The following is a 111,760-nucleotide window of genomic DNA, read 5'->3' on the forward strand; positions in this document are numbered from 1 at the left end:
CCGCGATGTGCCGGTCGTTGCACTGCACCAGCAATACCGGCAGCGGCAGGCTCTGGCCGATCAGTTTCGGCCGTGGCGCGGTTTTCAGCAGTTCACCCAGATAAACCAGTTCATGACGCCGACCGCCGTATTCGTACGTCGGTGGATCAAGGCGGAAATACCCGTCCAGTTCATTCGGCAAGACACGGACGATGCCGTCGATGGTGTTCAGCGGAATGGCGTACTGATCCTCGCCACACTGCACCATCAGCGCGCGGTTGACCGAGACGGTGAACGGCAGGCGGATACGGAAATGCACACCGCGCCCCGGCACCGAGTCGATGCTCATGGTGCCGCCCAGTTGCCGCACTTCTTCATGGACCACGTCCATGCCCACGCCACGTCCGGAAATCTGGGTGATTTTCTCGGCGGTGGAAAAACCCGGCTGAAGGATGAACTGCAACACATCGCGGTCACTGATCTGCGCGTCTGGCGCCAGCAATCCGCGCTTGATCGCCTTGCGCCGCACCGCGTCCAGCGGCACCCCGGCGCCGTCGTCACGGATGTCGAAAACGATGTCGCTGCCCTCGCGGGTCAGATCGAGGGAGATCTGACCTTGTGCCGGTTTGCCCGCCGCAAGGCGCACATCGGCAGGTTCCAGACCGTGGTCGACGGCATTGCGCAGCATGTGCTCCAGCGGCGCGGCCATGCGCTCAAGCACGTTGCGATCCATCTCGCCTTCGGCGTTGCCGACGGTAAACGCCACGTCCTTGTGCAGTTCTTCGGCGACCTGACGGACGATGCGCTTGAGCCGCGGCAACATGCGCTCGAACGGCACCATGCGCGTGCGCATCAGGCCTTCCTGCAACCCGGTATTGATCCGGCCCTGCTGCTGCAACAGGTTCTCGGCGTCGTGTGTGCGACGGTCGAGGGTTTCCTTGAGATCGAGCAGGTCGGAGGCGGATTCGGACAGCGCCCGGGACAACTGCTGCAACTGCGAATGACGATCCATTTCCAGCGGGTCGAACTCTTCGTAGCCCAGGCGCTCGGCGTCCACTTGCTGCCGGCTGAGAATCCGCCCCTGGGTTTCGGTGTCGAGGCGGCGCAACTGATCACGCATGCGCTCGAGGGTGGTTTCCATCTCGTTCAGGGCGATCTGCGCATCGCTGACCTGCTGCTCGATGCGCCCACGGAAAATCGAGGTCTCCCCGGCAAGGTTGACCAGCTCATCGAGCAATTCGGCGGAGACTTTGACCATATCCGCGCCGACCTCGGCAGCGGGCGCGGCAGGCTCGCTCTTCACCGGCGCCGGCAAAATCGGCGCGGGGGTCTCCACCGGCGCCGGATGGCTGAAGTTCTGGATCGCACCGATCAGTCGATCTGCCGGCGGGCATGGCTGGCCGGCGCGCACCGCATCCAGCATCTGCGCCAGGCGGTCATGGCCGCGCTGCAACAGGGCAAACAGTTCGGCGCTGCTTTGCAGGGTGCCTGAAGACAGGCTTTCGTACAGGTATTCCAGCTCATGGGCGAGGTCGCCGATGGGGCCGATTTCCACCATCCGCGCACCGCCCTTGAGGGTGTGCAAATCGCGCAGCAGGGTTTCCACTTCCTGGCGGTTGCCGGGCTCGGCCTGCCAGCGCAACAGCGCGGCGCCGGAGTTCTCGATGATGTCGAAACCTTCTTCGAGGAAGATGTCCAGCAGTTCCGGGTCGGGTCCGGCGCCGTCATGGCTGGCGGCCTCCGGCGGCGTCTCGCCAGCGCCCGAGTGGCCCTGACGGAACTGACGGATCGCGTCGATCAGCGCTTGTGCCGGCTTCAGCGGCTGCCGGTCATGCAGTTGATCGAGGTACAACGCCAGGCGTTCATGGCTCTGCAACAACAGTCGGCCCAAGGCGTCGCTGTGGCTGTAGCGGCGATCCACCAGACCTTCGTAAAGGCTTTCCAGCTCCTGGGCCAGGTCGCCGACGGCCTCGACCTCGGCCATCCGTGCACCACCCTTGAGGGTGTGCAGGTCCCGTTGCAGCGATGAAAGCGGCGCGCCGTTTTCCGGGTCATGCAACCAGCGCTGCAAGGCTTGTCCGGCGCTGTCGAGAATATCCACCGCCTCTTCGAGGAAGATCTCGACGATCTCGTCATCCGCGCCGGGTCCGCCGATGTTCTTTTGCAGCTCGGCGGTAGCACTGCCCAGCTCATGAATGCTCAGGGTGCGACTGCCGTCACTGCGAATCAGGCCCATGGCCGACGGGTCGAGGCTTTCGTCCAGCAGTTCGTGCAGTGCACGGATACGCTGGGGTTGCGGGGTGATTTCCTGGCCGGCGGCCAGTTCGTCGAGCATGTTGATCAGCGCTTCGTGGGCGTGCTGGGCCTCAAGGAAGAACCGCTCGCTGACCGCCAGGCTGCTTTCTTCCACGGCGCCATACAGGTCGAGCAAGGCTTCGCACAGCACATCCACCGGCAACAGATCCGCCAGGTGCGCAGCCTCGCCGAGGGTCGTCAGCTCATCCAGCAACGCACTGAGCTCCTGGCGCTCGCCGGGATGTTGCTGCCAGCGCTGCAAGAGGTTTTCGGCGTCGAGCAGGATGTCCATGCCCTGGGCCAGAAAGTTGTTGATCAGTTGCGGATCACGCTTGACCCGCAGGCTGTTGTTCGGCGCGTTGAGGATGGATTCGAGACGTTCGCCCAGCAGGGTGTCGGTGCGCTTGATCAGCGACTGCGCACCGACAATCGGCGCCAGTGGATCAAGCTTGAGCTGGCGCAGGCCGACGCGGAACAGACCTTCGGCCTCCAGCAGCAATTCCACTTCGTCCAGGTCCAGCGCCAGTTGATGGGCCTTGAACTCCCGGGCCAGTTTGTCCAGCGGCGCCGCCAGTTCGGCAATCGGCACGACACCGGCCATCGAGGCGCTGCCCTTGAGCGTGTGCAGCGCCCGTTGCAGTTCATCGCTGGCCTGCAGAGGCACATGCTCGGCGGCCTGATCGAGGAAGCGGTTGAGGCTGGCGAGGTGGGTTTCGGCTTCGTTGCGGAAAATCTCCAGCAACAGCGGATCGAGTGCCGCTACGTCTTCCACGTCCTCGGCGGGCAACGGCACCTCGCCCCTCGCCAGGGCGTGAGCCCGCGCCGCCAGGTGATCGACATCCTGGCGCTGACGTTGACCGTTGATGGCGAATTCGGCGATCAGGTCCGGCAGCACCAGCAACGTATCAGTCAGTAACTGTTGCACGGCCGGGCCAGGCTCGACGCTGTGTTCCAGCACCCGGTTGAGCAGGTTCTCCACGGCCCAGGCCAGCTCGCCGAGCACCAGTGCCCGGACCATGCGCCCGCTGCCCTTGAGGGTGTGGAATGCTCGACGCAGTTCACTCAACGCTGCGCGGTCCTGCGGATCGGCGGTCCAGCGCGGCAGGTAGTCGCGCAGGACATCGAGCACTTCCCCGGTCTCTTCGAGGAACACTTCACGCAACTCATCGTCCACCGGTTCTTCATCGGCGGGCGGTGGCAGCAGGCTGCCGGGCGTGGTCAACGCGGGCGGGTTGACCGCCGAGACCGGACTGGCCAGCACATCGGCCAGCGACTTCACGATGGCGGGGTCATCGAGTTCCTGCAGGTCCTGCATCACCAGCGCTTCGCCGGGGCTGAGCACGTCGTCGAGCACGGGTACATGCTGTTCACTCGGCGGCTCGTCAGGAAAGTAGCCGAGACGCGCCAGGCTTTTCTGCGCGACGTCCAGCAATGGCTCGCCGGAGGCCAGCGGATCGTCGCTCAGGCGTTCGAGGTAATACTCGATACCGGTGATGACATCGGCGAGGTTGTCCAGTTGTTGCCAGCCCGGCTCGTGCGGGTCGAGCAGCAGATGCTCGCGAATGAAACCGTTGCAGGCTTCCAGCAGGCCGGCCGCACGGGCCAGCGGGATCATTGCCAGCGCACCGCGCACCTGGGTCAACAGCGCCGGCAAGTCTTGCAGTTGCTGGCGATCCCAATCGGCGTCGATGTAGTCGACGATCATGTCCTTGGCCTGTTGCAGGCAGATGCGCGCCTCCTTGATCACAATCTGATGGATTTGCGTCAGGTCGGTGGTCGGCAGTCGCGAGTCTTCCGGGCTCTCCGGTTCCACCGTGCCGACCATACCGGCCAGGGTCGCTTCGACGTAAAGCAAGGCACCGGCCACGTCCATCAGTGTGGCGTCGTTCGGCTCGCGCTGGCCCTGGGCAAGACTGAGCACCACCGCCAGTTGATCGATGATGACCCTGCGCGGCTGGCCGAAGCCGAGCACCGCGAGGGTGTCGGCGATCTGCCGCAACGGCGCCAGCAGGCTGTCCAGATCCGAGGCGTGCTGGCGGTCGCTGCGCACGAACAGGTCGAGACGTTCCTTGACCCGCACCAGTTCTTCGCACAACGCCGCGAGCACCGAGCGCATGGCATCGCGGTCAGGCCCGGCCAGGCGGGCGCGTTCTTCGTCGACCATCGCGCTGTCAGGCAACGCGTCGTCCAGGGAGTAGCGATCTTTCATGGTCAGCATCTGCCCGGTGGGATGTTCGGCTTTGGCAATGTAGAACAGCAGGCTTTTCAAAAGCTCGGGAGGCGGTGGCTGGTTGAGACCGGCCATGCCTTGCTCGAGCAGGCGCTTGAGCTCCTTGTCGGCGTCCTTGAACAGACTGCGCAGGGCCGGGCTGTTGGCGATCCGGCCTTCGCGCATGCCTTCGACCAGCGCCGAGGCGACCTGCCACAACGGGCTCAACGGAGCCTCGCCGCTCAAGGCTTCCAGGCGAGCGAAAACCTTGCCGAGGTAGCCGAGGTGAGTCTGATCGTCCTGCTCGCGCAACAGTCCCGCCAACGCCATCTGCAACATCTGTCGCAACTTGCGCAGCACGCTGGACAGCTCGGCAGGTTCCAGCAGGGCCAGCGCCTGCCGGCTCAGCGGCGCCAGTTCAGGCAATTGCGGGCTGAACAGGCTGGTCTCGGACAACAGGCTTTCGCCCCGGGCGCTGCGCAGATCGTTGATCAACGGCAACACCACCAGCGGCAGATCACGGCGGGCGCCTTGCACGCGCTCGAGGTAGGCGGGCAATTGGCCGAAGGCCTGCAACAGCAGGTGCAAGGCTTCATCACGGTGGCTGACGCGATCGTTCTGCAGGGCTTCGACCAGATGCTCCATTTCCTCGGCGAGCAGTGCCGCGCCGTAGAACTCGACCATCTGCAGACTGCCGTGGACCTGATGGATGCACGCCAGGCACTCGTCCAGACCGGGCACCGACTGCGGATCGTCGAGCACGGCTTCGATGGCCTGATGCGCCTGTTTCAGCGTTTCGGCAATCTCGCCCTTGATCCATTCGAGGGCCACGTAGTCGTGCCGGTCACCCATAACCACTCCGCTCGACATGATCTCGCCTGCTGGCCTCACGCCTTGCCCGTAGCGGGTGCTGCCGCCGCCGGCAAGGTGAACCCGGATACCGAACGCCGCAACTGACTGGCCATTTTCGCCAGGTTACCGATGCTTTCGGCAGTGGCCGTGGAGCCGGACGACGTCTGCGAGGTGATCTGCTGGATCACGTTCATCGTCAGGGAAATCTGCCCGGCCGAAGACGTCTGCTGCTGCGCCGCGTTGGAAATGCTCTGGATCAGCGCCGCGAGGGTCTTGGACACGCCTTCGATTTCTTCCAGGGCCACACCGGCATCCTGCGCCAGCCGCGCGCCGCGCACCACTTCGGTGGTGGTCTGTTCCATGGAAATCACGGCTTCGTTGGTGTCGGTCTGGATCGCCCGCACCAGCGTCTCGATCTGTCGGGTCGCGGCAGACGAACGTTCCGCCAGTCGCTGAACCTCATCGGCAACCACCGCAAACCCGCGCCCGGCATCGCCGGCCATCGACGCCTGGATCGCCGCATTGAGGGCGAGGATGTTGGTCTGGTCGGCAATGTCGTCGATCAGGCTGACGATGTCGCCGATTTCCTGGGACGACTCGCCCAGACGCTTGATGCGTTTGGCGGTGTCCTGGATCTGTTCGCGGATGTTGTCCATGCCGTGGATGGTGTTGTGCACCACCTCGTTGCCCTTGTTGGCGATTTCCACCGAACGCTCGGCCACCGCCGAAGATTCGGCGGCGTTGGCCGACACCTGATCGATGGACTGGGCCATGTCGTTGATCGCGGTCGAGGCTTCGGAAATCTGCTGGGCCTGATGTTCCGAGGCCTGGGCCAGGTGCATGGCGGTGGCCTGGGTTTCCTGCACCGCTGCGGCGACCTGGCCGGCGGTGAGGTTGATGGTCGCCACCAGGTCACGCAATTGGTCGACGGAGTAGTTGATCGAGTCGGCGATGGTTCCGGTGAAGTCTTCGGTCACCGAAGCGGTCACGGTCAGGTCACCGTCGGCGAGGTCTTCGATTTCATCGAGCAAGCGCATGATCGCGTTCTGGTTGCGCTCGTTCTTCTCGGCGGTCTCGCGCAACTGACGGTTGGTTTCCCGGACCATGACCATACCGATCAGGATGATCGACGCCAGCGCCAGCAACCCCAGCACGTAGCCGCCGATGGTATCGGTGCTGCGCCCGCCCGCGAGGTTCTCGAATCCGCTGGCCAGGTGCGAGGCTTCGTCGAGCAGGGTCTGCGACAGGCTGAAGATATTGGTGGCGGACTCGCGGACCTTGAACAGCTCCGGCGAGGTTTCGAGGATTTCATCCACCGAGCCCGAAACGAACTGGAACAGCTCGGAAATCTCGCTCAGGCGGGCACGGGCGTCGCGGTCCTCGACCTGGCTGATCTTCAGCGTCGGGTTGCCTTGCAGCATGCCGTTGAGCACCTGGCCGAAACGCGTGGCGTCACGGCCGAAGGCATCGGCGGCCTGCTGCGAGTTTTCGTCGCCGGAGAGCACGGTATTCACTGCGCCGAGAATCCGCTCGGCCAGCAGCGACTGACGCTGGGCCATCGCTACCTGCGCTGCCGGGGCGCCGCGCTGCAAAAGGATCTCGACGACTTTCTCGTATTCGATCTGCAACTGCGGAACGGTTTCGGCGAGGGTTGCGGCCACCTGATGCAGGGACAATACGGTCTGTTCGCTGGAGAGGATGGCGTCGGTGTTTTTCAGCAGGCGTTCCCAGTCCAGCTGCACGGCGCGCATTTCCGGGCGCACGGTGGACGGTGCCGGCGGCAGCCCGGTGGCCGGGTCGCCCTTTTTCAGGTAACCCCAGCGCTGGGCGAAATCATTGCGCGCATCACTGAGCAACTTGAACGCGGCAGCCTTGCCGGCGGCGGCTTCTGTGGCGTTCTTGGCGATCCGCTGGGACAGCACCCGCAGCTCACCGGCGTGGCCGATGTACTGTTTGTCGTAATTGGCCTGGGTGTTGAGGTAAGCGAAGTTGGCGAACAGCAGCATGATGAACACGATCAGCGCGATGAACAGCACAATGATCTGCGAGCGGCTGCGCGAGCCTTCTGCGGGCTTGCTGGTTTTTGCTTTGATCATCGGTCCTCGCCTGTTAAACCGCGACGTGCATGAAACTCGGTGACTGCGCCAGCGCAAACAGGCTGAACACCCGCCAGTTCTGCTCGCGCCGGAAATACCCTTTGACGAACTCGCCCTTGGAGCCCTGCCGCTTCCTGATCGAGAGGGGTTCGAAACTGTCCTGCTCGAAATGCTGCAGACCGAAGACCTCATCGACCAGCACGCCGGCAAAAACGTCCCGATGCTCCACCACCAGGACCCGCCGCTGCTTGCGCATCGGCGACAGCTCATGCCCGAAGAATCCGCACAGATCCAGAATCGGCAACAACCGCCCGCGCAGATTGGCCACGCCCTTGACCCAGGGCTTCACCCCCGGCATCGGGGTGAAACGCGGTTCGGGCAGGACTTCGCTGACTTCACCCATCGGCGCGACGTACCAGTGCTCGCCGAGGCGAAAGCCGATGCCGCTCCAGCGATCCTGGCGCGCCGGTTGCGACGGCAGGTCTGCGGCCAGCAGGCGACAGCGCTGATCGATCTGCCACAACAGTTCGAACGCGGTCAGCGACTCGCTCATGACGGCGCGATCAACCGGCCAGCACGCCGTTCAGGGTCTTGATCAGCATGTCTTCCTCGACCGGCTTGGTCAGGTAATCCCTGGCGCCCTGGCGAGTCCCCCAGACCTTGTCGGTTTCCTGATCCTTGGTGGTAATGATGATGACCGGGATGTGGCTGGTTTCAGCGTCCTTGGTCAGTTGACGGGTCGCCTGGAAACCGTTGAGGCCGGGCATGACGATGTCCATCAACACGGCATCGGGTTTTTCCTGACGGGCCAGGGCCACGCCGTCGGCGCCGTTTTCGGCTTTCAACACTTCATGGCCGTGCTTTTCCAGCATGCCGGTCAGTTTGTACATTTCGGTCGGCGAATCATCGACGATCAGAATACGTGCCATGGTCTTCCCCATTTTTTTCTTGTCGACACCGGGCCCGCTGGCCGAGCGTCACTGTGCGTGTCTTACTGCGGCAAATCAGCGGCAAAGCCCGGAACATGGGCCGCAATCGCGTCGAGCAGTTCTTCCTTGCTGAAAGGCTTGGTCAAAAATTGATCGGAGCCGACAATCCGCCCCTTGGCCTTGTCGAACAGCCCGTCGCGGGACGACAGCATGATCACCGGCGTGGCCTTGAAGGCACTGTTGTTCTTGATTAAAGCGCAGGTCTGATAACCATCCAGACGCGGCATCATGATGTCGACAAAAATGATCCCGGGGTGGTGGTCGGCAATCTTCGCCAGGGCGTCGAAACCGTCGATTGCGGTGATGACTTCGCACCCTGCATTTTTCAGCAGGGTCTCGGCGGTGCGACGAATCGTTTTCGAGTCGTCGATCACCATGACCTTCAAGGCGCTGGACTGCTGTTCCATAAGGGGGCTCTACCGTCGCCTTTGCGAATCAATTTGTCCGTTTTGCGATGAGTGATGGCTGGAAACCCTTGTTGTTCAAGGGCCAGTGCAGCTGGCAGCCTTTTTAGCACAGTCTCCTGACGCAATCTATCGACGGGTTTTTCCTTGACCGCAAACCCGCCCGGCGCCACTCTGGCGGCACTTTTTCATACCGATCCGGTAGCCAATTTTCGAGGAAAACCCAATGAGCGTTCGCGTCGGGATTGTCATGGACCCTATCGCCAGCATTTCCTATAAAAAGGATAGCTCGCTGGCCATGCTGCTGGCGGCGCAGAAGCGCGGCTGGGAACTGTTCTACATGGAGCAGAAGGACCTTTATCAGGCTGAAGGTCAGGCCCGGGCGCGGATGAAGCCGTTGAAGGTCTTCGCCAACCCGGAAAAATGGTTCGAACTGGGTGCCGAACAGGACGCCCTGCTCAGCGACCTGAACGTGATCCTGATGCGCAAGGATCCACCGTTCGACATGGAGTTCGTCTACTCCACCTACCTGCTCGAACAGGCCGAGGCCGCCGGGGTGCTGGTGGTCAACAAGCCGCAGAGCCTGCGCGACTGCAATGAAAAACTGTTCGCCACCCTGTTCCCGCAGTGCACGCCGCCGACCATCGTCAGCCGTCGCCCGGACGTGTTGCGCGAATTCGCCGACCATCACGGTGACGTGATCCTCAAGCCGCTGGACGGCATGGGCGGTTCGTCGATCTTCCGTCATACCGCCGGTCATCCGAACCTGTCGGTGATTCTGGAAACCCTGACCCTGCACGGCAAACAGCAGATCATGATCCAGGCTTACCTGCCGGCCATCGTCGATGGCGACAAGCGCATCCTGATGATCGACGGCGAGCCGGTGGATTACTGCCTGGCGCGGATTCCGGCCCTGGGCGAAACCCGTGGCAACCTCGCCGCCGGCGGTCGTGGCGAAGCCCGTCCGTTGACCGACAAGGATCGCTGGATCGCCGCCCAGGTCGGCCCGACCTTGCGCGAGAAAGGCCTGCTGTTCGTCGGCCTCGACGTGATCGGCGAGCACCTGACCGAAATCAACGTCACCAGCCCGACCTGCATCCGCGAGATCGACAATGCCTTCGGCACCGACATCGGCGGGATGCTGATGGATGCCATCGAGAAAAAGCTGCAAGGTTGATGTGTGTCACATGCAGCCTGTCGCTTGATGCTTGAAGCCCAAGGCGTGAAACCAACATTGCGTTATCATGCGCGGCCTGTGAAAAACGCGATGTTGGTTTTCTTGTCATGACACTTCCGTCCGATCTGCCTGCTGAACTCGCCCACCGCGGCGTGCGCCCGGTCGATCGCCTCGGATTTACCCTGTTTCTCGCGGCGCTGATCCATTTGGCGCTGCTGCTCGGCGTGGGTTTCACCATGGTCGAGCCCCGGCAGATCAGCAAAACCCTGGAAATCACCCTCGCCACCTTCAAGAGCGAAAAGAAGCCGGCGAAGGCCGATTTCCTCGCCCAGGAAAACCAGGAAGGCAGCGGCACCCTCGACAAGAAAGCGATCCCCAAGACCACCGAGGTCGCGCCATTCCAGGACAATCAGGTCAAGAAAGTCACGCCGCCGCCGGCCGCCAAACCGCAGGTGCAGGAAGCCGCGCCCAAGGCGGCGGTAACCACCGTCGCGCCGAAGCCGAAAAAGGCGCCGACCAAGAAAGAAGAAGCCAAGACCGAGACCAAACCCACGGTCGACGCCCCGACTTTCGACAGCTCGCAGCTTTCCAGCGACATCGCCAGCCTCGAAGCCGAGCTGGCCAACGAACAACAGCTGTACGCCAAACGCCCGCGCATCCACCGCCTGAGCGCGGCCTCGACCATGCGCGACAAGGGCGCCTGGTACAAGGACGAATGGCGCAAGAAGGTCGAGCGCATCGGCAACCTCAATTACCCCGAAGAAGCCCGGCGCCAGCAGATTTACGGCAACTTGCGGCTGATGGTGTCGATCAACCGCGACGGCTCGCTGTATGAAGTGCTGGTGCTGGAATCTTCCGGTCAGCCGCTGCTGGATCAGGCGGCGCAGCGCATCGTGCGTCTGGCCGCACCGTTTGCACCGTTTACCGGGGACCTGTCGGACATCGACCGGCTGGAAATCATCCGCACCTGGAAATTCGCCCGGGGCGACCGGCTGTCCAGCAACTGAGCCGATCTTTTGACCGCTCCAGCTTGTCAGTTCGCCCCCCGAACGCCACACTACCGCACATGAAAAACGTCAGCCCCAGCTACCTCAAGCATCACTTCCTGATCGCCATGCCACACATGGCCGACCCGAACTTTGCCCACACCTTGACCTACATCGTCGAGCACACGGCCAATGGGGCCATGGGGCTGGTAGTAAACCGACCACAAGAGCTGAATCTGGCCGACATCCTCGAGCAATTGCGCCCGGACATCGATCCGCCAGCGCTGTGCCAGCATGTGCCGATCTTCATCGGTGGCCCGGTGCAGACCGATCGCGGTTTTGTCCTGCACCCGGCGGGCAAGACCTTCCAGGCCACTGTCGAGCTGGACGGCGAACTGGCACTGTCGACGTCCCAGGACGTGCTGTTCGCCATCGCTGACGGCGTAGGCCCGGCGAAAAGCCTGATCACCCTCGGTTACGCCGGTTGGGAAGCCGGGCAACTGGAAGCCGAACTGGCCGACAACGCCTGGCTGACCTGCCCGTACGACGCCGACATCCTGTTCAACACCCGCAGCGAACTGCGTCTGGAAGCGGCGGCGAAGCACCTGGGAATCAACCTCAGCCTGCTGACCAGCCAGGCAGGGCACGCCTGATGGCCCTGCGCCTGATCCTCGGCTTCGACTACGGCACCAAACAGATCGGCGTGGCGGTCGGCCAGGTGATCACCGGTCAGGCCCGCGAGCTGTGCACCCTGAAGGCCCAGAACGGCGTGCCTGACTGGAACCAGGTCGAAGCCCTGATCAAGGAGTGGAAACCCGACGCCGTGGTGGTCGGCCTGCCACTGAACATGGACGGCACGCCCAGCGAGATGTGCGCCCGCGCCGAGAAATTCGCCCGCCGTCTCAACGGCCGCTACAACCTGCCCTTCTACACCCACGACGAGCGCCTGACGACCTTCGAAGCCAAGGGCGAACGACTGGTGCGCGGCGGGCAGAAAGGCAGCTACCGCGACAACCCGGTGGACGCCATCGCCGCCGCCCTGCTGTTGCAGGGCTGGCTCGACGAAAACACCGCACTGTTTGAATCCTGACAAGCGCTACGGCGCTTTTCTTTTGGCTACAACCCGAGCTCCGGTTCGCGAGAACCGGCTCGGCCCCGAGAAGGAGCAACCATGAGCCTGCCCAATCCCGCCGATCTGATCAGCCAGATGGCGACCCGCCTCAAGGCGCACCTTGCCCAGCGCAATATCAGCGAACCGCGTTACATCGGCATCCGCACCGGCGGCGTCTGGGTCGCCCAGGCCCTGCTCGCAGAACTGGGCAGCGACGCGCCACTGGGCACGCTGGATGTTTCCTTCTACCGCGACGACTTCAGCCAGAACGGCCTGCACCCGCAAGTGCGCCCGTCCGCCCTGCCCTTCGAAATCGAAGGCCAGCATCTGGTGCTGATCGACGACGTACTGATGAGCGGCCGGACCATCCGCGCCGCCATGAACGAACTGTTCGACTATGGCCGTCCGGCCAGCGTGACGCTGGTCTGCCTGCTGGATCTGGACGCCGGCGAACTGCCGATCCGCCCCAACGTGGTCGGCGCGACGCTGTCGCTGGCCGCCCATGAGCGGGTCAAGCTGTCCGGCCCGGAACTGGCCCTCGAACTGCAAGATCTTGCCCTTTAATCCGCCCTATTGAGAGTCCCCTTCGCGATGACGCCTCTAGATACCAAGCGCCCGCTGCAGCTCAATGATCAGGGCCAGCTGCGACACTTCCTCTCGCTCGACGGCCTGCGCCGGGAGTTGCTGACGGAAATCCTCGACACCGCCGACTCGTTCCTCGAAGTTGGCGCACGGGCCGTGAAAAAAGTCCCGCTGCTACGCGGCAAGACCGTGTGCAACGTGTTCTTCGAAAACTCCACCCGCACCCGCACCACCTTCGAACTGGCGGCCCAACGGCTGTCGGCGGACGTGATCACCCTGAACGTGTCGACCTCGTCGGCCAGCAAGGGCGAAACCCTGCTCGACACCCTGCGCAACCTCGAAGCCATGGCCGCCGACATGTTCGTCGTGCGCCACGGTGACTCGGGCGCCGCGCACTTCATCGCCGAGCACGTCTGCCCGCAAGTGGCGATCATCAACGGCGGCGACGGCCGCCACGCGCACCCGACTCAGGGCATGCTCGACATGCTGACCATCCGTCGGCACAAGGGCAGCTTCGAAAACCTGTCGGTGGCCATCGTCGGCGACATCCTGCATTCGCGGGTGGCGCGCTCGAACATGCTCGCCCTGAAGACCCTCGGCTGCCAGGACATCCGCGTGATCGCGCCGAAAACCCTGCTGCCGATCGGCATCGAGCAGTACGGCGTGAAGGTCTACACCGACATGACCGAAGGCCTGAAAGACGTCGACGTGGTGATCATGCTGCGCCTGCAGCGTGAGCGCATGACCGGCGGCCTGCTGCCGAGCGAGGGCGAGTTCTATCGCCTGTTCGGCCTGACCACCGCGCGCCTGGCCGGCGCCAAACCCGATTGCATCGTCATGCACCCGGGGCCGATCAACCGTGGCGTGGAGATCGAGTCGGCAGTCGCCGACGGCCCGCACTCGGTGATCCTCAATCAAGTCACCTACGGCATCGCGATCCGTATGGCCGTGCTGTCCATGGCCATGAGCGGACAAACCGCGCAGCGTCAATTCGAGCAGGAGAACGCCCAGTGAAGCTCAGCATTCTCGGCGCCCGCGTCATCGATCCAGCCAGCGGCCTGGATCAAATCACCGATATTCACGTTGAAGCCTGCAAGATCGTCGCCCTCGGCGCTGCACCAGCCGGTTTCAGCGCCGTGGAAACCATCGATGCCCACGGCCTTGTCGCCGCTCCAGGCCTCGTCGACCTGAACGTCGCCCTGCGCGAGCCGGGTTACAGCCGCAAGGGCAGCATCGCCAGCGAAACCCGTGCAGCGGCAGCCGGCGGTGTGACCAGCCTGTGCTGCCCGCCGAAGACAAAACCGGTGCTCGATACTTCCGCCGTGGCCGAGCTGATCCTCGACCGCGCCCGCGAGGCCGGCAACACCAAGGTGTTCCCGATCGGCGCCCTGAGCAAAGGCCTGGACGGCGAACAACTGGCCGAGCTGGCAGCCCTGCGCGACGCCGGTTGCGTGGCGTTCGGCAACGGTCTTGAGAGCTTCCGCAACACCCGCACCCTGTGCCGGGCGCTGGACTACGCGGCGACCTTTGACCTGACGGTGATTTTCAACTCCCAGGATCATGACCTGGCCGACGGCGGCCTGGCCCACGAAGGCCCCACCGCCAGTTTCCTCGGCCTGCCGGGTATCCCGGAAACCGCCGAAACCGTGGCCCTGGCCCGGGATCTGCTGCTGGTGGAACAGACCGGCGTGCGCGCACATTTCAGCCAGCTCACCAGTGCCCGTGGTGCAGCCCTGATCGCACAGGCCCAGGCCCGCGGTCTGAAAGTCACGGCGGATGTCGCCCTGTATCAGTTGATCCTGACGGATGAAGCGCTGATCGACTTCAGCAGCCTGTATCACGTACAACCACCGCTGCGCACCCGCGCCGACCGCGACGGTCTGCGTGAAGCGGTGAAATCCGGGGTGATCTCGGCGATTTCCAGCCATCACCAGCCCCACGAGCGTGATGCCAAACTGGCACCGTTCGGCGCGACCGAACCGGGCATCAGCAGCGTCGAGCTGTTGCTGCCGCTGGCGATGACGCTGGTCGAAGACGGCCTGCTGGACCTGCCGACCCTGCTCGCGCGCCTGGGCGCCGGCCCGGCCGACGCCCTGCGCCTGCCGGCGGGCAAACTGGCGGTGGGCGGTGCAGCGGATATCGTGCTGTTCGATCCGAAGGCCTCGACCGTGGCCGGCGAGACCTGGCTGTCGAAGGGCGAAAACTGCCCGTTCATCGGCCATAGTCTGCCGGGTGTCGTGCGCTACACCCTGGTGGACGGCCGGATCACTCACCAGGCCTGAAAAAATGGCGAGGGAGCCTGCTCCCTCGCCATTGCTTACTGGAAGGTGCCCCGCCCCTCGGCATTACGCACCGACACCTGATCGTTCAGTGTCCAGAAGTCATACAGCACTCCCAGAAAGAACAACCCGCCGGTCAGCAGATACACCACCCCGCTGATCCACTTGCCCTGATACATCCGGTGCACGCCGAACGCGCCGAGGAACGTCAGGAGAATCCACGCCACGTTGTATTCGATCGGCCCCGCCGCAAACCGCAGGTCCGCTTCCCGATCCATCGCCGGGATCAGGAACACGTCGATCAGCCAGCCGATCCCCAGCAGTCCGAAGGTGAAAAACCAGATCGTGCCGGTCACCGGTTTGCCGTAATAGAAGCGGTGGGATCCGGTAAAACCGAAGATCCACAACAGGTAACCGATCACCTTGCTATGGGTGTCCTTTTCCTTTACCTGGGGCAGTTGATAGCGGTTCATGAAGACCTCGATTCACGCAATAGATAAATTTTCTTTAATTCTTTGTGACTTTTTTACAGGAAGCCGACGTACGGCAAATGTTACCTTGTGGTCCGTCAAAGCCTTGTAGCACCTGACTTCTGTCCGACAATGGCGTCTATTTGCCGCTTGTTTGGTTCCGTTGCCCGCCTTTTGAATCGACCAACGGCCTCGGAAGGGACAAAAAAGCTGTTATAAAGTTGCGCGCTAACCTATACGAGCCCTGCCTATGCGTCCATTTTTCAAGACATGGCTAACCATTTGCCTATTAATGCCACTGGCCGCCCACGCCACCAATCGTGAGCAACGTCTGCCCAACGTCAACGGCTTCACCCCCAAATCCCATGCCTCTGCTCCCTCGAACAAAGGCAAGCAAACGAAACACACCACGCTCGCCAGCAAGGGTCACGGCAAGCTGGTTCCCGCGATGGCGAACAAGGAAAGCAGCAACGTCCTCAGCCGCGCGGTGAACGTCCTCGGTACACCTTACCGTTGGGGCGGCAGCAGCCCGAGCAAAGGCTTCGACTGCAGCGGTCTGGTGAAATACGCGTTCAACGACGCCACGTTCGACCTGCCGCGCACCTCGAATGCCATGGCCAGCGGTCACGGCGAGAAAGTCGAGCGCAAGGATCTGAAACCTGGCGACCTGATTTTCTTCAACATCAAGAGCCGTCGGGTCAATCATGTTGCCATCTATTTGGGCAACGACCGTTTCATCCATGCGCCGCGCCGCGGCAAAGCGGTGAGCATCGATACGCTGAACAAACCGTACTGGGAACAGCATTACGTGGTTGCCAAGCGGATGCTGCCGAAAGAGCCGGGCGGCAAGCAGATGCGCGTGGTTCAACGCTGACATTTGCAGATCACAAAAAACGCAGCCCCCGGGCTGCGTTTTTTTTGGCTAGAAGTTATCCGGCGTCCGCGCCTTCTCCCGCGCATGTTCACGACTGATCAGGCCCTTGGTCACCAGATCCTTCAAGCACATGTCGAGTGTCTGCATCCCCAGCGACCCGCCGGTCTGAATCGCCGAATACATCTGCGCCACTTTGTCCTCACGGATCAGGTTACGGATCGCCGACGTTCCCAGCATGATCTCGTGCGCCGCCACCCGGCCGCCGCCGATCTTCTTGATCAGTGTCTGCGAAACCACGGCCAGCAATGACTCGGACAGCATCGAGCGCACCATGGACTTCTCGTCACCCGGGAACACGTCCACCACCCGGTCAATGGTTTTGGCCGCCGAGGTGGTGTGCAGTGTGCCGAACACCAGATGCCCGGTTTCCGCTGCGGTCAGCGCCAGCCGGATGGTTTCCAGGTCACGCATCTCGCCCACCAGAATCACGTCCGGGTCTTCACGCAGAGCCGAACGCAGGGCCGTGGCGAAACTGCGGGTATCGCGGTGGACTTCACGCTGATTGATCAGGCATTTGCGCGATTCGTGGACAAATTCGATGGGGTCTTCGATGGTCAGGATGTGGTGGTGACGGTGGGTGTTGAGGTAATCGATCATCGCCGCCAGGGTGGTGGACTTGCCGGAACCCGTCGGTCCGGTCACCAGCACCAGCCCGCGCGGCGAATCGGTGATCTTGCGAAAGACATCGCCCATGGCGAGGTCTTCCATGCTCAGCACTTTCGACGGAATGGTACGGAACACCGCGCCGGCGCCACGATTCTGGTTGAAGGCGTTGACCCGAAACCGCGCCACGCCCGGCACTTCGAAGGAAAAGTCGGTTTCCAGATGTTTCTCGAACTCCACCCGCTGGGTGTCGTTCATGATGTCGTAAATCAGTTCGTGCACCTGTTTGTGATCCAGCGCCGGCAGATTGATCCGCCGCACATCGCCATCCACACGGATCATCGGCGGCAGACCGGCCGACAGGTGCAGGTCGGAAGCGCCCTGTTTGGCGCTGAAGGCCAGCAGTTCAGTGATATCCATAGCGTCCCTCAATTCCAGTAGAATGCCGCGAACCTTCAGACCGCTGGCGCCTCTTGATGACCACGATAGCAGACAACATCGCCCTCGTTAGTTCACGCATTCATGCCGCCACCGCGACCGCCGGCCGCGATGAAAACAGCGTCCGGCTGCTGGCCGTGAGCAAGACCAAACCCGCCGAAGCCCTGCGCGAAGCGTATGCCGCCGGCCTGCGCGACTTTGGCGAGAATTACCTGCAGGAAGCCCTGGGCAAACAGCTCGAACTGGCCGACCTGCCCTTGATCTGGCACTTCATCGGCCCCATTCAGTCGAACAAGACCCGCTCGATTGCCGAGCATTTCGCCTGGGTGCACTCCGTGGATCGCCTGAAAATCGCCCAACGCCTGTCCGAACAACGCCCGGCGGACCTGCCGCCACTGAATGTCTGCATTCAGGTCAACGTCAGTGGTGAAGCCAGCAAATCCGGCTGCACCCCGGCCGACCTGCCTGCCCTGGCCCGGGCCATCAGCGCCCTGCCGCGCCTGAAGCTGCGCGGGCTGATGGCGATTCCCGAGCCGACCGATGATCGCGCCGAGCAAGACGCTGCCTTCGCCGCCGTCCGGAAATTGCAGGCCGACCTTGACCTGCCGCTCGACACACTTTCCATGGGCATGAGCCACGACCTCGAGTCGGCCATTGCCCAGGGCGCCACCTGGGTCCGTATCGGTACGGCCCTGTTTGGCGCTCGCGACTACGCCCAATCCTGATGATTTCCAGATAAGGACCTGACATGAGCGACACGCGTATTGCCTTTATCGGTGCCGGCAACATGGCCGCCAGCCTGATCGGCGGCCTGCGGGCCAAGGGTCTGGAAGCCGCACACATCCGCGCCAGCGATCCGGGCGAAGAAACCCGCAGCCGGGTCAGCGCCGAACATGGCATCGAAACCTTTGCCGACAACGCACAGGCCATCGACGGCGCCGACGTGGTGGTACTGGCGGTCAAGCCGCAGGCCATGAAAGCCGTGTGCGAAGCGATCCGCCCAAGCCTCAAACCGAATCAACTGGTGGTGTCCATCGCGGCGGGTATCACTTGCGCCAGCATGACTGCGTGGCTCGGCGAACAGCCGATCGTGCGCTGCATGCCCAACACGCCGGCGCTGCTGCGTCAGGGCGTGAGCGGCCTGTACGCCACCGGGGACGTGAGCGCCGAACAGCGCCGGCAGGCTGAAGAGCTGCTGTCCGCCGTGGGTATCGCCCTGTGGCTGAACGAAGAGCAGCAACTGGATGCGGTCACTGCGGTCTCCGGTTCCGGCCCGGCGTACTTTTTCCTGTTGATCGAAGCGATGACCGCTGCCGGCGTCAAACTTGGCCTGCCGAAGGAAACCGCCGAGCAACTGACCCTGCAAACCGCGCTGGGCGCGGCACACATGGCCGTTTCCAGCGATGTCGATGCGGCCGAACTGCGCCGCCGCGTAACCTCGCCAGCGGGCACCACGGAAGCGGCGATCAAATCGTTCCAGGCCGGCGGCTTCGAAGCCCTGGTGGAAAAAGCACTCGGCGCCGCCGCGCACCGCTCGGCCGAGATGGCCGAACAACTGGGCAAATAAGGAGCCTTACATGATCGGATTGAACACCGCAGCGGTTTACGTGCTGCAAACCCTCGGCAGCCTGTACCTGCTGATCGTGCTGCTGCGCTTCGTCCTGCAACTGGTGCGGGCGAACTTCTACAACCCGCTGTGCCAGTTCGTGGTCAAGGCCACCCAGCCGCTGCTCAAGCCGCTGCGCCGGATCATCCCGAGCCTGTTCGGCCTGGACATGTCGTCACTGGTACTGGCAATCCTCGTGCAACTGGCGCTGATGGCCCTGACCCTGCTGCTGACCTATGGCACCACCGGCAATCTGCTGCAACTGCTCATCTGGTCGATCATCGGCGTGACCGCGCTGTTCCTGAAGATTTTCTTCTTCGCCCTGATCATCAGCGTGATCCTGTCCTGGGTCGCACCGGGCAGCCACAATCCGGGCGCCGAACTGGTCAACCAGATCTGCGAACCGGCCCTCGCGCCGTTCCGCCGCCTCCTGCCGAGCATGGGCGGTCTGGACCTGTCGCCGATCTTCGCCTTCCTCGCGCTGAAGCTGATCGACATGCTGGTGATCAACAACCTCGCGGCGATGACGATGATGCCGGAAATCCTGCGCCTGTTGATGTGAGCTGGTTCCGTTGGGACGGTGACGACCTGATTCTCGAATGTCACCTGCAACCGGCAGCCCGCAGCGATGACTTCGCCGGGCTGCACGGCGACCGCCTGAAAATCCGTCTGACCGCACCCCCGGTCGAGGGCAAGGCCAATGCGTACCTGATGGGCTTTCTGGCCAAGGCTTTCGGGGTTTCCAAGGGTCAGGTCAGTTTGCTCAGTGGTGAGTTGAACCGGCAGAAACGTGTGCGCATCCACGCCCCCAAAAAACTGCCGGATTTGCCGGGACTTCAACACCCCTGATCGTTGCTTGCCGCTGGGGGCAGCGGTCTTTAGACTTACGCCTCATTTCAACGAGAGCAGGGTCGATGCCAGCTGCCTTCCCCCCCGATTCTGTTGGTCTGGTGACGCCACAAACGGCGCACTTCAGCGAACCGCTGGCCCTGGCCTGCGGCCGTTCGCTGGCCGCTTATGACCTGATCTACGAAACCTATGGCACGCTCAATGCGCAAGCGAGCAACGCCGTGTTGATCTGCCACGCCTTGTCCGGCCACCACCATGCCGCCGGCTATCACAGCGTCGACGACCGCAAGCCCGGTTGGTGGGACAGCTGCATCGGCCCCGGCAAACCGGTCGACACCAACAAGTTCTTCGTGGTCAGCCTGAACAACCTCGGTGGCTGCAACGGCTCCACCGGTCCGAGCAGCGTCAACCCGGACACCGGCAAGCCGTTCGGCGCCGATTTCCCGGTGCTGACGGTAGAAGACTGGGTGCACAGCCAGGCACGCCTCGCCGATCTGCTCGGCATCGGCCAATGGGCGGCCGTGATCGGTGGCAGCCTCGGCGGCATGCAGGCGCTGCAATGGACCATCACGTATCCGGACCGCGTTCGCCACTGCCTGGCTATCGCCTCGGCCCCCAAGTTGTCGGCACAGAACATTGCCTTCAACGAAGTGGCGCGTCAGGCGATCCTCACCGACCCGGAATTTCATGGCGGCTCGTTCCAGGAACAGGGCGTGATCCCCAAGCGCGGCCTGATGCTGGCGCGGATGGTCGGGCACATCACCTACCTGTCCGATGACTCCATGGGCGAGAAATTCGGCCGTGGCCTGAAGAGCGAAAAGCTCAACTACGACTTCCACAGCGTCGAATTCCAGGTCGAAAGCTACCTGCGCTACCAGGGCGAAGAGTTCTCCGGACGCTTCGACGCCAACACCTATCTGCTGATGACCAAGGCACTGGACTACTTCGATCCGGCGGCCAACTTCGACGATAACCTGGCGAAAACCTTCGAAGGCGCCAAAGCGAAATTCTGCGTGATGTCCTTCACCACCGACTGGCGCTTCTCCCCGGCCCGCTCGCGGGAACTGGTGGATGCGCTGATGGCCGCGCGCAAGGACGTCAGCTACCTGGAAATCGACGCGCCCCAGGGCCACGACGCCTTCCTGATTCCGATCCCGCGCTATCTGCAGGCGTTCGGCAATTACATGAACCGAATTACGGTGTGAACAAGCCATGAGAGCTGATCTGGAAATCATCCAGGAATGGATCCCCGCCGGCAGCCGCGTGCTCGACCTCGGTTGCGGTGACGGCGAATTGCTGACCTGGCTGCGCGACAACAAGCAAGTCACCGGCTATGGCCTGGAAAACGACCCGGACAACATTGCCGAGTGCGTGGCCAAGGGCATCAACGTCATCGAGCAGGACCTGGACAAGGGCCTGGGCAACTTCGCCAGCAACAGCTTCGACATCGTGGTGATGACCCAGGCCCTGCAGGCCGTGCACTATCCCGACAAGCTCCTCGACGAAATGCTGCGCGTCGGCCGTCAGTGCATCATCACCTTCCCCAACTTCGGCCACTGGCGCTGCCGCTGGTATCTGGCGAGCAAGGGCCGGATGCCGGTCTCCGAGTTCCTGCCGTACACCTGGTACAACACGCCGAACATTCACTTCTGCACCTTCGAAGACTTTGAAGAACTTTGTCGCGAACGTGAGGCGAAGGTCATTGATCGGCTTGCCGTGGATCAACAGCACCGCCACGGGTGGGCCAGTAAGCTATGGCCTAATCTGTTAGGTGAGATCGGTATCTACCGCGTCAGCAGCCCGGGGCTGCAGGATCACAAAATCGCGGTCTGAACCACGACATTGCGAGGAGAACGAACATGGGACGCCTGATTACCGCACTGCTGGCCGCCTGCCTGAGCCTGTCGGCCGTGGCAGCCGATGCCATCAAGAGCGAGCGCCAGGAAACCTTCGGCGACGTGACGGTGCACTACAACACCTTCAACTCGACCTACCTGCAACCGGACATCGCCAAGGCTGCCGAGCTGATCCGCAGCAAGAACCAGGGTGTGATCAACGTTTCGGTGATCAAGGATGGCAAGCCGTTGATCGCTAACGTCACCGGCACGGTGAAGGATCTGACCAGCCAGACCGTGACCCTGAATTTCCGCCAGGTCACCGAACAGGGCGCGATCTATTACATTGCGCAGTACCCGGTGGAACAGCAGGAAACCCGCACCTTCGAAATCAAGGTGCAGACCGGCGACAAGATCAACACCATCAATTTCAACCAGGAACTCTTCCCCGGCGAATGATGAACCTCAAGCAACTCGTACTGGCCAGCCATAACGCCGGCAAACTCAAGGAACTCCAGGCCATGCTCGGCGACTCGGTGCAATTGCGCTCGATCGGCGAGTTCAGCAGCGTGGAGCCGGAAGAAACCGGCCTGTCGTTCGTCGAGAACGCGATCCTCAAGGCCCGCAATGCCGCGCGCATCTCCGGGCTGCCGGCGCTGGCCGATGATTCGGGCCTGGCGGTGGACTTCCTTGGCGGTGCGCCGGGCATCTACTCGGCACGCTATGCCGATGGCAAGGGCGATGCGGCGAACAACGCCAAGCTGCTCGACGCCTTGAAGGATGTGCCTGAAGCCGAGCGCGGCGCGCAGTTCGTCTGCGTGCTGGCGCTGGTGCGTCACGCCGACGATCCGCTGCCGATCCTGTGCGAAGGCCTGTGGCACGGGCGCATCCTGACCGCTGCCAGCGGCGAACACGGTTTCGGCTACGACCCGCTGTTCTGGGTGCCGGAGCGTAACGTGTCCAGTGCCGAACTGAGCCCGAGCGACAAGAACCGGATCAGCCACCGCGCCCGTGCAATGGATCTGCTGCGCCAGCGTCTGGGCTTGAAATGACCGATAGCTCCTCCGCGTCGTCGCTGATCCTCGGCGGCGCCGCCTCCTCGCCTCGGGCGCCGTTGCCGACGCTGCCGCCCCTGGCGCTGTACATCCACATTCCGTGGTGTGTGCGCAAATGCCCGTATTGCGACTTCAACTCCCACGCTGCCAGCCCGGTGCTGCCGGAACAGGAATACGTCGATGCGCTGCTCGCCGACCTCGATCAGGATCTGCACGCGGTGTACGGCCGTGAGTTGAGTTCGATCTTCTTTGGCGGCGGTACGCCGAGCCTGTTCAGCGCAGAAGCGCTCGGTCGCTTGCTCGAAGGCGTCAAACAACGCATCCCGTTTGCCGATGACATCGAAATCACCCTGGAAGCCAACCCCGGGACCTTCGAGCAAGAGAAGTTCGTCGCCTACCGCAAACTGGGGATCAATCGCCTGTCGATCGGTATCCAGAGCTTCCAGCAGGAAAAGCTCAAGGCCCTGGGCCGCATCCACAACGGCGATGAAGCCGTTCGCGCCGCCGGCATGGCGCGCCAGGCCGGATTCGATAACTTCAATCTCGACCTGATGCATGGCTTGCCGGACCAGTCGCTGGACGATGCCCTGAGCGATCTGCGCCAGGCGATCGAGCTGAAGCCGACGCACATCTCCTGGTATCAGCTGACGCTGGAGCCGAACACCGTGTTCTGGAACCAGCCGCCGGTGCTGCCGGAGGACGACACGCTGTGGGACATTCAGGAGGCCGGACAGGCGCTGCTGGCCGAACACGGTTACGTGCAATACGAAGTTTCCGCTTATGCCCAACCGGGTCGCCCGGCGCGGCATAACCTCAACTACTGGAGTTTCGGCGACTTCATCGGCATCGGTGCCGGCGCTCACGGCAAGCTCAGCCATCCGGACGGGCGCATCGTGCGCACCTGGAAGACGCGCTTGCCGAAGGACTACCTCAACCCGGCCAAAAGCTTCCAGGCCGGCGAGAAAGTCCTGACCAACGACGAGATGCCGTTCGAGTTCCTGATGAACGCCCTGCGCCTGACCGCCGGCGTCGAATCACGCCTGTATCCCGAGCGCACCGGTCTGCCACTGGAAAGCCTCGACGAACAAAGGCACGAAGCCGAACAAAGCGGCCTGATGCAGGTCGAACCGTCACGTCTGGCGGCCACCGAGCGCGGACAACTCTTTCTCAACGATTTGCTGCAGAAATTTCTGAGCTGAATGGCTCCCGGGGAAACCGCATGGATTTGATACTCGACCTGCTTGCCACTGTCTCCCGCTGGAGCCGCAGCAACCTCTCGGAAATCGCGCTGGCTCTGGTGGGCTGCCTGCTGGTGTTGTTCGGCGCCGACTTCAAAGGCTGGGTCGAGCAACGCCTGGGCAGCATCGCCGGCGCCCTGCGCGTCCCGCTGATGGCCCTGCTGTGCATGATCGGCAGCGGCGCGGCGCTGATCTACGCCACCCCTTGGGTGGTGAAGGGCCTGAGCCAGTTCAACAACTACAGTCTGGCGCCGGTGCTGTTGGTGGTGCTGGTGTTGATTGGCGTGGTCGCGGATCGTCGCTGATTTTCAGCACACGCAAAACAACTGTGGGAGCGAGCTTGCTCGCGATGGCGGTGTAACAGACGACATAAATGTTGAATGTTATGGCCTCATCGCGAGCGAGCTCGCTCCCACAATGTTTATTGCGTGATGCTCAGGATTGCTTTTCGAACTTCAGATCCCAAACGCCATGCCCAAGACGTTCGCCACGGCGTTCGAACTTGGTGATCGGGCGTTCGGCCGGGCGAGGTACGCACTTGCCGTCTTCGGCGAGGTTGCGATAGCCCGGGGCGACATTCATCACTTCCAGCATGTATTCGGCATACGGTTCCCAGTCGGTGGCCATGTGCAGGATGCCGCCAACCTTCAGCTTGCTGCGCACCAGCTCGGCAAAGGACGCCTGAACGATGCGGCGCTTGTGGTGACGGCTCTTGTGCCACGGGTCCGGGAAGAACAGCATCAGCCGATCGAGGCTGTTGTCGGCGATGCAGCGGTCAAGCACTTCAATCGCGTCGCAATCGTAGACCCGCAGGTTGGTCAGGCCCTGAGTCAGCACGCCGTTGAGCAGCGCGCCGACACCCGGACGGTGAACCTCGACACCGATGAAATCCTGTTCCGGCGCAGCGGCGGCCATTTCCAGCAGCGAGTGGCCCATGCCGAAACCGATCTCCAGCGAACGCGGCGCGGAACGACCGAACACCTGGTCGTAATCCACCGGCGCATCGGCCAGCGGCAGGACGAACTTCGGCGCGCCCTGATCCAGGCCGCGCTGCTGGCCTTCGGTCATGCGCCCGGCGCGCATCACGAAACTCTTGATGCGGCGGTGTTGGCGCTCGTCGCCTTCTTCCGTCTGGATTGGCGTGTCGTTCGATTCAGTCATCAATAGCTCTTACTTGATCAGACCATCCAGCGGCGAAGAGGCGCTGGCATAGAGTTTTTTCGGCATGCGGCCGGCGAGGTAGGCCAGACGGCCCGCGACGATCGCGTGTTTCATGGCTTCGGCCATCATGACCGGCTGCTGGGCGTGGGCGATGGCCGAGTTCATCAGCACCGCGTCACAGCCCAGTTCCATGGAGATGGTGGCGTCGGAAGCGGTGCCGACACCGGCATCTACCAGCACAGGGATTTTTGCTTCTTCAAGGATGATCTGCAGGTTGTACGGGTTGCAGATCCCCAGGCCCGAACCGATCAGACCGGCCAGCGGCATGACCGCGATGCAGCCGATTTCCGCCAGTTGTCGGGCGATGATCGGGTCATCACTGGTGTAAACCATCACGTCGAAGCCTTCCTTGACCAGCACTTCGGCGGCCTTGAGGGTTTCGATCACGTTGGGGAACAGGGTTTTCTGGTCGGCCAGCACTTCCAGCTTCACCAGGTTGTGGCCATCGAGCAGCTCACGGGCCAGGCGGCAGGTGCGCACGGCTTCCACCGCGTCGTAGCAGCCTGCGGTGTTCGGCAGGAAGGTGTAGCGATCCGGCGACAGCACGTCGAGCAGGTTCGGCTCGCCTTCGATCTGGCCCAGATTGGTGCGGCGCACGGCGAAGGTGACGATCTCGGCACCCGAGGCTTCGATGGCCAGGCGGGTTTCTTCCATGTCACGGTACTTGCCGGTACCGACCAGCAAACGCGACTGGTAAGTACGACCGGCCAGAACGAAAGGCTTGTCGCTACGAACGATGCTCATGGGAAATCCTCTGTTGGGGTGAGGGTCTTGCAGAATGCTCGGCCCAGGCAGGCCGGACGGTTAACCGCCGCCGATGGCGTGCACCACTTCGACGTTGTCGCCGTCATTGAGCGTGGTGTCGGCATGCTGGCTGCGCGGGACGATATCCAGATTGAGCTCGACCGCGACGCGGCGTCCGGCCAGGTCCAGACGGGTCAGCAGGGCCGCAACGGTTTCACCGTCGGGCAGTTCAAAGGATTCACCGTTCAACTGAATGCGCATGCGCAACGCCGCCATCACTTTTTAGGGGGTGGCATTCTAGCCCGATCATGACCTAAAGGTCAGCACCAGGCGTCAAGCGGTTGGTTGCAGGCGCCAGGCGGCGAGTCCGAGGCACAGCCAGCCGATCAGGAATGCCAGGCCGCCGAACGGGGTGATGATGCCAAGCTTGCCGATGCCGATGGTGGTCAGCAGGTACAGACTGCCTGAAAACAGCAGGATACCGACGGTGAACGAGATGCCCGCCCAAGCCACCAGACGCCCCTGAAGCTGCGTGGCCAGCAATGCCACGCCGAACAGCGCCAGTGCGTGCACCAGCTGATAGGTGACGCCGGTATGGAAAATCGCGAGATACTCGGGAGTCAGGCGGTTTTTCAGGCCATGGGCGGCGAATGCGCCGAGGCCGACACCGGTGAAACCAAAGAAGGCAGCCAGCATCAGAAAGCTACGCAGCATGTAGAACTCCAGTCAGACTCGATCGGCAGGGTCTGTATAATGGCCCGCTCAACCGGTTCGGCCAAGCCATCTCTATGCTCCGTTCATTTCTCCGTCGTTTCACGAAGGCTCTGCTCTGGTTTGCGGGCGGCAGCGTATTGCTGGTGCTGGTATTTCGCTTCGTACCGCCGCCGGGGACGGCGTTGATGGTCGAACGCAAGATCGAGTCCTGGGTCGACGGTGAGCCGATCGATCTGCAGCGCACCTGGAAACCGTGGGACGAGATTTCCGATGACCTGAAGGTCGCGGTCATTGCCGGCGAAGACCAGAAATTCCCCGAGCACTGGGGGTTCGATCTGAGCGCCATCAAGGCCGCACTGGCCCACAACGAACTCGGCGGCTCGATTCGCGGCGCCAGCACCTTGAGTCAGCAAGTGTCGAAGAACCTGTTCTTGTGGTCGGGTCGCAGCTATCTGCGTAAGGGTCTTGAGGCCTGGTTCACGGCGCTGATCGAGGTGTTCTGGCCCAAGCAGCGGATTCTCGAGGTGTACCTGAACAGCGTCGAGTGGGATGACGGCGTGTTTGGCGCCGAAGCGGCGGCAAGGCATCACTTTGGCGTAGCCGCCAAATCATTGTCCCGGCAGCAGGCGAGTTACCTGGCCGCCGTGCTCCCCAACCCCCGGGTCTGGAGCGCCAGCCACCCGACTTCCTATGTTTCGCGCCGGGCCGGGTGGATTCGCCAGCAGATGAGCCAGTTGGGTGGCGACAGCTATCTGCTGACCCTCGGTGATTCGCGTCGGGCACCGTGGGCCCAATAACCTTCCGACAGGCAAACAAAAACGCCCCGATCATCACTGATCGGGGCGTTTTTCATTGCCGGACTACCGGTTATGCGGCAATCGACAACTTGAGCTTGTTCATCGCGCTCTTCTCGAGCTGACGGATCCGCTCGGCCGACACGTTGTACTTCTGCGCCAGGTCGTGCAGCGTGGCCTTCTCTTCTGCCAGCCAGCGCTGGTAGAGGATGTCGCGACTGCGTTCGTCCAGCACCTCCAGCGCCTCGTGCAGGTTGTGATTGGAGTTGTCGCTCCAGTCGGCATCTTCCAGCTGACGCGCCGGGTCGTACCGGTGGTCTTCCAGATAGTTGGCCGGCGACTGGAAAGCGCTGTCGTCGTCGGCTTCGGCAGCCGGGTCGAAGGCCATGTCGTGACCGGTCAGGCGGCTTTCCATTTCACGCACTTCGCGAGGCTCGACACCGAGGCTTTCCGCCACACGATGGACTTCCTCGTTGTTCAGCCACGCCAGACGCTTCTTCTGGCTGCGCAGATTGAAGAACAACTTGCGCTGGGCCTTGGTGGTCGCGACTTTCACGATCCGCCAGTTGCGCAGGATGAATTCGTGAATCTCGGCCTTGATCCAGTGCACCGCGAAGGACACCAGACGTACGCCCATTTCCGGATTGAAACGCTTGACGGCCTTCATCAGGCCGACGTTGCCTTCCTGGATCAGGTCGGCCTGAGCCAGACCGTAGCCGGAATAGCTACGGGCAATGTGTACGACAAACCGCAGGTGGGCGAGCACCATCTGCCGAGCCGCCTCAAGATCCTGCTCATAGTAGAGACTCTCGGCCAGTTCACGCTCCTGCTCCGGCGTCAGCAATGGAATGCTGTTGACGGTGTGCACATAGGCTTCCAGGTTTGCGCCCGGAACCAATGCATACGCAGGTTGCAAAGAATTGGTCATACGAAAAAACCTCCGACTTACATACTCGCGCCTTTCGGCACTGCGAAAAATTGACCGGGAACTCAGGTACAAGTTCCCAAAAAACCGCGAGGCCAATCACGCGCAAAAAAGATTCTACTTCGGCGCCAGCTCCCTGAGATGACGTGCGACTGCAATCCATGCACCGATATAACCCAACAGCACCGCGCCAAGCAAGAGCGACAGACCGTCGGCAACTGGCACTCCGGCCAGTGCGAAATCACTGCCGTACAAGCCGGCCAGCCCGACCACCGCGTCGTTCAGCCAGTTCAGACCGAACGCCAGCACACCCCAGGACAGCAGCCCTGCACCGAAGCCATACAACGCGCCCATATAAAGGAAGGGACGACGCACATAGCTGTCGGTGCCGCCGACGAGTTTAATCACTTCTATCTCTGTGCGGCGGTTTTCAATATGAAGACGAATGGTATTGCCTATCACCAAAAGTAATGCGGAAACCAGCAACACCGTCAGACCGAAGACAAAGCGGTCGCCGAGCTTGAGGATGGCCGCCAGACGCTCGACCCAGACTAGATCAAGTTGCGCCTGTTGTACCTTGGGCAGTTCGGAAAGTTTTTGTCTTAATGCTTCCAGGGTCGGCTTGTCGACCTCGTTCGGCGTCACCAGCACAACGCCCGGCAGCGGGTTTTCCGGCAGCTCGCGCAGGGCCTCGCCCAATCCGGACTGCTGCTGGAACTCTTCCAGTGCCTGCTCACGACCGACATATTCAGCATCAGCCACACCCGGCATGCCCTTGATCTGGTCACGCAACGCTTCACCCTGAGCCGGACTGGCTTCCAGCTCCAGATAAAGCGAAATCTGCGCCGCCCGCTGCCACGAACCACCCAGACGTTCAACATTGTTCAGCAACAATGACAGGCCCATCGGCAGGCTAAGCGCGACCGCCATCACCATGCAGGTGAAGAAGCTGCCGATCGGCTGCTTGCCGAGGCGGCGCAGGCTGTCGATCCAGCTGGCGCGATGGCTTTCGATCCAGGCATGAAGCAGCGTGGTGAAATCCGGACCATCGTCCTCGTCGTGTTTTTTCTTTTTGGGCGGCTGCGGATCGGCGGCCTTCGGGGCCACGCGCTCGGAAACCTTTGGACTGCGTGTTGCACTCATACACCGGCCTCCCCGTCGCCGATCAATCGGCCGCGTTGCAGGGTCAGCATGCGATGACGCATGCGCGCAATCAGCGCCAGATCGTGACTGGCGATCAGCACGCTGGTACCCAGGCGATTGATGTCTTCGAACACGCCCATGATTTCGGCCGCCAGACGCGGGTCAAGGTTACCGGTCGGTTCGTCCGCCAGCAGCAGGGCCGGGCGGTGAACGATGGCGCGGGCAATGCCGACACGCTGTTGCTGACCAGTGGACAGGTCGCCGGGGTATAGATCGGCCTTGTCCGACAGCGCCACGCGCTCCAGCGCCGAATCCACGCGCTTGGCGATTTCAGGCTTGGACAGTCCGAGGATCTGCAACGGCAACGCAACGTTGTTGAACACCGTGCGATCGAACAGCAATTGGTGATTCTGGAACACCACGCCGATCTGCCGGCGCAGGAACGGAATCTGCGCATTGCTGATGGTGCTCAGGTCCTGCCCGGCCAGCAGCAGTTTGCCGCTGGTCGGACGCTCCATCGCCAGCAGCAGGCGCAGCAACGTGGATTTACCGGCACCGGAATGGCCGGTGACAAACAGGAATTCGCCGCGACGGACTCGAAAGCTCAGCTCATGCAAGCCGACGTGACCGTTCGGGTAGCGCTTACCGACCTGTTCGAAACGAATCATGAACGCTCCCGCTCGGCAAACAGTGCCTGGACAAAGGGTTCGGCTTCAAAGGTACGCAGATCGTCGATGCCTTCACCGACGCCGATGTAGCGGATCGGCAATCCGAATTGCTTGGCCAGGGCGAAAATCACCCCGCCTTTGGCGGTGCCGTCGAGCTTGGTCAGCGCCAGCCCGGTCAGTTCGACCGTCTGGTTGAATTGCTTGGCCTGGTTGATGGCGTTCTGGCCAGTACCGGCGTCGAGCACCAGCAGCACTTCGTGCGGCGCATCGGCGTCGAGCTTGCCGATCACTCGGCGAACCTTTTTCAGCTCTTCCATCAGGTTGTCTTTGGTGTGCAGGCGACCGGCGGTGTCGGCGATCAGCACGTCGATGCCACGGGCCTTGGCGGCCTGCACGGCGTCGAAGATCACCGAAGCCGAATCGGCGCCGGTGTGCTGGGCGATCACCGGAATCCTGTTGCGCTCGCCCCAGACCTGCAATTGCTCGACCGCCGCAGCGCGGAAGGTGTCACCGGCGGCGAGCATGACTTTCTTGCCTTCCAGCTGCAGTTTCTTCGCCAGCTTGCCGATGGTGGTGGTCTTGCCGGCACCGTTGACGCCGACCACCAGGATCACGAACGGCTTGTTCTGCGAAACGATCTTCAGCGGCTGCTCGACCGGTTTGAGCATCGCGGCCAGCTCGGCCTGCAGGGATTTGTACAGTGCGTCGGAATCGGCGAGTTCTTTACGTGCGACCTTCTGGGTCAGGCGCTGGATGATCACCGATGTGGCCTCGACGCCAACGTCGGCGGTCAGCAGACGGGTTTCGAGGTCGTCGAGCAGATCGTCATCGATGGCTTTCTTGCCGAGGAACAGGCTGGCCATGCCCTCGCCGATGCTGGCACTGGTCTTGGACAGGCCTTGCTTGAGGCGGGCGAAGAAACCGGCCTTGGTTTCTTCGGTGCGCGGGGCCTCGACCGGCGTTTCAACGACCGCGACAGGCGCAGCGACGACCGGTGCAGGTGCAGGTTCGGGCGCGGCGACAATCGGCGCAACCGGGGCGGCAACCACGGGCTCCGGAATGACAGGAGCGGGTTCGACCGGTGCCGGAATCGGCGGCGTGATGTGCGGTGCAGCCTCTTCGACCAATGCCACCGGCTCTTCCGCCACCGGCAAGGTCAGCCATGGCTGGGCAGCCGGGGTCAGCGGCAGTTCGGCGGCAGCCGGCACTTCAGGCTCGGCCTCGGCCGCGGGTTGCAACACCGGCTCGGCAATCGGGAGCACAACCGGGGCGGGTGCTTCTTCGATTACAGGTGCGGGCACCGGGGCCGGCTCAGGAATGGCTGTCAGCTGTTCGACGACGGGTTCCTGCGGTTTTTTACGCAGCCATCCGAACAGGCCTTTCTTCTCGCCAGCCGCAGCTGGGGTCTTCTTGTCGTCGTTGGAACCAAACATGGAGGACGGCTATCTCACGGTAGCGACGCGCCACAGGGGCGCCCCGGCAAATAAATATTCGATGCAGAACAGACTGTGTTTCACCCAGCTTGTTCACGCGCAACATTTTGTCGAGGAGCCAACGGCACCTCAAAGGAATCGTTTTAATGAAGGACTAGCCGGCAAAATCGGCGAAAAAGCGAAGTCTAGCTGATAAACCAGGGCCTTCTGCCGCAAACCCATACAACCTGATCAAGTTTCAAAACCGGATAGGCGTGGTCGCCGGTAAAACGGATCAGTATCCTAGGGCGTGTCATCGATCATTACCAGTACCGCGTGGCCGCCTGAAAACGGGCCAGACAAGGCGCAGGCCGCAGGGAATGTGCTTTCCTTCCCAAGGACTGCAACGCAGTATGGCCCGTTTTCAGGCACCACCCGGAGGGCCGGGCCTGATAGTGTGCAGGGCTGCGTTGCTCGGAGCTTATTTGGAACAACCAAACCGCACTCCTCGCGCCTTGCCCTGCACACTATCAGGCCCGGCGCGGTACTGGTAATGATCGATGACACGCCCTACCTCTCGCCCGCCTAGGCTAAGACCAAGCGGGCAGCCGAACAGGTTTAAAAACGAATGAATGCTCTAGCCCGCCGCGCTGCTGGCCTGCTGCTCAGCACAGTCTGCCTGCCCCTTTCGACCCTGGCGGCCGACCCGCAACCGACCCACGAATTCACCCTCGACAACGGTCTGAAAGTCGTCGTGCGCGAAGACCATCGCGCGCCAGTGGTGGTATCGCAGGTCTGGTACAAGGTCGGTTCCAGCTACGAAACCCCGGGCCAGACCGGTCTGTCCCACGCCCTCGAGCACATGATGTTCAAGGGCAGCGAGAAAGTCGGCCCCGGTGAAGCCTCGCTGATCCTGCGCGACCTGGGCGCCGAAGAGAACGCGTTCACCAGCGATGACTTCACTGCCTATTACCAGGTGCTGGCCCGCGACCGCCTGGGCGTGGCCTTCGAACTGGAAGCCGACCGCATGGCCAACCTGCGTCTGCCGGCCGACGAGTTCGCCAAGGAAATCGAAGTCATCAAGGAAGAGCGCCGCCTGCGCACCGACGACAAGCCGATGTCCAAGGCCTACGAGCGCTACAAGGCCATGGCCTACCCGGCCAGCGGCTATCACACGCCGACCATCGGCTGGATGGCCGACCTCGACCGGATGAAGGTCGAAGAGCTGCGCCACTGGTATCAGTCCTGGTATGTGCCGAACAACGCCACGCTGGTGGTGGTCGGCGACGTGACCCCGGACGAAGTGAAAACCCTAGCCCAGCGCTACTTCGGCCCGATCCCGAAACGTGACGTGCCTCCATCGAAAAAACCGCTGGAACTGGCCGAACCTGGCGAGCGCCAGATCACGCTGCACGTGCAGACCCAACTGCCCAGCCTGATGCTCGGTTTCAACGTGCCGAGCCTGGCCACCTCCGAAGACAAACGCTCGATCAACGCCTTGCGTCTGATCTCGGCCCTGCTGGACGGCGGCTACAGTGGTCGCATCCCGACACAACTGGAGCGCGGTGAAGAGCTGGTGTCCGGCGGATCGTCGAGCTACGACGCCTACACTCGCGGCGACAGCCTGTTCACCCTGTCGGCCACGCCGAACACCCAGAAGAAAAAGACCATGGCCCAGGCTGAAGCCGGCCTGTGGAAGCTGCTGGACCAGCTGAAAACCACTGCACCCTCTGCCGAAGAACTGGAGCGGGTGCGGGCGCAAGTCATCGCCGGCCTGGTCTACGAGCGCGACTCGATCACCAGCCAGGCCACGGCCATCGGCCAACTGGAGACCGTCGGCCTGTCGTGGAAATTGATGGACACCGAACTGGCCGATCTGGAAAGCGTCACCCCGCAAGACATCCAGAACGCCGCCAAACAGTATTTCACCCGCGAACGTCTCAGCGTCGCCCACGTCCTGCCACTGGAGACGACTCATGAGTGAGCGCAAAACCCCACGCCTGCTGCTCGGCCTGATCGCCGTGGCGGTGATAGGCTCCGCCGCGCTGTATCTGGCGCCGAGCGACAACAGCAAGGCCAGCGAAGCCCTGGATAACGCCAAGTCCAGCCAGAAGCTGCAATCGCTGGCCGAACTCGACGGCAAGGCCCCGGCCAGCCGCAAGCTCGACGTGCAGACCTGGAACACCGCCGAAGGCGCCAAGGTACTGTTCGTCGAAGCTCGCGAACTGCCGATGTTCGACCTGCGCCTGATCTTTTCCGCCGGAAGCAGCCAGGATGGCAACGCACCGGGCCTGGCGCTGCTGACCAACGCCATGCTCAACGAAGGCGTTGCGGGCAAGGATGTCGGCGCCATCGCCCAAGGGTTCGAAGGCCTGGGCGCGGACTTCGGCAACGGCGCCTACAAGGACATGGCCATCGTTTCGTTGCGCAGCCTGAGTGCCGCCGACAAGCGCGAACCGGCGCTGAAGCTGTTCTCGGAGGTGATCGGCAAACCGACCTTCCCCGCCGATTCCTTTGCACGCATCAAGAACCAGATGCTCGCCGGTTTCGAGTACCAGAAACAGAACCCCGGCAAGCTCGCCAGCCTGGAATTGATGAAGCGCCTGTACGGCGATCATCCTTACGCCCATTCCAGCGATGGCAGTGCGCAAAGCGTGCCGAAAATCACCCTGGCGCAACTGCGTGAATTCCACGCCAAAGCCTATGCGGCCGGCAACATGGTGATTGCGCTGGTGGGCGATTTGTCCCGCAATGAAGCCGAGGCGATAGCCAGTCAGGTCTCTGCCGCCCTGCCGAAAGGCCCGGCACTGGCGAAGATCGCCCAGCCGCAGGAGCCGAAGGCCAGCGTTGGCCATATCGAGTTCCCGTCCAAGCAGACCACCCTGATGCTCGCGCAACTGGGCATCGATCGCGACGACCCGGACTACGCCGCGCTGTCGATGGGCAACCAGATCCTGGGTGGGGGTGGCTTCGGCACCCGTTTGATGAGTGAAGTCCGCGAGAAACGCGGCCTGGCCTACGGTGTGTACTCGGCCTTCAGCCCGATGCAGGCACGCGGCCCGTTCATGATCAATCTGCAGACCCGTGCGGAAATGAGCGAAGGCACCCTGAAACTGGTGCAGGACGTGCTCGCCGACTACCTGAAGACCGGTCCGACCCAGAAGGAACTCGACGACGCCAAGCGCGAACTGGCCGGCAGCTTCCCGCTGTCCACCGCGAGCAACGCCGATATCGTCGGCCAGCTCGGCGCCATGGGTTTCTACAACCTGCCGCTGAGCTATCTGGACGACTTCATGCGTCAGTCCCAGAGCCTGACGGTCGAGCAGGTGCGCGACGCCCTGAACAAACACCTGAGCACGGACAAAATGGTCATCGTCAGCGCTGGCCCGACCGTGCCGCAAAAGCCGTTACCGGCCCCATCTGACAAACCCGCCGAGCAGCCGCTCGGGGTTCCGGAGCATTAATGGCCAGTCCGAAGAAACCTGCACAAAAACTGCACAACGGCGTGAACCAGTTGCGCATCATCGGCGGCGAATGGCGCAGCCGCAAACTGAGCTTCCCCGATGTACCGAGCCTGCGCCCGACGCCGGACCGTGTGCGTGAAACCCTGTTCAACTGGCTCGCGCCGTATGTTGCCGGGGCCAAAGTGCTCGATCCGTTCGCCGGCAGCGGCGCGCTGTTTCTGGAAGCGCTGTCCCGCGGCGCGTCCATGGGTCAGGCACTGGACGCCAGCCACGTTGCGGTCTCAAGCCTGAAAGAACACCTCGGCACCCTGCGCTGCACCAACGGCCAGGTGCAGACCGCCGATGCCTTGCGCTACCTGGAAACCCAGCCTGCAACCGCGTTCGATCTGGTGTTCCTCGACCCGCCGTTCAACCAGAACCTGCTGCCCGCCGCCTGCACCCTGCTGGAAGAACGCCAATGGCTGGCCGACGATGCGTGGATCTACACTGAAAGCGAAACCGCGCCATCGACCCTCGGTCTGCCAGGCAACTGGCGCCTGCACCGCGAGCAAAAATCCGGGCAGGTGTATTACGCGTTGTGGCAACGTATGGCAGTGATCGCCGGTTAACCGACCGGCCTGAAAAAGCAGCGGGCTTCAGCCGAGGCTCGCTGCGCTGCATCGAGAGCCATCGTGTCCCTTTCGTCAAAACCGTTCATCCCCGCCTTCGGCCTTGGCAATCCACACCTGCAAACCCTGTGGGGGCCGTTGTGGCGCAAAACCGTGCACCTTGATCGCCAGCGCGAACGACTGTGGCTGGAAGACGGCGATTTCCTCGACCTCGACTGGCACGGCCCGCACAGCGCCGAAGCACCGCTTGTGCTGGTGTTGCACGGGCTGACCGGGTCTTCCAATTCGCCTTACGTCGCCGGCATCCAGGCAGCGCTCGCCGCCCAAGGCTGGGCCAGCGTCGCCCTGAACTGGCGCGGCTGCTCGGGTGAGCCGAACCTGTTGCCGCGCAGTTACCATTCCGGCGCCAGCGAAGACCTTGCCGAAACCATTCGCCACCTCAAGGCCAAACGCCCTTTGGCGCCGCTGTATGCGGTCGGCTACTCCCTGGGAGGCAACGTGTTGCTCAAGCATCTGGGGGAATCCGGCAGTGCCAGCGGTGTGCTCGGGGCGGTGGCGGTGTCGGTGCCGTTTCGCCTGGATCAATGTGCCGACCGCATCGGCAAAGGGTTTTCGAAGGTCTATCAAGCGCACTTCATGCGCGAAATGGTGGCCTACATCAAGAACAAGCAACGCCAGTTCCAGCATGACGGCCGCGAGGACGGTCTCGCCGCACTGGCCGCCCTTGGTTCGCTGGAAAACATGCGCACCTTCTGGGATTTCGATGGCCGGGTGACTGCGCCATTGAATGGTTTTGTCGATGCCGAGGATTACTATCGCCGCGCGTCGAGCCGCTACTTTCTCGGCGAGATCCGAACACCGACCCTGATCATTCAGGCGGCAGACGATCCATTCGTGTTCCCGCACAGCCTGCCGCAGGCCAGTGAGCTGTCGACGTCGACGCAGTTCGAATTGCAGAACAAGGGCGGGCATGTCGGTTTCGTCGACGGCTCGTTCCGCCAGCCGGGCTATTACCTGGAACGGCGCATTCCCCAATGGCTGGCCGACACGGGGCGCGGCTGACGTCATGAACGATCAGGGCGAGTCGATCCGTTTCTGGCAAACCGCGCCGCTGGCCGGTGTCGAACTGCTTTCGGCACGCTACATCGAGCATCGTTTCGCCCCACACGTCCACGACGGCTACGTGATCGGCATGATCATGGCCGGCGCCCAGCGCTACCGTTATCGCGGTGCCGAACACCTGGCCGGCAGCGGCACGCTGGTGCTGATCAACCCGGATGAATTGCACACCGGCCACAAAGGCACCGAGGACGGCTGGTTATATCGGGCGTTCTACCCGGACACCGGCAAGATTGCCTCGCTGCTTGAAGAACTGGAATTGCCGACCGCGCCGATGCCCGCCTTCGGCGCGACGCTGTATCGCGATCCGGATCTGGTCAACGGCTTCAGCCAGTTGCACCGCTTGCTGGAAAGCCCCGCCACCGCCCTGCAACAGCAGACGGTGTGGCGCGAAATGATGATGTTGCTGCTGCAACGCCATGCCGCGGTGCAGGTCAACGGCAAACCCGGAAAAGAGCATCGCGCAGTGGTCATGGCCAAGGAGCTGCTCCACGCACAACTGGCCGCGCCGCCCTCACTGGAAGAACTGGCCGCGGCGGTGAACCTGTCGCCCTTCCACTTCGCCCGGGTGTTCCGCCGCGCTACCGGCATGCCGCCGCACACCTGGCTGATGCAGCAACGGATCGCCCGCGCACGGGGCCTGTTGCAGAGCGGCTGCCTGCCGGTGGAGGTCGCCACACAACTGGGATTTGCCGACCAGAGTCATCTGAGCCGGCAGTTCAAACAGGTTTATGGCGTGGGGCCAGCGGCCTATCGCAGTGCGCGGCTGGAACGCTGAACGCGCTTACTCGCCGGTGGCGATCCCGCGCGAAGGCTCGTTGATCCACTCGCTCCACGACCCGGCATACAACGTACCCAACGGATAACCCGCCAGACACAGGGCGAACAGGTTGTGACACGCCGTCACCCCGGAGCCGCAGTACGCCACCAGATCGGCCGGCGAACGCTCGCCGAGTTTCGCGGCGAAACGCTGTCTAAGCTGGTCGGCCGACAGGAAGCGTCCGTCGCTGCCCAGATTGTCGGTGAACGCCGCGCACTGGGCGCCTGGAATGTGCCCGGCTATCGGATCGATCGGCTCCACTTCGCCCTTGAAGCGCGGCAAGGCGCGGGCATCGAGCAGGGTCAGGCCTGGCTGACCGAGGCGCTGCTGCAATTGCTCGGCGTCGAGCAGCAGCTTTTTGTCCGGATGACCGCCGAAGTTGCCCCGGACCGTTGCCGGCGGATCGAGACTCAGCGGCAGACCGGCCGCGTGCCAGGCCTTGAGCCCGCCATCGAGAATGAACACGCCGTCGCGCTTGCCCAGCCATGCCAGCAACCACCAGGCCCGCGCCGCGTAGGCGCCGGGACCGTCGTCATACAGAACCACGTCGCTGTCGTTGTTGATGCCGAATGACTGAAGACGCTCGATCAACGCCGCCGGCTCCGGCAGCGGATGACGCCCGGTCACGCCCTTGGTCACCGGGCCGCTGAGGTCGCGCTCCAGATCCGCGAAACTCGCCCCGGCAATGTGCCCTTCGGCATAGCTGCGCTGGCCGTAGTCCGGGTCTTCGAGGGCAAAACGGCAATCGAGAATCACCAGCCCCGGCCGCTCCTTGCGGGCCTCCAGCGTGGTCGGGCTGATCAGTTGTGCAATCGGCATGGCGAACGACTCCTGTGAGCGGATGGGTCAGGACCTTTCTTCGAGGGCCTGGGCCAACGGTACGTAGAATTCTTCGAACAGTGCGTTGACCTCATCGCGGGCCTGCTCGGTGACAAACCCCGCTTCCAGCACCAGCACCTGATACACGCCGCGTTTGATGGCCTGCTCGCTGAGGTGATTGGAGTTCTCGCGGGTCGTGCACAGAAAGCGCACCCACGAGGTGAGGATGATCCACGCGTTGAGGGTCAGGGATTCGATCTGCACCCGGTCCATCTTCAGGATGCCGGCGGCGACGAAACCTTCATAGATCGCCGCGCCCTGAATCACGCAGCGCTGGGAAAAGCGCCGGTAACGCGCGGCCAGGTCCGGATCGCTGTCGAGCAGATGCTCGAGATCGCGGTGCAGGAAACGGTAGCGCCACATCGCCGACAGCAGTTCCTTGAGGTAGAAGCGCTTGTCCTCGACGGTCGCGGCACGGCCCTGGGGCGGGCGCAGGAAGCTGTCCACCAGGCTTTCGTACTCACTGAACAGCACGGCGATGATCGCCTGCTTGTTGGGGAAGTGGTAGTACAGATTGCCCGGAGAAATCTCCATGTGGGCGGCGATGTGGTTGGTGCTGATGCTGCGCTCGCCCTGCTGATTGAACAGCTCGAGGCTGTTCTGCACGATGCGCTCGCTGGTTTTGATCCGTGGGGCCATGGCTTGAGCTTTAATTCAGAGTGCGTTGGAGGGCATCTTACGGCCTAACCGGAATTGGATAAAACACAAGGAAGTCATTTGACTTTCTAGAGCATAGACTCTAAAAAGTTCCTCACGACAATAAAACCGGAGCCGACAATGACAGCCGACATCGCCTACCTGCAAACGCTGCAACAGCCGCTGGAGGAGCTCACCCGGTTGTTCGAGGCGCAACGTGCCGCCTACGCCGCCAACCCGATGCCGCCCGCCGCCCAGCGCCAGCAATGGCTCAAGGCCCTGCGCGATCTGCTGAGCAGCGAACGGCAGGCACTGGTCGAGGCCATCAGTTCGGACTTCAGCCATCGCAGCGCCGATGAAACCCTGCTCGCCGAGCTGATGCCGAGCCTGCACGGCATTCATTACGCCAGTCGGCATATCAATCAGTGGATGAAACCTTCGCGGCGCAAGGTCGGCGTCGCGTTCCAGCCGGCGTCTGCCAAAGTCGTGTACCAGCCGCTGGGCGTAGTGGGTGTCATCGTGCCCTGGAACTACCCGTTGTTCCTGGCCATGGGCCCGTTGACCGGTGCTCTCGCCGCCGGTAACCGTGTGATGCTCAAGCTCAGCGAGTCGACCCCGGCCACCGGTCTGCTGCTCAAGGAATTGCTGGCGCGGATCTTCCCCGAAGACCTGGTCTGTGTGGTGCTCGGTGAGGCCGATGTCGGCGTGGCCTTCTCGAAACTGCGCTTCGATCACCTGCTGTTCACCGGCGCCACCAGCATTGGCAAGCACGTGATGCGTGCCGCGGCGGAAAACCTCACACCGGTGACTCTGGAACTGGGCGGCAAGTCGCCCGCCATTGTCTCCCGCGACGTGCCGCTCAAGGACGCCGCCGAACGCATCGCCTTCGGCAAGACCCTCAACGCCGGCCAGACCTGCGTCGCCCCGGATTACGTGCTGGTGCCGCAAGAGCGGGTCGGCGCTTTCGTCGAAGCCTATCGTCAGGCGGTGTGCGGGTTTTATCCGACACTGACCGACAACCCGGACTACACCGCCATCATCAACGAACGCCAACTGGCACGCCTGAACAGCTACCTCAGCGATGCTACCGGCAAGGGAGCGCTGTTGATTCCGCTGTTCGACCAGGGTCAGGGCCGGCGCATGCCCCACAGCCTGCTGCTGAACGTCAGCGATGAAATGACCGTGATGCAGGACGAAATCTTCGGCCCGCTGCTGCCGATCGTGCCGTATCAGGACCTGGATCAGGCATTCGCTTACATCAATCAGCGGCCTCGTCCTCTGGCGCTTTACTACTTCGGCTACGACAAACGCGAACAGAACCGCGTACTCCATGAAACCCATTCCGGCGGTGTGTGCCTGAACGACACCCTGCTGCATGTGGCTCAGGACGACTTGCCATTCGGCGGCATCGGCCCGTCGGGGATGGGCCACTACCACGGGCATGAAGGCTTTCTGACCTTCAGCAAGGCGAAGAGTGTGCTGGTCAAACAGCGCTTCAACGCGGCAAGGCTGATCTATCCGCCCTACGGCAAATCAATCCAGAAACTGATCCAGAAACTGTTCATTCGCTAATGTCACCGCCGGGTAATAACAACAATGCACCCAAGCCTGACTGAAACACCTGCCTTCTCGCGCCGTGGCCTGCTCAAATTCAGCCTCGGCGCCACGGCTTTCCTCGCCACTGCCGGCCTCGGTGCCAGCCTCAGTGGCTGCTCATCAAGCGTATCGGCCAACGGTTTCAGCACGTTGCGCAGCGGGGATCTGCTGTTTCTGCGCGCCGTGATTCCGGTGATGCTCGAAGGCGCCGTCGCCGGGAAAAAAATGCCCACGGCCGTCGACGGCACCTTGAAATCCCTGGACTACAGCCTCGATCACCTGTCACCGGAAATGCTCAAGCTCACCCGGCAGTTGTTCGACGTGCTGGGCATGGCCGTGACCCGCGGACCGCTGACCGGCATCTGGGGCAGTTGGGAAAATGCCAGTCCCGAGGCGATCCGGCACTTTCTCGATCGTTGGCAAAACAGTTCGTTGAGCCTTTTGCGCATGGGGCATAGCTCCCTGCTGCAAATGGTGATGATGGCCTGGTACACCCGCGCCGAATCCTGGGCCCATTGCGGCTATCCCGGCCCGCCCACGGTTTAAGTCCCGCGCCGCCCCGAAAAATAATAAGAGAACCTGATCGATGCCCGTACCCGACCCGTTTCGCGAAGGCCTTGCCCGTGGCTGGAAAACCCACAACGGCGCACAACTGACCGACGACCTGACCCTGGAAGCCGACGTGGCGATCATCGGCAGCGGTGCCGGCGGCGGCACCACGGCGGAAATCCTCAGTGCCGCCGGCTACAGGGTGCTGTTGATCGAAGAAGGCCCGCTCAAGACCAGCAGCGACTTCAAGCTGCTCGAAGACAAGGCCTACAGCAGCCTTTATCAGGAAGGCATCGGGCGCATGAGCAAGGATGGCGCGATCACCATCCTCCAGGGCCGAGCGGTGGGCGGCACCACCCTGATCAACTGGACCTCGAGTTTTCGCACACCTGAACCGACCCTCGAACACTGGGCCAAAGAGCACAACGTCAAAGGCCACAGCCCCGCCGACATGGCGCCGTGGTTCGAAAAAATGGAGCAGCGCCTGGGCGTCGCGCCGTGGATGGTCTCGCCCAACGCCAACAACGATGTGATCCGCAAGGGCTGCGAACAACTCGGCTACAGCTGGCACGTGATCCCGCGCAACGTGCGCGGCTGCTGGAACCTCGGTTACTGCGGCATGGGCTGCCCGACCAACGCCAAGCAATCGATGATGGTCACCACCATTCCGGCGACCCTGGAAAAGGGTGGCGAACTGCTCTACCTGGCCCGCGCCGAAAAACTGCTGATCAACGGCGACAAGGTGACCGGCCTGCAATGCGTCGCGATGGACGAACGCTGCGTAGAGCCGACCGGGCGGCAGATCACGGTCAAGGCTCGCCATTACGTGCTGGCCGGCGGCGGGATCAACAGCCCTGCCCTGCTGCTGCGCTCGGACGCACCGGATCCGCACAAACGCCTCGGCAAACGCACCTTTCTGCACCCGGTGAACATGTCCGCCGGGCGCTTCGACGAGGTCATCAACCCGTTTTACGGGGCGCCGCAGTCGATCTACTCCGACCATTTCCAGTGGAAGGACGGCACCACCGGGCCGATGGCTTTCAAACTCGAAGTGCCGCCGCTGCACCCGGCGCTGGCCGCCACCCTGCTCGGCGGCTTCGGCCAGAAAAACGCGCAGCACATGGCGGATCTGCCGCACACCCACGCCATGCTGGCGTTGCTGCGTGACGGCTTTCATCCCGACAGTCAGGGCGGCAGTGTCGAATTGCGTGGTGACGGCTCGCCCGTGCTCGACTATCAGGTTTCGCCCTACGCCTGGGACGGTTTGCGCCGGGCTTTCCACGTCATGGCCGAAATCCAGTTCGCCGGCGGTGCAAAAGCGGTGATGCCGATGCATGCGGATGCGCGCTACGTGAACAGCCTGGCCGAGGCCCGGGCAATGATCGACGGCTTGAGCCTTGAGCTGTACCGCACACGCCTGGGCAGTGCCCATGTCATGGGGGGCTGCGCCATGGGCGAAGACCCGAAAACCGCTGTTACCGACAGCCTTGGCCGCCATCACCAGTTGCGCAATCTGTCGATTCACGACGGCTCGCTGTTCCCTACCAGCATCGGCGCCAACCCGCAGTTGTCGGTCTATGGCCTGACAGCACAACTGGCGACATCCCTCGGCGAACGGCTGAAAAACCCTTGAGAAAGCCGAAGATTCGTACCGTCCATCGTGCTTTCTTACCCAAAAGGCGACTTGGCCGACCGGGACGGCTGCGATACCATCCGACTCCCCAACGGATTCCCGCCAGGACGACGCGATGAACCGAGTGTTGTACCCAGGTACCTTCGACCCTATTACCAAGGGCCATGGCGATCTGGTCGAACGCGCCTCGCGCCTGTTCGACCATGTGATCATCGCCGTCGCCGCCAGCCCCAAGAAAAATCCGCTGTTCCCGCTGGAACAACGGGTCGAGCTGGCCCGCGAAGTCACCAAGCACCTGCCGAACGTGGAGGTGGTCGGCTTTTCGACGCTGCTGGCGCATTTCGCCAAGGAACAGAACGCCAATGTGTTCCTGCGCGGCCTGCGTGCGGTGTCGGACTTCGAATACGAATTCCAGCTGGCCAACATGAACCGTCAGTTGGCACCGGATGTGGAAAGTCTGTTTCTCACCCCGTCGGAGCGTTATTCGTTCATTTCTTCGACGCTGGTACGGGAAATCGCGGCCCTGGGCGGCGATATCAGCAAGTTCGTCCACCCGGCGGTGGCCGACGCCCTGACCCTGCGCTTCAAGAAGTAACGACCGTTCAAACGGCGCCCGCGTGCACTGCGGGCGCCAATGCGGCACAATTGCGCGCATTGATTCATAGCGCCCGGGCCTGCCGCCCCGGCTGGAGTAAGCATGTCCCTGATCATCACCGACGATTGCATCAACTGCGACGTCTGCGAACCCGAGTGCCCGAACGCCGCCATTTCCCAGGGCGAAGAAATCTACGTGATCGACCCGAACCTGTGCACCCAGTGCGTCGGCCACTATGACGAGCCGCAGTGCCAGCAGGTCTGCCCGGTGGATTGCATTCCACTGGACGAAGCCCATCCGGAGACTGAAGAACAGTTGATGGAGAAATACCGCCGGATCACCGGCAAGGCTTGAGCCTCTGAAAGCGATCGCAGCGCCAGGCTGTGATCGCGTCACTCACGCTGCTCGAATCCTTCCCCGGTACATCCCAGGCAACGCACGAACGCCGCTTTCGCCGGTGCCACCACCAGCGCCTCGCCCGCATCGCCGACACCGCCACCCAGGGCGGTAAACGGCAACGACACCACAAACACCCCTGCACCGATCACCGTCGCGGCCACCAGCAGCGGTCGGGCAATCAGCATGTCGCCGATCATGGCGTAGGCCGGTGGATTCTGGATGGTGTAACGCGGATCACCGCTGCCGCCTTCCGTGGCCTGAACGGTCAGACTGGCACACAGCAGCAGTGCGAGAAAAAGGGCTTGCGAGGATTTCATGGCACGATCCTTCGGGCTGAACAGTGAGACAACTCACTATAGACCGTAGGACTTTTTCAGCGTCCCGTCAGGTCTGGCAGCGCGGACAGAAAACGCTGGCCCGCTGCCCCAGCTTCACTTCCCGCAGACCCGTACCGCAAACCTTGCAGTGCTCGCCACCGCGGCCATAGACAAACAGCTCCTGCTGGAAATACCCCGGCTGCCCGTCGCCACCGATGAAATCGCGCAACGTGGTGCCGCCGCGCTCGATAGCGGCGGCGAGGATGCGTTTGATCTCGATCGCCAGCTTCAAGTAGCGCGCCCGGGAAATACCTTTGGCCTCGCGGCGCGGATCGATGCCGGCGGCAAACAATGCCTCGGTCGCATAGATATTGCCGACGCCCACCACCACCGCGTTATCCATGATGAACGGCTTGATCGCCATCGAACGCCCACGGGACAGCTGGAACAGCCGCTCGCCATCGAACAGATCGGTCAACGGTTCCGGCCCCAGGCGAATCAACAGTTCATGATTGAGCGGGTCGTTGCTCCAGAGCATCGCCCCGAAACGCCGTGGATCGGTGTAGCGCAGGGCCAGACCGGATTCCAGTTCGATGTCGACATGCTCATGCCTGGCCGCCGGCATTCCGACCTCGACCAGCCGCAAATTGCCCGACATGCCCAAATGGCTGATCAACGTACCGGCTTCGGCGTTGATCAGCAGGTATTTGGCTCGCCGCTCGACCAGCACGATGCGCTGCCCGGACAGGCGCACATCGAGGTCCTCGGGAATCGGCCAGCGCAGCCGCCGGTCACGCACGATCACCCGGCTGACCCGCTGGCCTTCAAGGTGCGGGGCGATGCCGCGGCGGGTGGTTTCGACTTCCGGCAATTCAGGCATGGGCGTCTCGAATCATGAATGTCTTGATCAGTGTGCGCCGAGTTCGCGGATCGTTTGCTTCAAGGTTTCGAAGTCGTAGTCCGACAGACCGATGTATTCAAGCACCAGCGGCCCGACAGCCTGCCACTCGAAATCTTCGCTCTGATTGCCCAGCACCCGGTACGACGAACAGATGTGCTCGGCCATTTTCAGGATCGCCAGCAGGTTTTTCATCTGGGTATTGCGCGAGGTGTCGTCGCTGAAGATTGCCAGGGCGTTGTGATGGTTCGCGATGGCCGCGCTGACGTGCTCCGGCAGGCGCCAGGACTTGGCGGTGTAGTAGCCGACCACCGAGTGATTGGTGTTGTAGACATCGTTCTCGGTGTCCACGACCCGCCGTTCGGCACCCGCATCGGCATAGGCCTTTTCGAGCGTCGTCATGTAATCCGGGAAACGCTGAAGCATCAGCGGCACACCGCAATCATGGAACAGGCCCAGGGCATAGGCCTCGTCACAGGCCTCTGTACCGACGCGCTTGGCCAGGGTCAGGCAGGTCATGGCCACGTCCTGGGCGGTGTCCCAGAAACGGTTGAGGGTGACGATGGTGTCGTCGTTCATTTCGCCCTTGATCGACTGCGCGTTGATCAGGTTGATGATCGAGCGGCTGCCCAACAGGTTCACCGCGCGCTTGATCGAAGTGATCTTGTTGCTCAGACCGTAATACGGCGAATTGACGATCTTCAGCAGCGAACCGGACAGGCCGGGGTCCTGGGAGATCAGCTTGGCGATCGTCTCCAGATCCGGGTCCGGCATGTACTGCTCCATTTGCAGATCCACCATGATCTGCGGCTGCGCCGGCACGCTAATGCCTTGCAGGGACTGTTGAATCTGTTCGGTGGTCAGCTCTTGGGACATAAGTACACACTCTTGGACAGGCGGCGATTCTAACCCCTAAAAACCGACGAACGACACATCAGTGGGCAATTCGCAGGAACTTTCACTTTTCCCCGGCCTTCGGAATCTGTAGGGCCCGGAACAGTTCTACATCTGTCTCGGGCAGTAATCCCAACAGACTCAGGAGCTTGACGATGGCAAATTCTCTCGGCAGCAAGCGCGTCGCTTTTCTGGTAACCGATGGTTTCGAGCAAGTTGAACTGACCGGTCCCAAACAGGCACTCGAGCAGGCTGGAGCGCAGGTTGACATCCTTTCTGCCGAAACCGGCAGCGTCAAAGGCTGGAACCACGATAAACCTGCGGACGATTTCAAGGTCGACCAGACTTTCCAGGACGCAAGCATCGATCAGTACGACGCGGTGGTGCTCCCGGGCGGCGTGCAGAACTCTGACACCATCCGCATCGACCAGGACGCGCAACATCTGGTCAAGACCGGTGTCTCCGCCGGCAAACCGATCGCGGTGATCTGTCACGGCAGCTGGTTGCTGATTTCGGCCGGACTGGTCAATGGCAAGACCATGACCAGCTACAAGACCGTCAAGGACGATCTGGTCAATGCAGGGGTAAATTGGGTCGATCAGGAAGTCGTAAAAGACGGCAACCTGATCAGCAGCCGCCAACCGGACGATATTCCGGCATTCAGCAAAGCGCTGATTGACGCGCTGTCGGCATAGAGCACAGGCGGGTGGACACGGGGGTGGGCCTGTTCGTGACGAGGTCCGCCGCGTTTCATCGCACGCCAAACCCGGCATAAGGCGCAACACGGTATACTCCCGCTCTTTTTTTCCGGAGCGACGTCATGTCCCTGCCTAGCCTGCGCCTCAAAGCCAACGCCGACCGTCGCCTGCGCGCCGGCCACCTGTGGGTCTACAGCAACGAAATCGACGTGGCCGCCACCCCGTTGCACGGCTTCAAGGCCGGCGACCAGGCGGTCCTCGAAGCTGCCGGCGGCAAGCCGCTGGGGATCGTGGCCATGAGCCCGAACAACCTGATCTGCGCCCGCCTGCTGTCGCGTGACATCAAACTGCCGCTGGACAAGTCGCTGCTGGTGCATCGCCTGAACGTGGCCCTGTCCCTGCGCGAACGTCTGTTCGACAAGCCGTTTTATCGCCTGGTCTACGGTGATTCCGACCTGCTGCCAGGTCTGGTGGTTGACCGTTTCGGCGACATTCTTGTGGTACAGCTCGCCTCGGCGACCATGGAAGCCCATAAAGACGACGTGATCGCTGCGCTGACCCAGGTGCTCAAGCCAAGCGGCATTCTGTTCAAGAACGACTCCGCCGCCCGTGATGCCGAAGGTCTGGAGCGTTACGTCGAAACCGTGTTCGGCGTCGTGCCCGAGTGGGTGCCGCTGGAAGAGAACGGCGTGAAGTTCGAAGCGCCAGTGATCGGTGGCCAGAAAACCGGCTGGTTCTACGACCACCGCATGAACCGCGCGCGCCTGGCCCCTTACGTGAAGGGCAAGCGGGTACTGGACCTCTACAGTTACATTGGCGGCTGGGGCGTGCAGGCCGGCGCATTCGGTGCCAGCGAGGTGTTCTGCGTCGATGCATCCGGTTTCGCCCTCGACGGCGTCGAGCGCAATGCCGCGCTGAACGGCTTCGCCGACAAGATGACCTGCATCGAAGGCGACGTCTTCGAGGCCCTGAAGGAACTCAAGGCCGGCGAAGAGCGCTTCGACGTGATCGTGGCCGACCCGCCTGCGTTCATCAAGCGCAAGAAGGACCTGAAGAACGGTGAAGGCGCCTACCGCCGCTTGAACGAACAGGCCATGCGCCTGTTGACCAAGGACGGCATTCTCGTCAGTGCATCCTGCTCGATGCACCTGCCCGAGGACGATCTGCAGAACATCCTGCTGACCAGTGCCCGTCACCTGGACCGCAACATTCAATTGCTGGAGCGCGGCGGTCAGGGCCCGGACCACCCGGTGCACCCGGCCATTGCAGAAACCCGCTACATCAAGAGCATCACCTGCCGTCTGCTGCCAAACAGCTGACAGAGGCACGGCACTGAAGCGGTGTGAAGGGGAACCCACGGGTTCCCCTTCTTTTTGCCTTCCACTTTGCCTTCCTACATTTATCGTCCTGCAGTCTTGCAGGATATTTCCCTGAATATTTTATTTACTGAACTTTAACTTACACACTAACTTTCAGCCGAAGATCACTCCGACAAAATTACTGGATAATTCCTACTTAATATCTGCTTGCGATTAATCCATTGCTAACTATTATTAAGTCGTCACCACGAAGGTGGCATCCACTAACACGAAGCAACAATGAACAAGGAGTTCAATCATGAAAGCAATTACTCTGGAATCCCGCACCCTCGCAAACCTGGCTTTTCTGGTTGCACCTAAAGCCCGTTAAGTAAGGTGGGCGCTGGGTATCGCCGGCTATCCAGCGCCTCTGAAATGACAATCCAGAGCAGCGTGCCCCTGACATGCATATAAATCCTTATTTATTCATACTCCCCCGATCACCCGGCTTGATAGTCTGGAACTACAAGGATCACAGCCAGCACGAACTTGACCTTGAATACTCGTCTCGACTGACGCAACTAATTCACGAGCCGAACTCATTCAACAATAACAACCCTATAGATACACAACTATCGAATGCCGGAATACTGATCCCTTCAAAAGTCGCAACGCCCGACTGGGGTTGGGATGAACTATCGAAGATCTACCATATCGGCACGCGGGACATTCCCTGCGAGCAGCCTCCCCAAAACATTCAGGAATGGTCCAGGCAATATCTCGAACATTGCAGCGCCGTACTTGCCACTTCGCCGCCGACCGATTCTCCTGGGCATGACGATCCCGACAGGCTCATTGCACTCCCGATACCGCCGGCACTGAATGACGACAGCCTGTTGAACTCACTCACCCGGCGGAAAACGTGCCGATCCTTCACCGGCGCCGCCGTGTCGCTGGACGATGTCGGCAGCCTGCTTTACCTGTCACTCGGCTATTTGCGAGAACGGGACGCCGATTGCGACGACACCATCGCCGAAGGACTTGGTGCCCGTCGCAGCAGCCCTTCCGGTGGCGGGCTCAATGCCTGCGCGGGCTACGCGGTGGTTCAGAATGTCGCCGGGCTCGCCCCGGGCCTGTACGCCTATCACCCTGCCGAACACGCCTTGAGCTTCATCGGCACGTTGCCCGACACCGCACCCGGCAATTTGCTGGGGGGACAGCACTTCATCAACAACCTGCCATTGGGGCTGTTCATCACCGCCCGGTTCGATCGTCTCTGGTGGAAATACGCGCATTCGCGCGCCTATCGAATGGCATTCGTCGAAGCCGGACACCTTTCACAGACGTTTCAACTGGTCGCTACGGCCCTGGGCATGGGTACCTGGCTGACGGGGGCATTTTCCGATACCCAGGTCGAGAAGCTGCTGAAACTCGACAACAATGCGGAGCAACCCCTGTTCTTCGTCGGATGCGGGGAAAGCGACGGCCAGGCGATGTGTCAGGAAATGCGCGATCTGCTGCGTGAGGTGCAGACATGAACGCTGCCGCCCCGGAACCAGCCTTTCAGTTCACCCTGAGCGACTGGAACACGCGTGCCTCGGTACGTACCAGTACCCACGATTACCGCCTGCCGGATGACGTGATGCAACAACTGGAAACCCGTCACTGGTTCCCGCCGGCATTTCTGCCCTATCTCGCCCACCCGGCCATCGAGGCGGCAGGTCGTTCGGTGTTGCACCGGCTCACTGCCCGGCATCTGGTGCACTTTCTCGATTACACCACTTTGCTCGAACACCGTATCGTCAATCGCGCCGTGGAGGTCATTGTCCACGGTGAACTGCCGGTCGATGTCCCGCTCTCCATGAAAACCGCTGCACTTCAGCTCTACACCGATGAGGGTTACCACGCCCTGTTCTCCCATCAGGTCGCGGAACAGATCGCCGGGATCTACGCCATCAGCGGTCGCCCGGTAATGCCCGGGCGAATCACCCGGATGGAAACGCTGATTGCCAGAACCCCACCGGAACAGCGACCGCTGACAGGGTTCCTGCTCGGTTTCGTCTCGGAAACCATCATCGCCCGGGAACTGCTCGATGTCTGCCGGGACAATCTGGTGTCCGGGGTCAACGACATGCTGCGCGATCATCTCACCGACGAAGCCCGCCACAGTCGCTATTTCACTGAAGCATTCCACTACCTCTGGCGGCATCTGGATCCGCAACACCAGACGTTCGCAGCCACCACCCTTCTGGAAATCATCAAGACCTTCTTCGAAGCCGATGAGCCGTGGCTTCGAAAAAGCCTGCGTGACGCCGGAATCGCCGACAGCACCGTGCACGAAATACTCGACGAACTGACCACCGAGCAGGCCAACCGACGACGCGCCCGCACCGGCAGCATTGCCACATTGAATGCACTGAAAAAGGCAGGTTTTTTCGCCGAACCCCAAATCCGGATACTTTTCGCCAAGGCAGGACTGATTGATGGATAACGGAAAATCCGCAGTGGCGCCCCGACAGCGTCGCGCGGCCGTCAGCCTGTTACTGGCGATGGTATTGCTGGGCGTATTCCCGCTGGATGTCATGCTGCCTTCGTTCCCGGCGCTGGCCGAACACTTTCGCAGCGATCCGGCCGACATCGCGCTGTCCATCAGCCTGTTCGCCGTCGGTATCGCTGTCGCCCAGCTGCTGATCGGGCCACTGTCGGACGTGATCGGGCGCAAGGGGCTGCTGCTCGCCGGCATGAGCGTTTCCATGCTCGGCGCCCTCGGCTGTGTCATGACGGCTGATTATTCGCTGTTTCTGATGTTCCGGGTCGTTCAGGCACTGGGCTGCGGTTGCTTTGTGCTGTCCCAGGCGCTGGTCCAGGACCTGTTCGAAGGTGAGGAACGTGATCGACTGCGAATCCTGATGGTCACCGCCGGCGGGATTTTCATCTCGATATCGCCACTTGCCGGTACGTTCCTGCAGGCAACACTGGGCTGGCGCGGCAGTTTCTGGGTATTCATCGCGTTATCAGCCGTCGTGCTGTTCAAGGCCTGGCGGCTTCTGGAGAACACCCGACCGGCCACTCGCGGTACACGCACAAACTTTCTCAAGGCTTACCGACGGGTCCTGGGAAATTTCGATTTTGTCGGCTACTGGCTGATTTCGGCATTTGCGTTCGCCTGCCATTTTTCCTTCATCGTGATCTCGCCACTGATCTTCATGGACCGGTTGCAACTGTCCGCCTACGAATTCTCTCTGATCCTGCTGATTTACGGTGCGGCCTATGTCGCCGGTGGCATCCTCGCCAGCGTGCTGAGCAGGCGCATCACCAGTGGCCGGCAGATCGTCGTCGGCCTGAGCCTGATCCTCTTTGCCGGGGTGACCCTGCTGTACCTGTCGTCGAGCTTCACACTGGCTCCGGCTACCGTGCTGATCCCGATGCTGATCTGCACCGCCGGTACCACCATCGCCCGGCCGGCGGCCACGTCCCGGGCCATGAGCCTGTTTCCGGACAGCGCCGGCACCTCGGCTTCGGCCGGCAGCACGATCATTTTCATCTGCGGCGGCCTGATCAGTGCACTGATCAGCCTGAGCCCGACCCATCTGCAATCCACACTGGGTTACGCGTTTGTGGTGCTCGGTGGCGCGGCGCTCGCCTTGAACAACCGGATCAGCCGTCGCGCCCAAGGCCTGCGCGCCAATGCCATGGTGCAACCGGGCGGTGATTGAACCTGCCGGTCGTCATTCCACACACGGCGTCTGCACCGCAACCACGTTTTGCGCCATTCCCTCCTGACGCCAGCGGTGTAGAATCGCGAGATTCATCGCCATTCATCCCCGGCGGGTTTATGAGCTCAGGCTGAGACCAGCGGCGATCCCGCAACGTCATCGGCAACATCAGGACACACGGCCATTTCTGAGTGTTCCAGACGTCAATAGAAGCTCACTCCCTTTTTGCACCTGATAGTAAGTGATTAGCCGCCCGGAGTGCTCCATGCCAGATTACCGCTCGAAAACATCCACCCACGGCCGCAACATGGCCGGCGCCCGCGCACTGTGGCGCGCCACCGGGATGAAGGATGACGACTTCAAGAAGCCGATCATCGCCATTGCCAACTCTTTCACCCAGTTCGTCCCGGGCCATGTGCACCTGAAAGACCTGGGTCAACTGGTTGCCCGCGAGATCGAACGCGCCGGTGGCGTTGCGAAAGAATTCAACACCATCGCCGTTGACGACGGCATCGCCATGGGCCACGACGGCATGCTGTATTCGCTGCCGAGCCGCGAGATCATCGCCGACTCCGTCGAGTACATGGTCAACGCCCACTGCGCCGACGCCATCGTCTGTATCTCCAACTGCGACAAGATCACCCCGGGCATGCTGATGGCCGCCCTGCGCCTGAACATTCCGGTGATCTTCGTTTCCGGCGGCCCGATGGAAGCCGGCAAGACCAAACTGGCCAGCCACGGTCTCGACCTCGTCGACGCCATGGTCATCGCCGCCGACTCCAGCGCTTCTGACGAGAAGGTTGCGGAGTACGAGCGCAGTGCCTGCCCGACCTGCGGTTCGTGCTCCGGCATGTTCACCGCGAACTCGATGAACTGCCTGACCGAAGCCCTGGGCCTCGCACTGCCGGGCAACGGTTCGACCCTGGCCACCCACAGCGACCGCGAACAGCTGTTCCTGCAGGCCGGCCGCACCATCGTCGAACTGTGCAAGCGCTACTACGGCGAGAACGACGAGTCGGTACTGCCGCGCAACATCGCCAACTTCAAGGCGTTCGAGAACGCGATGATGCTCGACATCGCCATGGGCGGTTCGACCAACACCATCCTGCACTTGCTGGCCGCCGCCCAGGAAGCCGAAATCGACTTCGACCTGCGCGACATCGATCGTCTGTCGCGCAAGGTGCCGCAACTGTGCAAGGTCGCGCCGAACATCCAGAAGTACCACATGGAAGACGTACACCGCGCCGGCGGCATCTTCAGCATCCTCGGTTCGCTGGCCCGTGGCGGCCTGTTGCACACCGACCTGCCGACCGTGCACAGCCGCAGCATGGAAGAAGCCATCGCCAGGTGGGACATCACCCAGACCGACGATGAAGCCGTGCACCATTTCTTCAAGGCTGGTCCGGCCGGCATTCCGACGCAAACCGCGTTCAGCCAGTCGACCCGCTGGGAAACCCTGGACGACGACCGTGAAAACGGCTGCATCCGCAGCGTTGAACATGCCTACTCGAAAGAGGGTGGTCTGGCCGTGCTCTACGGCAACATCGCTCTCGACGGCTGCGTGGTGAAAACCGCCGGCGTCGACGAGTCGATCCACGTCTTCGAAGGCAACGCGAAGATCTTCGAAAGCCAGGACAGCGCCGTACGCGGCATCCTCGCCGACGAAGTGAAGGAAGGCGACATCGTCATCATTCGCTACGAAGGCCCGAAAGGCGGCCCGGGCATGCAGGAAATGCTCTACCCGACGTCGTACCTGAAGTCCAAGGGCCTCGGCAAAGCCTGCGCCCTGCTGACCGATGGCCGTTTCTCCGGTGGTACGTCCGGCCTGTCCATCGGCCACGCTTCGCCAGAGGCTGCGGCCGGCGGTGCAATCGGCCTGGTACAGGACGGTGACAAGGTGCTGATCGACATTCCGAACCGCTCGATCAACCTGTTGATCAGCGACGAAGAACTGGCGGCACGCCGGGTCGAGCAAGACAAGAAGGGCTGGAAACCGGTCGAGAAGCGCCCACGCAAAGTGACCACCGCCCTCAAGGCCTACGCCCTGCTGGCCACCAGCGCCGACAAGGGTGCGGTGCGTAACAAGGCGATGCTTGACGGGCTGTAATGCTCAACCGTTGCGCAAAGAAATGCCCCGCCAAGTGCGGGGCATTTTTTCCTTGAAGCTTACTGAATCTCTTCCGGCTTCACGATCACCCAGTTCTTGTCCGCCGTCACCGGTAGACCTTCCTTGGCCTGAGCTGCCGCATGCTTGGCCATCATGCCGTTGAGCTGGGTCATGTACTTGTCCTTGCGGTTGACCCACAAGTGGATACCGCCCTTGGCCACGTCCACATCGTGGAACAGCATGTAGCCGTCGCTGCTCGGGGTGTCACCGCCCACCAGCACCGGTTTTTTCCATTCGTCGATGTAGGTCAGGATCGCCGCGTGCTTGCCGGCCATCCAGGTTGCCGGTGTCCACAGGTAAGGCGTCAGCTCCAGGCCGAGGTTGGCCTTTTCGTCATACTTGCCGGCGGTGATCTGCTTGCGTGCGGTGGTCAGTTCGCCGGTCTCGCGGTTCTTCAGCAACGTGGTCACGCCGATCACGTTCTGCGGTTTGACGTTGTAGCCGTACTTCGGATCGGCCGCGACCATCCGCACCAGTTCTTCGGAGGCGGCGGTCATCACGTAGACCTCGATACCGTTCTCCATCAACTTGTTGTACAGCTCGGCCTGGCCGGTGAACACCTTCGGCGGCTGAACATCGATGTTCTTGACCACATCACCCTCGTAATAGGTCGCCGGTACCGGCTTGCCCGAGGCCATCAGTTCGTCGACGTAGCCTTTGAGTTCCTTGAGGGTGAAACCGGAAAATACCTGCGCCACCCACGGGTAGCAGACCATGTCGTCGACTTCGCAGAGGCGATAGTAGTAGCTGAACAGGCTTTCCTTGTGGTCGGCGGTGTCCTTGAACGGCATCAGCTTCAGCGACGGGTCGAGCTTGTCGCGGGTGATCAGGCCCTTGTTTTCCATGAACGGCAGCAGCGACTCTTCGAGGTCATAGCGATAACTGGTGTTGTCCATGTCGAACACCGCGTAGTTACCCTTGTTGGCGTTGGCCGCGATCATCGCGTCGAGTGCCTTGGCCTGATCCGCCGGCCAGTGTTTCAGATCGGTGGCGAATGCCTGAGTGGCCAGGCCCATTCCCACAGTCAGTGCGACAGCCAGAAATTTCGGTGTGAACTTCATCGACGCTTTCTCCCCGGGTCAAAGAAATCGACGCTAACAAATAAATGTGACAGTCCTCGTCTGTCAGCGACCGTCCACGTCCGTTTCACGCCAGCTGCATCCCCGAGAGCGACACCCGCTTATTCCAAAAACGACGGATGACCTTTGATTTCGGTATTAAATCATTGGAAATCAAGCTGTTAGGCTTGCCGGTTCGCAACAGCCCCGGAAGGTTGTTGGCACAGTCTTTTCTGGAGTCCTCATGAATCTGCCTCTGATTCTCAACTTGCTGGTGTTCCTCGCCCTGCTCTTCGGTCTGGCGCAAACCCGTCACACCTCGTGGAGCCTGGCGAAAAAAGTCCTGCTCGCCCTGGTGCTGGGCGTGGTATTCGGCGTCGCGCTGCACTCGATCTACGGTGCCGGCAACCCGGTGCTGAAAGCCTCGATCGGCTGGTTCGATCTGGTGGGCAACGGTTACGTACAGCTGCTGCAGATGATCGTGATCCCGCTGGTGTTCGCCTCGATCCTCAGCGCCGTGGCCCGTCTGCACAATGCTTCGTCGCTGGGCAAGATCAGTTTCCTGACCATCGGCACGCTGCTGTTCACCACAGCCATTGCCGCGCTGATCGGCATCGGCCTGACCAACCTGTTCGGCCTGACCGCCGAAGGCCTGGTCGCCGGGACTCAGGAAATGGCCCGTCTGCAAACCATTCAGACCGACTACGCCGGCAAGGTCGCCGACCTGAATGTGCCGCAGCTGTTGCTATCGTTCATCCCGCAGAACCCGTTCGCCGACCTGGCCCGGGCCAAGCCGACTTCGATCATCAGTGTGGTGATCTTCGCCGCGTTCATGGGGGTTGCCGCGCTGCAACTGCTCAAGGATGACGCCGAGAAAGGTCAGAAAGTGATCAACGCCATCGACACCCTGCAAGCCTGGGTGATGCGTCTGGTGCGTCTGGTGATGAAACTAACCCCGTACGGCGTGCTGGCGCTGATGACCAAAGTGGTGGCCGGTTCCAACCTGCAGGACATCATCAAGCTCGGCAGTTTTGTGGTGGTGTCCTACCTCGGCCTGGGCCTGATGTTCGTGGTGCACGGCTTGCTGGTGTCGGCGGCCGGGATCAACCCGCTGCGCTTCTTCCGCAAGATCTGGCCGGTGTTGACCTTCGCCTTCACCAGCCGCTCCAGCGCCGCCAGCATTCCGCTGAGCATCGAAGCGCAGACCCGACGCCTGGGCATTCCGCAATCGGTGGCAAGCTTCGCCGCCTCGTTCGGCGCGACCATCGGCCAGAACGGCTGCGCCGGTCTGTATCCGGCGATGCTGGCGGTGATGGTTGCGCCAACCGTTGGCATCACCCCGCTGGATCCGCTGTGGATCGCGACGCTGGTGGCGATCGTGACCCTGAGTTCGGCCGGTGTGGCAGGCGTGGGCGGCGGTGCGACTTTCGCCGCGCTGATCGTGCTGCCGGCCATGGGCTTGCCGGTTTCGCTGGTGGCGTTGCTGATTTCGGTCGAGCCGCTGATCGACATGGGTCGTACGGCGCTGAACGTGAGTGGTTCGATCACCGCTGGTGCGATCACCAGCCAGGTGATGCAGCAGACCGACAAGGCACTGCTGGAAGCCGATGAGCATGCGGAGCTTGCTCAGGCTTGATTGACCTTCGTGGCGAGGGAGCTTGCTCCCGCCGGGTTGTGAAGCGACCCTGATATTTTGGGGCTGCTACGCAGCCCGGCGGGAGCAAGCTCCCTCGCCACAGTTCTAAGCTTTTTCCCAGACTTCGAAGTGGTAAGCCGGTTTGTCGCCCTCAGCCGGATTCGGCACGTTCGAAACCAGCCTCCACTCGTTCAGATCGAACTCCGGAAACCACGCATCCCCTTCCGGGCTCAGCGCCACTCGGGTCAGATACAGACGATCCGCCTGTGCCAACCCTTGCGCATAGAGTTGCGCCCCGCCAATCAGCATCAATTCGTCGACGCCCTGCTCTTTCGCCCATTGCTCGGCGCGCACCACGGCGGCTTCCAGCGACGGATAGACTTCCGCACCTTCCAGCACCAGATTCTGCTGACGACTGACGACGATATTCAAACGGCCCGGCAATGGGCGACCCAGTGAATCCCAGGTCTTGCGGCCCATGATGATCGGTTTGCCGAGCGTCGTGGCCTTGAAGTATTTGAAGTCCCCCGGCAGGTGCCAGGGCATGCTGTTGTCGACGCCGATCACGCGGTTTTCACCGAGGGCTGCGATCAGGCTGAGGGGGAGTGATTTAGTCATGCCGGCGAGGATACCAGAGCCGTGCTTACCCCGATAAGCGCCACAGCGGTTATGCTCACGGCTCAATCAAGCATCGGGACGCCGCGTGACTGAACTGACTCCACTGCAAAACCTCTGGCTCACCGAAACCGTGCGCCTGCGCGAAGAACACGCAGGCCCGCTGGACGATCCGGAAGCCAATCGACTGGCCCGCGCGGCCGGTGGCGATCTGTCGGGACGCATTCAACGCCGCGCCCTGTGGCTGGCCGAGCGCGATGGCCTGACCTCGGCGCTCAGGCACTGGTTGCAGGGCGCACGGCTGGCGCTGGTGTTGCTGGCGATCCTCGCCGGGTTGAGCGGCGCGGGTCTGGCCTTCGCTGCATTGGGTCAGACGCCGGTCAATGTGTTCTGGGCCCTCGGCAGTCTGCTCGGGCTGAATCTGATCTTGCTGTTGAGCTGGGCGTTGGGGCTGATCTTCGCGGGTGAACACGGCGCCACCCTTGGCCGCTTGTGGCTGTGGCTCAGTGAAAAACTCGCCCGCGATGCCAAGGCTGCGCAACTGGCCCCGGCCCTGCTGCTGATGTTGCAACGTCAGAAACTCAATCGCTGGGCGCTCGGCACGCTGGTCAATGGCCTGTGGTTGCTGGCGATGGTCAGCGCGCTGGTTTTGCTGCTGACGCTGATGGCGACCCGGCGCTACGGCTTCGTCTGGGAAACCACGATTCTCAGTGCCGATACGTTCATCGACATGACCCGGGCCCTCGGCGCATTGCCGGCGCTGCTGGGCTTCAACGTACCCACCGTGGACATGATCCGCGCCAGCGGCGACACCGCATTGAACATCGAAAGCGCCCGTCAGGCCTGGGCGACCTGGCTGGTCGGTGTGCTGGTGGTGTACGGCGTGTTGCCGCGTCTGTTGCTGGCACTGCTCTGCTTCTGGCGCTGGAGCCGCGGTAAAGCCGCGTTGCGTCTGGACCTGAACCTGCCAGGCTACGCCCAGCTGCGCGAGCGTCTGATGCCGACCAGCGAACGCCTCGGCGTCACCGATCCCGAGCCTGCGCACTTGCATCGTGTCGAAAGCGCCGTCGGCGAACTCGCCAGCGATGGTGCGTTGCTGGTGGCGATCGAACTCGACGATCAACACCCATGGCCACCGGCACTGCCGAAAAACGTCGGCAACGCCGGTATCCTCGACAGCCGTGAATCGCGCAACAAACTGCTCGAGCAGCTCAGCCGCTTTCCGCCGGCGCGACTGGCAATTGCCTGTGACCCCAGGCGTTCGCCGGATCGCGGCAGTCTGGCGCTGATCGCCGAGCTGGCGCGCAATGCCGCCGCGACCCGCATCTGGCTGTTGCAGGCGCCGCCAGGACAAGCCCTGGACGCCGAGCGCCTCGGTGACTGGCACGTCGCGCTGCAACAGCTTGAGCTGCCATTTGCCGATAGCGCCCCGTTGAACTGGCTGGAGCACGGACATGACTGATGCCTGGAAAGCGCCGCTGAAACTGGCGGTGGTCGGCCACACCAACGTCGGCAAGACGTCACTGCTGCGCACCCTGACCCGCGATGTCGGTTTTGGTGAAGTCTCCCATCGCCCGAGCACCACGCGGCATGTCGAAGGTGCGCGGTTATCGGTGGATGGCGAGCCGTTGCTCGACCTCTACGACACGCCCGGTCTGGAAGACGCCATCGCCCTGCTGGATTTTCTCGAGCGTCTGGAGCGCCCCGGCGAACGCCTCGACGGCCCGGCGCGATTGGCGCGTTTTCTCGACGGCAGCGAAGCACGCCAGCGTTTCGAACAGGAAGCCAAAGTGCTGCGGCAACTGCTCGACTCCGATGCCGGCCTGTATGTGATCGATGCCCGCGAACCGGTGCTGGCCAAGTATCGCGATGAACTGGAAGTGCTGGCCGGTTGCGGCAAGCCGTTGCTGCCGGTGCTGAATTTCGTCAGCAGTGCCAACCACCGCGAGCCGGACTGGCGTGAAGCGCTGGCGCGTCTGGGACTGCATGCGTTGGTGCGTTTCGACAGCGTTGCCCCGCCCGAAGATGGCGAGCGACGACTGTATGAAAGCCTTGCCCTGTTGCTGGAAAACGCCCGCCCACAACTTGAACGCCTGATCGCCGATCAACAGGCCCAGCGCCTCGCCCGCGAGCAAAGTGCTGCACGCCTGATCGCCGAACTGTTGATCGACTGCGCCGCGTGCCGGCGCAGTGTGGCGAGCAACGCCGAGCAGGAACAACAGGCCATCAGCGAACTGCGCAAAGCCGTGCGCCAACGCGAACAACGTTGTGTAGAAGCGCTGCTCAAGCTCTACGCCTTCCGCCCGCAGGACGCTGCCGCCAGCGATCTGCCGCTGCTCGACGGACGTTGGGGCGATGACCTGTTCAACCCCGAAACCCTCAAGCAACTGGGCGTGCGGGTCGGCGGCGGGATCGCGGCCGGCGCGGCAGCCGGCGCCGGGGTGGATCTGCTGGTGGGCGGCATCACCCTCGGCGCCGCCGCGCTGGCCGGTGCAATTGCCGGCGGCGCCCTGCAAACCGCCCGCAGCTATGGCAATCGCCTGCTGGGCAAGATCAAGGGACAACGTGAACTGACGGTCGACGACAACGTGTTGCGCCTGTTGGCCCTGCGTCAGCGGCAACTGCTGCAAGCGCTGAATACCCGTGGTCATGCGGCGATGGATGCCGTTCAGGTGGCGACACCGCAGGACAAGACCTGGCGCGAAGGCAAGTTGCCGGAAGCACTGAACAAGGCCCGGGCCCATCCGCAGTGGTCTTCGCTCAATCCCCATCCAAAGCTGAATCAGGCGGAACGGCAGGAGCAGATCGAGTCATTGGCTGTAGATTTGTAGCGGCTGACCTCAGGCCGCCAGAACCCGCGCCGCTTTGTCTTTGAGCACGCCCAGATCCATCACCGGAACGGCCATCTCCTTCGCCAGTTCATCCCACTGGCGCATCCGCAGACTGACGGCGCACAGCGGATCCTGCTCGAACGCATCGGCTTCAGCCTCGGTCATCACCCCGCCCTGATATTCCAGGGTGCGGCGGCTGGCTTCGCTCAAGCGCTCGTAATAGCCCGGCTCCCTGAGCGTCAGATAGCGCTTGGCCTGGACGTGATACTCCACCAGCCGCGCCAGGCGTTCGCTGAATCCGGCCTCACGCAAATAGTCCGCACCCCGTCGTTCGTGGCTGACGACGCCGTAACCGCCCATGTTTTCCGCGCCTTCGGCACACAAGTGACCGATGTCGTGGAAGAACGCAGCGAGCACCACCTCATCGTCAAAGCCTTCGGCGATGGCCAATTGCGCGGCCTGGGACATGTGCTCGATCTGCGACACCGGTTCGCCGATGTAGTCACTGGCGCCAAAGCGCTCATAGAGGCCGAACACCCGGTCGATGACTTGCTCGCGACTCAACATCAGTTCCCTCCAAAAAGCTGTGCAACATTGCGCTCGGCCATGGCCGGGCCGACGCTCATGCCGACGCCGCTGTGCATCAGCGCCACGCTCAGCCCCGGCGCCGGACGCAGGAACGAAAACGGCCCCGGCCCCCGGGAACCATAGACACCCTGCCAGCGCTCGACCACTTGCACCTGGCAGCCGAGGGTCTGTTCGGCCAGCTCAAGCATCCAGATGTCGACTTGCTCGGCGTTGAACGGCGAAGGGTCGCTGCCGTAATGGTGCGAATCACCGATGATCAGTTCGCCATAAGGCGTCGGACTGATCAGCAGGTGAATGCCGTTTTCCTGCAGGTGCGGTTGCTCGCGCAGGATCTGCGCCTGCACCGCCGCCGCTTCCGGCAAGTCAGCGAAGGCGCCGTAGTGCACGCAGCTGAGGCCGGTGAGCAAGGCGTGTTGCAGGTTCAGGTCAATCTGCGGCCGGGCGCGAAGCATTTGCAGACGGCAGATTTGCGGGCCGAGTGCGGCAATCGGCTCGGCCAGCAAGGTCTGATAATCGTGGCCGGAACAGACGATGATTTGCTCGGCAGTGAAGATCCCGGCGGTGCTGTGCAGGCGCCCCGGTTCGACGTCGCGCACCAGCGTCGAGAAGTGAAACTCGACGCCGAGTTCACGGCGCAGGTATTCGATCAGCGCTGGAATCGCCTCCCTGGAATACAGCTGTTGATCGTCCAGGCCATGCAGAGCGGCGCGGTGATGACTGAACTGGCCGCCATACAGATCGCGCATCGCGGCACCGCGCAGCAGCTCGACGCGGTAGTCATGCTCAACGGCGCGTCCGGCACAGAAGGCTTCGAGCAAATGTTCCTCGGCCTCGGTACGGGCAAACAGGTACGAACCATTGCGCTTGAGTTGCAGGCCGGCGAGCTGCGCCCACTGGCCCCAGATTTCGCGGCTGGCTTTGGCCAGTTCAAGCATCGCACCCGGTGGCTGACCGGTGACCAGTGCCTGGCCGAAGTTACGTACCGAGGCGCCGAGTGGCGTGGCGGTACGTTCGAAAACCGTGACCTTGAGACCGCGTCTGGCGGCGGCATAAGCGTGGGACAGGCCCAGGATGCCGGCGCCGACGATCAGCAAGTCTTTGTGTTGTGTCATCTAGAGGTGCTCTGAATGAGAGACCGCTTTCGCTGGCAAGCCAGCTCCCACAGGTTTGGCGGTGTTCACACAATGTGTGTTTCACACCGGCCAATGTGGGAGCGTGCTTGCTCGCGAAGAGGCCCCTGTCAGTCGATGAAGATCTTACTTGGCAGCGACTTTCTCGGACTTGCCGTCATAACGCTTGCGCCATTCGGTCAGGATCTCGTCGCGGTTCTTCGAGGCCCAGGCAAAGTCGTTCTTGATCAGGCGCTGCTCGTAGTCGGCCGGCAGTTCGGTCTGCGGCTTGGCGATGCCCGGCTGGGCGAGGACGGCGAAGTTTTCCTTGTACAGATCCATCGCCGGGGCGCTGGCGGAGAAGTCGGCCAGTTTCTTCGCGGCCTCTTGATGCGGTGTGCCTTTGATCACGGCAGTCGCTTCGATCTCCCAGCCCAGGCCTTCCTTCGGCAGGATGATGTCCAGCGGCGCGCCCTGACGCTTCAACTGAACAGCTGGATATTCAAAGGAAATCCCGATCGGGAACTCACCGGCCGCCGCCAGTTTGCAAGGCTTGGAACCGGAGTGAACGTACTGGCCGATGTTCTGGTGCAGACCGTCCATGTAGGCCCAGCCCTGCTTCTCGCCGAAGGTTTGCAGCCAGGCGCTGACGTCGAGGAAGCCAGTACCGGACGACGCCGGGTTCGGCATCACGATTTTGCCTTTGTACTCAGGCTTGGTCAGGTCCTGCCAGCTCACCGGTTTGCTCAGGCCCTGCTTCTCGGCCTCGACGGTGTTGAAGCAAATGGTCGCAGCCCAGACGTCCATGCCGACCCAGGCTGGCGGGTTGGCGGCGTCACGGTAGTTCGCGCCGATCTTGCCCAGATCCTTCGGCGCATAGCTTTGCAGCATGCCTTGCTGGTCGAGGATCGCCAGGCTCGACGCCGCCAGGCCCCACACCGCGTCAGCCTGCGGACGCTCCTTTTCGGCCAGCAGTTTGGCGGTGATGATCCCGGTGGAATCGCGTACCCACTTGATCTCGATGTCCGGGTTGGCCTTTTCGAACGCATCCTTATAACTCTTGAGCTGTTCGGCTTCGAGGGCGGTATACACCGTCAACTCGGTTTTCGCCGCGAAGGCATTCAGGCTGAAAGTAGCGAGCACAGCAGCGGCCAGGGCCATAGGCTTGAACATGATCGTTTTCCTGTCTTGAGTTGAGGGTGGGAAAATCAGTGGCCGGGCGCCGTTTGCCGCCAGGCCTGGGAACGGCGCAGCAAGCCGCGCGAAGCCCACGCCAGCAGCAAGGACACGCCCGCCGAGGTGAACAGAATCAGGGTCGACATCGCCGCCGCGCCGCCGACGTTGCCGGCGTCATCCATGTTCAGCACCGCCACCGCCGCAAGGATGGTGTCGGGGCTGTAGAGGAAGATCGCAGCGGACACGGTGGTCATGGCCGAGACGAACAGGTAGCGCACGATATCCAGCAGCGCCGGCAGGCAGATCGGCACGGTGACCCGCAGGTAATGCCGGTACAGCGGTGCCTTGAGCGACAGTGCGGCGGCTTCGAACTCGGCGTCGAGCTGGCGCAGCGCGGTGGTGGCGGTCATCTGCGCGGTGGTCAGATAGTGAGCAATGGTGCAGACGATCAGCAGCGTCATGCTCCCGTACAGCACATGCAGCGGGTTACCGGTCAGGTTGAAAAAGAAGACGTAACCCAGCCCGAGCACCAGCCCCGGCACCGCCATCGGTACGAAACTGAGCATGCGTAGCGTCAGATTCAGTCCGCGCTGGCTGCAGGTCTTTTCCATCAGGTAGGCGCCGGTGAAGATCAGCACGCTGCCGATCAACGCCGTGCCCAACGCCATCTTCAAACTGTTGCCGTAGGCCAGCCAGCCACCGCCGGCGGTCTCGTTGAACTGGTAATGGTTGAGCGACAGCGACAGGTTGTACGGCCAGAACTTCACCAGCGACGAGAACACCGCCATGCCGAACACCAGCAACAACGCCGCGCTGATCAGCAGGACAATCGCCAGATAACAGGCATCGCGCTTCTTTGATGGCGCCGGTTTGAACACCTGGGCGCGGCCGCTCATGGCGTCGCCGTGACGACGACGCAGCCAGGCATCGACACCGAAGCTGAACAGCGCCGGCAGCAGCAGAACCATGCCGATCAACGCACCGCGACCGAACTGCTGCTGGCCGACCACCGCTTTGTAGGCTTCCAGCGCCAGCACTTGGTAGTCGCCACCGACTACCACAGGCACGCCGAAATCGGTGATGGTCAGGGTGAAGACGAGGCAGAACGCGGCGAACACCGCCTGGCGAGTTGCCGGCCAGGTGATGCTGCGAAAGGCCTTCGCCGGACTGGCGCCCATGCTCGACGCGGCGTCGAACAGTCGTGCATCCGCCAACGACAGCGCCGACAGCAAAATCATCAAGGCGTGTGGGAAGGTGTAGATCACTTCACCCAGAACAATGCCCCAGAAACCGTAGATGTTGTCCGAGAGAAGCCCGCGCAAAAGGCCCTGATTGCCGAACAGATAGACCAGCGCGATTCCCGGCAGCATCGACGGCGCCATCAACGGCAGCAGCGAAATCCCTCGCCAGATGCCTTTGCCGGGAATCAACGTGCGTTGCAGGGCGTAGGCAAACAGATAGGCCAGCGGTACGACAATCGCCGCAACGCTGAGGGAAACTTTCAGGCTGTTGCCGAGCAGCCAGTGGAAATTGTCGCTGGTCACCAGCTCCTTCGCGGCGAGCCAGCCGCCGCCCTGCCCGGCTTCGCTGCTGAAGCCGCGCCAGAAGATCGCCAGCAACGGCAACAGCACCGCCACACCGAGCAGCACCAGCAGCAGGAGTTTGCCGCCAAGGACGAAGATCCGGTCACCGACCTCGGCCCCGGACACCTGCCGCGCCTGCTTGTGCGGTAGCGGCAGCGCCATGTTCGCGCTCATCAGGCAAACACCTGCAGGCTGCGCGGCGGCAGCGCGACCATGATCTGCCGGGCACCGAGGCGCGGCATGGCTTCCGGCGCCAGTTCGGCGAGCAAGGCATGACCGGGCAATTGATCGAGCTCGAAGCTCATGCGGCAGCGGTTGCCGAGGAAGGTGATCTCGCGGACCTTGGCCGGGAACAGGTTTTCTTCATGCACCAGCGGATTGACGTTGATCGCTTCCGGGCGGCAGAACAACCGGCCCGACGGGCTGTGGACGCTGCCGTCGGCCAGGCGCAGGTTCATCCCGCCGACCTTGGCGTGGCTGTCGCTGCTGCGCTGGAACGGCAGCCAGTTACCCTGGCCGACGAATTCGGCCACGAACGGCGTGGCCGGGCGGTTGTAGATTTCCTGCGGGGTGGCGTATTGCTCGACCTTGCCGTTGTTCATCACGGCGATGCGGTCGGCCATCAGCATGGCCTCGTCCTGATTGTGGGTGACCATCAGGGTGGTGATGCCGAGGTCACGTTGCAGTTGACGCAGCTCGGTGCACAAATGCTCGCGAACCCGTGCGTCGAGGGCCGACATCGGTTCGTCGAGCAACAGCAGCGACGGTGCCGGCGCCAGGGCGCGGGCCAGTGCCACCCGTTGCTGCTGGCCGCCGGACAACTGGCCCGGGTACTTTTTCTCACTGCCGCTGAGGCCGACCAGTTCCAGCATCTGACCGACGCGACGGCGCACTTCGTCGCGACCGCTGCCGGCGAGGCCGTAGGCAATGTTCGCTTCGACAGTCAGATTGGGGAACAGCGCGTAAGACTGGAACAGGATGCCGTAGTCCCGAGCCTGTGGCGCGAGGTGTGAAACGTCGCGCTCGCCCAGATACAACTCGCCACTGTCCTGCTTCTCCAGACCGGCAATGCAACGCAACAGCGTGGTCTTGCCGCAGCCCGACGGGCCGAGCAGGCACACCAGTTCACCGGCCGCGACATCGAGGGAGACGTTATCCAGCGCGGTAAAGGCGCCGAAGCGCTTCTGCACGCCGCGCACTTTCATGGGTGCGCCGGGGTTGGTCAGGGCAGTTGCGATTGCAGGGTTCATGGACAGGCCTCATCAAGCGGATGAGACGAATCCTAGAGTTGTAATGCGTCGGTCATATGGCAACGAGGCAAAAACGACCGATAGTGGTATTGGCAGATTTGAGGTTATCCGTTGTCCGGGCTGCCGCCATCGCTAGCAGGCTAGCTCCCACAGGGGAGCCGGGTGCTAACAACATTGTATTCACTGAAGATCCAATGTGGGAGCTAGCCTGCTAGCGATGAGGCCTGAACAGGCACTGAAGATCTCAGGCCGGGGACATTTCCTGCGCCAGCCCGAGAAACGCCGCCGGCAACCGGGCGTTCTTGCGTTCCTTGAGACAGTAGAGGTATTCGGGGATCTGCGGCGCATTCTCCAGGGTCAGCACGCGCAACTGCGGATCGTGCGGCACTTCCTGACGGGCAATGATGCTGATACCGATATTGCGCAGCACCGCCTCGCGGATCGACTCGCGGCTGCCGATTTCCAGCAACGGGCCGAAACTGACTCCCGCGCCGGCCAGCAATTCTTCGGTCAGGCGACGGGTGGTCGAACCCGGTTCGCGCATCAACAGGGTATGTCCGGCCAAGGCGCTCAGCGTCACATGGTCGTGCGCTGCCAGCGGATGATTGCGATGCACCGCCAGCACCAGCGGATCGCTGCCCAGCACCCGGCGGATCAGCCGCGCATCATCGAGCAACTGAGAGGACGCCGCGACATCCACCCGATAATCCTCCAGCGCTTCGAGCACTTGCTGCGAGTTGCCGATTTCCACCGACACTTCCACCTGCGGCAGGCGCTCGCGGAAAGTCTTCACCAGATCGAGAATGTAATACGGCGCCGTGGCAGCAATGCGCAGCGTGCCCTGCACCTGACCGCTGTTACGCAGGAAGAATTCGATATCGGCTTCCTGCTGCAACAGCGCCTTGACCATCGGCAACAGCCGCGCGCCTTCGTCGCTGACACTCAGGCGCCGGCCACCTCGATAGAACAGCTCCACCGAATACTGGCTTTCCAGGTTGCGGATCTGGGTGGTCACGGTCGGTTGACTGAGGCCGAGCTTTTTCGCCGCCAGCGTGATGCTGCCCAGACGGGCCACCATGTAAAACGCTTTCAGCTCGGCACTCAGCACAACCGTCCCTCTTCCTATTTGCGCAGCAGGCGCAAACCGTTGAACACCACCAGCAGGCTCACGCCCATGTCGGCGAACACCGCCATCCACATGGTGGCGAGCCCGGCGAAGGTTACCCCAAGAAAGATCGCTTTGATCACCAGCGCCAGTGCGATGTTCTGTTTCAGAATAGCGGCGGTATGGCGCGACAGGCTGATGAAGGCCGGAATCTTGCGCAGATCGTCGTCCATCAGGGCGACATCAGCGGTCTCGATGGCCGTATCGGTACCGGCCGCCGCCATCGCAAAACCGATCTCCGCCCGAGCCAGCGCCGGCGCATCGTTGATGCCGTCGCCGACCATGCCGACACGACGGCCCTGCGCATACAGTTCTTCGATGGCCTGCAGTTTGTCGCTCGGCAACAAGTCGCCCTTGGCCTGATCGATGCCGACCTGCGCCGCAATCGCCTGCGCGGTGTGGACGTTGTCGCCGGTGAGCATCAGGGTTTTCACGCCCAGATCATGCAACTGACGTATCGCCTCGCGACTGGTTTCCTTGACCGTGTCAGCCACAGCGAACAGTGCCAGCGGACCGGAACGGTCAAGCAGCAACACCACGGACTTGCCCTGTTTCTCCAGCGCGAACAGTTTTTCTTCCAGTTGCGGCGAGCACAGGCCCAACTCTTCGACCAGTCGGTGGTTGCCCAAGTGATAAGCCTGGCCGTTGACCTCGCCTTTTACGCCGCGTCCGGCCAGCGCTTCGAAGTTATCCACAGCCAGCGTCGCGAAACCTTTATCCACAGCCGCATTGGCGATGGCCAGCGAGACCGGGTGATCGGAACGCCCGGCCAGTGCGGCGGCAATCGCCGGGGCCGTGGAGTCGGCGGTCGGGTCGAGGGACAGATAGTCGGTCTGCACCGGTTTGCCGTGGGTGATGGTGCCGGTCTTGTCGAGGGCCAGAGAGTCGAGTTTGAAACCGCCCTCCAGGTACACGCCGCCCTTGACCAGAATGCCTTTGCGCGCCGCCGCCGCGAGGCCGCTGACGATGGTCACCGGGGTGGAAATCACCAGTGCACACGGGCAAGCGACGACCAGCAGCACCAGCGCGCGATAAATCCAGTCGAACCACGCGGCGCCCATGAACAGCGGCGGGATGATCGCCACGGCCAGGGCCAGAACGAAGACCACCGGGGTGTAGATTTTCGAGAACTGATCGACGAAGCGCTGGGTCGGCGCCCGTGCACCTTGCGCCTGTTCCACGGCGTGGATGATCCGCGCCAGGGTGGAATTGTTCGCCGCTGCGGTCACGGTGTATTCCAGCGAACCGGCCTGGTTGATGGTGCCGGCGAACACTTTGTCGCCGACGGTTTTCTCCACTGGCAGGCTTTCTCCGGTAATCGGCGCCTGATCGATGGTCGAGCTGCCGCTGACGACTTCACCGTCAAGGGCGATGCGCTCGCCAGGCTTGACCCGCACGCGAGCGCCAAGATCAATGTTTTTCACCTCCAGTTCGACCCAGTTGCCGTCAGCCTGCAACACAGTCGCCTGCTCCGGCGTCATCTGCATCAGGCCGCTGATGGCGTTGCGCGCGCGGTCCAGCGAACGCGCTTCGATCAGCTCGGCCACAGTAAACAGGAACATCACCATCGCCGCTTCCGGCCACTGGCCGATCAACACCGCGCCCGTCACGGCGATGCTCATCAGGGCGTTGATGTTGAGATTGCGGTTCTTCAGGGCAATCCAGCCCTTCTTGTAGGTGGTGAGGCCGCCGCTGAGAATCGAGATCAATGCAATGATCGCCACCACCCAGGTCGGGGCAGCGTTGGTGAAGTGGATGACTTCGGCAGCGAGTGCGCCGACGCCGGACAGCGCCAGAGGCCACCCGTGTTTTTTCACCGGGGCGGTGACCGGTGCTTCGACGCCCGCCTCCAGCGGCTCGGCCTGCATGCCGAGGGATTTGATCGCGTCGATGATCGGCGCGGTGTCCGGCAGATTGTGAGTCACGCCGAGCACGCGGTTGATCAGGTTGAATTCCAGTTGCTGGATCCCGGCCAGCTTGCCGAGCTTGTTCTGGATCAGCGTCTGCTCCGTCGGACAGTCCATCGCCTCGATGCGGAAACTGCTCAAGCGGGCGTCAGCGCTTTTCGCCTTGCTCAGTTGTACCAGCGCCGGCGCAGCGGCTTTCGATGAACAGCAGGAATCGCCGCCGTGGGAATGCTTATGCACAGGCTGCAATTTATGACTGTGATCGTGCCCGTCGCCCGGTTTGTGGCTGTGAGGGTGGGTGTGCTGGGAATCGCTCATTGGTCGCGTCCATGAAGGTGCCTGTTGCCAAGTAAAGACCCTGTAGCCACTATAGGGTCAAGCACCCTTTTTGGAGATTGCCGTCATGAAGATCGGTGAACTGGCGAAACAGACCGATTGCGCTGTGGAAACCATCCGCTACTACGAACGCGAAAACCTGCTGCCGGAACCGGCCCGCAGCGACGGCAACTACCGCGTCTACACCCAGGCCCACGCCGAACGCCTGACCTTCATCCGCAACTGCCGCACCCTCGACATGACCCTCGAAGAAATCCGCAGCCTGCTCGCCTTGCGCGACAGCCCGCAGGATCAGTGCGAGAGCGTGAATGCACTGATCGACGAGCACATCCAGCACGTCAAGGCGCGGATCGACGGGTTGTTGGCGTTGCAGACGCAACTGCTCGACCTGCGCCAGCGTTGTGGCGAAGGGCCGGAAGCGGATCAGTGCGGGATATTGCAGCGGCTGGAAGTCAGTGGCGGGGTTGTCGCGGCGGAGGTCGAGCATTCCCATGTGGGCCGAAGCCACGGCCACTGACAACACCACAAAACATTGTGGGAGCTGGCTTGCCAGCGATAGCGGTTTTACAGTCACATCAATGTTGAATGTGCTGCCGTCATCGCTGGCAAGCCAGCTCCCACAGGGTTAATGGCAGTCTGTCAGACCGCCATCGGCGCAGTCATCGGCGCATGGTGCTCGTAGCCTTCCAGCGAGAAGTCGCTCGGCTCCACCCGTTCCAGCCATTCCGGTTGGTACACGCCTGTCTTGGCAAACTCCGGCACGCGATCCGAAATCTTCAGCTTCGGCATGGCAAACGGCTCGCGCTTGAGCTGTTCGTTGAGCATGTCCAGGTGGTTTTCGTAGACGTGGGCGTCACCGATGAAATAGGTGAACCAGCGCGGCGTGTAGCCGGTCAGGCGCCCGATCAGGCTCAGCAGCGCGGCGCCTTCGGTGAGGTTGAACGGCGTGCCCAGCCCCAGGTCGTTGGAGCGGATATAGAGAGTCAGAGAGATCTCTTTGGTCTCGACGTTCGGGTGGAACTGGTACAGCAGATGGCACGGCGGCAGGGCCATTTCATCGAGCTGGGCGCAGTTCCAGCCGTGGAACAGGATGCGGCGGCTGCCCGGATCCTTGATGATCGTGTCGACGCACTGGCGCACCTGATCGATGGCTTTGTACAGCACCACGTAGGCCTGGCCGTCTTCTTCGCCCTGGGCAATCTGCTTGTAGCCGTTGCTCAGGGTTTGCTCGATGGCGGCGGTGTTGCTCAGCGGGATCTGCTTGTACGCCGGCCATTTGCGCCATTGCACGCCGTAGATCTCGCCGAGGTCGTCCTCGCCCTGGCGGAACGGGTTGGCCAGCCACTGGGCGTTTTCGTTGGCGTTCTGATCCCAGACCTTGCAGCCCAGCGCTCGGAATCCGGCGGCGTTGTTCACCCCGCGCAGAAAGCCGCACATCTCGCCGATGGCCGATTTGAAGGCCATCTTGCGGGTGGTGATCGCCGGGAAACCTTCCTGCAGATCGAAGCGCAGCATCGCGCCCGGAAAGCTGATGGTGTTCACGCCGGTACGGTTGGCCTGTTTGGTGCCGTTGTTGATGACGTGCGACACCAGATCGAGATATTGCTTCATGAGTTACCTGTGTCCTTGAGCCCCGGCAGACATCCCCGGGGTTCGAATATTTAAGCTGTCGGTGCAACCGGCGCCGACGGGGCACGACGGTAGGCCAGCCAGATCAGGAACAGCCCGCCGATGATCATCGGTACGCAGAGGATCTGACCCATGGTCAGCCAGTTCCAGGCCAGGTAGCCCAGTTGCGCGTCCGGTACGCGGACGAATTCGACAATGAAACGGAAGATGCCATAGAACAGCGCGAACATGCCCGAAACGGCCATGGTCGGGCGCGGCTTGCGCGAGAACAGCCAGAGAATCAGGAACAGCGCCACGCCTTCGAGCGCGAACTGATACAGCTGCGACGGGTGACGCGGCAGTTGCGCCGGGTCGCTGAACGGCGGGAACACCATGGCCCAGGGCACATCGGTGGCCTTGCCCCACAGCTCGGCGTTGATGAAGTTGCCGATACGCCCGGCGCCCAGACCGATCGGCACCATCGGCGCAACGAAGTCCATCAGCTGGAAGAACGACTTGCCGTTGCGCTTGCCGAACCACAGCGCCGCCAGCATCACGCCAATAAAGCCGCCATGGAACGACATGCCGCCCTTCCACACTTCGAAAATCAGCGTCGGGTTGGCGATGTAGGCACTCAGATCGTAGAACAGCACATAGCCCAGTCGCCCGCCGACAATCACCCCCATCGACAGCCAGAACACCAAGTCGGAGAGTTTCTCCTTGGTCCAGGTCGGGTCGAAACGGTTGAGCCGGCGCGAGGCCAGCAGCCATGCGCCGCCAATGCCGACCAGGTACATCAGGCCGTACCAGTGGATTTTCAGCGGACCGATGGCCAGGGCCACCGGATCGATCTGCGGGTAAGGCAGCATTGCGAGTCCTCGTTAGCGTTCAAATCTTCAAAATTCCCGGGCGACGCTGCCACCTCAGGATTAAGCCAGGATTGTGGACCTGCTCAGAACAAAAAGCTCAGCCCCACGCAGAACAGCAAAGCGGCGAACAGCCGTTTCAGCAACTTCGGCGACAGCCTGTGTGCCAGCCGCGCGCCGAGACGGGCGAACACCATGCTGGTCAGGGCAATGCCGAGCAACGCCGGCAGATACACAAACCCGAGACTATGGGCCGGCAGCAACGGATCATGCCAGCCCAGAATCATGAAACTTATTGCACTGGCCACGGCGATCGGCAGCCCGCAGGCCGACGAAGTCGCCACGGCCTGCTGCATCGGTACGCTGCGCCAGGTCAGGAACGGCACGGTCAGCGAGCCGCCGCCGATGCCGAAAATCGCCGAGGCCCAGCCGATCACACTGCCGGCCACGGTCAGGCCGAGTTTGCCGGGCACCGTCCGACTGGCCCTGGGTTTAATGTCCAGCGCCAGCTGTGCCGCAATCACCAGGGCAAACACGCCGATGATCTTCTGCAGGTTGGGCCCGGAGATCGCCTCGGCGGTCAGCGCGCCGAAACCGGCACCGAGCAGGATGCCGACGGTCATCCAGGCAAAAATCGACCAGCGTACCGCCCCACGCCGATGATGTTCACGCACGGCATTGACCGAGGTAAAGATGATCGTCGCCAGCGATGTGCCGACGGCCAGGTGGGTCAGGATCGACGGATCGAAGCCCTGCAAGGTGAAACTGAACACCAGCACCGGAACGATGATGATCCCGCCGCCCACTCCGAACAGCCCCGCCAGTACGCCTGCGCAGGCACCCAGCGCCAGATAGAGCAGAAATTCCATGACTGCCTCCAGAGGCGCATCCCAAAACCGGAGCGGCATGGTAACGGATGGATACCCTTCGGCTCCACTGGCGATGGATGCACGGACGATGTCTGCGTAGAGTGGGCAAAAAACACACAAGGACCACCTTATGTGCCTGATCGTTTTCGCCTGGCGGCCGGGACATGCCCTGCCGCTGATCGTCGCGGCCAACCGTGACGAGTTCTACGCCCGGCCCAGCCTGCCGCTGGCCCAGTGGCCCGAATCGCCGCAGGTTTACGCCGGACGGGATCTGGAAGCTGGCGGCACCTGGCTCGGCCTCGGCGAGAACGGGCGCTTCGCTGCGCTGACCAACATCCGCGATCCGCATCAACCGCCGGCACGGCGCTCCCGGGGCGAACTCGTGGCGGGCTTTCTGACCGGCAACCTGTCGATCGATGACTACTTGTCCGACGTTGTCGCCCGTTCGCCGGAATATGCCGGGTTCAACCTGCTGCTGGGTAACGCCCACGAGCTGTGGCACTTCAACGCGCGGTCTTCGGAACCGGTGATGTTGCAACCGGGTATCTATGGGCTGTCAAACGCCGGACTGGATACGCCGTGGCCGAAACTGCTCAAGGCCAAGGCGGCATTGAGTGCGGTATTGGATGATCCGCAGCCCGAACAGTTGCTGGCGCTGCTGGGAGATGCGCAAACGGCGCCGTTCGCCGAGCTGCCGGATACCGGCGTGGGGCTGGCAACCGAGTCGTTGCTGTCGAGTGTGTTCATTGCCAGCCAGAGTTACGGGACCCGGGCGAGTACGGCGCTGATCGTGCAGGCGGACGGGACGCGGCGGATGGTGGAGCGCAGTTTCGGGCCGTACGGCGGGCATTTGGGGGAAGTGGAGATCAATCTCTGAAGATCGCAGCCCGAAGGCTGCGATCTTCTGTTCAGAGCGGTTTGACCGTCCGCGATAACCCGAGACTCTTCAACGCCAGTTGCAGCGAGCTGTGGATAACCTGCGGGTTGTCGATGGTCATCAGTTCCGCCAACAGATCCTTCGCCTTGCTCAGATTGAGCTGACGCAGCATCCACTTCACTTTCGGCAGATTGGTGGCGTTCATCGACAGGCTGTCGAAACCCATTGCCATCAACAGCACGGCGGCTGCCGGATCACCGGCCATCTCGCCGCAGATGCTCACCGGCTTGCCTTCGGCATGGGCATCGCGCACCACGATCTGCAAGGCTTGCAGCACCGCCGGGTGCAGGTAGTCGTAGAGGTCCGCCACCCGTGGGTTGTTGCGGTCCACGGCCAGCAGATACTGGGTCAGGTCGTTGGAGCCGACCGACAGGAAGTCCACCATCCGCGCCAGCTCTCTGGTCTGGTAGACCGCCGCCGGAATCTCGATCATCACGCCCACCGGCGGCATCGGCACGTCGGTGCCTTCGTCGCGCACTTCGCCCCAGGCCCGGTGGATCAGGTGCAACGCTTCTTCGAGTTCGTGGATGCCGGAGATCATCGGCAACAGGATCCGCAGGTTGTTCAGGCCTTCGCTGGCCTTGAGCATGGCGCGGGTCTGCACCAGGAAGATTTCCGGGTGATCGAGGGTGACGCGAATCCCGCGCCAGCCAAGGAACGGGTTGTCTTCCTTGATCGGGAAGTACGACAGCGCCTTGTCACCGCCGATGTCCAGCGTACGCATGGTCACCGGTTGCGGGTGGAACGCGGCGAGCTGTTCGCGGTAGATCGCCAGCTGTTCCTTCTCGCTCGGGAAGCGCTGGTTGATCATGAACGGTACTTCGGTGCGGTACAGGCCGACGCCTTCGGCGCCACGTTTCTGTGCCCGCGCCACGTCCGCCAGCAGACCGGTGTTGACCCACAGCGGCATGCGATGGCCATCGAGGGTCACGCACGGCAGGTCGCGCAGGGTGTCGAGCCCAAGTGCCAGCTGCTTCTCTTCTTCCACCACGTCGGCGAATTGCTTGATCAGCACTTCGCTTGGGTTGGTGTAGATTTCGCCCTTGATCCCGTCGACGATCATCGGGATGCCATCGACCTTGGCGTACGGCAAGTCGACTACACCCATCACCGTCGGAATACCCATGGCCCGGGCCAGGATCGCGACGTGAGAGTTACCCGAACCCAGTACCGAGACCAACCCCACCAGCTTGCCTTCCGGCACTTCACCGAGCTGGGTGGCGGTCAGTTCTTCACTGACCAGGATGGTGTTGTCGGGGAAAACCATGTTGGTCGTGCGGTCTTCCTGCAGATAGGCCAGCAGACGGCGACCGAGGTCTCGCACATCCGACGCCCGCTCACGCAGGTATTCATCGTCCATCAATTCGAAACGGTTGACGTGGTCGGTCACCACCTGACGCAGCGCGCCCTGGGCCCACTGGCCCGTCTTGATCACGGTTTTGACTTCGTTACCGAGGGACGCGTCATCGAGCATCATCTGGTACACGTCGAACAACGCGCGTTCTTCGGGACGCAACTGGGTGGCCAGTTTGGTCGACAGGTTGCGCATGTCGGCGCGCACGCCTTCAAGCGCCTTCTTGAACAGTTTTATTTCGGCATCGATGTCGTCGACAGACTTGTCTGGCACGACATCGAGGTCGGCCGGCGGCAACATGACCACCGCCGTACCGACCGCCGCGCCCGGCGAACCCGGCACACCGACGAACTTGGCTTCCTGGATGCCCTTGCCCTGCCGGCCCAGGCCACGGATCGACCCGGTGGCCTCGGCATGGGCGATCACGCCGGCCAGCTGCGCGCTCATGGTCACGAGGAAGGCTTCTTCACCTTCATCGAACTGACGGCGTTCTTTCTGCTGGATGACCAACACGCCGACGACGCGGCGGTGATGAATGATCGGCGCCCCGAGGAACGAGGCGTAACGCTCCTCGCCCGTTTCGGCGAAGTAGCGGTATCGCGGGTGATCCGCGGCGTTTTCGAGGTTCAGGGGTTCTTCACGCGTGCCGACCAGGCCGACCAGACCTTCGTTGGGTGCCATGCTGACCTTGCCGATCGAGCGCTTGTTCAAGCCCTCGGTGGCCATCAGGACGAAGCGGTTGGTCTCGGGATCAAGCAGATAGACCGAGCAGACCTGGCTGCCCATGGCCTCTTTGACGCGCAATACAATAATCCCCAACGCCGCCTTGAGATCCTTGGCGGAGTTAACTTCCTGGACGATCTTGCGCAGCGTATTGAGCATGGCTCGGGGTCGAACTCCGTCGTCAGTCGCGCGCTAAAAGGCGCGGGGCAAGCTCTTTGAGAGCGCGGCGATACACTTCGCGCTTGAATGTCACCACCTGGCCCAACGGATACCAATAGCTGACCCAGCGCCAGCCATCGAACTCCGGTTTACCGGTCAAATCCATCCGCACCCGCTGCTCGTTGGAGATCAGGCGCAGGAGAAACCATTTCTGTTTCTGGCCGATGCACAGCGGCTGACTGTGGGTTCGCACCAGACGTTGCGGCAAACGATAGCGCAACCAGCCCCGGGTACAGGCGAGAATTTCTACATCTTCGCGTTCCAGGCCCACTTCTTCGTTCAACTCGCGGTACAAGGCGTCTTCCGGCGTTTCCTCGGGATTGATTCCCCCTTGCGGAAACTGCCAGGCATCCTGATTGATACGGCGAGCCCATAGCACCTGCCCGGCGTCATTCGTCAGAATGATCCCGACATTAGGACGGAAACCATCGGGGTCGATCACGGCAACAACCTCGCAAACGCATGTCGCCGCATTGTTCCACAAAGATTGTGAAGGCGGCAACGAAGGTTCCGAGCTTATGTGCACTCTTGTGAAAAGACCGTATTCTTGTGGCCTTTTTACTGACTTTTCAGCGGGTAACTGCAATGCGCCTGGCTTTATTCGATCTGGACAACACCCTTCTCGGCGGCGACAGCGATCACGCCTGGGGGGACTATCTGTGCGAGCGCGGCTTCCTCGACCCGATCGCCTACAAGGCGCGCAACGACGAGTTCTATCAGGATTACCTGGCGGGCAGACTGGATAACGCCGCCTACCTGAACTTCTGCCTGGAAATCCTCGGCCGCACCGAGATGGCCGTGCTCGAGCAATGGCACAGCGATTACATGCGCGACTGCATCGAACCCATCGTGCTGCCGAAGGCGCTGGAGTTGCTGAAAAAACACCGCGACGCCGGCGACAAACTGGTGATCATCACCGCCACCAACCGCTTCGTCACCGCCCCGATTGCCGTGCGCCTGGGCGTTGAAACCCTGATCGCCACCGAGTGCGAGATGCAGGAAGGCCGATACACCGGGCGCAGCACCGATGTGCCGTGTTTCCGCGAAGGCAAGGTGACGCGCCTGAGCCGCTGGCTGGAAGAGACCGGGCATACGCTGGAAGACAGCTATTTCTACAGCGACTCGATGAATGATCTGCCGCTGCTGGAACAGGTGGTGAATCCGGTCGCTGTTGATCCGGATCCGAATCTGCGGGCCGAAGCCGAGAAGCGCGGCTGGCCGGTGATTTCGCTGCGCGACTGATGTCGTCATCGCTGGCAAGTCGAATCGTCGCACCGCAGCTCCCACAGAGTTATGCGTCGATCACATTATCGTGGTCTGGAGAAAATCCTGTGGGAGCGAGCTTGCTCGCGATTGGGGTCAACTCGGTCCCAAGTCCTAAATCGGCTTTGCGCCCATCAACCCGGCAATCGCCACAAAGCAGACAAAACTGAACAACGCCAGTGCAAGGCTGAACCTGCCGACACCACCCGGCGTCTTGCGCAAGCGGTTCAGGCGCACCAGCAGCCAGAACCACGCCAGCGCCGCCACGGTGTACAGCACGCTGGAGGCCAGAATCCACGTCTGCCCCAGCGGCCAGCCCACCAGATGCACCATCCACCAGCCGGTGAACGGCATGCTCAGCAGCGCCAGCCCCATCAGCAGCCAGAGGAATACCCGTGGTCGCTGCAAGGTGCGGCTGCCCGCCGTCGCATCACCCTTGCGTCGCGCGAGCAGCACCCAGATACCCAACCCCAGTGCACTCGCCAGCAAAACCACCGTTGCGACCATGTGTGCCGTTTTCAGGGCAGTCAGCGTTTCCATTGTCGAATTTCCTTATGGCCTGCCCATCAGCGTAGCCCGTCAGCCAAGAAACAGCTTATAGGCCGGGTTGTCGCTTTCATCCCAGTACGGGTAGCCGATTTCCGCCAGCGCGGCGGGCACCAGATGCCGTTCCTCGTGCGGCACTTGCAGACCCGCCACCACGCGGCCGTCCGCTGCACCGTGGTTGCGGTAGTGGAACATCGAGATATTCCAGCGGCCACCGAGCTTGTTGAGGAAGTTGAACAGCGCCCCCGGACGCTCCGGAAATTCGAAGCGCAGCACCACTTCATCGACCACCTGCGCCGCGCGTCCGCCGACCATGTGCCGGATGTGCAGCTTGGCCAGTTCGTTATCGGTCAGGTCGAGTACCGGGAAGCCCTGTTCGGTCAGGCTCGCCAGCAGTGCGCTGCGCGGATCGTTTTCCGGGTGGGTCTGCACGCCGACGAAAATGTGCGCTTCGCTGCCGGTGTTGTAGCGGTAGTTGAATTCGGTGATCTGGCGCTTGCCGATGGCTTCGCAGAACGCCTTGAAGCTGCCGGCCTGCTCCGGGATGGTCACGGCGATGATCGCTTCGCGGCCCTCACCCAGCTCGGCGCGCTCGGCGACGTGGCGCAGGCGGTCGAAGTTGACGTTGGCCCCGGAGTCGATGGCGACGAACGTCTTGCCGCTGACGCCGCGCTGTTCGACGTACTTCTTGATCCCGGCCACGCCCAGCGCGCCGGCAGGTTCGGTGATCGAACGGGTGTCGTCGTAGATGTCCTTGATCGCCGCACAGATCTCGTCGGTGCTGACGGTGATCACTTCATCGACGTAATCCTTGCAGATATCGAAGGTGTGCTGGCCGATCTGCGCCACGGCCACGCCATCGGCGAAGATGCCCACGGTCGGCAGCACCACACGCTCGCCCGCCGCCAGCGCCGCTTGCAGGCAGTTGGAATCGTCAGGCTCGACGCCAATGACCTTGATGTCCGGCCGCAGGTATTTCACGTAGGCCGCAATGCCGGCGATCAGACCGCCGCCGCCCACCGGCACGAAGATCGCGTCCAGTGGCTGCGGGTGCTGGCGCAGGATTTCCATCGCCACGGTGCCCTGCCCGGCAATGGTGTGCGGATCGTCATACGGGTGGATGTAGACGTAGCCTTTTTCATCGACCAGTTTCAGCGAGTAGGCCAGGGCTTCCGGGAACGAATCCCCGTGCAGCACCACTTTTCCGCCACGGGAACGCACGCCTTCGACCTTGATCTCCGGAGTGGTCTTGGGCATCACGATGGTCGCTTTCACGCCCAGCACTTTCGCCGCCAGGGCCAGGCCCTGGGCATGGTTGCCCGCCGAGGCGGTGACGACGCCACGAGCACGCTCTTCGTCAGTCAGTTGAGTCAGCTTGTTGTAGGCGCCGCGAATCTTGAACGAGAACACCGGCTGCAAGTCTTCGCGCTTGAGCCAGATGTCGTTGCCCAGCCGCTCGGAGAGCTGGCGAGCGTTCTGCAGCGGGGTTTCTACGGCAACGTCATAAACGCGCGAGGTGAGGATCTTCTTGACGTACTGTTCGAGCATCGGAAAGCATCACTGAGCGGGTTGGGCAGGGCCAACGAGTCTAACCCGGCTTTCGGCCGCACGACCACACGATTGCAGAGGTTTTAGCCCGGCTTGCGGCTATAATGCCGGCCTTTCCGTTCTTCCCTTGCCCGCTTCCGGAGCCCGCATGACCCAGGATCAACTCAAACAGGCCGTGGCCCAGGCCGCCGTCGACTTCATCCTTCCGAAACTCGACGACAAGAGCATCATCGGCGTCGGCACCGGCTCCACCGCCAACTGCTTCATCGACGCCCTGGCCCGGCACAAGGGCGCGTTCGATGGCGCGGTCGCCAGCTCCGAAGCCACCGCCGCGCGCCTCAAGGGCCACGGGATTCCGGTGTACGAACTGAACACGGTCAGCGACCTGGAGTTCTACATCGACGGCGCCGACGAAAGCGACGCGCACCTGAACCTGATCAAGGGCGGCGGCGCAGCCCTGACCCGCGAGAAGATCGTCGCAGCCGTGGCCAAGACCTTCATCTGCATCGCCGACGGCAGCAAACTGGTGCCGGTGCTCGGCGCCTTCCCGCTGCCGGTCGAGGTGATCCCGATGGCCCGCAGTCACGTTGCCCGCCAATTGGTGAAACTGGGCGGCGACCCGGTCTACCGCGAAGGTGTGCTGACCGACAACGGCAACATCATTCTCGACGTGCACAACCTGCAGATCACCAACCCGGTGGAGCTGGAAGCGCAGATCAATGCGATCGTCGGCGTGGTCACCAACGGCCTGTTCGCGGCGCGTCCTGCGGATCTGCTGTTGCTGGGTACTTCCGAAGGTGTGAAAACACTGAAGGCTGAATAAGCCGAAACTACCTACATCTTTGTGGGCAGATGAAAAAACCTGTGGGAGCTAGCTTGCTAGCGATAGCGGTGTGACAGTCGACATGTTTGGCGACTGACCCTCCCTCATCGCGAGCAAGCTCGCTCCCACAGTGTTTTGGGTATTGGTCAGGGTTGCGCAGGCTTCTTGAAGACGTAGAACAGATTCGGCTCACTCACCAGATACAACGTCCCGTCGTCATCCATCGCGATACCTTCCGCCTGCGGCACGGTTTTCTTCAGCCCTTGCCGACCACCGCTCAACGACATCGTGCTCAATGGCCGCCCGTCCACATCCAGCTCCAGAATCAGCCGCGACTCGTCCGACAGCGCCAGCAGATGGCCGCTGCGCTCGTCGTATTGCAGGCTCGACAGGTCGCGCACGAACATTCCGGCATCACGCTTGGGATTGTTGATCACGTGCACCGCATAGGATTTTTCCGGGTTGAAGTGCGGAAAACCGTGCACTTCGTAGATCAGCATGGGATCGCGCTCCTTGGCCACGAACAGGCGCTTGCCCACCGAGTCGTAAGCCAGTCCTTCAAACCCTTTGTTGCCGCTCATGTGCACGCCCAACGTCATCTGCTCGGCATCCGCCGCATCGAGGAACGTCGTGTCCTGCTCCAGATGAATCTTGATCAGACGCTGCTGGCGCTCGTCGCTGATGACGTAGGTATCGGCGCTGATGAACTCGACCGCCTCCGCATCGCCAAATCCAACCAACGCGACACGACGCAGGACCCGGCCGTCCAGTGACAGTTCGATCAACTCGGCGTTCTTGTTGGTGACGGTGAACAGAGTCTTGCGCACCGGATCGTAGGTCAGCGCCGAGACGTCATCGTTCAGCCCTTCGATGACCCGGCCCTCGATGGCTACGTGGTACTGATCCAGATTGATCGCTTCGATGCGATGGGGCTGCCAGTGACTTTGCAGGTTGAACCAGGCGCGCTCGAACAGGCGCAGGTATTGGCCTATCGCAATCAATGCGAGCAGGGTAATGACCGAAAGGATGATCAGAAGTGGCTTGGGACGGGCAAGTCGACGCATTCGGGCTGGGCTCGGGATCAAAACAGGCGGATGAAATATCACGCCTGTCTGAACCAAAGCTTAAAGGCCCCTTGCCCCGGACGACAACCTTGCGGCGGCGGGCAGGTTATTTCTGCTTTTCGAAGCGGTAGAACAGGTTCGGCTCGCTGACCATGTACAGCGTGCCCTGCTCGTCCATGGTCACGCCTTCGGCGCGGGGAATGGTTTTCTTCAGGCCGTTGAAACCACCGAGCAGGGTCATGAAGCTGACTTGCTCGCCCTTCTCGTCCAGCTCCAGCAGCAGATGCGAATCGGCGGACAGCACCAGGGTATGGCCGGTACGCGGATCGACGGCCAGCGCCGACAGGTTGCGGATGTCCAGCTCGTCGTTCGGCAGCTTCTGCTTGTCACCGTTGAGGGTCTGGCTGCCGTCGCTTTTCCAGGTAAACAGTGCCGGTGGACGTTCTTCGCCCAACAGCAACTGTTGATTGCGCGGATCCCAGGCAATCGCTTCGAAGGCCTTGTTCTGGTCTTGCGAAGGGCCGAGGTCGTATTTCGGGAAATCGTCGCGCTTGAGTTCGCGGGTAGCGGCATCAACCTTCACGATGGACAGCATGTGCTGGCGCTCGTCGACGATCGCCAGCAGGCCGTTGCCCAGCACCGTCACGCCTTCCGGGTTGCTCCAGCCCACCAGCGGCATCTTGCGCAGCACGTCGCCCTGCAAGGTCAGCTCGACCAGGAACGGGTTCTTGCCCATCACCGAAAACAGGGTCTTGCTCTGCGAATCGTAGGACAGGTCCGAGGCCTCGTCCTTTTCCATGCCCGGCAGCAATTTGCCGTCGATCACCACCCGATAGTCCGGCAACCAGATGCTGGCCGTGCGTTCGGCCGGACTCTCGAAGCGCTCGCGCAGCCAGAGCAGGCCCCGGTCATCCCAATGCATCGCGTGCGCCAGACCGTAAGCGGCAGCGACTGCCAGCAGCAGCCAGTAATACCAGCGCAGGGCAAAACGTGAGCGACGAGCAGGATTGAGCTGAGCTTGAAATGGCATCGAAGGACGTGTTCCGAAAATTCAGGCTATGGGTAATAGCACAAAGAGGCCGGCTCAGACGCCAGAATGACCGGAATTATCCGGACAGGATGTGAAAAAAACGGCAAATGGCGGGATTGCCCTGCGTCTTTGCACACTCGATCACACAACAAAAACGGGAGGTGGCCGGCTTGAGCATTCAACTCAAGCCCGCCACCTCCCGCTCGGGAACGCGACGCCCGGATCAGCGCACGCTGCTGGTGAAGCGGCTGGCGCCCGGCAATTCCAGCACGATGTCATCGCCAACGTTCAGCGGGCCGACTCCCACCGGCGTGCCGGTCAGGATCACATCACCGGCCTGCAGCGAGAAGCAGCCGGCCATGTGCTGGATCATCGGCACGATCGGGTTGAGCATCGCGCTGCTGTTGCCGTCCTGGCGCACTTCGCCGTTGATGGTCAGGCGGATGCCGATGTCAGTGAGGTCGGGGAAGGTACTGCCGACCACGAACGGAGCAATCACCGCCGCGCCATCGAACGACTTGGCGATTTCCCACGGCAGACCCTTGGACTTGAGCTCGGCCTGCTTGTCGCGCAGGGTCAGGTCCAGCGCGGGGGCGAAACCGGAGATCGCGTCCAGCACTTCCTCACGGCTTGGCTTGGTCGACAGCGGCTTGCCGATCAACACGGCGATTTCCGCTTCGTAATGCACGGAGCCGCGCTCGGTCGGAATGCTGAAGCCGCCTTCCAGCGGCACCACGCAACTGCCCGGCTTGATGAACAGCAGCGGCTCGGTTGGGACCGGGTTATCCAGCTCCTTGGCGTGTTCGGCGTAGTTACGGCCGATGCACACCACTTTCCCCAGCGGAAAATGAATCCGCGTACCGTCGACATACTGGTGCTGATAGCTCATTACCGACTCCTGCCTTCATTGATTCATCAGGGATTGCAGATCAAGCCGCGAAGATCTTGCCCGGGTTCATGATGCCGTTCGGGTCGAACACCGCCTTGACCGCTTTCATGTATTCGATTTCCACCGGCGAGCGGCTGTAGGTCAGGTAATCGCGCTTGGTCATGCCCACGCCGTGCTCGGCAGAGATCGAACCGTTGTACTTCTCAACGGTTTCGAACACCCACTTGTTGACGGTGGCGCATTTGGCGAAAAACTCGTCCTTGCTCAGGTTGTCCGGCTTGAGGATGTTCAGGTGCAGGTTGCCGTCGCCGATGTGGCCGAACCAGACGATTTCGAAATCCGGGTAGTGTTTGCCGACGATCGCGTCGATTTCTCGCAGGAACGCCGGCACTTTCGAGACGGTGACCGAGATATCGTTCTTGTACGGCGTCCAGTGGGAGATGGTTTCCGAGATGTACTCGCGCAGCTTCCACAGGTTCTGCAACTGGGTTTCGCTCTGGCTCATCACGCCATCCAGCACCCAGCCCTGCTCCACGCAGTGCTCGAAGATTTCCAGGGCGCTGTTGGCCACCTCTTCGGTGGTCGCTTCGAATTCCAGCAAGGCGTAGAACGGACAGTCGGTCTCGAACGGTGCCGGGACATCGCCACGACCCATGACCTTGGCCAGGGCCTTGTCGGAGAAGAACTCGAACGCGGTCAGGTCGAGCTTGCCCTGAAAGGCGTACAGCACCGGCATGATCGAGTCGAAATCGGCGGTGCCAAGGACCATCGCCGTGAGGTTTTTCGGTGCGCGATCCAGGCGCATGGTGGCTTCGACCACAAATCCGAGGGTGCCTTCGGCGCCGATGAACAGCTGGCGCAGGTCGTAACCGGTGGCGTTTTTGATCAGGTCCTTGTTCAGTTCCAGCACGTCGCCCTTGCCGGTGACCACTTTCATGCCCGCCACCCAGTTGCGGGTCATGCCGTAGCGAATGACCTTGATCCCGCCGGCATTGGTACCGATATTGCCGCCAATCTGGCTGGAGCCGGCGGAAGCGAAATCAACCGGATAGTACAGGTGATGTTCTTCGGCAGCGTTCTGCAATTGCTCAGTGACCACGCCCGGCTGACACACGGCGGTACGGTCGGTGAGGTTGATGTCGAGAATCCGGTTCATGTAGTCGAACGACACGACCACTTCGCCATGGGCGGCCACGGCAGCGGCGGAAAGCCCGGTGCGCCCGCCCGATGGCACCAGCGCCACTTTATGTTCGTTGGCCCAGCGGACGATGGCCTGCACTTGCTCGATGGTCTTGGGAAACACGATGGCGCTCGGCGCCGGGGCGAAATGTTTGGTCCAATCCTTGCCGTACGCGTTCAGGGAGTCGGCGTCGGTCAGGACCTTGCCGGGTTCGACCAGGGTCTTCAGTTCATCAATCAGGGCAGGATTGGTCATCGACAGAACTCTCGAACAATTCATGGTCATCCTGAGAACGCTTCACGTCGCAGGAATGAGTGATTAGCAGGGCGGCTATGCTAGCATACCGACCCCGCAGGCCAGTGCCCAAGGCCTGTTCTGCGGCGACGGCATTCTTGCCGTGCGGGTCAGCTCCAGGCTGCTCCCCTCCCTGCCATTTTTCTCCGGGATACAGGTTTACGCAGATGAGCAAGACTTCTCTCGATAAGAGCAAGATCAAGTTCCTTCTTCTCGAAGGCGTCCACCAATCGGCTGTCGACGTCCTCAAGGCGGCGGGCTACACCAGCATCGAATACCTGACTGGCTCCCTGCCGGAAGACCAGCTCAAGGAAAAGATCGCTGACGCTCACTTCATCGGCATTCGTTCGCGCACCCAACTGACCGAAGAGATCTTCGATCACGCGAAGAAGCTGGTGGCCGTCGGCTGTTTCTGCATCGGCACCAACCAGGTCGACCTGGAAGCGGCCCGCGAGCGCGGCATCGCCGTGTTCAACGCACCGTACTCCAACACCCGCTCCGTGGCCGAGCTGGTATTGGCCGAGGCGATCCTGCTGCTGCGCGGCATCCCCGAGAAAAACGCATCCTGCCACCGTGGCGGCTGGATCAAGTCCGCAGCCAACTCCTTCGAGATCCGCGGCAAGAAACTGGGCATCGTCGGCTACGGCTCGATCGGTACCCAGCTGTCGGTCCTGGCCGAAGGCCTTGGCATGCAGGTGTTCTTCTATGACACCGTGACCAAGCTGCCGCTGGGCAACGCCACTCAGGTCGGCAACCTGCACGAGCTGCTGGGCATGTCCGACATCGTCACCCTGCACGTTCCGGAAACCGCTGCGACCCAGTGGATGATCGGCGAGAAGGAAATCCGCGCCATCAAGAAGGGCGGCATCCTGATCAACGCTGCACGCGGCACCGTGGTCGAGCTGGAGCACCTGGCCGCCGCGATCAAGGACAAGCACCTGATCGGCGCCGCCATCGACGTGTTCCCGGTCGAGCCGCGTTCCAACGACGAAGAGTTCGAAAGCCCGCTGCGCGGCCTGGACAACGTGATCCTGACCCCGCACATCGGTGGTTCCACCGCTGAAGCGCAGGCCAACATCGGTCTGGAAGTGGCAGAGAAACTGGTCAAGTACAGCGACAACGGTACGTCGGTATCGTCGGTGAACTTCCCGGAAGTGGCCCTGCCGGCTCACCCTGGCAAACACCGCCTGCTGCACATCCACGAGAACATCCCGGGTGTGATGAGCGAGATCAACAAGGTCTTCGCCGAAAACGGCATCAACATCTCCGGTCAGTTCCTGCAGACCAACGAGAAGGTCGGTTACGTGGTGATCGACGTCGACGCCGAGTACTCGGAGCTGGCGCAAGAGAAGCTGCAACACGTCAACGGCACCATCCGTAGCCGTGTGCTGTTTTAATTGCAGCTACGCGTGGCAAGCTTCAAGCGGCAAGTGAAAAGCGCTTTTGCCTGAACCTCGTCACTGAAAAAAGGGAGCCCCGAAGGGCTCCCTTTTTTTATTCGACGTTGACGGTGATTTTCTTCGAGACCACCGGCGGGTCGAAAGCCACGTGGTTCTTGTCGCCCAGTTCCAGCTGCAAGGTGTGCTTGCCTGGCGCGAGTTTGATGTCGGCTTGGGTCTGCGCCTTGCCGAAGTGCATATGGTTGGCGTCGGTCGGCACCACTGCGCCAGCCGGAACGATGTCCTTGGCGTCGATCAGCAGATGGTGGTGACCGGTGTTCGGTGTGGCATCACCGGCCGGCGCGAGCGCGACATCCTTGGTACCGAACTTGACGGTGAAGGTCTGCGAAACCGTGGCACCGTCCTCGGGAGAAACGATGAACACTTCGGCACCCTTCGGCGCAGGCGTGGCCGCACTGGCCAGCACCGAAGCACTCATCAGTAACCCGGCCAATACAGCACGTGACATGATTGTTTTCATTCTCTTCTCCAGTTTTTCCGTAAAATCCGCGCGGTCATGACAACTTCATGACCATTCGTTGTCGAAGGCACTCGACAACCATAGCAAAGCGAGCCTGACCAACAGGCCGCGACAATGATTTCAAAGGAGTGACCATGCGCTTTCTGCCTGGCCTGATCTGCCTGCTTCCCCTTTTGAGCCCTCTGGCTCACGCCGAACTGCTTGATGACGTCAACGACCGAGGCGAATTGCGCATCGCCCTTGAGGCTAATACACCGCCCTTCAATTTCAAGGATGACGACACCCTCACAGGGTTCGAGGTCGAGCTGGGGCAACAACTGGCCCGCGAACTGGATGTACGCGCCGATTTCATTGTCACCGACGAGGCCGATATGTTTCAGGGCGTCGAAAGCGGCAAGTACGACGTCGCGCTCAACCACATAGCACTGACCCCGGAACTCAAGGATCGTTTCGACGTGAGCGAGCCTTACACACAGGTCAATGCGCAGTTGCTGGCGAAAAAGGATGAGCAACCCCGCCCGCTGGTGTTGATCCAGACCCTGACGGAAGAGAAGCCGAAGGTCGGGCCGCCGGTGAATCTGGCGATACCGTTTCAGAAGGGCAACCCGGCGTTTCACGCGAGCCTTGAGAATGCGTTGCAGCGGATCAGGGCGGATGGGCGGCTGGAGGCGTTGTCGCAGAAGTGGTTGAGCGTGCAGGCCTCTGAAGACCCGAAGTGAACACAATTTCCATGTGGAAGCGAGCCTGCTCGCGAAAGCGACCTTTCAGCCACCAATACCGGTGCTGACAAAGCGCAATCGCGAGCAGGCTCGCTCCCACAGTGTTTTCTGGCGTGCGATTAATTGAGTTGTGTCAGGGCATGTGCAGCCTGCAACAACTCCAACTCACTGAAGACCTGCACGCCATGGCGCTTGAGCAATGCGGCAGTCACCCCCTCGCCACTCACCTTCACGCCACTGAACGTCCCGTCATAGGTCAACAGGTTCCCGCAGGAAGGACTGTTGGCCTTGAGCACCGCCACGCGAATTCCGTGTTTTCGCACCAGCTCCAATGCCTGCCGGGCGCCATCGAGAAACTGCGCACTGACGTCCTCGCCTTCAGTGGTGATCACCGCCGCAAGGCCATCGAGCACTTCACCGCCCTGCCCGCCCGGGATCTCCGCCGCCGCCCGGGGTGTCGGCAAACCGCCGGCCACTTCCGGGCACAGCGGTACGACGCGACCTTCGGCGATCCACTGTTCCAGCAGGTCGAACGGCCCGCTGGCACCACCGTCGTAACGCACGCGATGACCCAGCAGGCAGCGACTCACGAGGATCCTGTGCATCTCAGAACGGCTCGTTGCCACGACGACGGAACCAGCCAGTCAGCGACAACCGCTCACGGCTGGCCGGCAATACTTCGTGAGGCACTTCGCCGGAAAGAAACACCACCAGGCAGCCACCGGTGGGTTGCACGTCATGGACCCGATCACCTTCCAGATACATGCGCAACTGCCCGCCATCCTCCGGCAGCCAGCCGTCGTTGAGGTAGATCACTGCCGAGACCATGCGCCGGTCATCGTCGCGAAAACGGTCGACATGCTTGCGGTAAAACGCACCCGGCGGGTACAGGGCGAAATGGCATTCGAAGTCTTCCAGACCGAGGAACAGTCCCCGATTGAGGGCCTCGCGCAGGCTGTTCATCAGGTTCAGATAACGGTCACTGGCCTCGGCCTGACCCGGATCGATCCATTGGATATGGTCGCCACGAATGCCCTCGCGGACCTCCGTAAACGGCCCGCGCCCGACGCCCGCCGGCGCCAGTTCACCTTCGGCCTCGCGTTTGCGGCACTCGGCGGCCAGCGCGCGGGTCAGATCCGCAGGCAGGAAAATGTTCTGCTGCGACCAGCCACGCTCGGCCAGGTCGTCGACGATACGTAACAGCAGCGGGTGTTCAGAGGATATTTGCATGGCGCGCATAGTATGCCTGCGGCAAGAATTGCGACAGAGCCACGCGGCGGCTTGATACGAATTCTCGACAAGTACCGGCACCGCACGGAGAATAGTCCGCTGCCGACAGGAGTCCCTATGCGCCGTTTGCTTTTTTCACTGTTGATGTTCTGCGTTTTGCCCGCCTGGGCAGACGGCCACGACCAGTTGTACAAGGTCGCCGGCTGGCCGGACCAACGCGCGCATTTCAATGACGCCCTGAGCGCCGCGCAACAGCGTTACCAGAGCAGCCTGCCGCCGGCGGTGTTTCAGGCGCTGGTGAACAACAGCAACCAGCGCTTCGCCCCCCAGGCCGTGGACCAGCGCGCCGAGGCGCAACTGCGCAGAAACCTCGCCGATCCGAAGCCGGCCCTCGCATTTTTCCAGTCGCCGCTGGGCAAAAAGATCGTCGCCGCCGAACTGCTGGCGACCCGCCGCGATCAATTGGCGAAAAACGCCAGGGGTCTGCCGAAGATGCAGGCCAGCGACAATCGCCTGCTGATCATCGGCCATCTCGCCCAAGCCCTGCCCGCCCGCGAGGCCGGCGCCGAAGTCAGCCTGGCGATTGCCGGCGTGGCGGCAGACAGCCTGAGTTCGATGATCCCCGGCCTGCTCGGCGGCGGTCAGGCCCAGGGGATGCTGAACAGTCAACGCCAGCGCCTGATGGATCAGATCGGTGCCGACCTGAACAACACGCTGCTGTATGTCTATCGCGACTTGTCGGATGAAGAGCTGGAAGAGTTCGCGACCTTTGCCGAATCCACCGAAGGCAAGGCCTACTATCAGGCGGCGCTGGCAGCGATTCGCGCCGGGCTGGCCGTCGGCCAGAGCACCTCGAACCCAAGCCAGTGATCTAGCGATTGCGGCCCTTGATCCGCTTGCTCAAGAACTCGAAATACTCCTCGCGCATCGGTGCCGTTTCATTGGCCAGGTGATGCCGCGCATCGGCCATCAGAAGAATCTGCGGTCGGTCGAACTTCCACTTCATCACTTGCAGATTGTGTTGCCAGTCCACGGTCATATCCGCCTGGCCCTGGACGATCAGGGGCCGACGCGGGCTCTTTTTCGCGTATTCCACTCGTTTGATCCAGCGCGACAACGCCCCGACCCACGCCGTCGGCAAACGCTTGGGCTGTAGCGGGTCGGCTTGCAGGAACGGCAGGAAATCCGGGTCGTTGGAGTTTTCGCTGAAACGCCGGGCGATGCCCCGCACGAAAGGTCGCAGCAGGTAGTAACTGAACTGCGACCAGCCCCAGGCCCGTGGCCGCACCAGCGGCGCCAGCAAAATCAACTGGCCCTGGGCCGGGCTGTTCTCACCGTGATTGAGCACATGGTCGACAATGATCGCCCCGCCGGTGCTTTGCCCGCACAGGTGCCACGGCTGTGGCAGGGCAATCGAGCGGGCCTCGGCGAACAGGCCTTGCAGCACATCCTGATACTCGGAGAAATCGCGGATGCTCGCCCGCGGCCCGCTCGACAGACCATGCCCGGGCAAGTCACAGGCAATCACCGCAAACCCCAGATCCAGCGCCCACTCGATCACATGCCGATAGAGACCGGTGTGATCATAAAAACCGTGCACCAGAAACAGCGTGGCCCTGGCCGTTTCCGCCGGCCACCAGCAATGGCTGACGAGTTCATAACCATCGACGTCGAAGCGGCCCATGCCGCGCCAGACATCGCGCTCCGGGAAGTCGGTCTTGTAGAACCGCTGATACGCTTTCGCCTCCTCGGACAACGGCTGCCACTCGGCCAACGGCTTGAGGCTCGCACGCAGATGATCGGGATCGAAAGCAACAGACATGGGCAATTCCAGAACGGTAAACAGACTTTATCGGCCTGCGATATTCATCTGTAGAAGCAAGCATGGCAAGCTAGCGCGCTCCCGAGGATCGAAAACCATGCGCCCGCCCTACCGCACCGCACTGTTTGCCAGCCTGCTCGCCATCGTGTGTGCCGGCGTGCTGTGGGTGGCGTACGACTGGTTTCAGGGCCGTTATCTGCGGGCGTTCAGCGAACATACCGCGGTGTTTTCCGGCGACCCGCTGCGCCTGCCCGACGACCTCGCCGGCCCCGGCAATATCCGCCTGGTGCATTTCTGGGACCCGGCCTGCCCGTGCAATGTCGGCAATCAGCAGCACCTGACCGAGATGGTTGAACAGTTCGGCCCCAAGGGTGTGGAGTTCTTCGCCGTGCAGAAGGCCGGCAGCCACGGCCAGTTACCCGCCACTCTCAGCAACCTCAAGACCATCGCAGTGCTGCCCGGCTCCGAACAGATCCCCGCCAGCCCCGCCGTGGCGATCTGGGACCGCAGCGGCAAACTGGCATACTTCGGCCCCTACAGCGAAGGCCTGACCTGTAATTCCAGCAACAGTTTTATCGAACCGATCCTGCAGGCGTTGAGTGATGATCGTCCGGTGAATGCGACTCATACGTTGGCGGTCGGTTGCTACTGCCCATGGTTGAGTGGGGAGTGAGAGTTTCGCCACACTCCACAACTAAACCACTTTAAACCCAGGTTTGCCGTTGGCGGCCCGCCATGCCTTCACCTCTTCAACCACTTCTGTTGGCCCACTTTTTCCTGGCTCCGGATAAAAGATCAGGTCTGAACCGGAGGGGTGCTCGCTCAAAGCCTTGAACTCTAAAACAGCATCAATATGCTGTTCCTCAGTATCGTAATCATTATTATAAACCCTTGTAACAAAGCTCAAAAATTCAGACTCCAACAGATCGCTTATACGCTTACTAGTTACTGACATGGCAATCACCAACCTAATTAATGTCTCACAACAAAAAAAGTGCCCTTACCGCTACTCAGACAACAAGGGCACTGCCAAGGATCTATTCCGATTTAAATCCAGGCTTTCCTTTCGAAGCCCGCCACTCTTTAACTTCCTGCACAACTCCTTCCGGACTATCTTCCCTACCTTCCCGCGGGTAATAGATCAAATCTGAACCACTCGGATGCTCTGTCAAACGCCTAAACTCCGAAACCAGTGCAACACCTTCCTCCTCCGTGCGTGAGCTTGGATCGAATATTGCGGAAACAAACTCCAAAAACTCTCTCTCCGTAAAGTCTGAAATCGTCTTGTTAATCATTTGGCCGCTGTCCTCTGTGGATTTCTTTATGTCGGCTAGGCGTGACCACAGTAATATTTTCCAAACCATAGACACTGCCATTATTCGAAATATAAATTTTATGATGTAGCTCGAATTTCCCGGCTCCTCCTGCCCGTTCTATTTCTGGAGCAAAAGGAGCATTTCCATTTGCCATTTCAAGGATGTTTACTGTTTTAAATTGACGAGACAACTCCGGATCCCCGGCCACCGCCTTCCAGAACGCCTCCCGAAACGCCCGAAAATTCCTGAACTCCCGCCCTCGCAACTGATCGGCAATCTGCGCTGGCACCGGCGCGCCTTCGCCTTGCGATGCGCTGGCAAGCCAGTTCCCCGACACCACCTGACCCACCCCTGTCGCGACGCCCGGATCCTCCCGCCGGTCCCGAAACATGATGTAGTTCGGCGGCAGCCCGGAGTCCAGCGGGAACACCAGGACATAGTCATCGAATCCGGCTTCGGATACCGCCGGGAACGAATCGAGGCGTCCCTCGACCGGGATCACCGTCGCTCCGGTGTAGACAGGTGGATCCGTCGGTTCGGCCGGTAAGATTGTCGAGTTGTTGCCCGGGTTTACGATCGGCGTCCAGGTCAGGGTGCGTGGCGGAACATCGGCGGTGGTTGCGGTGTAGACGTTGCGTTCGGCGTCATAGAAAGCCGCCAGCACCCTGACAGTCGACGGAACGTTCAGGCCATCGGTCCTGACGACAAAAACCTCTGACTGCCCGTTCGCATCGGTCTTCGAACTGAATCGGTAAGGCAGATCGACCACGCCCCCGGCAGCCGCAATGGCGTGCAGGTCTGGCGCCGGATCAGGCGCGATGTCCGACAGCGGCGTACTGAATGCATAACGGTCCGGCAGTTCGCCGTTACCCAGTTTCGAGGAGTAGACCAATGCGCTGACACCGACCACCGCGCCTGCCCCGACGCTGGCCGCCAGACTGCCCAAAGCCGTAATGGCACTGCGAACGGCCGCTTGCAGGCTGACCGAAGCGGCCTCGGCAACCGCCAGGACTCCGGCCGACGTCATGAACAGTGGCCCGGCGGCAGAAGTGGCACCCGGTGCGCGGAAGGTATGGGCGGAACGAAGAGCCTCTGCCGCTGCCCGCGCTTGCTCATTGGCTATGCGTCTTGCTTCTGCCTCGGCGGCAATTCGCGCCTCTTCCCGCAGGCGTGCCTGCTCCTGCAAATGCCAGGCTTCCTGCTCCCGGGCAAGGCGTATCTCCTGCTGCAACCGCTCCGCCTCCTGAGCCCGGGTGATCAGACCGGCAAATGCGTCCGCCGCCGCGACCATATGCCGGGCGTTTTCCGAATGCAGAAGCGAAGCGTGATAGTCCTGCCAGCGCCTGCCCAGATCCGTAGTGGCCTGCAGGTCCACCAGGTTTTTCAACGCCTCGAGCTCGGGCTTGCTCAACGGGGCGTTGATCGCCGGGTTGGCGATCGCATAGGGCCGGACGGCGGCTTGCTCGGCGGCGCGAATGTTGTCCGCTGCGATTTTATAATTCGTGAGTGTTTGAGAAAGACTGCCTCCGGTTGACCCCGCCGCCGCAGCGATTCTTTCAACGAGAAATCCCGGCAGAAACTGGAAGCGGATATTCGTTTCCAGATTGACCACGGACAGCCTTTCGGCAGCAAGAATCTCCCGAGCGTCCCTGGTCAGTTGCGCTGCCCCCTCCACCTGACTTCTTCGTGCAGCCAGGCCCGGTAGTTGATTGCCGATAATGGCCATCACCCATGCAAGGCGCCGCAGTTCCATGGCCGAACGATAGGCCCTGTCGATGGCCGCATAAGCGATGGAAACATCCGGCACCGGCGACGCCAGACTTTCCCGTATTTTCCTGAAGGACAAATCCTTCATCAGGAAAAACGGATTATGACCATACAAGGAATAAGCGCCCTCGGTATGGGCACGATACTCCAGCAACTTCGCGTGAATAACCTGAATGGTTACTTCCTGATCGGCCTTGACTTTCTGAAGCAATGAAAGTCCGATACCGGCCGCCTGCCTGGCCTGCTCTACTTCATTAGTGGCGACAGCTCCGAGATTGCTGAATATTCCAGCGTACTCAAGATCAATATGCGCCTGAGCATTCTGCTGCTCATGCATCAAGTCATCCCAAATAAACGGAGTTAACGGATCCAGTTGACCAGAACCTTGACCGGTGCCTCTATGCGGTCCTTCATTCAATCCCCAACTCCCCGAGAAAAACCCACCCTGCGCCAATCGAACCGGCGCAGTTGTCTGGATGGGTATCGGTGCCAGTTCATATTTCCCCGGCGCAGTCTGCTTGTGTGGTCCAAGATAGTTTTCAATATCACTCATACGACTTCTCCATGTCAGTTATTCCATGTATCGAATTCGCAAACTTCGTTTTAGTCCTCCGCTTTTTTTCTCGAGGTCTTTTATAGGCCTGCCCGGTTAAACGTCGCAATAACAGACCTGTAGTGCACTTCCCGAAAACCTGAAGGAAACTTCCTATTCCAGAAATACTGTGTTATGAAATCCCGGTTGCGCGCTTCAACTGGATCAGCACCATCAATGCCTTCATATAAATAGAACGACAGGGAGCAGATTTTTCATGAAAAAAGGCCTGACCGTACTTGCGCTGCTGATCGTCATTCCTGCCATCGGAGTTGGCGGATACCTCTACAGCAAGCAACCGACGCGTCAGGGCCAGGTGGAGTTGCGTAACCTGCAAGGCTCGGTGACCGTGCGTTACGACGAGCGCGGGGTGCCGCACATCCGTGCCGAAAACGAAACCGACCTTTATCGCGCCCTCGGCTACGTGCACGCCCAGGATCGTCTGTTCCAGATGGAAGCCATGCGCCGTCTGGCCCGGGGCGAACTGGCCGAAGTGCTCGGGCCGAAACTGCTCGACACCGACAAACTGTTTCGCAGCCTGCGCATCCGCGAGCGCGCCGCCAGTTATGTGGCCGGCCTGGACAAGCAGTCACCGGCGTGGAAGGCCCTGCAAGCCTATCTGGACGGCATCAACCAGTATCAGGACTCGCACGCCGCCCCGGTCGAGTTCGACGTGCTGGGCATCCCCAAGCGGCCCTTCACCGCCGAAGACACCATCAGCGTCGCCGGCTACATGGCTTACAGCTTCGCCGCTGCGTTTCGCACCGAACCGTTGCTGACGTATGTGCGCGATCAGCTCGGCCCCGATTATCTCAACGTCTTCGACCTCGACTGGCAGCCCAAGGGCGTGCTCGCCAAGGGCCGCGCCGGCACCGCACCGGCCCTCGCTGCCGATGACTGGAAAGACTTGAACACCCTCGCCCGCCTCAGCGAACAGGCACTGATCGACAACGGTCTGCCACAGTTCGAAGGCAGCAACGCCTGGGTGATTGCCGGCAATCGCAGCAAGAGCGGCAAGGCCTTGCTGGCCGGCGACCCGCACATCCGTTTCTCGGTGCCGTCGGCGTGGTACGAAGCGCAGCTGTCGGCGCCGGGCTTTGAACTCTACGGCCATCATCAGGCGCTGGTGCCGTTTGCGTTTCTGGGACACAACCTGGATTTCGGCTGGAGCCTGACCATGTTCCAGAACGATGACCTCGACCTGATCGCCGAAAAGGTCAACCCGGACAACCCGAACCAGGTCTGGTATCACGGCCAGTGGACGGACATGGTCAGCACCGAACAGCAGATCGCCGTAAAGGGCCAGGCCCCGGTGACCATCACCCTGCGCCAATCGCCCCACGGGCCGATCGTCAACGATGCGCTTGGCACGGCCGCCGGGAAAACCCCGATTGCCATGTGGTGGGCGTTCCTCGAAACGCCGAATCCGATCCTCGATGGTTTCTACCAGCTCAACCGCGCCGACACTCTGGCCAAGGCCCGCGCCGCAGCGGCCAAGGTGCAGGCGCCGGGATTGAACATCGTCTACGCCAACGCCAGGGGCGATATCGCCTGGTGGGCTTCGGCGCTGTTGCCCAAGCGTCCGGCCGGGGTCAAACCCGCGTTCATCCTCGACGGCAGCGGCAATCAGGCCGACAAGGACGGTTACTTCCCGTTCAGCGCCAACCCGCAGGAAGAGAACCCGGCCCGGGGCTATATCGTCTCGGCCAATTTCCAGCCCGTGTCGCCGACCGGCCTGGAGATTCCCGGTTACTACAACCTCGCCGACCGTGGCCAGCAACTCAACCGCCAGCTCGCCGACAAGAACGTGAAGTGGGACAACGAGGCCAATCAGAAGCTGCAACTGGGCACCACCACCGGTTATGGCCCGCGCGTGCTGGCGCCGCTGCTGCCGGTATTGCGCGAAGTGGTGAGCGACCCGGCGCAACTGAAACTGGTCGGGCAACTGGCGCAGTGGCAAGGCGACTACCCGCTGGACTCGGTCAGCGCGACGGTGTTCAACCAGTTCCTCTATGACCTGGCCGACGCGGCAATGCGTGATGAGCTGGGCAACGACATGTTCGAGACCCTTTTGTCGACCCGCGTGATCGATGCGGCGTTACCGCGCCTTGCGGCGAATGCCGATTCACCGTGGTGGGACAACCGCAACACCCCGGGCAAGGAGAGCCGCGCCGACACCGTGCGCACCGCGTGGCAGGCGAGCATGGCGCACCTGAAACAGACCCTCGGCGACGATCCCTCCGGCTGGCAATGGGGCAAGGCCCACACGCTGACCCACGGTCATCCGCTGGGGCAGCAGAAACCGCTGGACCGCATCTTCAACGTCGGCCCGTTCGCCGCACCCGGCTCCCATGAAGTACCGAACAACCTGTCGGCGAAGATCGGCCCGGCGCCGTGGCCGGTGACCTACGGCCCTTCGACCCGGCGGCTGGTGGACTTCGCGGATCCGGCTCACAGCCTGACCATCAACCCGGTCGGCCAGAGCGGCGTGCCGTTCGACAGCCACTATGACGATCAGGCGGAGGCGTATGTGGACGGGCTGTATGTGCAGGCGCATTTCAGTGATGAAGAGGTGACGGCGAATACGCGCAGTACGCTGAAACTGTTGCCGGCGCGGGCAGCGCAGTAAGCGCGGTTCAAACCATCGCCGCAAAATTCGACCGGAATTGCTGCGGCGTCACCCCCAGCCGCCGGTTGAACACGCTGCGCATGTGTTGCGCGTCGCGAAACCCGCACTGATACGCCACCGTCTTCAGCGGCGCCGTGGTGCTTTCGAGCATGACCCGCGCCGCATCCACCCGCGCCCGCTCGACGAACTCCGCCGGGGTCACTTTCGCCTCTCGGGCAAACACCCGGGAGAAATTCCTCGCACTCATGTTCGCGGCATTCGCCAGATCGGCGATGGTCAGGTCACCGGTGAGATTGGCCAGCACGTACAACTGCACCATCGCCACCGCCGACGTCGGTTCGGCATGCGGCGTGAGAAACGGACTGAACTGCGACTGCCCGCCCGAGCGCTGGGTGAACACCACCAGCCGCTTGGCCACGCTCAGCGCTACATCGGCCCCGTAATCACGCGCCAGCAGGTACAGCGACAGATCGATCCCCGCCGTCACCCCCGCCGAGGTGTAGAGCTGACCATCCTCGACGTACAACCGATCGGCCTCGACCCGGCTCGACGGGCACAACTTCGCCAGCGCTCCGGCATCGTTCCAGTGAGTGGTGACCGTGTGTCCCTCCAGCAACCCGGCACGGGCGAGCATGAACGCACCGTTGCAGATCGAGCCGAACCGCCGTGCTCGCCCACAAGCCTCGCGCAACCATGCATCAAACGCCTCGCCGAAATCCAGGAACGGCAGCTGCGGCCCACCGGCCACCAGCAGCAAGTCATAAACTTCCCGCACATCGCTGAAGTGCCGATGGGCACTCAGGGTCAGCCCGTTCGAACACGCCATCGGCCCGCGTTCGACGCCGATCACTTCCAGCCGGTAGTGATCCTCCGGCGCGAGGAAGCGATTGGCCTCGGCGAACACATCCATGGGACCGCTGACGTCCAGCGCCTGCACGCCGGGGAACACCACGATGGCAACGGTTCTGTTCATGGCGATGTCGGCTCCCTGGAATGGCGGATCAGCGCCAACCCTAGCCAATCCTCGTCGCAGAAGCGAGCTGGCACGATTTGCAGGTGGAATGGCAAGGATCGCAGCCATGGATCGATTGTCCGGTTCTGTCCCCGGGAACAGACTTTCTTCACCAGCGCCGCAACGGCGTTTTCGATGAGGAAGTTCAACATGACCACGACCATTGCCGGCATCAAGATCCCTGACAGCGCCCTGGCCCGAGCCACCACCGAATACATCCGCGACATCGAGTCCGACCTGCTTTACCACCACTCGCGGCGGGTTTTTCTGTTCGGCGCCTTGAGCGGTGAACGCAAGCAAATGGCCTACGACCCTGAGCTGCTGTACGTCGGCGCGATGTTCCACGACCTGGGTCTGGTCGAAGGTCACCGCAGTGATGACGAGCGTTTCGAAGTCGATGGCGCCAACGCGGCGGCCGCATTTCTCAAGCCTTACGGTCTGAGCGATGACGACATCGAACAGGTCTGGCTGTCGATCGCCCTGCACACCACGCCAGGCGTGCCGAAGCATTTGCGACCGACCGTGGCGCTGGTGACCGCAGGCGTCGAAATGGACGTGTTGGGCATGGATTACGCCGCTTTCACCACGGTGCAGCGTGAAGCGGTGGTGCATGCGCATCCACGGGGCGAGGGTTTCAAGGAGTGCATCATCTGCGCGTTTGCCGACGGCTTGCGTCATCGCCCGCAGACCACATTCGGCAATGTGAAGACCGATGTGCTGAAAGATCAGATGCCGGGGTTCAAGCCGATGAATTTCGTTGAAGTCATCCGCCGTTCTCCCTGGACTGCGTAAAACCAAATGTGGGAGCAAGCCCGCTCCCACATTTTGAATTGGGTTGGCCTTGAGGAAGGGCCAACCCGGTTTTGCTCAAGCCACTTCCGGCGTCGGCGCCCGGCGCACGTCCGGTTGCTTCCACGAATCGGCGGCACTTTCTTCGATCGCCTGCTGGATCGCCTTGCGGCGCGCCTCTTCGGCACGGCGGCTGAAGAACCAGACCAGGAAGGTCACCAGCGACACTGCCAACAGAATCAGGCTGGCCACAGCGTTGATCTCCGGTTTCACACCCAGACGCACCGCCGAGAACACTTCCATCGGCAGGGTCGTCGAGCCAGGGCCGGAGACGAAGCTCGCCAATACCAGGTCATCCAGTGACAGGGCGAACGACATCATGCCGCCCGCCGCCAGCGACGGCGCGATCATCGGGATGGTGATCAGGATGAACACCTTCCACGGCCGCGCACCCAGATCCATGGCGGCCTCTTCGATCGACAGGTCCAGCTCACGCAGACGCGCCGACACCACCACCGCCACATACGCCGCACAGAACGTGGTGTGAGCGATCCAGATGGTGACGATACCGCGCTCCTGCGGCCAGCCGATCATCTGCGCCATGGCCACGAACAGCAGCAACAGCGACAGACCGGTAATGACCTCGGGCATGACCAGCGGCGCCGTCACCAGGCCACCGAACAGCGTACGGCCCTTGAAGCGGGTGATGCGGGTCAGCACGAACGCCGCCAGCGTACCCAGCGCCACTGCCGCGACGGCGGTGTAGCAGGCGATTTCCAGCGAACGCACCACCGAGCCCATCAGTTGCGTGTTGTCGAGCAGGCCGACATACCACTTCACCGACCAGCCGCCCCACACCGTCACCAGTTTCGAGGCGTTGAACGAGTAGATCACCAGGATCAGCATCGGCAGGTAGATGAACAACAGGCCGAGCACCAGCATCAGGCTGGAGAAACGGAAGCGCTTCATTCTTTACCCTCCATTTCCTTGGCCTGACTGCGGTTGAACAGGATGATCGGCACGATCAGGATCGCCAGCATCACCACCGCCAGAGCGGACGCCACCGGCCAGTCACGGTTGTTGAAGAACTCTTGCCAGAGCACTTTACCGATCATCAGGGTTTCCGGACCGCCCAGCAGTTCCGGGATCACGAACTCGCCCACCACCGGGATGAACACCAGCATGCAGCCGGCGATGATGCCGTTCTTGGACAGCGGCACGGTGATTTTCCAGAAGCTGTTGAAGGTGCTTGAACCCAGGTCGGACGCTGCCTCCAGCAAGCTTGGATCATGCTTCACCAGGTTGGCGTACAGCGGCAGGATCATGAACGGCAGGTACGAATAGACGACACCGATGTACACCGCCAGGTTGGTGTTGAGGATCTGCAGCGGTTCGTCGATCAGGCCCATGCTCATCAGGAAACCGTTGAGCAGACCGTTGTTGCTGAGGATGCCCATCCACGCGTAGACCCGGATCAGGATCGCGGTCCAGGTCGGCATCATGATCAGCAGCACCAGCACGGTCTGCGTTTCCTTGCGGGCCGTGGCGATGCCGTAGGCCATCGGATAGCCGATCAACAGACACAGCAGCGTACTGAAGAACGCCATCTTCAACGAACCCAGGTACGCCGAGAGGTACAACTCGTCGTCGCCGAGCATCGCGTAGTTGCCCAGATTCAGCAGCAACTGCAGTTTCTGCTCGGCGTAGGTGTAGATCTCGGTGTACGGCGGGATGGCCACGTCCGCTTCGGCGAAGCTGATCTTCAGGACGATGAAGAACGGCAGCATGAAGAACAGGAACAGCCAGATGAACGGAACCCCGATGACCAGTTGACGGCCACCGGGAATTATTCGATTGAGCCGGCGTTTGAATTTGCGCATGTTCATGAGCGAAGTACCACGCCGCTGTCATCTTCCCAGTACACGTACACCTGATCGCCCCAGGTCGGACGTGCGCCACGGCGTTCGGCGTTGGCCACGAACGACTGCACCAGCTTGCCGCTCGGCAATTCGACGTAGAACACCGAGTGCCCGCCGAGGTAGGCGATATCGTGCACCTTGCCGCTGGACCAGTTGTATTCACAGGTCGGCATTTCGGCGGTGACCAGCAGTTTCTCCGGACGGATTGCGTAGGTCACGGACTTGTCCTGCACCGAGGTGCTGATGCCGTGGCCGACGTAGATCTGCCGGTCGAGGTCCTTGCAGGTGATGGTCGCGTGGCCTTCGGCGTCGTCGATCACTTCGCCTTCGAAAATGTTCACATTGCCGATGAATTCACAGACCAGACGGCTGGTCGGGGTTTCGTAGATGTCGATAGGACTGCCGATCTGGGCGATCCAGCCCAGATGCATGATCGCGATGCGCTCGGCCATGGTCATGGCCTCTTCCTGATCGTGGGTCACCATCACGCACGTCACGCCGACGCGCTCGATGATTTCCACCAGTTCCAGCTGCATCTGCGAACGCAGTTTCTTGTCCAGCGCGCCCATCGGCTCGTCGAGCAGCAACAGCTTCGGCCGCTTGGCCAGGGAGCGCGCCAGCGCCACACGCTGACGCTGGCCGCCGGACAACTGGTGCGGCTTGCGCTTGGCGTACTGGCTCATCTGCACCAGTTTGAGCATCTCGGCCACGCGGGCATCGATCTCGGGGGCCGGGATCTTGTCCTGCTTGAGACCGAACGCGATGTTCTGCGCCACGGTCATGTGCGGGAACAGCGCGTAGGACTGGAACATCATGTTGATCGGTCGCTCGTACGGCGGCATATCGGTGATGTCGACGCCGTCGAGGAAAATGCGCCCCTCCGTGGGCCGTTCGAACCCTGCCAGCATCCGCAGCAGAGTGGATTTGCCCGATCCCGAACCGCCGAGCAGGGCGAAGATTTCGCCCTTCTTGATTTCCAGGGACACATCGTCCACGGCAACCGTCTCGTCGAACTTCTTCGTGACCCGGTCGATTTTAACCAGCACCTGCTTGGGTGTCTGGTCGCCCTCGAGGGCTTTCTTATAGGCGCCGGAGGCAACTGCCATTTACGAAACTCCCAGAAAAAAAACAGTGCAGTTCGCCCACGCAAGACGAACCCAGGATGGTTTGCGCGTTATTTACCCGACTTGACCTTGGTCCAACTGCGGGTCATCAAACGCTGAATGTTCGGTGGCAACTCGATGGACACATAAGTCTTGTCGAGCACGGCCTGCGGTGGATAAACCGCTTCGTCGGTGCGGATGGACTGTTCCATCAGCTTGTCAGAACCCGGGTTGGGGTTGGCGTAACCGACGTAATCACTGACCTGGGCGATGACCTCAGGTTTCAGCAAATAGTTGATGAAGGCGTGGGCTTCCTTGACGTTCGACGAATCCTTCGGGATCGCCAGCATGTCGAACCAGAGCGCACCACCCTCCTTCGGAATCGAGTAGGCGATGTTTACGCCCTTCTTGGCTTCTTCGGCGCGATGCTTGGCCTGGAAGATGTCGCCGGAGAAACCGATGGCCACGCAGATATCGCCATTGGCCAGGTCGCCGATGTATTTCGAGGAATGGAAGTAGGTGACGTATGGGCGCACCGCCAGCAACTTGGCCGTGGCTTTCTCGTAATCCTTGGGATTGGTGCTGTTGGCATTCAGGCCCATGTAGTTGAGCACGGTCGGCATCATTTCATCGGCCGAATCGAGGAACGCGACGCCACAGCTGTGCAGCTTCTTGATGTTCTCCGGCTCGAACAGCACGCTCCAGGAGTCGATCCTGTCGACGCCGAGCACGGCCTTGACCTTGTCGACGTTGTAACCGATGCCGTTGGTGCCCCACAGGTACGGCACGGCGTACTGGTTGCCCGGGTCGTTCTGTTCCAGGCGTTTGAGCAGCACCGGATCCAGATTGGCGTAGTTCGTCAGTTGCGCCTTGTCGAGCTTCTGGAACGCGCCGGCCTTGATCTGTTTGCCGAGGAAGTGGTTCGACGGCACGACCACGTCGTAACCGGTACGCCCGGCGAGCAGTTTGCCTTCCAGGGTCTCATTGGAATCGAACACGTCGTAGACCGGTTTGATCCCGGTTTCTTTCTGGAAGTCGGTCAGAGTGTTCTCGCCGATGTAATCCGACCAGTTATAAATATGCACAGTACCGGCAGCCTGGGCACCGACAGCGAACGTCAGGCCGGCAGCGGCCAGCAGGGCATTGCGCAAGGAAGAAAAAATAGGCAAGTGGAGGTCCTCTAATTCAGTTGGGCCCAAGTTGCCCCGCACTGCATGACAGTCACGGTTGCCCGGCAACAAAACCGGCGCGCAACTTACCTTCGAAAAACCGTTGCAGCAAAACTTTCTGTCATTTAATTGCACCACTGGCCGCCCGGATGAAGGCGACGGCCAGCGGTGACGGCCTCAAACCGGCTTATTTGCCGGATTTGATCTTGGTCCAGCTGCGAGTCAATTCACGCTGGGTCGCCGCCGGCAGATCGGCGATGGCATACAGCTTGGCCTGCACGTCGGCTGGCGGGTAGATGCCCGGATCGCTGGTGATTTCTTTCTCTACCAGAGGTGTTGCAGCGGCGTTACCGTTCGGGAAACGTACGGCGTTGGTGATGCCGGCCATGACTTCAGGCTTCTGCAGGAAGTTCATGAACTTGTAGGCGCCTTCAACGTTTTCGGCATCCTTCGGAATGGCGACCATGTCGAAGAAGCTGCCGGCGCCTTCCTTCGGAATGGCGTAGCTGACTTTCACCTTGTCACCGGCCTCGGCGGCACGGGATTTGGCCTGCTGCACGTCACCCGAATAGCCGACCGCTACGCAGATGTTGCCGTTGGCCAGGTCCGAGATGTACTTGGAGGAGTGGAAGTAGGTGATCGAAGGACGAATCTTGAGGAACAGGTCCTCGGCTTTCTTGATGTCTTCTTTCTTCTGGGAGTCGGTTGGCAGGCCCAGGTAGTGCAGCGCGACCGGGAGCATTTCGGTCGGTGAATCGAGGAAGCTCACGCCGCAGCCCTTGAGCTTGGCGATGTTTTCCGGCTTCAGCAGCACGTCCCAGGAATCGATCTTGTCGACGCCCAGCGCAGCCTTGACCTTCTCCGGGTTGTAGCCGATGCCGATCGAACCCCACATGTACGGGAAGGCGTGTTTGTTGTCCGGGTCGCTGACCGACACGGCCTTGAGCAGGTCCTGGTTCAGGTTCTTCCAGTTGGGCAGCTTGGAGCGATCCAGTTCCTGGTACACGCCGGCCTTGATCTGCTTGGCCAGGAAGTTGTTCGAAGGCACGACGACGTCGTAGCCGGACTTGCCCGCCAGCAGTTTGGCTTCCAGCGTTTCGTTGGAATCGAATACGTCATAGACCACCTTGATCCCCGTCTCTTTCTCGAAGTTCGCGATGGTGTCCGGAGCGATATAGTCGGACCAGTTGTAGACGTGCAGCACTTTGTCGTCCGCGTGCACCGCGCCCGCCATCATGCCCGCGACGGACAGGGCCAGAAGTGTCTTGCCAGCAAACTTTTTACCTAATGCCTTCATGCGTCATGCTCCAAATTTTTCTTTTTTGAACCACTTTGTTCAGCGGCCGAACCCCGACAACTGGAACCGCGGCTAGTCTGGCAAGATACGAGGCGGTCTTTCAAGAAAAGACCAGCCTTTGCAAAGGCTCCGAGCGACAGCACGACAGTTCCATCGCTCAGAGCCTAGCACTTAGCCCTGCAATGCACTGAGGGTCAGGTCCAGGCACTTGCGGGCCTTGGTCACCAGCTCATCGATCTCCGCCTTGCTGATCACCAGCGGCGGCGCAATGATCATGGTGTCGCCCACGGCGCGCATGATCAGGCCGTTATCGAAACAGAACTGGCGGCAGATCATGCCCACACCCTTGCCTTCATAGCGCTTGCGAGTGGCTTTGTCCTGCACCAGCTCAATGGCCCCCAGCAGACCGACCCCGCGCACTTCCCCCACCAACGGGTGATCGTTCAGTTCGCGCAGACGCTTCTGCAAATACGGTGCCGTTTCTTCATGGGCGCGCTCGATGATTTTTTCTTCGCGCAGAATCCGGATGTTTTCCAGACCCACCGCCGCCGCCACCGGGTGCCCGGAATAGGTGAAGCCGTGGTTGAAATCGCCGCCCTCGTTGAGCACCTTCACCACCTCGTCACGCACGATCAGGCCACCCATCGGGATGTAACCGGACGTCAGGCCTTTGGCGATGGTCATCATGTGCGGCTTGAGGTCGTAGAAATCGCTGCCGAACCATTCGCCGGTACGGCCGAAACCGCAGATCACTTCGTCCGCCACGAACAGGATGTCGTACCTGGCGAGGATTTCCTTGATGCGCGGCCAGTAGGTGTCTGGCGGAATGATCACACCGCCCGCGCCCTGGATCGGCTCGGCAATGAAAGCACCGACGTTGTCGACGCCGACTTCCAGAATCTTCTCTTCCAGCTGATTGGCCGCCCAGATCCCGAACTCTTCCGGGGTCATGTCGCCGCCTTCGGCGAACCAGTACGGCTGGGCAATGTGGACGATACCCGGGATCGGCAAGTCGCCCTGTTCGTGCATATACGTCATGCCGCCCAGGCTGGCGCCGGCCACGGTGGAGCCGTGGTAGCCGTTCTTGCGGCTGATGATGACTTTTTTGTTCGGCTGGCCCTTGATCGCCCAGTAGTGGCGAACCATGCGCAGCATGGTGTCGTTGCCTTCAGAGCCCGAACCGGTGAAGAACACATGGTTCATGCCTTCCGGCGCGACGTCGGCGATCGCCTTGGCCAGTTCCAGCGCCGGTGGGTGCGCGGTCTGGAAGAACAGGTTGTAGTAAGGCAGTTCACGCATCTGTTTCGCGGCGGCATCGGCCAGTTCATCGCGACCGTAGCCGATGGCCACGCACCACAGGCCGGCCATGCCATCGAGGATCTTGTTGCCTTCGCTGTCCCAGAGGTACACGCCCTTGGCATTGGTAATGATCCGTGGGCCCTTCTCTTTCAGCTGTTTGAAGTCGCTGAACGGGGCCAGGTGGTGATCGCTGCTGAGGGTTTGCCACTCACGGGTTTGCGGGTTGTTGCTGGTCATGCCAATTCTCCTTGTTATCGGTGAAGGCGCGGCGTGCGTGCGCCGCGCCGGGCGTATCAGACGGCGAACAGCAGGTATTCGCGCTCCCACGAACTGATGACGCGCTTGAAGTTTTCATGCTCGGCCCGCTTGACCGCGACGTAGCCGGTGATGAAGTTCTTGCCCAGGTATTTCTCGATGGTGGCGCTCTTCTCCATGCGCTCCAGGGCGTCCTCGATGGTCAGCGGCAGGCGCAGGTTGCGGCGCTCGTAACCACGGCCCACCACCGGCGCGCTCGGGTTGATCCCCTCGATCATGCCGATGTAACCGCAGAGCAGACTCGCGGCAATCGCCAGATAGGGGTTGGCATCGGCGCCCGGCAGGCGGTTTTCCACCCGACGGTTCTGCGGGCCGGCATCCGGAACGCGCAGGCCCACGGTGCGGTTTTCCTCGCCCCACTCCACGTTCACCGGTGCCGAGGTATCCGGCAGGAAGCGGCGGAACGAGTTGACGTTCGGGGCGAACAGCGGCAACAGCTCCGGAATCAGTTTCTGCAGGCCACCGATGTGGTGCAGGAACAGCTGGCTCATGGTGCCGTCGTCATTGGAGAAGATGTTTTTGCCGGTCTCGATGTCGATGATGCTCTGATGCAGGTGCATCGCACTGCCCGGCTCGCCGGTCATCGGTTTGGCCATGAAGGTCGCGGCCACATCGTGTTTGAGCGCGGCTTCGCGCATGGTGCGCTTGAACACCAGGATCTGGTCGGCCAGGGACAGGGCATCGCCGTGACGGAAGTTGATTTCCATCTGCGCGGTGCCGTCCTCGTGGATCAGCGTGTCGAGGTCCAGTTCCTGCAGTTCGCACCAGTCGTAGACGTCTTCGAACAGCGGATCGAACTCGTTCGCCGCTTCGATGGAGAACGACTGACGACCGATTTCCGGACGCCCGGAACGGCCGACCGGCGGCTGCAACGGATAGTCGGGGTCGTCGCTGCGCTTGGTCAGGTAGAACTCCATTTCCGGCGCCACGATCGGCTGCCAGCCTTTGTCGGCATAGAGCTTCAGGACTTTCTTGAGCACGTTGCGCGGCGACAGCTCGATCGGGTTGCCTTGCTTGTCGTAAGTGTCGTGGATCACCTGGGCGGTCGGCTCGATGGCCCATGGCACCAGATACACGGCGCTTTGATCGGGACGGCAGACCATGTCGATATCGGCCGGGTCGAGCAGTTCGTAATAGATGTCGTCTTCGACGTAGTCGCCGGTCACCGTCTGCAGCAGAACGCTCTCTGGCAGGCGCATGCCCTTTTCGGCGATGAACTTGTTGGTCGGCGAGATCTTGCCCCGGGTGATGCCGGTCAAGTCGCTGATCATGCATTCGACTTCTGTGATCTTGTGGTCTTTCAACCAATCGGTGAGCTGGTCGAGGTTGTTGCTCATAAATGCCTCTGGGCTGTGTCTCCTGACAGGTGTCAGGCAGGTTTGACGCACGGGGCGTCGCGTTAAAGGGGGCTTGTTTGCGCGCAGTGCCGGCTTACGCCCGGCACCGCGCATGGACAATGAAGGAGGAGCTTACCTGCCCTTTACGCTGGCGTTGCATTTCCTGTGCACATCCAGAGTGTGCAGAATCACGGGCACGGCGAAGGACTCGGTACCGGCCGGGAGCAGGAAAGGGATCTATATTGAAAGGAGAAACACTGAAAGGGATGCCCATCCCCGCGTCCAGAATATCGGACGCCGGCGCCTGATCCGCCACGGACAAAGAGATCACCGGCAGAATGCGAGCCTGGTTGTCGGCTGCGCTGCGGACGGACGTGTCGCCACTGATGTGGTAAGCATGCAGACCGTACCGCACGGAGCAGTCGGTGACGCCGATTAACGGCAGGCGATACATGAAGCACCCCGGTATTATTGCTGTTATGGGTTTGACCCGAGCTTAGCCTTGTTCATTTTTTTACACAACACCCCCGTAAAAAATACAACACGGCCTGCTCAAGCCTGCGGGTGGCACGTCTTTCGCGGATAAAAAAATGCCCCAAAGTGCCCCATAAATGCCCTTGCCGCGCTTTTTCAGGGCAGAAAAGGCCTCGCTTGACTTCGGCATGCCGTTCGGGTTGACTGAAACCAGAAAAGATCAATGATTGATATTTTTAACAACAAAGGTGTTGCATCATGTCGGTACCCCCGCGTGCCGTTCAGCTTAACGAAGCGAACGCGTTCCTTAAGGAACATCCTGAGGTTCTGTACGTTGACCTTCTGATTGCGGATATGAATGGTGTGGTGCGCGGCAAGCGCATCGAACGCACCAGCCTCCACAAGGTTTACGAGAAAGGCATCAACCTGCCGGCCTCCCTGTTTGCCCTGGATATCAACGGTTCGACGGTGGAAAGCACCGGCCTGGGCCTGGACATCGGCGACGCCGACCGTATCTGCTATCCAATCCCCGGCACCCTGAGCAACGAACCCTGGCAGAAGCGTCCGACCGCGCAGCTGCTGATGACCATGCACGAACTCGAAGGCGACCCTTTCTTCGCCGACCCGCGTGAAGTGCTCCGTCAAGTTGTTGCAAAGTTTGACGAGCTTGGCTTGACCATCTGCGCAGCCTTCGAACTCGAGTTCTATCTGATCGATCAGGAAAACGTGAACGGCCGCCCTCAGCCGCCACGCTCGCCGATCTCCGGCAAACGCCCGCATTCGACCCAGGTCTACCTGATCGACGACCTCGACGAATACGTCGACTGCCTCCAGGACATTCTGGAAGGCGCGAAAGAGCAAGGCATCCCCGCCGACGCCATCGTCAAGGAAAGCGCCCCGGCGCAGTTCGAAGTGAACCTGCACCACGTCGCCGACCCGATCAAGGCCTGCGACTACGCGGTATTGCTCAAGCGTCTGATCAAGAACATCGCCTATGACCATGAAATGGACACCACTTTCATGGCCAAGCCGTACCCCGGCCAGGCAGGCAATGGTCTGCATGTGCATATTTCGGTTCTCGACAAAGCCGGCAAAAACATTTTTGCCAGTGAGGATCCCGAGCAGAACGCCGCACTGCGTCACGCGATCGGCGGTGTGCTCGAGACCCTGCCCGCGCAGATGGCTTTCCTCTGCCCGAACGTCAACTCCTACCGTCGTTTCGGCGCGCAGTTCTACGTGCCGAATTCGCCGAGCTGGGGTCTGGACAACCGCACCGTGGCCCTGCGCGTACCGACCGGCTCCGCCGACGCGGTCCGCCTGGAACACCGCGTTGCCGGCGCCGACGCCAACCCGTACCTGCTGATGGCTTCGGTGCTGGCGGGCGTGCATCACGGCCTGACCAACAAGATCGAGCCACCGGCCCCGACCGAAGGCAACAGCTACGAGCAAAACGAGCAGAGCCTGCCGAACAACCTGCGCGATGCCCTGCGCGAGCTGGACGACAGCGAAGTCATGGCGAAGTACATTGATCCGAAATACATCGACATCTTCGTCGCCTGCAAGGAAAGCGAGCTGGAGGAGTTCGAACACTCCATCTCCGACCTTGAGTACAACTGGTACCTGCACACCGTTTAAGCGGATTGCAGCAAATGAAAACGCCGTTGGCTGCTCAGCCCGCGGCGTTTTTTTATTGGCCTCTGTGGCAGAGATTCAAGCTCTGCGTACAATGCCCGCTGCCCCGCAGGAGACATTCATGACGCGTCCCGCCCCCGTCCGTAAACCCCGTGCCCGCAGTCAGGCGCGGATCGACTCGATACTCGACGCCGCGCGTACGCTGCTGGCCGCCGAGGGCGTGGCGAGCCTGTCGATCTACAGCGTTGCCGAGCGCGCGCAGATCCCGCCCTCCTCGGTCTACCATTTCTTCGCCAGCGTCCCGGCGTTGCTTGAAGGTCTGACGGCGGATGTACACGCGGCTTTTCGCGCTTGCCTGCAGGCACCGATCGATCACGACGCCCTGCGCGACTGGCGCGACCTGTCACGGCTGGTCGAACAACGGATGCTGGAGATCTACGACGAAGACGCCGCCGCCCGCCAACTCATCCTCGCGCAGCACGGCCTGACCGAAGTCACCCAGGCCGACCGCCAGCATGACCTCGAACTCGGCGACTTGATGCACAAACTGTTCGATCATCACTTCGAATTGCCGAAGCTGCCGGATGACGTCGATGTGTTCGCCCTGGCGATGGAGTTGGGCGACCGCGTCTACGCCCGCTCGGTGCAGCAGCATGGACAGATCACCCCGCGCATGGCCGAGGAAGGAATGCGCGTGTTCGATGCCTACATCGGGCTGTATCTGCCGCCCTATCTGCCCAAGCGAATACTCTAGCGCCGCACGCGACAGACACAAAAACCCCGAAGGGCTCACACCCTCCGGGGTTGTTTTTTACTCACAGGCTTACAACTTGGCGATGGACACCTCGGTGGATTTCACGAAGGCGATCACTTCGCTGCCGACCTCCAGTTCCAGCTCCTTGACCGAACGGGTGGTGATGACCGACGTGACGATGCCGGAGGCGGTCTGCACGTCGATTTCCGACAGCACGTCGCCGAGAACGATCTCCTTGATCGAGCCCTTGAACTGGTTGCGTACGTTGATGGCTTTGATAGTCATGGCATTGATTCCTGTCGTTTGCTTGAGTTATTGAGCCCAGCGCAGTTGCGCAGGCAAGGGTGAAACAGGTTCCGGCGCCGGCGGCTCGCCGGGCAGGGACAACACACGGTTGAGCACTTCGGTTTCCAGCGCGGCCAGCCGATGGGAGCCACGCACCCGAGGGCGCGGCAGTTCGACCTGCAGATCGAGACCGACTTCACCGTCCTCGATCAGAATCACCCGGTCGGCAATCGCCACCGCCTCGCTGACGTCGTGGGTCACCAGCAATACGGTGAAACCGTGCTGCTGCCAGAGACGCTCGATCAGTTGCTGCATCTCGATGCGGGTCAGGGCGTCCAGCGCACCCAGCGGCTCGTCGAGCAACAGCAGGCGCGGCTGATGAATCAGGGCCCGGGCCAGCGCCACACGCTGCTTCTGCCCGCCGGACAACGCCGCCGGCCACTCATTGGCACGATCGGCCAGGCCCACCGCCTCCAGCGCTTCCAATGCCTGCGGGCGCCAATTGCCTTTCAGGCCGAGCCCGACGTTATCGATGATCTTTTTCCACGGCAGCAGCCGCGCCTCCTGGAACATCAGCCGGGTATCTTCCCGGGCATCGCCGAGCGGCGCGGCACCTGCCAGCAGATCGCCGCCGGTGGGCTGGTCGAGGCCGGCGAGCAAACGCAGCAAGGTGCTCTTGCCGCATCCGCTGCGCCCGACCACAGCAACGAACTGCCCCGCCGGAATGTGCAGGTCGATAGCGCGCAGCACCTGCCGCGCGCCGAAGGTCTTTTGCAGGTTGCGCACCGCCAGCGGAATTCCGCGCAGCAAGCGTGGAGGTTGTTGAGCGGTCATGCCGCACCTCCTTTCGCCGCTTGATAGGCCGGATGCCAGCGCAACCACACGCGTTCAAGTCCACGGGCCGCAAGATCGGCCAGTTTGCCGAGCACCGCGTAGAGCAGAATCGCCAGCACCACCACATCGGTCTGCAAAAACTCCCGGGCGTTCATCGCCAGGTAACCGATGCCGGAACTGGCAGAGATGGTTTCCGCCACGATCAGCGTCAGCCACATGAAGCCCAGCGCAAAGCGCACGCCGACCAGAATCGAAGGCAATGCCCCCGGCAGAATCACCTGCCAGAACAGGCTGAAACCGGACAGGCCATAACTGCGCGCCATCTCCACCAGCGCCGGATCGACGTTGCGGATGCCGTGATAAGTGTTGAGGTAGATCGGGAACAACGTGCCCAGCGCCACGAGGAAAATCTTCGCCGACTCATCAATGCCGAACCACAGAATCACCAGCGGAATCAGCGCCAGGTGCGGCACGTTACGGATCATCTGCACCGAGCTGTCGAGCAGGCGCTCGCCCCACTTCGACAGACCGGTGATGAATCCCAGCACCAGGCCGATGCTGCCACCGATGGTGAAGCCCAACGCTGCGCGCCAGCCGCTGATCGCCAGGTGCGTCCAGATTTCGCCGCTGCGCACCAGGCTCACGCCGGCTTCGATCACGGCCACCGGTGCGGGCAGAATCCGCGTCGACAGCCAGCCCGCCGACACCGACAACTGCCACACCGCCAGCAGCAACACCGGCAACACCCAGGGCGCGAGGCTGTGGATAAATTTCTTCATGGCGGCGCCTCAGCTCTGGGACGCGGCTTTGGGAAGAATGTCGTTGGCCACCATCTCGCCGAACGGACTGACATAACCGGCGCTTTTCGGCAGTTCCGGGCGTTCGACGTCGAGGTGCGGGAACAGCAGCTCGGCCACCCGATATGATTCCTCAAGGTGTGGATAACCGGAGAAGATGAAGGTATCGATACCGAGCGCCGCGTACTCCTTAACCCGTGCCGCCACGGTCGGGCCGTCGCCCACCAGTGCCGTCCCGGCACCGCCGCGCACCAGACCGACGCCGGCCCACAGGTTGGGGCTGACTTCGAGGTTGTCGCGACTGCCTCCGTGCAGCGCGGCCATGCGCTGTTGACCGACCGAGTCGAAGCGCGCCAGCGAAGCCTGGGCACGCTTGATGGTGTCATCG

The 111,760-nt window shown here is 61.7% G+C and carries 110 protein-coding genes (2 of these 110 running past the window's edge); 50 read left to right on the plus strand and 60 right to left on the minus strand.

Going from position 1 to position 111,760, the window contains the following annotated elements:
• The 5 genes from NWV16_RS26665 to pilG all read right to left on the minus strand — a co-directional run.
• Positions 1–5,335, minus strand: partial view of an Hpt domain-containing protein gene (locus tag NWV16_RS26665; protein ID WP_260521366.1) — the 5' portion only. The gene continues 581 nt to the left of window position 1, outside the view; the window shows 5,335 of its 5,916 coding nt (coding positions 1–5,335); its start codon is at positions 5,333–5,335; the stop codon falls past the left edge of the window.
• Between the two features lie 35 nt (positions 5,336–5,370).
• The gene (locus NWV16_RS26670; protein ID WP_065258978.1) at positions 5,371–7,431 is read right to left on the minus strand and encodes a methyl-accepting chemotaxis protein; all 2,061 of its coding nucleotides are present in this window, start codon (positions 7,429–7,431) and stop codon (positions 5,371–5,373) included.
• 13 nt (positions 7,432–7,444) lie between these two features.
• Entirely contained in the window at positions 7,445–7,984 is a 540-nt protein-coding gene (locus NWV16_RS26675; protein WP_065258977.1) for a chemotaxis protein CheW, read from the minus strand.
• Positions 7,985–7,994: 10 nt separating this feature from the next.
• Positions 7,995–8,360, minus strand: a complete 366-nt coding sequence (gene pilH, locus NWV16_RS26680) for a twitching motility response regulator PilH (RefSeq protein WP_065258988.1) — start codon at positions 8,358–8,360, stop codon at positions 7,995–7,997.
• A gap of 62 nt (positions 8,361–8,422) precedes the next feature.
• Entirely contained in the window at positions 8,423–8,827 is a 405-nt protein-coding gene (gene pilG / locus NWV16_RS26685) for a twitching motility response regulator PilG (RefSeq protein WP_065258976.1), read from the minus strand.
• Positions 8,828–9,050: 223 nt separating this feature from the next.
• Between pilG and gshB the strand changes: the two genes are divergently transcribed.
• From gshB to NWV16_RS26720, 7 genes are all read left to right on the plus strand, one after another.
• Positions 9,051–10,001 carry a glutathione synthase gene (gshB, locus tag NWV16_RS26690; RefSeq protein ID WP_065258975.1) on the plus strand — a complete coding sequence of 317 codons (951 nt, stop codon included), beginning with the start codon at positions 9,051–9,053 and terminating at the stop codon, positions 9,999–10,001.
• A gap of 107 nt (positions 10,002–10,108) precedes the next feature.
• Positions 10,109–11,008 carry an energy transducer TonB gene (locus tag NWV16_RS26695; RefSeq protein WP_260521367.1) on the plus strand — a complete coding sequence of 300 codons (900 nt, stop codon included), beginning with the start codon at positions 10,109–10,111 and terminating at the stop codon, positions 11,006–11,008.
• A gap of 59 nt (positions 11,009–11,067) precedes the next feature.
• Positions 11,068–11,640, plus strand: a complete 573-nt coding sequence (locus NWV16_RS26700; protein ID WP_260521368.1) for a YqgE/AlgH family protein — start codon at positions 11,068–11,070, stop codon at positions 11,638–11,640.
• Positions 11,640–12,077, plus strand: coding sequence for a Holliday junction resolvase RuvX (gene ruvX / locus NWV16_RS26705; protein ID WP_085709079.1), 438 nt, complete (start codon positions 11,640–11,642; stop codon positions 12,075–12,077). The genes NWV16_RS26700 and ruvX overlap by 1 nt, the downstream gene beginning before the upstream one ends.
• Positions 12,078–12,158: 81 nt before the next feature.
• Positions 12,159–12,662: a bifunctional pyr operon transcriptional regulator/uracil phosphoribosyltransferase PyrR gene (gene pyrR / locus NWV16_RS26710; protein WP_011336369.1), complete on the plus strand. Its 504-nt coding sequence runs from the start codon at positions 12,159–12,161 to the stop codon at positions 12,660–12,662.
• Positions 12,663–12,689: 27 nt separating this feature from the next.
• Complete coding sequence (locus NWV16_RS26715; protein WP_025109148.1) at positions 12,690–13,694, plus strand: aspartate carbamoyltransferase catalytic subunit; 1,005 nt, start codon at positions 12,690–12,692, stop codon at positions 13,692–13,694.
• Positions 13,691–14,962 (plus strand): dihydroorotase, encoded by a 1,272-nt coding sequence (locus NWV16_RS26720; protein WP_260521369.1) that lies wholly within the window; start codon positions 13,691–13,693, stop codon positions 14,960–14,962. Before NWV16_RS26715 ends, NWV16_RS26720 begins: the two co-directional genes overlap by 4 nt.
• A 35-nt stretch (positions 14,963–14,997) precedes the next feature.
• Here NWV16_RS26720 and NWV16_RS26725 read toward each other — a convergent pair whose 3' ends face one another.
• A complete protein-coding gene (locus NWV16_RS26725) occupies positions 14,998–15,432 on the minus strand; it encodes an NINE protein (protein ID WP_260521370.1) in 435 nt (144 codons plus the stop codon).
• Positions 15,433–15,679: 247 nt separating this feature from the next.
• Between NWV16_RS26725 and NWV16_RS26730 the strand changes: the two genes are divergently transcribed.
• Positions 15,680–16,303 carry a C40 family peptidase gene (locus NWV16_RS26730; protein ID WP_065258967.1) on the plus strand — a complete coding sequence of 208 codons (624 nt, stop codon included), beginning with the start codon at positions 15,680–15,682 and terminating at the stop codon, positions 16,301–16,303.
• Between the two features lie 48 nt (positions 16,304–16,351).
• Here the strand turns inward: NWV16_RS26730 and NWV16_RS26735 are convergent, their stop codons facing one another.
• On the minus strand, positions 16,352–17,386 hold the full coding sequence (locus tag NWV16_RS26735) for a type IV pilus twitching motility protein PilT (protein ID WP_260521371.1): 1,035 nt from the start codon (positions 17,384–17,386) through the stop codon (positions 16,352–16,354).
• 56 nt (positions 17,387–17,442) lie between these two features.
• Here NWV16_RS26735 and NWV16_RS26740 point away from each other — a divergent pair, with 56 nt between their 5' ends.
• The 10 genes from NWV16_RS26740 (at position 17,443) to NWV16_RS26785 (ending at position 24,292) form a co-directional block, all read left to right on the plus strand.
• A complete protein-coding gene (locus NWV16_RS26740; RefSeq protein WP_260521372.1) occupies positions 17,443–18,129 on the plus strand; it encodes a YggS family pyridoxal phosphate-dependent enzyme in 687 nt (228 codons plus the stop codon).
• A gap of 23 nt (positions 18,130–18,152) precedes the next feature.
• Positions 18,153–18,971 carry a pyrroline-5-carboxylate reductase gene (gene proC / locus NWV16_RS26745; protein ID WP_260521373.1) on the plus strand — a complete coding sequence of 273 codons (819 nt, stop codon included), beginning with the start codon at positions 18,153–18,155 and terminating at the stop codon, positions 18,969–18,971.
• 10 nt (positions 18,972–18,981) lie between these two features.
• Entirely contained in the window at positions 18,982–19,572 is a 591-nt protein-coding gene (locus tag NWV16_RS26750; RefSeq protein WP_065258964.1) for a YggT family protein, read from the plus strand.
• Positions 19,569–19,859, plus strand: a complete 291-nt coding sequence (locus tag NWV16_RS26755; RefSeq protein ID WP_260521374.1) for a DUF167 domain-containing protein — start codon at positions 19,569–19,571, stop codon at positions 19,857–19,859. The genes NWV16_RS26750 and NWV16_RS26755 overlap by 4 nt, the downstream gene beginning before the upstream one ends.
• A gap of 65 nt (positions 19,860–19,924) precedes the next feature.
• Positions 19,925–21,064, plus strand: a complete 1,140-nt coding sequence (locus NWV16_RS26760) for a homoserine O-acetyltransferase (protein WP_065258947.1) — start codon at positions 19,925–19,927, stop codon at positions 21,062–21,064.
• A gap of 7 nt (positions 21,065–21,071) precedes the next feature.
• Entirely contained in the window at positions 21,072–21,692 is a 621-nt protein-coding gene (metW, locus tag NWV16_RS26765; RefSeq protein WP_065258946.1) for a methionine biosynthesis protein MetW, read from the plus strand.
• 26 nt (positions 21,693–21,718) lie between these two features.
• Positions 21,719–22,153: a DUF4426 domain-containing protein gene (locus NWV16_RS26770; RefSeq protein ID WP_065258945.1), complete on the plus strand. Its 435-nt coding sequence runs from the start codon at positions 21,719–21,721 to the stop codon at positions 22,151–22,153.
• Complete coding sequence (rdgB, locus tag NWV16_RS26775) at positions 22,150–22,746, plus strand: RdgB/HAM1 family non-canonical purine NTP pyrophosphatase (protein ID WP_260521375.1); 597 nt, start codon at positions 22,150–22,152, stop codon at positions 22,744–22,746. Before NWV16_RS26770 ends, rdgB begins: the two co-directional genes overlap by 4 nt.
• Complete coding sequence (gene hemW / locus NWV16_RS26780) at positions 22,743–23,948, plus strand: radical SAM family heme chaperone HemW (protein ID WP_260521376.1); 1,206 nt, start codon at positions 22,743–22,745, stop codon at positions 23,946–23,948. Before rdgB ends, hemW begins: the two co-directional genes overlap by 4 nt.
• Positions 23,949–23,968: 20 nt before the next feature.
• A complete protein-coding gene (locus NWV16_RS26785; protein WP_011336381.1) occupies positions 23,969–24,292 on the plus strand; it encodes a DUF3392 domain-containing protein in 324 nt (107 codons plus the stop codon).
• A gap of 130 nt (positions 24,293–24,422) precedes the next feature.
• Here the strand turns inward: NWV16_RS26785 and trmB are convergent, their stop codons facing one another.
• The 4 genes from trmB to NWV16_RS26805 all read right to left on the minus strand — a co-directional run bounded on the left by trmB (position 24,423) and on the right by NWV16_RS26805 (position 26,666).
• Positions 24,423–25,148 (minus strand): tRNA (guanosine(46)-N7)-methyltransferase TrmB, encoded by a 726-nt coding sequence (gene trmB / locus NWV16_RS26790; RefSeq protein WP_260521377.1) that lies wholly within the window; start codon positions 25,146–25,148, stop codon positions 24,423–24,425.
• A gap of 9 nt (positions 25,149–25,157) precedes the next feature.
• On the minus strand, positions 25,158–25,952 hold the full coding sequence (locus NWV16_RS26795) for a thiazole synthase (protein WP_065258942.1): 795 nt from the start codon (positions 25,950–25,952) through the stop codon (positions 25,158–25,160).
• Between the two features lie 60 nt (positions 25,953–26,012).
• On the minus strand, positions 26,013–26,213 hold the full coding sequence (gene thiS, locus NWV16_RS26800) for a sulfur carrier protein ThiS (protein WP_260521378.1): 201 nt from the start codon (positions 26,211–26,213) through the stop codon (positions 26,013–26,015).
• A 72-nt stretch (positions 26,214–26,285) separates the two neighbouring features.
• Positions 26,286–26,666: a DUF423 domain-containing protein gene (locus tag NWV16_RS26805; protein ID WP_179693392.1), complete on the minus strand. Its 381-nt coding sequence runs from the start codon at positions 26,664–26,666 to the stop codon at positions 26,286–26,288.
• 74 nt (positions 26,667–26,740) lie between these two features.
• Here NWV16_RS26805 and mtgA point away from each other — a divergent pair, with 74 nt between their 5' ends.
• Positions 26,741–27,463, plus strand: coding sequence for a monofunctional biosynthetic peptidoglycan transglycosylase (mtgA, locus tag NWV16_RS26810; RefSeq protein ID WP_260521379.1), 723 nt, complete (start codon positions 26,741–26,743; stop codon positions 27,461–27,463).
• A 70-nt stretch (positions 27,464–27,533) separates the two neighbouring features.
• Here mtgA and rpoH read toward each other — a convergent pair whose 3' ends face one another.
• From rpoH to ftsY, 4 genes are all read right to left on the minus strand, one after another.
• Positions 27,534–28,388 carry an RNA polymerase sigma factor RpoH gene (gene rpoH / locus NWV16_RS26815; protein WP_065258939.1) on the minus strand — a complete coding sequence of 285 codons (855 nt, stop codon included), beginning with the start codon at positions 28,386–28,388 and terminating at the stop codon, positions 27,534–27,536.
• 114 nt (positions 28,389–28,502) lie between these two features.
• Entirely contained in the window at positions 28,503–29,528 is a 1,026-nt protein-coding gene (ftsX, locus tag NWV16_RS26820) for a permease-like cell division protein FtsX (protein ID WP_260521380.1), read from the minus strand.
• Positions 29,525–30,196 carry a cell division ATP-binding protein FtsE gene (ftsE, locus tag NWV16_RS26825; protein WP_065258937.1) on the minus strand — a complete coding sequence of 224 codons (672 nt, stop codon included), beginning with the start codon at positions 30,194–30,196 and terminating at the stop codon, positions 29,525–29,527. The genes ftsX and ftsE overlap by 4 nt, the downstream gene beginning before the upstream one ends.
• Positions 30,193–31,629 carry a signal recognition particle-docking protein FtsY gene (ftsY, locus tag NWV16_RS26830; protein ID WP_260521381.1) on the minus strand — a complete coding sequence of 479 codons (1,437 nt, stop codon included), beginning with the start codon at positions 31,627–31,629 and terminating at the stop codon, positions 30,193–30,195. Before ftsY ends, ftsE begins: the two co-directional genes overlap by 4 nt.
• 607 nt (positions 31,630–32,236) lie before the next feature.
• Here ftsY and NWV16_RS26835 point away from each other — a divergent pair.
• From NWV16_RS26835 to NWV16_RS26855, 5 genes are all read left to right on the plus strand, one after another.
• Positions 32,237–33,592: a M16 family metallopeptidase gene (locus NWV16_RS26835; RefSeq protein ID WP_260521382.1), complete on the plus strand. Its 1,356-nt coding sequence runs from the start codon at positions 32,237–32,239 to the stop codon at positions 33,590–33,592.
• Positions 33,585–35,072 (plus strand): M16 family metallopeptidase, encoded by a 1,488-nt coding sequence (locus NWV16_RS26840; protein ID WP_260521383.1) that lies wholly within the window; start codon positions 33,585–33,587, stop codon positions 35,070–35,072. Before NWV16_RS26835 ends, NWV16_RS26840 begins: the two co-directional genes overlap by 8 nt.
• A complete protein-coding gene (gene rsmD / locus NWV16_RS26845) occupies positions 35,072–35,680 on the plus strand; it encodes a 16S rRNA (guanine(966)-N(2))-methyltransferase RsmD (protein ID WP_260521384.1) in 609 nt (202 codons plus the stop codon). The genes NWV16_RS26840 and rsmD overlap by 1 nt, the downstream gene beginning before the upstream one ends.
• Positions 35,681–35,743: 63 nt before the next feature.
• Positions 35,744–36,742, plus strand: a complete 999-nt coding sequence (locus tag NWV16_RS26850; RefSeq protein ID WP_260521385.1) for a hydrolase — start codon at positions 35,744–35,746, stop codon at positions 36,740–36,742.
• Between the two features lie 4 nt (positions 36,743–36,746).
• Positions 36,747–37,577: an AraC family transcriptional regulator gene (locus tag NWV16_RS26855; protein ID WP_260521386.1), complete on the plus strand. Its 831-nt coding sequence runs from the start codon at positions 36,747–36,749 to the stop codon at positions 37,575–37,577.
• Positions 37,578–37,583: 6 nt separating this feature from the next.
• Here the strand turns inward: NWV16_RS26855 and NWV16_RS26860 are convergent, their stop codons facing one another.
• The gene (locus NWV16_RS26860; protein ID WP_260521387.1) at positions 37,584–38,438 is read right to left on the minus strand and encodes a sulfurtransferase; all 855 of its coding nucleotides are present in this window, start codon (positions 38,436–38,438) and stop codon (positions 37,584–37,586) included.
• A 27-nt stretch (positions 38,439–38,465) separates the two neighbouring features.
• On the minus strand, positions 38,466–39,137 hold the full coding sequence (locus NWV16_RS26865) for a TetR/AcrR family transcriptional regulator (RefSeq protein WP_065258928.1): 672 nt from the start codon (positions 39,135–39,137) through the stop codon (positions 38,466–38,468).
• 138 nt (positions 39,138–39,275) lie between these two features.
• Here NWV16_RS26865 and NWV16_RS26870 point away from each other — a divergent pair, with 138 nt between their 5' ends.
• From NWV16_RS26870 to NWV16_RS26890, 5 genes are all read left to right on the plus strand, one after another.
• Positions 39,276–40,706, plus strand: a complete 1,431-nt coding sequence (locus NWV16_RS26870; protein WP_260521388.1) for a coniferyl aldehyde dehydrogenase — start codon at positions 39,276–39,278, stop codon at positions 40,704–40,706.
• Between the two features lie 24 nt (positions 40,707–40,730).
• The gene (locus NWV16_RS26875; protein ID WP_260521389.1) at positions 40,731–41,276 is read left to right on the plus strand and encodes a twin-arginine translocation pathway signal protein; all 546 of its coding nucleotides are present in this window, start codon (positions 40,731–40,733) and stop codon (positions 41,274–41,276) included.
• A 40-nt stretch (positions 41,277–41,316) separates the two neighbouring features.
• Positions 41,317–42,912: a GMC family oxidoreductase gene (locus NWV16_RS26880; protein WP_260521390.1), complete on the plus strand. Its 1,596-nt coding sequence runs from the start codon at positions 41,317–41,319 to the stop codon at positions 42,910–42,912.
• A gap of 115 nt (positions 42,913–43,027) precedes the next feature.
• Complete coding sequence (gene coaD / locus NWV16_RS26885; protein ID WP_003229157.1) at positions 43,028–43,507, plus strand: pantetheine-phosphate adenylyltransferase; 480 nt, start codon at positions 43,028–43,030, stop codon at positions 43,505–43,507.
• A gap of 102 nt (positions 43,508–43,609) precedes the next feature.
• The gene (locus NWV16_RS26890) at positions 43,610–43,861 is read left to right on the plus strand and encodes a YfhL family 4Fe-4S dicluster ferredoxin (protein ID WP_010222176.1); all 252 of its coding nucleotides are present in this window, start codon (positions 43,610–43,612) and stop codon (positions 43,859–43,861) included.
• Positions 43,862–43,899: 38 nt separating this feature from the next.
• On the opposite strand, the gene NWV16_RS26895 is transcribed toward NWV16_RS26890, so the two are convergent.
• From NWV16_RS26895 to NWV16_RS26905, 3 genes are all read right to left on the minus strand, one after another.
• A complete protein-coding gene (locus NWV16_RS26895; RefSeq protein ID WP_065258924.1) occupies positions 43,900–44,223 on the minus strand; it encodes a multidrug transporter in 324 nt (107 codons plus the stop codon).
• A gap of 67 nt (positions 44,224–44,290) precedes the next feature.
• Complete coding sequence (mutM, locus tag NWV16_RS26900; protein WP_260521391.1) at positions 44,291–45,103, minus strand: bifunctional DNA-formamidopyrimidine glycosylase/DNA-(apurinic or apyrimidinic site) lyase; 813 nt, start codon at positions 45,101–45,103, stop codon at positions 44,291–44,293.
• A gap of 27 nt (positions 45,104–45,130) precedes the next feature.
• On the minus strand, positions 45,131–45,943 hold the full coding sequence (locus NWV16_RS26905) for an HDOD domain-containing protein (protein WP_260523588.1): 813 nt from the start codon (positions 45,941–45,943) through the stop codon (positions 45,131–45,133).
• 227 nt (positions 45,944–46,170) lie between these two features.
• On the opposite strand from NWV16_RS26905, the gene NWV16_RS26910 reads away from it, so the two are divergent.
• From NWV16_RS26910 to ilvD, 6 genes are all read left to right on the plus strand, one after another.
• Complete coding sequence (locus tag NWV16_RS26910) at positions 46,171–46,710, plus strand: type 1 glutamine amidotransferase domain-containing protein (protein WP_260521392.1); 540 nt, start codon at positions 46,171–46,173, stop codon at positions 46,708–46,710.
• 125 nt (positions 46,711–46,835) lie between these two features.
• Entirely contained in the window at positions 46,836–48,032 is a 1,197-nt protein-coding gene (locus NWV16_RS26915) for a class I SAM-dependent rRNA methyltransferase (protein ID WP_260521393.1), read from the plus strand.
• Positions 48,033–48,475: 443 nt separating this feature from the next.
• A complete protein-coding gene (locus tag NWV16_RS26920; RefSeq protein WP_260521394.1) occupies positions 48,476–49,549 on the plus strand; it encodes a SagB family peptide dehydrogenase in 1,074 nt (357 codons plus the stop codon).
• A complete protein-coding gene (locus tag NWV16_RS26925; protein ID WP_260521395.1) occupies positions 49,546–50,502 on the plus strand; it encodes a diiron oxygenase in 957 nt (318 codons plus the stop codon). The genes NWV16_RS26920 and NWV16_RS26925 overlap by 4 nt, the downstream gene beginning before the upstream one ends.
• Complete coding sequence (locus tag NWV16_RS26930) at positions 50,495–51,727, plus strand: multidrug effflux MFS transporter (protein WP_260521396.1); 1,233 nt, start codon at positions 50,495–50,497, stop codon at positions 51,725–51,727. The genes NWV16_RS26925 and NWV16_RS26930 overlap by 8 nt, the downstream gene beginning before the upstream one ends.
• A 265-nt stretch (positions 51,728–51,992) precedes the next feature.
• The gene (ilvD, locus tag NWV16_RS26935) at positions 51,993–53,834 is read left to right on the plus strand and encodes a dihydroxy-acid dehydratase (RefSeq protein WP_065258916.1); all 1,842 of its coding nucleotides are present in this window, start codon (positions 51,993–51,995) and stop codon (positions 53,832–53,834) included.
• A gap of 59 nt (positions 53,835–53,893) precedes the next feature.
• Here ilvD and NWV16_RS26940 read toward each other — a convergent pair whose 3' ends face one another.
• Positions 53,894–54,955: a haloacid dehalogenase-like hydrolase gene (locus NWV16_RS26940; RefSeq protein WP_260521397.1), complete on the minus strand. Its 1,062-nt coding sequence runs from the start codon at positions 54,953–54,955 to the stop codon at positions 53,894–53,896.
• A gap of 241 nt (positions 54,956–55,196) precedes the next feature.
• On the opposite strand from NWV16_RS26940, the gene NWV16_RS26945 reads away from it, so the two are divergent.
• The gene (locus tag NWV16_RS26945; RefSeq protein ID WP_260521398.1) at positions 55,197–56,588 is read left to right on the plus strand and encodes an L-cystine transporter; all 1,392 of its coding nucleotides are present in this window, start codon (positions 55,197–55,199) and stop codon (positions 56,586–56,588) included.
• Between the two features lie 105 nt (positions 56,589–56,693).
• On the opposite strand, the gene NWV16_RS26950 is transcribed toward NWV16_RS26945, so the two are convergent.
• Positions 56,694–57,206, minus strand: a complete 513-nt coding sequence (locus NWV16_RS26950; protein ID WP_260521399.1) for a dihydrofolate reductase — start codon at positions 57,204–57,206, stop codon at positions 56,694–56,696.
• Positions 57,207–57,291: 85 nt separating this feature from the next.
• On the opposite strand from NWV16_RS26950, the gene NWV16_RS26955 reads away from it, so the two are divergent.
• Together NWV16_RS26955 and NWV16_RS26960 are read left to right on the plus strand one after the other, a co-directional pair.
• Positions 57,292–58,665 (plus strand): DUF2868 domain-containing protein, encoded by a 1,374-nt coding sequence (locus tag NWV16_RS26955; protein ID WP_260521400.1) that lies wholly within the window; start codon positions 57,292–57,294, stop codon positions 58,663–58,665.
• Positions 58,658–60,034: a GTPase/DUF3482 domain-containing protein gene (locus tag NWV16_RS26960; protein WP_260521401.1), complete on the plus strand. Its 1,377-nt coding sequence runs from the start codon at positions 58,658–58,660 to the stop codon at positions 60,032–60,034. Before NWV16_RS26955 ends, NWV16_RS26960 begins: the two co-directional genes overlap by 8 nt.
• Before the next feature lie 9 nt (positions 60,035–60,043).
• On the opposite strand, the gene NWV16_RS26965 is transcribed toward NWV16_RS26960, so the two are convergent.
• The 7 genes from NWV16_RS26965 to NWV16_RS26995 form a co-directional block, all read right to left on the minus strand.
• On the minus strand, positions 60,044–60,601 hold the full coding sequence (locus tag NWV16_RS26965) for a phosphonate degradation HD-domain oxygenase (protein WP_260521402.1): 558 nt from the start codon (positions 60,599–60,601) through the stop codon (positions 60,044–60,046).
• Positions 60,601–61,734, minus strand: a complete 1,134-nt coding sequence (locus NWV16_RS26970) for a TIGR03364 family FAD-dependent oxidoreductase (RefSeq protein WP_260521403.1) — start codon at positions 61,732–61,734, stop codon at positions 60,601–60,603. Before NWV16_RS26970 ends, NWV16_RS26965 begins: the two co-directional genes overlap by 1 nt.
• A gap of 144 nt (positions 61,735–61,878) precedes the next feature.
• The gene (locus NWV16_RS26975) at positions 61,879–62,904 is read right to left on the minus strand and encodes a putative 2-aminoethylphosphonate ABC transporter substrate-binding protein (protein ID WP_260521404.1); all 1,026 of its coding nucleotides are present in this window, start codon (positions 62,902–62,904) and stop codon (positions 61,879–61,881) included.
• Between the two features lie 35 nt (positions 62,905–62,939).
• Positions 62,940–64,664 carry a putative 2-aminoethylphosphonate ABC transporter permease subunit gene (locus NWV16_RS26980; RefSeq protein WP_260521405.1) on the minus strand — a complete coding sequence of 575 codons (1,725 nt, stop codon included), beginning with the start codon at positions 64,662–64,664 and terminating at the stop codon, positions 62,940–62,942.
• A complete protein-coding gene (locus NWV16_RS26985) occupies positions 64,664–65,740 on the minus strand; it encodes a putative 2-aminoethylphosphonate ABC transporter ATP-binding protein (protein ID WP_260521406.1) in 1,077 nt (358 codons plus the stop codon). Before NWV16_RS26985 ends, NWV16_RS26980 begins: the two co-directional genes overlap by 1 nt.
• A 244-nt stretch (positions 65,741–65,984) precedes the next feature.
• Positions 65,985–66,848 carry a LysR family transcriptional regulator gene (locus NWV16_RS26990; RefSeq protein WP_102619666.1) on the minus strand — a complete coding sequence of 288 codons (864 nt, stop codon included), beginning with the start codon at positions 66,846–66,848 and terminating at the stop codon, positions 65,985–65,987.
• 14 nt (positions 66,849–66,862) lie between these two features.
• Positions 66,863–69,130, minus strand: a complete 2,268-nt coding sequence (locus NWV16_RS26995; RefSeq protein ID WP_260521407.1) for a heavy metal translocating P-type ATPase — start codon at positions 69,128–69,130, stop codon at positions 66,863–66,865.
• 85 nt (positions 69,131–69,215) lie between these two features.
• On the opposite strand from NWV16_RS26995, the gene cadR reads away from it, so the two are divergent.
• Entirely contained in the window at positions 69,216–69,665 is a 450-nt protein-coding gene (gene cadR / locus NWV16_RS27000; protein WP_007953454.1) for a Cd(II)/Pb(II)-responsive transcriptional regulator, read from the plus strand.
• Positions 69,666–69,787: 122 nt separating this feature from the next.
• Here cadR and NWV16_RS27005 read toward each other — a convergent pair whose 3' ends face one another.
• The 3 genes from NWV16_RS27005 to NWV16_RS27015 all read right to left on the minus strand — a co-directional run bounded on the left by NWV16_RS27005 (position 69,788) and on the right by NWV16_RS27015 (position 72,491).
• Positions 69,788–70,759 (minus strand): thymidylate synthase, encoded by a 972-nt coding sequence (locus tag NWV16_RS27005; protein ID WP_065258903.1) that lies wholly within the window; start codon positions 70,757–70,759, stop codon positions 69,788–69,790.
• Positions 70,760–70,809: 50 nt separating this feature from the next.
• The gene (gene lgt / locus NWV16_RS27010) at positions 70,810–71,625 is read right to left on the minus strand and encodes a prolipoprotein diacylglyceryl transferase (protein ID WP_065258902.1); all 816 of its coding nucleotides are present in this window, start codon (positions 71,623–71,625) and stop codon (positions 70,810–70,812) included.
• An 83-nt stretch (positions 71,626–71,708) separates the two neighbouring features.
• Positions 71,709–72,491, minus strand: coding sequence for a sulfite exporter TauE/SafE family protein (locus tag NWV16_RS27015; protein ID WP_065258901.1), 783 nt, complete (start codon positions 72,489–72,491; stop codon positions 71,709–71,711).
• 130 nt (positions 72,492–72,621) lie between these two features.
• On the opposite strand from NWV16_RS27015, the gene NWV16_RS27020 reads away from it, so the two are divergent.
• Entirely contained in the window at positions 72,622–73,368 is a 747-nt protein-coding gene (locus tag NWV16_RS27020; protein WP_065258900.1) for an NRDE family protein, read from the plus strand.
• Between the two features lie 31 nt (positions 73,369–73,399).
• Here the strand turns inward: NWV16_RS27020 and ptsP are convergent, their stop codons facing one another.
• Entirely contained in the window at positions 73,400–75,664 is a 2,265-nt protein-coding gene (ptsP, locus tag NWV16_RS27025) for a phosphoenolpyruvate--protein phosphotransferase (RefSeq protein ID WP_065258899.1), read from the minus strand.
• A 22-nt stretch (positions 75,665–75,686) separates the two neighbouring features.
• Positions 75,687–76,166, minus strand: a complete 480-nt coding sequence (locus tag NWV16_RS27030; protein WP_003229203.1) for an RNA pyrophosphohydrolase — start codon at positions 76,164–76,166, stop codon at positions 75,687–75,689.
• Positions 76,167–76,309: 143 nt separating this feature from the next.
• Here NWV16_RS27030 and NWV16_RS27035 point away from each other — a divergent pair, with 143 nt between their 5' ends.
• The gene (locus NWV16_RS27035) at positions 76,310–76,966 is read left to right on the plus strand and encodes an HAD family phosphatase (RefSeq protein WP_260521408.1); all 657 of its coding nucleotides are present in this window, start codon (positions 76,310–76,312) and stop codon (positions 76,964–76,966) included.
• A gap of 135 nt (positions 76,967–77,101) precedes the next feature.
• Here NWV16_RS27035 and NWV16_RS27040 read toward each other — a convergent pair whose 3' ends face one another.
• Complete coding sequence (locus NWV16_RS27040; RefSeq protein ID WP_260521409.1) at positions 77,102–77,527, minus strand: DUF2269 domain-containing protein; 426 nt, start codon at positions 77,525–77,527, stop codon at positions 77,102–77,104.
• A gap of 39 nt (positions 77,528–77,566) precedes the next feature.
• A complete protein-coding gene (ilvA, locus tag NWV16_RS27045) occupies positions 77,567–79,081 on the minus strand; it encodes a threonine ammonia-lyase, biosynthetic (protein WP_065258896.1) in 1,515 nt (504 codons plus the stop codon).
• Between the two features lie 148 nt (positions 79,082–79,229).
• On the opposite strand from ilvA, the gene rpiA reads away from it, so the two are divergent.
• Complete coding sequence (gene rpiA / locus NWV16_RS27050) at positions 79,230–79,904, plus strand: ribose-5-phosphate isomerase RpiA (RefSeq protein ID WP_085731521.1); 675 nt, start codon at positions 79,230–79,232, stop codon at positions 79,902–79,904.
• A 146-nt stretch (positions 79,905–80,050) separates the two neighbouring features.
• Here rpiA and NWV16_RS27055 read toward each other — a convergent pair whose 3' ends face one another.
• From NWV16_RS27055 to NWV16_RS27070, 4 genes are all read right to left on the minus strand, one after another.
• Positions 80,051–80,968, minus strand: coding sequence for an SdiA-regulated domain-containing protein (locus NWV16_RS27055; RefSeq protein WP_260521410.1), 918 nt, complete (start codon positions 80,966–80,968; stop codon positions 80,051–80,053).
• 106 nt (positions 80,969–81,074) lie between these two features.
• Positions 81,075–81,998 carry an SdiA-regulated domain-containing protein gene (locus NWV16_RS27060; protein WP_260521411.1) on the minus strand — a complete coding sequence of 308 codons (924 nt, stop codon included), beginning with the start codon at positions 81,996–81,998 and terminating at the stop codon, positions 81,075–81,077.
• A gap of 223 nt (positions 81,999–82,221) precedes the next feature.
• Complete coding sequence (locus tag NWV16_RS27065; RefSeq protein WP_169432349.1) at positions 82,222–82,887, minus strand: fumarylacetoacetate hydrolase family protein; 666 nt, start codon at positions 82,885–82,887, stop codon at positions 82,222–82,224.
• A 40-nt stretch (positions 82,888–82,927) separates the two neighbouring features.
• On the minus strand, positions 82,928–84,322 hold the full coding sequence (locus NWV16_RS27070) for an FAD-binding oxidoreductase (protein WP_260521412.1): 1,395 nt from the start codon (positions 84,320–84,322) through the stop codon (positions 82,928–82,930).
• A gap of 206 nt (positions 84,323–84,528) precedes the next feature.
• Here NWV16_RS27070 and serA point away from each other — a divergent pair, with 206 nt between their 5' ends.
• The gene (gene serA / locus NWV16_RS27075; RefSeq protein WP_065258890.1) at positions 84,529–85,758 is read left to right on the plus strand and encodes a phosphoglycerate dehydrogenase; all 1,230 of its coding nucleotides are present in this window, start codon (positions 84,529–84,531) and stop codon (positions 85,756–85,758) included.
• 97 nt (positions 85,759–85,855) lie between these two features.
• On the opposite strand, the gene NWV16_RS27080 is transcribed toward serA, so the two are convergent.
• Positions 85,856–86,281 carry a DUF4399 domain-containing protein gene (locus NWV16_RS27080; protein ID WP_260521413.1) on the minus strand — a complete coding sequence of 142 codons (426 nt, stop codon included), beginning with the start codon at positions 86,279–86,281 and terminating at the stop codon, positions 85,856–85,858.
• A gap of 134 nt (positions 86,282–86,415) precedes the next feature.
• Here NWV16_RS27080 and NWV16_RS27085 point away from each other — a divergent pair, with 134 nt between their 5' ends.
• Positions 86,416–87,000, plus strand: a complete 585-nt coding sequence (locus tag NWV16_RS27085) for a transporter substrate-binding domain-containing protein (protein WP_260521414.1) — start codon at positions 86,416–86,418, stop codon at positions 86,998–87,000.
• Positions 87,001–87,119: 119 nt separating this feature from the next.
• On the opposite strand, the gene NWV16_RS27090 is transcribed toward NWV16_RS27085, so the two are convergent.
• Positions 87,120–87,605 carry a DUF523 domain-containing protein gene (locus NWV16_RS27090; RefSeq protein ID WP_260521415.1) on the minus strand — a complete coding sequence of 162 codons (486 nt, stop codon included), beginning with the start codon at positions 87,603–87,605 and terminating at the stop codon, positions 87,120–87,122.
• Position 87,606: 1 nt separating this feature from the next.
• Positions 87,607–88,239 carry a 2OG-Fe(II) oxygenase gene (locus NWV16_RS27095; RefSeq protein WP_065258886.1) on the minus strand — a complete coding sequence of 211 codons (633 nt, stop codon included), beginning with the start codon at positions 88,237–88,239 and terminating at the stop codon, positions 87,607–87,609.
• A gap of 108 nt (positions 88,240–88,347) precedes the next feature.
• On the opposite strand from NWV16_RS27095, the gene NWV16_RS27100 reads away from it, so the two are divergent.
• Positions 88,348–89,100, plus strand: coding sequence for a DUF2059 domain-containing protein (locus tag NWV16_RS27100; RefSeq protein ID WP_260521416.1), 753 nt, complete (start codon positions 88,348–88,350; stop codon positions 89,098–89,100).
• A gap of 1 nt (position 89,101) precedes the next feature.
• On the opposite strand, the gene NWV16_RS27105 is transcribed toward NWV16_RS27100, so the two are convergent.
• Positions 89,102–90,052: an alpha/beta hydrolase gene (locus NWV16_RS27105; protein ID WP_260521417.1), complete on the minus strand. Its 951-nt coding sequence runs from the start codon at positions 90,050–90,052 to the stop codon at positions 89,102–89,104.
• A gap of 97 nt (positions 90,053–90,149) precedes the next feature.
• On the opposite strand from NWV16_RS27105, the gene NWV16_RS27110 reads away from it, so the two are divergent.
• Positions 90,150–90,725 (plus strand): DUF6436 domain-containing protein, encoded by a 576-nt coding sequence (locus NWV16_RS27110; RefSeq protein WP_260521418.1) that lies wholly within the window; start codon positions 90,150–90,152, stop codon positions 90,723–90,725.
• Positions 90,726–90,746: 21 nt separating this feature from the next.
• Here the strand turns inward: NWV16_RS27110 and NWV16_RS27115 are convergent, their stop codons facing one another.
• From NWV16_RS27115 to NWV16_RS27125, 3 genes are all read right to left on the minus strand, one after another.
• Entirely contained in the window at positions 90,747–91,007 is a 261-nt protein-coding gene (locus tag NWV16_RS27115) for a bacteriocin immunity protein (RefSeq protein WP_260521419.1), read from the minus strand.
• Between the two features lie 82 nt (positions 91,008–91,089).
• Positions 91,090–91,347, minus strand: a complete 258-nt coding sequence (locus NWV16_RS27120) for a bacteriocin immunity protein (protein WP_260521420.1) — start codon at positions 91,345–91,347, stop codon at positions 91,090–91,092.
• Entirely contained in the window at positions 91,340–93,688 is a 2,349-nt protein-coding gene (locus tag NWV16_RS27125) for an S-type pyocin domain-containing protein (RefSeq protein ID WP_260521421.1), read from the minus strand. The genes NWV16_RS27120 and NWV16_RS27125 overlap by 8 nt, the downstream gene beginning before the upstream one ends.
• Before the next feature lie 256 nt (positions 93,689–93,944).
• Between NWV16_RS27125 and NWV16_RS27130 the strand changes: the two genes are divergently transcribed.
• On the plus strand, positions 93,945–96,356 hold the full coding sequence (locus NWV16_RS27130; RefSeq protein ID WP_260521422.1) for a penicillin acylase family protein: 2,412 nt from the start codon (positions 93,945–93,947) through the stop codon (positions 96,354–96,356).
• Between the two features lie 7 nt (positions 96,357–96,363).
• Here the strand turns inward: NWV16_RS27130 and NWV16_RS27135 are convergent, their stop codons facing one another.
• Complete coding sequence (locus tag NWV16_RS27135; RefSeq protein WP_260521423.1) at positions 96,364–97,329, minus strand: GlxA family transcriptional regulator; 966 nt, start codon at positions 97,327–97,329, stop codon at positions 96,364–96,366.
• The gene (locus tag NWV16_RS27140; RefSeq protein WP_260521424.1) at positions 97,326–97,520 is read right to left on the minus strand and encodes a hypothetical protein; all 195 of its coding nucleotides are present in this window, start codon (positions 97,518–97,520) and stop codon (positions 97,326–97,328) included. Before NWV16_RS27140 ends, NWV16_RS27135 begins: the two co-directional genes overlap by 4 nt.
• Between NWV16_RS27140 and NWV16_RS27145 the strand changes: the two genes are divergently transcribed.
• On the plus strand, positions 97,519–98,160 hold the full coding sequence (locus NWV16_RS27145; protein WP_260521425.1) for an HD domain-containing protein: 642 nt from the start codon (positions 97,519–97,521) through the stop codon (positions 98,158–98,160). The two genes, NWV16_RS27140 and NWV16_RS27145, sit on opposite strands and share 2 nt — an antisense overlap.
• Positions 98,161–98,235: 75 nt before the next feature.
• Here the strand turns inward: NWV16_RS27145 and NWV16_RS27150 are convergent, their stop codons facing one another.
• The 7 genes from NWV16_RS27150 to NWV16_RS27180 form a co-directional block, all read right to left on the minus strand.
• The gene (locus tag NWV16_RS27150) at positions 98,236–99,126 is read right to left on the minus strand and encodes an ABC transporter permease subunit (protein WP_260521426.1); all 891 of its coding nucleotides are present in this window, start codon (positions 99,124–99,126) and stop codon (positions 98,236–98,238) included.
• Positions 99,123–100,004 (minus strand): ABC transporter permease subunit, encoded by an 882-nt coding sequence (locus NWV16_RS27155; RefSeq protein WP_260523589.1) that lies wholly within the window; start codon positions 100,002–100,004, stop codon positions 99,123–99,125. The genes NWV16_RS27150 and NWV16_RS27155 overlap by 4 nt, the downstream gene beginning before the upstream one ends.
• A gap of 35 nt (positions 100,005–100,039) precedes the next feature.
• Positions 100,040–101,182, minus strand: a complete 1,143-nt coding sequence (locus NWV16_RS27160) for an ABC transporter ATP-binding protein (protein ID WP_260521427.1) — start codon at positions 101,180–101,182, stop codon at positions 100,040–100,042.
• Positions 101,183–101,250: 68 nt separating this feature from the next.
• Positions 101,251–102,348, minus strand: coding sequence for a polyamine ABC transporter substrate-binding protein (locus tag NWV16_RS27165; RefSeq protein WP_312846916.1), 1,098 nt, complete (start codon positions 102,346–102,348; stop codon positions 101,251–101,253).
• Positions 102,349–102,535: 187 nt separating this feature from the next.
• Positions 102,536–103,645 carry a polyamine ABC transporter substrate-binding protein gene (locus tag NWV16_RS27170; RefSeq protein WP_260521428.1) on the minus strand — a complete coding sequence of 370 codons (1,110 nt, stop codon included), beginning with the start codon at positions 103,643–103,645 and terminating at the stop codon, positions 102,536–102,538.
• Positions 103,646–103,816: 171 nt separating this feature from the next.
• Positions 103,817–105,181, minus strand: coding sequence for an aspartate aminotransferase family protein (locus NWV16_RS27175; RefSeq protein WP_260521429.1), 1,365 nt, complete (start codon positions 105,179–105,181; stop codon positions 103,817–103,819).
• A 56-nt stretch (positions 105,182–105,237) separates the two neighbouring features.
• Entirely contained in the window at positions 105,238–106,596 is a 1,359-nt protein-coding gene (locus tag NWV16_RS27180; RefSeq protein WP_065259893.1) for a glutamine synthetase family protein, read from the minus strand.
• Between the two features lie 732 nt (positions 106,597–107,328).
• Between NWV16_RS27180 and NWV16_RS27185 the strand changes: the two genes are divergently transcribed.
• The gene (locus tag NWV16_RS27185; RefSeq protein WP_065259894.1) at positions 107,329–108,705 is read left to right on the plus strand and encodes a glutamine synthetase family protein; all 1,377 of its coding nucleotides are present in this window, start codon (positions 107,329–107,331) and stop codon (positions 108,703–108,705) included.
• Between the two features lie 118 nt (positions 108,706–108,823).
• Complete coding sequence (locus tag NWV16_RS27190; RefSeq protein ID WP_260521430.1) at positions 108,824–109,456, plus strand: TetR/AcrR family transcriptional regulator; 633 nt, start codon at positions 108,824–108,826, stop codon at positions 109,454–109,456.
• A gap of 69 nt (positions 109,457–109,525) precedes the next feature.
• Here the strand turns inward: NWV16_RS27190 and NWV16_RS27195 are convergent, their stop codons facing one another.
• The 4 genes in view from NWV16_RS27195 to ssuD are tightly spaced (at most 27 nt apart) and all read right to left on the minus strand, a layout consistent with a single transcriptional unit that may run on beyond the window.
• Positions 109,526–109,741 carry a molybdopterin-binding protein gene (locus tag NWV16_RS27195; RefSeq protein ID WP_065259896.1) on the minus strand — a complete coding sequence of 72 codons (216 nt, stop codon included), beginning with the start codon at positions 109,739–109,741 and terminating at the stop codon, positions 109,526–109,528.
• A 27-nt stretch (positions 109,742–109,768) separates the two neighbouring features.
• Positions 109,769–110,575: an aliphatic sulfonates ABC transporter ATP-binding protein gene (gene ssuB, locus NWV16_RS27200; RefSeq protein ID WP_260521431.1), complete on the minus strand. Its 807-nt coding sequence runs from the start codon at positions 110,573–110,575 to the stop codon at positions 109,769–109,771.
• Complete coding sequence (gene ssuC, locus NWV16_RS27205; protein WP_260521432.1) at positions 110,572–111,354, minus strand: aliphatic sulfonate ABC transporter permease SsuC; 783 nt, start codon at positions 111,352–111,354, stop codon at positions 110,572–110,574. The genes ssuB and ssuC overlap by 4 nt, the downstream gene beginning before the upstream one ends.
• A 9-nt stretch (positions 111,355–111,363) precedes the next feature.
• A protein-coding gene (gene ssuD / locus NWV16_RS27210) for an FMNH2-dependent alkanesulfonate monooxygenase (RefSeq protein WP_260521433.1) crosses the window boundary here: on the minus strand, positions 111,364–111,760 show its 3' end. Its footprint extends 752 nt past the window's final position; the window shows 397 of its 1,149 coding nt (coding positions 753–1,149); its start codon lies beyond the right edge, outside the window; the stop codon is at positions 111,364–111,366.

The organism is Pseudomonas sp. BW7P1, assembly GCF_024981055.1.
Lineage (GTDB): Bacteria > Pseudomonadota > Gammaproteobacteria > Pseudomonadales > Pseudomonadaceae > Aquipseudomonas > Aquipseudomonas bananamidigenes.

Excerpts from the sequence above, each read along its gene's own strand:
- NWV16_RS27090 (WP_260521415.1), bottom strand. The coding sequence starts at position 87,605 with ATGCACAGGATCCTCGTGAGTCGCTGCCTGCTGGGTCATCGCGTGCGT.
- NWV16_RS27015 (WP_065258901.1), bottom strand. The coding sequence starts at position 72,491 with ATGGAATTTCTGCTCTATCTGGCGCTGGGTGCCTGCGCAGGCGTACTG.
- NWV16_RS27080 (WP_260521413.1), bottom strand. The coding sequence starts at position 86,281 with ATGAAAACAATCATGTCACGTGCTGTATTGGCCGGGTTACTGATGAGT.
- NWV16_RS26970 (WP_260521403.1), bottom strand. The coding sequence starts at position 61,734 with ATGACACAACACAAAGACTTGCTGATCGTCGGCGCCGGCATCCTGGGC.
- NWV16_RS26945 (WP_260521398.1), top strand. The coding sequence starts at position 55,197 with ATGAATCTGCCTCTGATTCTCAACTTGCTGGTGTTCCTCGCCCTGCTC.
- rpiA (WP_085731521.1), top strand. The coding sequence starts at position 79,230 with ATGACCCAGGATCAACTCAAACAGGCCGTGGCCCAGGCCGCCGTCGAC.
- cadR (WP_007953454.1), top strand. The coding sequence starts at position 69,216 with ATGAAGATCGGTGAACTGGCGAAACAGACCGATTGCGCTGTGGAAACC.
- ftsE (WP_065258937.1), bottom strand. The coding sequence starts at position 30,196 with ATGATTCGTTTCGAACAGGTCGGTAAGCGCTACCCGAACGGTCACGTC.
- NWV16_RS27035 (WP_260521408.1), top strand. The coding sequence starts at position 76,310 with ATGCGCCTGGCTTTATTCGATCTGGACAACACCCTTCTCGGCGGCGAC.
- ssuB (WP_260521431.1), bottom strand. The coding sequence starts at position 110,575 with ATGACCGCTCAACAACCTCCACGCTTGCTGCGCGGAATTCCGCTGGCG.
- NWV16_RS26735 (WP_260521371.1), bottom strand. The coding sequence starts at position 17,386 with ATGGATATCACTGAACTGCTGGCCTTCAGCGCCAAACAGGGCGCTTCC.
- thiS (WP_260521378.1), bottom strand. The coding sequence starts at position 26,213 with ATGCGCATTCAGTTGAACGGTGAATCCTTTGAACTGCCCGACGGTGAA.
- NWV16_RS26855 (WP_260521386.1), top strand. The coding sequence starts at position 36,747 with ATGAACGATCAGGGCGAGTCGATCCGTTTCTGGCAAACCGCGCCGCTG.
- NWV16_RS26725 (WP_260521370.1), bottom strand. The coding sequence starts at position 15,432 with ATGAACCGCTATCAACTGCCCCAGGTAAAGGAAAAGGACACCCATAGC.
- ptsP (WP_065258899.1), bottom strand. The coding sequence starts at position 75,664 with ATGCTCAATACGCTGCGCAAGATCGTCCAGGAAGTTAACTCCGCCAAG.
- NWV16_RS26695 (WP_260521367.1), top strand. The coding sequence starts at position 10,109 with ATGACACTTCCGTCCGATCTGCCTGCTGAACTCGCCCACCGCGGCGTG.
- NWV16_RS27135 (WP_260521423.1), bottom strand. The coding sequence starts at position 97,329 with ATGAACAGAACCGTTGCCATCGTGGTGTTCCCCGGCGTGCAGGCGCTG.
- NWV16_RS27120 (WP_260521420.1), bottom strand. The coding sequence starts at position 91,347 with ATGATTAACAAGACGATTTCAGACTTTACGGAGAGAGAGTTTTTGGAG.
- NWV16_RS26670 (WP_065258978.1), bottom strand. The coding sequence starts at position 7,431 with ATGATCAAAGCAAAAACCAGCAAGCCCGCAGAAGGCTCGCGCAGCCGC.
- NWV16_RS26740 (WP_260521372.1), top strand. The coding sequence starts at position 17,443 with ATGACCACGATAGCAGACAACATCGCCCTCGTTAGTTCACGCATTCAT.
- NWV16_RS26750 (WP_065258964.1), top strand. The coding sequence starts at position 18,982 with ATGATCGGATTGAACACCGCAGCGGTTTACGTGCTGCAAACCCTCGGC.
- NWV16_RS27085 (WP_260521414.1), top strand. The coding sequence starts at position 86,416 with ATGCGCTTTCTGCCTGGCCTGATCTGCCTGCTTCCCCTTTTGAGCCCT.
- NWV16_RS26950 (WP_260521399.1), bottom strand. The coding sequence starts at position 57,206 with ATGACTAAATCACTCCCCCTCAGCCTGATCGCAGCCCTCGGTGAAAAC.
- NWV16_RS27175 (WP_260521429.1), bottom strand. The coding sequence starts at position 105,181 with ATGACCAGCAACAACCCGCAAACCCGTGAGTGGCAAACCCTCAGCAGC.
- ftsX (WP_260521380.1), bottom strand. The coding sequence starts at position 29,528 with ATGAGTGCAACACGCAGTCCAAAGGTTTCCGAGCGCGTGGCCCCGAAG.
- NWV16_RS27005 (WP_065258903.1), bottom strand. The coding sequence starts at position 70,759 with ATGAAGCAATATCTCGATCTGGTGTCGCACGTCATCAACAACGGCACC.
- NWV16_RS27100 (WP_260521416.1), top strand. The coding sequence starts at position 88,348 with ATGCGCCGTTTGCTTTTTTCACTGTTGATGTTCTGCGTTTTGCCCGCC.
- NWV16_RS27060 (WP_260521411.1), bottom strand. The coding sequence starts at position 81,998 with ATGCCATTTCAAGCTCAGCTCAATCCTGCTCGTCGCTCACGTTTTGCC.
- NWV16_RS26835 (WP_260521382.1), top strand. The coding sequence starts at position 32,237 with ATGAATGCTCTAGCCCGCCGCGCTGCTGGCCTGCTGCTCAGCACAGTC.
- ilvA (WP_065258896.1), bottom strand. The coding sequence starts at position 79,081 with ATGCTCGAACAGTACGTCAAGAAGATCCTCACCTCGCGCGTTTATGAC.
- gshB (WP_065258975.1), top strand. The coding sequence starts at position 9,051 with ATGAGCGTTCGCGTCGGGATTGTCATGGACCCTATCGCCAGCATTTCC.
- NWV16_RS27070 (WP_260521412.1), bottom strand. The coding sequence starts at position 84,322 with ATGACCAATCCTGCCCTGATTGATGAACTGAAGACCCTGGTCGAACCC.
- NWV16_RS26880 (WP_260521390.1), top strand. The coding sequence starts at position 41,317 with ATGCCCGTACCCGACCCGTTTCGCGAAGGCCTTGCCCGTGGCTGGAAA.
- lgt (WP_065258902.1), bottom strand. The coding sequence starts at position 71,625 with ATGCTGCCTTACCCGCAGATCGATCCGGTGGCCCTGGCCATCGGTCCG.
- NWV16_RS26675 (WP_065258977.1), bottom strand. The coding sequence starts at position 7,984 with ATGAGCGAGTCGCTGACCGCGTTCGAACTGTTGTGGCAGATCGATCAG.
- NWV16_RS27065 (WP_169432349.1), bottom strand. The coding sequence starts at position 82,887 with ATGAGCTATCAGCACCAGTATGTCGACGGTACGCGGATTCATTTTCCG.
- NWV16_RS27145 (WP_260521425.1), top strand. The coding sequence starts at position 97,519 with ATGACCACGACCATTGCCGGCATCAAGATCCCTGACAGCGCCCTGGCC.
- NWV16_RS27160 (WP_260521427.1), bottom strand. The coding sequence starts at position 101,182 with ATGGCAGTTGCCTCCGGCGCCTATAAGAAAGCCCTCGAGGGCGACCAG.
- NWV16_RS26795 (WP_065258942.1), bottom strand. The coding sequence starts at position 25,952 with ATGAGCATCGTTCGTAGCGACAAGCCTTTCGTTCTGGCCGGTCGTACT.
- NWV16_RS26890 (WP_010222176.1), top strand. The coding sequence starts at position 43,610 with ATGTCCCTGATCATCACCGACGATTGCATCAACTGCGACGTCTGCGAA.
- NWV16_RS26760 (WP_065258947.1), top strand. The coding sequence starts at position 19,925 with ATGCCAGCTGCCTTCCCCCCCGATTCTGTTGGTCTGGTGACGCCACAA.
- rpoH (WP_065258939.1), bottom strand. The coding sequence starts at position 28,388 with ATGACCAATTCTTTGCAACCTGCGTATGCATTGGTTCCGGGCGCAAAC.
- ruvX (WP_085709079.1), top strand. The coding sequence starts at position 11,640 with ATGGCCCTGCGCCTGATCCTCGGCTTCGACTACGGCACCAAACAGATC.
- NWV16_RS26700 (WP_260521368.1), top strand. The coding sequence starts at position 11,068 with ATGAAAAACGTCAGCCCCAGCTACCTCAAGCATCACTTCCTGATCGCC.
- hemW (WP_260521376.1), top strand. The coding sequence starts at position 22,743 with ATGACCGATAGCTCCTCCGCGTCGTCGCTGATCCTCGGCGGCGCCGCC.
- mtgA (WP_260521379.1), top strand. The coding sequence starts at position 26,741 with ATGCTCCGTTCATTTCTCCGTCGTTTCACGAAGGCTCTGCTCTGGTTT.
- NWV16_RS26965 (WP_260521402.1), bottom strand. The coding sequence starts at position 60,601 with ATGTTGAGTCGCGAGCAAGTCATCGACCGGGTGTTCGGCCTCTATGAG.
- NWV16_RS26875 (WP_260521389.1), top strand. The coding sequence starts at position 40,731 with ATGCACCCAAGCCTGACTGAAACACCTGCCTTCTCGCGCCGTGGCCTG.
- coaD (WP_003229157.1), top strand. The coding sequence starts at position 43,028 with ATGAACCGAGTGTTGTACCCAGGTACCTTCGACCCTATTACCAAGGGC.
- NWV16_RS27180 (WP_065259893.1), bottom strand. The coding sequence starts at position 106,596 with ATGAGCAACAACCTCGACCAGCTCACCGATTGGTTGAAAGACCACAAG.
- NWV16_RS27115 (WP_260521419.1), bottom strand. The coding sequence starts at position 91,007 with ATGTCAGTAACTAGTAAGCGTATAAGCGATCTGTTGGAGTCTGAATTT.
- NWV16_RS26840 (WP_260521383.1), top strand. The coding sequence starts at position 33,585 with ATGAGTGAGCGCAAAACCCCACGCCTGCTGCTCGGCCTGATCGCCGTG.
- NWV16_RS27185 (WP_065259894.1), top strand. The coding sequence starts at position 107,329 with ATGTCGGTACCCCCGCGTGCCGTTCAGCTTAACGAAGCGAACGCGTTC.
- NWV16_RS26980 (WP_260521405.1), bottom strand. The coding sequence starts at position 64,664 with ATGAGCGCGAACATGGCGCTGCCGCTACCGCACAAGCAGGCGCGGCAG.
- NWV16_RS26730 (WP_065258967.1), top strand. The coding sequence starts at position 15,680 with ATGCGTCCATTTTTCAAGACATGGCTAACCATTTGCCTATTAATGCCA.
- NWV16_RS27095 (WP_065258886.1), bottom strand. The coding sequence starts at position 88,239 with ATGCGCGCCATGCAAATATCCTCTGAACACCCGCTGCTGTTACGTATC.
- NWV16_RS26805 (WP_179693392.1), bottom strand. The coding sequence starts at position 26,666 with ATGCTGCGTAGCTTTCTGATGCTGGCTGCCTTCTTTGGTTTCACCGGT.
- NWV16_RS26940 (WP_260521397.1), bottom strand. The coding sequence starts at position 54,955 with ATGAAGTTCACACCGAAATTTCTGGCTGTCGCACTGACTGTGGGAATG.
- NWV16_RS27170 (WP_260521428.1), bottom strand. The coding sequence starts at position 103,645 with ATGAAGGCATTAGGTAAAAAGTTTGCTGGCAAGACACTTCTGGCCCTG.
- proC (WP_260521373.1), top strand. The coding sequence starts at position 18,153 with ATGAGCGACACGCGTATTGCCTTTATCGGTGCCGGCAACATGGCCGCC.
- NWV16_RS26865 (WP_065258928.1), bottom strand. The coding sequence starts at position 39,137 with ATGGCCCCACGGATCAAAACCAGCGAGCGCATCGTGCAGAACAGCCTC.
- NWV16_RS26995 (WP_260521407.1), bottom strand. The coding sequence starts at position 69,130 with ATGAGCGATTCCCAGCACACCCACCCTCACAGCCACAAACCGGGCGAC.
- NWV16_RS27140 (WP_260521424.1), bottom strand. The coding sequence starts at position 97,520 with ATGTTGAACTTCCTCATCGAAAACGCCGTTGCGGCGCTGGTGAAGAAA.
- NWV16_RS26910 (WP_260521392.1), top strand. The coding sequence starts at position 46,171 with ATGGCAAATTCTCTCGGCAGCAAGCGCGTCGCTTTTCTGGTAACCGAT.
- ftsY (WP_260521381.1), bottom strand. The coding sequence starts at position 31,629 with ATGTTTGGTTCCAACGACGACAAGAAGACCCCAGCTGCGGCTGGCGAG.
- mutM (WP_260521391.1), bottom strand. The coding sequence starts at position 45,103 with ATGCCTGAATTGCCGGAAGTCGAAACCACCCGCCGCGGCATCGCCCCG.
- NWV16_RS27150 (WP_260521426.1), bottom strand. The coding sequence starts at position 99,126 with ATGAAGCGCTTCCGTTTCTCCAGCCTGATGCTGGTGCTCGGCCTGTTG.
- ilvD (WP_065258916.1), top strand. The coding sequence starts at position 51,993 with ATGCCAGATTACCGCTCGAAAACATCCACCCACGGCCGCAACATGGCC.
- rdgB (WP_260521375.1), top strand. The coding sequence starts at position 22,150 with ATGATGAACCTCAAGCAACTCGTACTGGCCAGCCATAACGCCGGCAAA.
- NWV16_RS26925 (WP_260521395.1), top strand. The coding sequence starts at position 49,546 with ATGAACGCTGCCGCCCCGGAACCAGCCTTTCAGTTCACCCTGAGCGAC.
- NWV16_RS27125 (WP_260521421.1), bottom strand. The coding sequence starts at position 93,688 with ATGAGTGATATTGAAAACTATCTTGGACCACACAAGCAGACTGCGCCG.
- NWV16_RS26715 (WP_025109148.1), top strand. The coding sequence starts at position 12,690 with ATGACGCCTCTAGATACCAAGCGCCCGCTGCAGCTCAATGATCAGGGC.
- NWV16_RS27020 (WP_065258900.1), top strand. The coding sequence starts at position 72,622 with ATGTGCCTGATCGTTTTCGCCTGGCGGCCGGGACATGCCCTGCCGCTG.
- NWV16_RS27040 (WP_260521409.1), bottom strand. The coding sequence starts at position 77,527 with ATGGAAACGCTGACTGCCCTGAAAACGGCACACATGGTCGCAACGGTG.
- NWV16_RS26860 (WP_260521387.1), bottom strand. The coding sequence starts at position 38,438 with ATGCCGATTGCACAACTGATCAGCCCGACCACGCTGGAGGCCCGCAAG.
- NWV16_RS26975 (WP_260521404.1), bottom strand. The coding sequence starts at position 62,904 with ATGTTCAAGCCTATGGCCCTGGCCGCTGCTGTGCTCGCTACTTTCAGC.
- pilH (WP_065258988.1), bottom strand. The coding sequence starts at position 8,360 with ATGGCACGTATTCTGATCGTCGATGATTCGCCGACCGAAATGTACAAA.
- NWV16_RS26915 (WP_260521393.1), top strand. The coding sequence starts at position 46,836 with ATGTCCCTGCCTAGCCTGCGCCTCAAAGCCAACGCCGACCGTCGCCTG.
- NWV16_RS27195 (WP_065259896.1), bottom strand. The coding sequence starts at position 109,741 with ATGACTATCAAAGCCATCAACGTACGCAACCAGTTCAAGGGCTCGATC.
- NWV16_RS26785 (WP_011336381.1), top strand. The coding sequence starts at position 23,969 with ATGGATTTGATACTCGACCTGCTTGCCACTGTCTCCCGCTGGAGCCGC.
- NWV16_RS27130 (WP_260521422.1), top strand. The coding sequence starts at position 93,945 with ATGAAAAAAGGCCTGACCGTACTTGCGCTGCTGATCGTCATTCCTGCC.
- NWV16_RS26985 (WP_260521406.1), bottom strand. The coding sequence starts at position 65,740 with ATGAACCCTGCAATCGCAACTGCCCTGACCAACCCCGGCGCACCCATG.
- NWV16_RS27110 (WP_260521418.1), top strand. The coding sequence starts at position 90,150 with ATGCGCCCGCCCTACCGCACCGCACTGTTTGCCAGCCTGCTCGCCATC.
- rsmD (WP_260521384.1), top strand. The coding sequence starts at position 35,072 with ATGGCCAGTCCGAAGAAACCTGCACAAAAACTGCACAACGGCGTGAAC.
- NWV16_RS27190 (WP_260521430.1), top strand. The coding sequence starts at position 108,824 with ATGACGCGTCCCGCCCCCGTCCGTAAACCCCGTGCCCGCAGTCAGGCG.
- NWV16_RS26870 (WP_260521388.1), top strand. The coding sequence starts at position 39,276 with ATGACAGCCGACATCGCCTACCTGCAAACGCTGCAACAGCCGCTGGAG.
- NWV16_RS26920 (WP_260521394.1), top strand. The coding sequence starts at position 48,476 with ATGCATATAAATCCTTATTTATTCATACTCCCCCGATCACCCGGCTTG.
- ssuC (WP_260521432.1), bottom strand. The coding sequence starts at position 111,354 with ATGAAGAAATTTATCCACAGCCTCGCGCCCTGGGTGTTGCCGGTGTTG.
- NWV16_RS26895 (WP_065258924.1), bottom strand. The coding sequence starts at position 44,223 with ATGAAATCCTCGCAAGCCCTTTTTCTCGCACTGCTGCTGTGTGCCAGT.
- NWV16_RS26930 (WP_260521396.1), top strand. The coding sequence starts at position 50,495 with ATGGATAACGGAAAATCCGCAGTGGCGCCCCGACAGCGTCGCGCGGCC.
- NWV16_RS26770 (WP_065258945.1), top strand. The coding sequence starts at position 21,719 with ATGGGACGCCTGATTACCGCACTGCTGGCCGCCTGCCTGAGCCTGTCG.
- NWV16_RS26960 (WP_260521401.1), top strand. The coding sequence starts at position 58,658 with ATGACTGATGCCTGGAAAGCGCCGCTGAAACTGGCGGTGGTCGGCCAC.
- pyrR (WP_011336369.1), top strand. The coding sequence starts at position 12,159 with ATGAGCCTGCCCAATCCCGCCGATCTGATCAGCCAGATGGCGACCCGC.
- trmB (WP_260521377.1), bottom strand. The coding sequence starts at position 25,148 with ATGACTGAATCGAACGACACGCCAATCCAGACGGAAGAAGGCGACGAG.
- NWV16_RS27055 (WP_260521410.1), bottom strand. The coding sequence starts at position 80,968 with ATGCGTCGACTTGCCCGTCCCAAGCCACTTCTGATCATCCTTTCGGTC.
- pilG (WP_065258976.1), bottom strand. The coding sequence starts at position 8,827 with ATGGAACAGCAGTCCAGCGCCTTGAAGGTCATGGTGATCGACGACTCG.
- serA (WP_065258890.1), top strand. The coding sequence starts at position 84,529 with ATGAGCAAGACTTCTCTCGATAAGAGCAAGATCAAGTTCCTTCTTCTC.
- metW (WP_065258946.1), top strand. The coding sequence starts at position 21,072 with ATGAGAGCTGATCTGGAAATCATCCAGGAATGGATCCCCGCCGGCAGC.
- NWV16_RS27105 (WP_260521417.1), bottom strand. The coding sequence starts at position 90,052 with ATGTCTGTTGCTTTCGATCCCGATCATCTGCGTGCGAGCCTCAAGCCG.